Raw genomic sequence first — 114,249 nt, 5'->3', positions numbered from 1 at the left:
GGCGTGTGGCGGTGAAGCTGCTGCGCCCGGACAAGGTGGCCGGCCAGGAGGCCGACGAGCTGCGCCGCCGCTTCGTGCGCGAGTGCCGCGTCACCGCCCAGGTCGACCACCCCGGCCTGGTCACCGTGCACGACGCGGGCAGCGAGGGCGAGGAGCTGTTCCTCGTGATGCAGTACGTGGACGGCGCGGACCTCTCCGACCATCTCGCCGAGCACAGCCCGTACCCCTGGCAGTGGTCCGTCGCGGTGGCCGCGCAACTGTGCGCCGTGCTCAGCGCCGTGCACGCCGTGCCGATCGTCCACCGCGACCTCAAGCCACGCAACGTGATGGTGAAGCAGGACGGCACGGTCACCGTGCTCGACCTCGGTGTGGCGTCCGTGATGGACACCGACACCACACGCCTGACCCACACCGGTTCCCCCATCGGCTCGCCCGCCTACATGGCGCCCGAGCAGGCCATGGGCGGCGCGGTCGGCCCGTACACCGACCTCTACGCACTCGGTGTGCTGATGCACGAACTCCTCAGCGGAGACGTGCCGTTCGCGGGTTCCACGGCGCTCGGCGTGCTGCACCGCCATCTGTACGAGGCGCCGGTGCCCGTGCGCCGGCTCCGCCCGGAGGTCCCCGAGCCGCTGGAGGCACTGGTCCTGCGCCTGCTCGCGAAGGACCCCCAGCACCGGCCCGGCTCCGCGCAGGAGGTGTACGAGGACCTGGCGCCGCTCCTGCCCGCGCGCGGGATGCCCACCGGCGCGCCCCTCGACCCCACCCGCCCCTTCCTGCGCCCGCACGCTCCCTGGCCGGACCGCGCGCGCACCCCGGCGCCCCAGCCCGCGCCCGCCGCCCCGCCCGCCGACGAGAAGCCGGACGTCGCCCGCGCGGTCGACGAGGTCAAGCGGCTGCTCGGTGAGGGCCGCATCACGCAGGCCGTCGACATCCTCGGCGCGATCCTGCCCGCCGCCGCCGAGCAGCACGGAGTGCACTCCCCGGTCGTCCGCACCCTGCGCAAGCAGTACGCCGCCACCCTCATGGACGACGGCCAGTACCGGCGCGCGCTGCCCGAACTGAGCCGCCTCGCCGACGAACGCGCCGCCGAGGCCGGCCAGGCCGACCCCCAGGCGCTGCGCTTCCGCTACGAGGCCGCCCAGTGCCTCGAACAACTCGGTGAACCGGCGGCGGCGCTGTCCGCGTACCGGGGACTGCTGCCGTACTACGAGAACCAGTACGTGTCCGGCGACCCGGAACTCGCGCACGAGGTGCGCCGCCGCATCGGCCACCTCCTGCTCGCCCTCGGCGACCGCGCCGCGGCCCACGAGACGCTGGTCCGCCTCCTGCACGACGTGGAGCGGCTGCACGGCCCCGGCCATCCGGCCGCCCTGGAGATCCGCCGCACTCTTCAGTGGCTCGGACAGGTACGCGGCTAGCCTCCCGCGCGCGAGTACGGGCCCCTGGGGACGGCCGTCGAGCGGTCGTTCGACCCTGTGGAAGGGGTCCGGAAGCGCGGCGGTGCCCGAAGTCCTGGTGAATCGTTGGTCGAATGGGTTGGCCAGAGCTTGCCCGCTGCCTAACATCGATCACCGCAAGACTTTGTGCACCGCCGCACAATCTCCTCGGGAGGTTCCCTTGCACCGCCGCCGTCGCACCGCGTTCGTCCTTTCCGCCGTGATCGCTGCCGCGGCCCCTCTCCTCACCGCGTGCGGAAACGACGCGCACCCCGGCGCGGCAGCCGTCGTGGGCGGCGAGCGGATCACCGTGTCGCAGCTGGAGAACAGGGTCGACGAGGTACGCCGGGCCCAGCGGGCCGCGGTGAGCGACGAGGCCCAGTACGCGCAGGCCATCGCCCAGACCGGCACCCTCACCCGCGACACCCTGCACAGCATGGTCCTCGACGAGGTGCTGCACGGCGCCGCCAAGGACGCGGGCGTCTCCGTCACCCGCAAGGAGATGCAGACGTTCCGCGGCGAGCTGGAGAAGCAGGCGGGCGGCGCCAAGGGCCTGGAAACGGCCTGGCTCCAGCAGTACGGGATCCCGCCGGAGCGCCTCGACGAGAACCTGCGTGTCCAGCTGGAGGCCCAGAAGCTGGCCACCGCGCTCGGCACGGACACCACGCAGCAGCCGTTCTGGCAGGCCCTGTCCAAGGCGTCCAAGGAACTCGGCGTCGATCTCAACCCGCGCTACGGCAGCTGGGACGTGGAGAAGGTCAGCCGCGTCGACGCGGAGACGCCCTGGGTGCGCGAGGTGACGAACACCGGGCAGGAGCAGCAGCCCGCGTAGGAGCAGCCGGTACTTCGGGGGTGCAGCCGGCCCTTCGCCGCTGCACCCGGTCCCTCGGGGCTGCGAAGACCGATAATCCGACGAACCACTCCGCCCTGTGGATAACTTTCCGGCCCTGTCCGCGGTGTGCGTTACGTTCGGATCGTGAACGCAACCAGCCCCGAAGGCACCCCCGACGCCACCCCCGAGCCCGGCCGTATCGTCCTGCTCACCACCAGCCACCGCGTCGCCCCCGGCCTGCTGTCCTGGCCGGCCTGGCAGGCGCTGCACACCGCCGACTCGGTGTTCTGCGCGGACGGTGCCCACCCGCAGCTGCCGTATCTGCGGGAGGCGGGGACGGTCGTCACCGAGGCCGCCCCGACCGCCGAGGACCTGCTGGACGCCTGCGCCGGCGGCAGGACCGTGGTCGTCGTCGCCACCGGTGAGGGCGAGCCCGCGCTCACGGACGGCCTGTCCCGCCTCGCCGGGTCCGGCAGGGTGCGGATGCCCGAGCTGGAGCTGCTTCCCGCCTCCTACGACCTGCCGGGCGCCCGGCTCCTCGACCTCGTCCAGGTCATGGACCGCATCCGCGCCGAGTGTCCCTGGTCGTCGCGGCAGACCCACCAGGGCCTCGCCAAGTACGCCGTCGAGGAAGCCTACGAGCTGGTCGAGGCCATCGAGGACGGCGACCGGGACGAGCTGCGCGAGGAGCTGGGCGACGTCCTCCTCCAGGTCGTCTTCCACGCCCGGATCGCCGAGGAGGGCGAGGGCACCGAGGAAGACGCCGACGCCCCCTTCTCCATCGACGACGTGGCCGCCGGCATCGTCGCCAAGCTCATCCACCGCCACCCGCACGTCTTCGGGGACGAGACCGCGTCGACCCCCGAGGAGGTGAAGGAGCACTGGCTGCGGACGAAGGCCCAGGAGAAGCGCCGCACTTCGATAACGGAGGGCATCCCGCTGCACCAGCCCGGCCTCGCCCTCGCGGCCAAGCTGGCGTCCCGGGCACGGACCGCGGGCCTGGAGGTGCCGCTGCCCCCGGTCGAGGGCATCGGCTACGAACTGCTGGCGCTGGCGGCCCGAGCCGAGGCGGAGGGCGTGGACCCGGAGGCGGCGCTGCGGGCGGCGGCGCGGGTGTACCGGGACGCGATCAGAGAGAAGGAGGCCGGACAGAGCCGGGATACGGTCGGCCAGTGACCGACCAGCATCACCCCGAGCCCCCGCACAACACCCCGGACCAGGCGCCCCACTCTGCCGAGTCCGCCCACCCCGCCGAGCCCGCCCACCCCGCCGAGTTCGCCCACCCGGCCGAGTCCGCCCACCCGGCCGAGTCCGCCGCAGGCGCCCCGCCGCTCTTCACCTGGGAGTTCGCCACCAACCCCTACCCGGCGTACGCGTGGCTGCGGGAGCACGCCCCCGTGCACCGGACGGAGTTGCCGAGTGGTGTGGAGGCCTGGCTGGTCACGCGGTACGCCGACGCGCGGCAGGCGCTGGCCGACGGGCGGCTGTCCAAGAACCCCGCGCATCACGACGAACCCGCGCACGCCAAGGGCAAGACCGGCATCCCCGGTGAGCGCAAGGCCGAGCTGATGACCCATCTGCTCAACATCGACCCGCCGGACCACACCCGGCTGCGCCGGCTGGTGTCGAAGGCGTTCACACCCCGCCGGGTGGCCGAGTTCGCGCCACGGGTGCAGGAGTTGGCGGACGGGCTCATCGACCGGTTCGCGGAGAAGGGGGAGGCGGATCTGATCCACGAGTTCGCGTTCCCGCTGCCCATCTACGCGATCTGCGATCTGCTGGGTGTCCCGCGCGAGGACCAGGACGACTTCCGGGACTGGGCGGGGATGATGATCCGGCACGGTGGCGGTCCGCGGGGCGGGGTCGCGCGGTCGGTGAAGAAGATGCGCGGCTATCTCGCCGAGCTGATCCACCGCAAGCGCGAGGCGCTCCCGGAGAGCGCGTCGCCCGGCGAGGACCTCATCTCCGGGCTCATCCGCGCCTCCGACCACGGTGAGCACCTCACGGAGAACGAGGCGGCGGCGATGGCGTTCATCCTGCTGTTCGCCGGGTTCGAGACGACGGTGAACCTGATCGGAAACGGCACGTACGCGCTGCTGACCCACAACGAGCAGCGCGGCCGCTTCCAACGGGCCCTGGACGAGGGGGACACCGGCCTGCTGGAGACCGGTGTCGAGGAACTGCTCCGCTTTGACGGGCCGGTGGAGCTGGCGACGTGGCGGTTCGCCACCGAGCCGCTGAGTCTGGGCGGACAGGACATCGCGGCCGGGGATCCGGTTCTGGTGGTGCTGGCGGCGGCCGACCGCGACCCGGAGCGGTTCGCCGACCCGGACATCCTCGACCTCTCCCGTCGTGACAACCAACACCTCGGTTACGGGCACGGCATCCACTACTGCCTCGGTGCCCCGCTCGCCCGGCTGGAGGGACAGACCGCGCTCGCCACGCTTTTCAGCCGTCTTCCGGACCTGCGCCTGGCGGCCGACCCGGCCGAACTCCGCTGGCGCGGTGGCCTCATCATGCGCGGACTGCGCACCCTGCCGGTCGAGTTCACCCCCGAGCGTCCCTGAAACCCGGGCGGGACGCCCACCGTCGGACCCGGCCGGCACCCCGGGCGCCCTGACGCACAGACAGTCACCTCACCCCCGTACCTCCTGACATACAGTCATCAAAAAGATGACATCACCTCACGTCTGTGATCTTCACGTGATCTACGCGGCATTAACTTGTGACAAGTGATCGACTGCCGCTACTTTCACCCATCAGTGCGACGTCGAACACCAGGCGCCGCGCGGGTCACCGCTGTCTCGCGAAAGGTCACCGCATGCTCCCCGGGAACGGCCGCCACCGTCGCCCCCGTCAGGCTCCGGCGCTCCTCGTGGCGGCCGGCGTGACCGGCTCGGCCATCGCCATCCCGCTCCTCGGCGCCGCCGGCGCGAGCGCGGCGAGCGGTACCACATGGGACGCCGTCGCGGAGTGCGAGAGCGGCGGCGCGTGGAGCGCGGACGAGGGCAACGGCCGTTACGGCGGTCTGCAAGTGACCCAGCAGGACTGGGAGAGCTACGGCGGTCTGGACTACGCGGCCAGTGCCGACCAGGCCAGCCGTTCGCAGCAGATAGCCGTGGCCGAGCGGATCCTCGCCGACCAGGGGGTCGGCGCGTGGTCCGTCTGCGGCCTGGTCCACGGACTCACGCAGGACTCCAAGCCGGCCGACGTCGACACCGGCGTGGGGGGCGACGCGACGTCCGGCTCCTCCAGCGAGTCCGACGCGAACGACTCCAGCGGCTCGAATGGCCTGAATGGGTCGAACGATTCGGACAGTTCGAACAACACGGACGGTTCCGACGGCTCGACCGACGGCCGGACCGATTCCTCCGGCTCCTCCGACTCCACCGGATCGTCCGACCCGTCCCAGTCGCCCGATTCCTCCGACGGCTCGGACTCGCCGTCCGATTCGTCCACTTCGCCCTCCGGTGACGCTTCGGGCGACACCGACCCCTCGGGTGAGCCGGACGGAACGGACGATTCGGCCACCCCGGTCTCGCCGAGCGACCCCGCCGCCGACCCGGCCGGCGACCCCTCCGGGGCAAACGGCGATGAATCGGACAACTTCCCGCAGGAAGTCGGCTCTTCGTACCTGGTCGACACCGGCTCGCTCTCCGGCACGGGCCGCCATCGTGGCAACAGCGCCGACGAGGACGCCGTGGGGGACCGTACGGTCATCTCCCCGGACGCCTCCGCGGGCTCCTCCGGCCGTCACGCCTCGCGCGGCAGCGGCGACGCACGCGACCCGCTCGACAGCTCCTACACCGTCCGCAACGGTGACACTCTCTGCTCCATCGCCGACTCCCTTGGCTTCGACGGCGGATGGCGCAAGCTCTACGCGGAGAACGAGGAGTCGATCGGTACCGACCCGAACCGCATCGTCCCCGGTCAGACCCTGGAACTCGGGGCCTAACCGGACGAAAGGCAACGGGAGTTCGCGTCACACTTCGCGCTGAATGTCCGGTTTGGTGAAAGTGTGGGATGAGTCTCAGAAGCCCTGATCGTCTTTGAAATTCGGCGAATCGCGTGTCTACGGTCAACACCGCTCGCAGCAGTGAGCCCCGACAACCGCCACGCCGAATCCTGCCGGTGGTCGTCCGGGAACAGTCGTCGCGTCAAGCGCCGTAGGCAGGAGCGGGGGACCCACAGGTAAGTGCCGGGCCCGGCGGTCGAGGTGACTCGATGTCGGAACCGGCTTGGGGTGTAGCCGTGCCGTACGGGACGAAAGCCTCGTACGAGACACGGCCGGGCAACTCAACCGGCCCGAACCCGACAGCTCACCTCGCAGGCGTCGGTGAGGGGATCAACCATGCTGTTTTCCGGCAAGGGCAAGCACCGCCGCCCGTCCAAGGCCACCCGTGTCGTCGCGCTCGCCGGTGTCACCGGTGCCGCCGTCGCCGCCCCGCTGATGGCGGCCGGCAGCGCCTCCGCCGCCACCGCGTCCGAGTGGGACGCCGTCGCCCAGTGCGAGTCCGGCGGTGACTGGTCCATCAACACCGGCAACGGTTACTCCGGCGGCGTGCAGTTCTCCCCGTCGACCTGGGCCGCCTACGGCGGTACGAAGTACGCGGCCGCCGCCTACCAGGCCAGCAAGGCCCAGCAGATCGAGATCGCCGAGAAGGTCCTCGCGGGCCAGGGCAAGGGCGCCTGGCCGGTCTGCGGCGTCGGCCTGTCCAACGCCGCCTACAACGGCGGTGGCTCGACCACCCCGAGCCAGCCCTCCACCGAGTCGCAGAGCGGCACGGACCGTTCCTCGGAGGAGCAGAGCGCGTCGCGTTCGCAGGAGCGCCCCGCCGCCCCGAAGAAGGAGACCGTCACGACGCCGACCGGCGCCAAGGTCAAGAAGGGCGACGGCGAGTACAAGGTCGTCAAGGGCGACTCGCTCAGCGCCATCGCCGCCGAGCACGACGTCAAGGGCGGCTGGGCGAAGCTGTTCGACCTGAACAAGGACATCGTCGACGACGCCGACGTCATCTTCCCGGGTCAGCAGCTGCACCTGAAGTGACCCACGGCTCGCGCACAGCCGAGCCCCAGTCCCCCCACAGCCTCTCCCCCCATGCTTGAGGTGCTTCCTCTCAGAGGCTCCCGTGCGGGTCCCCCCGTCCCTCGCGGGTTCCCCGTCCCGGTGCGCGTTCCCCCGTACGCACCGGGACGGGGCTTTTCTATGCCTTCGCACACCACCGTGGCCGGCCGTACGCCACGGCTTGGACACCCGTCTTTGTTTCGTTCGGAAACATTTTACGATCGGTTCTGTCCGCGGGATGGTCGACCGGCTGGCCGAACGCACCAAGCCGGTTAGGCTCGTCTCGCAGAGCCGCTGCGGTCCTGCCCCACCGCGTCACATCCACGAAGGAGATGCTCGTGCCGTCCATCGACGTCGTCGTAGCCCGGGAAATCCTGGACTCCCGAGGCAACCCCACGGTCGAGGTCGAGGTCGGCCTCGACGACGGCAGCACGGGTCGTGCCGCCGTTCCGTCCGGCGCCTCCACGGGTGCCTTCGAAGCCATCGAGCTCCGCGACGGTGACCCCAACCGCTACCAGGGCAAGGGTGTCGAGAAGGCCGTCCTGGCCGTCATCGAGCAGATCGGCCCGGAGCTCGTCGGCTACGACGCCACCGAGCAGCGCCTGATCGACCAGGCGATGTTCGACCTGGACGCCACCGACAACAAGGGCTCGCTCGGCGCCAACGCCATCCTCGGCGTCTCGCTCGCCGTCGCGCACGCCGCCTCCGAGGCCAGCGACCTGCCGCTCTTCCGCTACCTCGGCGGTCCGAACGCGCACCTGCTGCCCGTTCCGATGATGAACATCCTGAACGGCGGCTCGCACGCCGACTCCAACGTGGACATCCAGGAGTTCATGATCGCGCCGATCGGCGCGGAGTCCTTCTCCGAGGCGCTGCGCTGGGGCACCGAGGTCTACCACACCCTCAAGAAGGTGCTGAAGAGCAAGGGCCTGTCCACCGGCCTCGGCGACGAGGGCGGCTTCGCCCCCAACCTCGGCTCCAACCGCGAGGCCCTCGACCTCATCCTCGAAGCGATCAAGGAAGCCGGTTACGTGCCCGGCGAGCAGATCGCCCTCGCGCTCGACGTCGCCGCCTCCGAGTTCTACAAGGACGGCAAGTACCTCTTCGAGGGCAAGGAGCGCTCCGCCGCCGAGATGACGGAGTACTACGAGGAGCTGGTCGCCGCCTACCCGCTCGTCTCCGTCGAGGACCCGCTGTTCGAGGACGACTGGGCCGGCTGGAAGGTCCTCACCGACCGTCTCGGCGACAAGGTCCAGATCGTCGGCGACGACCTGTTCGTGACCAACCCCGAGCGCCTGGCCCGCGGCATCGACGACGGCGCCGCCAACGCGCTGCTCGTCAAGGTCAACCAGATCGGCTCGCTCACCGAGACCCTGGACGCCGTCGAGCTGGCCCAGCGCAACGGCTTCAAGTGCATGATGTCCCACCGCTCCGGCGAGACCGAGGACGTCACCATCGCCGACCTCGCCGTCGCCACCAACTGCGGCCAGATCAAGACCGGCGCCCCGGCCCGCTCCGAGCGCGTCGCCAAGTACAACCAGCTGCTGCGCATCGAGGAGATCCTCGACGACGCGGCGGTGTACGCCGGGCGCAGCGCGTTCCCGCGGTTCCGCTTTGCGGACCAGTAGACACAGCAAGGGCTGAACCACGGCGCCGTAGCCGCGCAGTACGAAGCGTCGTACGTACGTCCCCGTACCCGGTCCCGTACCGTGTGCGGGGACGTACGCGCGTGTGAACGGGAGGCGGGGGCATGGCCCTGAAGGAGCGGGACCGGTTCTCCACGGCCACCAGGCTGCGGATCCTCGGCGAGCAGACCGCCGAGCGCGTCTACCGCTCGCAGACCCGCCGCCAGGCCCGACGCTCCCGGCTGACCGGCCGCGCGGCCCTGCTCGCCCTCGTCGTCTGCTCCCTGGTCGTCGCGCTCGCCTACCCGATAAGGCAGTACGTCGCCCAGCGCGCCGAGATCGCCGACCTGGAGCGCGAGCAGCGCCAGGCCCAGCAGCGCGTCGAGGACCTCCGCGACCTCAAGGCACGCTGGCAGGACGACGCGTACGCCGAGCAGCAGATCCGGCAGCGGCTGCACTACGTGATGCCGGGCGAGACCGGGTACGTCGTGATCGACCCGGACGCGGCCAAGCAGTCCCGTACCGACACCGGGGCGGCCGACCGGCCCTGGTACTCCAATGTCTGGGACGGCGTCGACAAGTCCGACGCCGCCGACCAGTGACCCACCTGTAGAGCCCGTAGAGCGTGTAGAGCCTGTAGAGCGTTCAGGGCCGTGAGAGAGAAGTCGTAGAAAGCAGTCATGGAGACGCCCCCGCCGCCCACCGTGCGCACCGAGCCCACCGACGCCGACGTCGAGGCCTTCCAGCAGCAGCTCGGCCGGCCGCCGCGCGGACTGCGTGCCATCGCGCACCGGTGCCCGTGCGGGCAGCCCGACGTGGTGGAGACCGCGCCCCGGCTGCCCGACGGCACGCCCTTCCCGACGCTGTACTACCTGACGTGTCCGAAGGCCGCGTCGGCGATCGGCACGCTGGAGGCCAACGGCGTGATGAAGGAGATGACGGCCCGGCTGGAGTCGGATCCGGAGCTGGCCTCCGCGTATCGCTCCGCGCACGAGGACTATGTGCGGCGGCGCGACGAGATCGAGGAGCTCACTGGGTTCCCCAGCGCGGGGGGTATGCCGGACCGGGTGAAGTGTCTCCATGTGCTGGTGGCGCACAGTCTGGCCGCGGGGCCCGGGGTGAATCCGCTCGGGGACGAGGCGATCGCGTTGTTGCCGGAGTGGTGGGCCAAGGGCACGTGTGTCTTGCCGACGGCTGAGCAGTGAACCCCGGCTGCCCTTCCCGGGGGCTGCGCCCCCGGACCCCCGCTTCGGCCTGAACGGCCTCGTCCTCAAACGCCGGACGGGCTGGAAGAAGCCGGGATCGGCCTCGTCCTCAAACTGAAGACCGGGGGCGGCGCCCGCCAACAGGCCCCCAACAGACCCCCAACAGGCCCCCAACAGGCCCCCAGAACCCACGATCCGAAGGACCCCCTATGACCCGCGTCGCCGCCATCGACTGCGGTACCAACTCCATCCGGCTGCTCGTCGCCGACGCCGATTCCGCTACCGGTGAACTGGTCGACCTGGACCGGCGGATGACGATCGTGCGGCTCGGGCAGGGGGTGGACCGGACCGGGCGGTTGGCGCCCGAGGCGTTGGAGCGGACGTTCGCGGCGTGCCGGGAGTATGCCGCCGTGGTCAAGGAGCACGGGGCCGAGCGGCTCCGGTTCGTGGCGACCTCGGCGTCGCGGGACGCGGAGAACCGGGACGAGTTCGTGCGCGGGGTGCTGGACATCCTCGGGGTGGAGCCCGAGGTCATCTCCGGTGACCAGGAGGCGGAGTTCTCCTTCACCGGGGCCACCAGGGAGCTGGCCGGCGGGCATGAGATGGAGCGGCCGTTCCTGGTCGTGGACATCGGGGGCGGGTCCACCGAGTTCGTCGTGGGGGAGGACCGCGTACGCGCGGCGCGCTCCGTCGACGTCGGGTGTGTGCGGATGACCGAGCGGCATCTCCTCGTCGACGGTGTGGTCGGCGACCCGCCCTCCGAGGCGCAGATCGCGGCCGTGCGGGCCGACATCGAGGCCGCGCTCGACCTCGCGGAGCGGACCGTGCCGTTGCACGAGGCGCGCACGCTGGTCGGGCTGGCCGGGTCCGTCACGACGGTGTCGGCGATCGCGCAGGAGCTGCCCGCGTACGACTCGGCGGCCATCCACCACTCCCGGGTGTCCCGCGAGAAGGTCCGCGAGATCACCGACTGGCTGGTGCGCTCCACCCACGCCGAGCGGGCGGCCGTGCCGTCGATGCATCCGGGGCGGGTGGACGTCATCGCCGCGGGGGCCCTCGTACTGCTCTCGGTCATGGACCGGATCGGCGCCGCGGAGGTCGTTGTCAGTGAGCACGACATCCTTGACGGGATCGCCTGGTCCGTTGCCTAGTGCCCCCGAAAGTGTCTCGGCTGAGCAGGAAGCTCAGCGGATGAGCGCACTTTTGGGGGGTTCGGGGGGCCCGGCGCGACACCCCGGCCGGAAAGTTCGTGAAGTTCTTCACAAGGAATTCGGCCCTGTCGGGGGATCAAGAGGGCTCGATGGGCCGTTCCGGGGGCTCACCTGGGGTGTAGGGGTGTTCGACCGAGCACGGCGGGAGTGTTTCCGGAGGGTTAAACGGGGGCCTCGTCCACGGATTCCGAAGGGCCGGACGAGCAGCTCACGCGGCATTGACAACGGTCCGCCCGGCATCCGGGTTCCCATTCCGTGCCATGGCCTTGATCACGAGGGCCGCGCAGTGTAGCAGAGGTGGTACCGAAGCTTGTGAAGGGGCGCACGAGCTACCCCCTCGGGGCAGGTGGATACTCGATGGCATGAGCACCACGGAGCGTCCCAGGATCCTCGTAGTAGGCGGTGGGTACGTAGGCCTGTACGCAGCTCGGCGCATCCTCAAGAAGATGCGCTACGGCGAGGCGACCGTCACGGTCGTCGACCCCCGGTCGTACATGACCTACCAGCCCTTCCTCCCCGAAACCGCAGCCGGAAGCATCTCGCCGCGCCACGTCGTCGTGCCGCTGCGGCGGGTGCTGCCGAAGGCCGAAGTCCTCACCGGCCGGGTCACCACCATCGACCAGGACCGCAAGGTCGCGTCGATCGCCCCGCTGGTCGGAGAGGCGTACGAGCTCCCCTTCGACTACCTCGTGATCGCGCTCGGCGCGGTCTCCCGCACCTTCCCGATCCCCGGCCTCGCCGAGCAGGGCATCGGTATGAAGGGCATCGAGGAGGCCATCGGCCTGCGCAACCACGTCCTTGAGCAGCTCGACAAGGCCGACTCCACCACGGACGAGGAGATCCGCCGCAAGGCGCTCACGTTCGTCTTCATCGGCGGTGGCTTCGCGGGCGCGGAGACCATCGGCGAGGTCGAGGACATGGCCCGCGACGCGGCCAAGTACTACACCAGCGTCTCCCGCGAGGACATGCGGTTCGTGCTCGTCGACGCCGCCGACAAGATCCTGCCCGAGGTCGGCCCCAAGCTCGGTCAGTACGGCAAGGAGCACCTGGAGAGCCGCGGTGTGGAGATCTACCTCTCCACCTCCCTCGACTCCTGCGTCGACGGTCATGTCGTGCTGAAGAACGGCCTGGAGGTCGACTCCAACACGATCGTCTGGACGGCCGGCGTCAAGCCGAACCCGGCGCTCACCCGCTTCGGTCTGCCCCTCGGCCCGCGCGGTCACGTCGACGCCGAGCCCACCCTCCAGGTCAAGGGCACCGACTACATCTGGACCGCCGGCGACAACGCCCAGGTGCCGGACGTCGCCGCCCGCAAGGCCGGCGTCGAGAACGCCTGGTGCCCGCCGAACGCCCAGCACGCGCTGCGCCAGGCCAAGGTCCTCGGCGACAACGTGATCTCCGGTATGCGGGGCTTCCCGCAGAAGGACTACAGCCACGCCAACAAGGGCGCCGTCGCCGGCCTCGGCCTGCACAAGGGCGTGGCGATGATCGTCATGGGCAAGGTCAAGATCAAGGTCAAGGGCCGGCTCGCCTGGTACATGCACCGTGGCTACCACGGTCTGGCCATGCCGACCTGGAACCGGAAGATCCGCGTCTTCGCCGACTGGACCCTCGGTATGTTCCTCAAGCGCGAGGTCGTCGCCCTCGGCGCGATGGAGAACCCCCGCGAGGAGTTCTACGAGGCCGCCAAGCCGGCGCCGGTTCCGGTCGGTGCCGCCTCCGAGGAGAAGGCCAAGGCCTCCTGACCTCGGGTCACGTCGTACAGCCCTGAAGGGGCCGCCCGCCATCCGTGGTGCGGGCGGCCCCTTCGGCGTGCCGTACGGGCCCGCCCGTCACGTCCCTTTCGGGGCGGGCCGGACGGCGGCCAAAAGGTGGTTTGTACATCCTTTTTGCTGAGTCGTAACGCGCGTGGGGGACTGCGCGGGCGGCTTGCAGGTGTTTACGTGGTGGAAGACATCCGGGATCACCTGTCACGGAGGTGCGTCATGACCGACGCCGCGTCGCGGCTGAAGGGCTTGCTCGAACAAATGCTGGGAGCGCCGCTCCCCGTACGCATTCGTTCCTGGGACGGTTCGGAGGCCGGGCCGCCGGGGGCGCCGGCCCTCGTCGTGCGTGACCGCCGGGCACTCCGCCGGCTGCTGTGGAAGCCGGGGGAGCTGGGACTCGCCCGCGCCTGGGTCTCCGGGGACCTGGACGTGGACGGCGATCTGTACGAGGCCCTGAAGCTGATGGCCGGGATCGCCTGGGAGCGCGACGAGGACTCGCGCACCCTGGGAGAGGCACTGCGCGACCCGCAGGTGCGCGCCGCGGTGCGCGGCCTGCTGAGGATGGCGGGCCCCATGCTGCCGCCCGCCCCGCCCCCCGAGGAGATCAGGAGACCGCGCCGGCATCTGCACACCAAGCGCACCGACCGGCAGGCCATCAGCCACCACTACGACGTCGGCAACGACTTCTACGAGATCGTCCTCGGCCCGTCCATGGTGTACTCCTGCGCCTACTGGGAGGACGACGGCACCCTGGAGGACGCCCAGCGCGACAAGCTCGAACTCATCTGCCGCAAGCTCGGTCTGAAGCCCGGTCAGCGTCTTCTGGACGTCGGCTGCGGCTGGGGCTCCATGGTCATCCACGCGGCCCGCGAGCACGGTGTGAGCGCCGTCGGCATCACCCTCTCCCAGGAGCAGGCCGCGTACGCCCGCAAGCGGATCGCGGAGGAGGGGCTCACCGACAAGGTGGAGATCCGCGTCCAGGACTACCGGGACGTGTCCGACGGCCCCTTCGACGCCATCTCCTCGATCGGCATGGCCGAGCACGTCGGCGCCGAACGCTATCTGGAGTACTCCGAGCACCTCTACGGCCTGCTGCGGCCCGGCGGGCGGCTCCTGAACCACCAGATCGCGCGCCGGCCCCAGCGGGACGAGTCGGCGTACGAGGTGGACGAGTTCATCGACGCCTACGTCTTCCCCGACGGCGAACTCGCCCCTGTCGGCACCACCGTCATGCAACTGGAGCGGGCCGGGTTCGAGGTGCGCGACGTCGAGTCCATCCGCGAGCACTACGCGCGCACCCTGCGCCGCTGGGTGGGCAACCTGGAGGCCGGCTGGGACCAGGCGGTACGGCTCACCAGTCCCGGCCGGGCCCGTGTCTGGCGGCTGTACATGGCCGCCTCGGCGCTGGCCTTCGAGCGCAACCGGATCGGCGTCAACCAGGTTCTGGCGGTGAAGACCCCGCGCTCCGGTGCCTCCGGGCTGCCGCTGCGGGCCCGCACGTGGAACGTCTGACGGCCTGAAAGACACGTGGGGCCTCGTCACCTTCCCCCGAAGGTGACGAGGCCCCACTCGTGGTGGACCTTCGCCGGCTACTCCGACTTGATCGCCGTCAGCATGTTCAGACGGGCCGCGCGGCGGGCCGGCCACAGGGCCGCGAGGACACCCACGACGGCCGCCAGGAGCAGGAAGACGCCCATCCGGCCCCAGGGCAGGACCAGTTCGTACGTCGACATCCGCGCGGCCAGCAGTTCACCGGCCGCCCAGCCGAAGAACACACCCAGGCCGATGCCGAGCACACCGCCGAACAGGGCGATCACCAGGGACTCCAGCCGGACCATCCGCTTGATGCCCTTGCGGTCGAGGCCGATCGCGCGGAGCATCCCGATCTCCTGCGAGCGTTCGAAGACCGACATCGCCAGGGTGTTGATGACACCGAGCACGGCCACGATCACCGCCATGGCCAGCAGGCCGTACAGCATGTTCAGCATCAGCGTGAACATCTGCGCGATCTCGTTGGAGATGTCCTTCTTGTCCTGAACCTTGATGCCCGGGTTGGTGCCGAGCGCCTTCTCCAGGCTCTCCTTGGTCGCCTCCGACGGGCCGTCGGCGGTCTTCACCATGACCTGCATGTCGGTCGGGTCGTCCAGGTGCGGGGTGAGGGTCGCGGTGTCGAGCATGATCCCCTGGATCAGCTCGTTGCCCTCGTACACCCCCGCGACGGTCAGCTCCTGCTTCTCGCCGTCCTCGTAGTGCACGGTGAACTTCGAGCCGGCCCGCCAGTCGTGCGCCTCCGCGCCGTTGCTGTCCACCACGACGTCGGTGCCGCCGACCTTGAAGGTGCCGTTGTCCATCTTGAGGTCGGTGAGCTTGCCGATGGTGGCGCCGTTGACACCGGTCAGGTACTCGGTCTCGCCGTTGATGCGTGAGGGGGCGTTGCGCAGCGGGCTGGTCTCGGTGACGCCCGCCGTCCTGCTCAGCCTGCTGTCCACGTCGGGCGAGAGCGTGTTGCCGTTGGCCATCGAGACCACGTAGTCGGCGCGGATCGCGGAACTGGCCATCTCGTTGATGGCCTTCTGGAGGCTGCCCGCCATCACCGTCATACCGGTGATCAGGGTCAGGCCGATCATCAGCGCGGACGCGGTGGCCGCGGTGCGGCGCGGGTTGCGCACCGAGTTCTGCCGGGCCAGCTTGCCCGCCACCCCGAAGATCCGCATGACCGGCGTGGCCGCCGCGATCAGCGGCCGGGACAGCAGCGGGGTCAGGATGAACACACCGATGATCAGCAGTACGGCACCCATGCCCATCGGGGCCTGGCCGTCCGAGCCCTCCATCGAGGTCGCCGCGAGGACGACCGCGACTCCGGCGGCGGAGAACAGGGCGCCGATCGTGTTCCGCAGCACCAGCGACTTCACCGTGGCCTGGGCGTGCACGCTGCTCATCGCGGCGACCGGCGGGATCTTCGCGGCCCGGCGGCCCGGCAGCCACGCCGCCAGCATGGTGATGACGACGCCGACGCCGAGGGCGGTGGCGATCGTGCCGGGCGAGATCACCAGGGGGCCGGCCGGGATGGTCACGTCGAGTGTGCCCATCAGGGAGCGCAGTCCGGCGCCGATGCCGATGCCCGCGAGCAGACCGGCCACACCGGCGACCGCGCCCACCACGAAGGCCTCGATGAGCACCGACCGGGTGACCTGGCGGCGGGAGGCGCCGACCGCGCGCAGCAGTGCCAGTTCCTTGGTGCGCTGGGCGACCAGCATGGTGAAGGTGTTGGCGATGATGAACGTGCCGACGAAGAGCGCGATACCGGCGAACACCAGCAGGCCCTGCTTCAGACCGCTCATCGAGGACGAGATCTGCTCGGCGAGGTCGTCGGAGAGCGTCTGGCCGGTCGTGGTCCGCACGTCGTCCTTCGGCAGCGCCTGGTCCAGCTGCGCCTTGAGCGCGGTCTGGGTGACACCCGGCTTGGCCTTGACGTCGATCTCGTCGAACGTGCCCGCCTTGCCGAACAGCGACTGCGCGGTTTTCGTGTCGAACAGGGTGAGGCTGCCGCCGGCCGCGACGTTGCCGTCGTCGGTGGTGAAGATGCCGGCGACCTTCGGCGTGAGGACCGGGCCGTCGACGGACATCCGTACGGTGTCGCCGACCTTGTACCCGGCGCGCTCGGCGGTCGCCGAGTCGATCGCGACCTCGCCCGTGCCGCTCGGGGCGGAACCGCTGGTCAGCGGGTAGCGCGGGTCGTCGGAGCCCCAGTAGTTGCCGCCCTGGGTCTGGAAGCCGCCGCCGACGAGCTTGCCGTCCTTGTCGGCGAGGGCGGTGAAGCCGGTGACGACACCGATGGCGGAGGCGGCGCCGGGCACCTTCTCCGTTTCGTCGAGGAGCGCCTGGGTCAGCTCGGGGACCTTGCCGATGGTGTTGCCCTTGTCCTCGCCGCGCTCGGCGGTCACGGCGACGTCGACCTGGTCGAAGCCCTTGGCGGAGCTGTTCTGGAGGGCGTTGGAGATCGTGTTGGTGAAGACCAGGGTCCCCGACACGAACGCCACGCCGAGCATCACGGCGAGGACGGTCATGAGGAGCCGGGCCTTGTGCGCGGTCACATTGCGCAAGGCTGTGCGAAACATGGCGAGTCTCAGTCCAGTGGTTGCGTGGGTGGGGGGACGGCGTCAGCTGGTGCGGCCCTTGGCGTCGAACTGCTTCATCCGGTCGAGCACCGAGTCCGCCGTCGGTCCGTGGACCTCGTCCACGATCCGGCCGTCGGCCAGGAAGATCACCCGGTCCGCGTAGGCCGCGGCCACCGGGTCGTGGGTCACCATGACCACCGTCTGGCCCAGCTCGCGCACCGAGTTGCGCAGGAAGCCCAGCACCTCGGCGCCGGAGCGGGAGTCGAGGTTTCCGGTCGGCTCGTCGCCGAAGATGATGTCGGGGCGGGAGGCCAAGGCGCGGGCCACCGCGACGCGCTGCTGCTGGCCGCCGGAGAGCTCGGTGGGCCGGTGCCGGAGCCGGTCGGAGAGGCCGACCATCTGGATCACGGTGTCCAGCCACTGCTTGTCCGGCTTACGTCCGGCGATGTCCATCGGCAGCGTGATGTTCTCCAGGGCGGTCAGCGTCGGCAGCAGGTTGAAGGCCTGGAAGATGAAACCGATCTTGTCCCGGCGCAACTTGGTCAGCTGCTTGTCCTTCAGGGAGCCCAGCTCGACGTCGCCGATCCGCACGGAGCCGGACGAGAAGGAGTCGAGGCCGGCCACGCAGTGCATCAGCGTGGACTTGCCGGACCCGGAGGGACCCATGATCGCGGTGAGCTCCGACTGCCGGAAGTCGACGGAGACCCGGTCCAGGGCGACCACCTGGGTCTCGCCCTGTCCGTAGATCTTCGACAGATCCGTGGCGCGCGCAGCCACTGTCATGGTCCGGGCGAGAGGTGTCGTGGTCACGGGAGAGTGCTCCTGTCGGGACGGCTTCGAGGACGTGATCCATCGTCTCGACCGTGGGGCCCCGTGTAGTCAGCCGCTGTTCCCGTTCCATGGGGCGACTTCGGAGGGACCACGGGCCGCCGAGTCATACCTGGGGATGACGGTCGACCCTGAGCCGCGTACGACCCGGGAACGGCTCGGGAACGGGTGGAGGACGAGGGGAACGCATCCGCTCGGACGGTGAAATTCCGTCATTCCGCGTGCGCCCTCCGTAATCACACGACACGCTGGTGGCAAGTGCGGACGGCGTGTTCCACGGGCTGATGATCCCTCAGACATCAATAAAATAAGACAACATCGGTCCGCCCGTCCGCTGTTCGGGGGATGTATCCCGATAGGCTCGGAGCCTTGATGCGGAGCCCACAGCCTGCCCGGATGGTGGAATGCAGACACGGCGAGCTTAAACCTCGCTGCCCCTCGCGGGCGTACCGGTTCAAGTCCGGTTCCGGGCACCTCCCACTCCCACGGCGTCACGTCAGCGGCACAGGCTGACGGGCGCCGCGTTTGGTTTTGTGGGGGCGGGGCGGCGGGGCGGGGACTCCACAGCGTGGCCGCACCGGGCCGCGATCGCGTTCACGCGGCGGTTTCGACGTCGTCCCGGGTGGCTTCTGCCCGCTCGACGAGGAGCTGCTCGTACGCGACGGTGCGCCTACGTGTGGCGGGCTGGCTCATGAGACGGCGGATGGGCGCGTTGACCTGCTCCGCTCGCGGGCGCGGAATGCCGTGAAGCGGGTGATACCGGGACATAGGGGAAATTGTACGGCCCGGCACTGACAGTGGCCTACCCCGCCCGACCTGCCAGCTCGCGGACCATGCAGTCGTACAGCGGAGCGTCCTCCCACGGATGAGAGACACCCACCTTCCGGTAGCCCCACGCGGCGTATGCGCACTGCGCAGGGGCCGCGTCCTCCTCCGGGCGCATCGTCAGCGTGACCCGCTCGGCGTCGACGCCTTCCAGGAGACGGGCGTGCAGTTCGGCCGCGATGCCGCACCGTCGCCAGGGCTTGCGGACGGCGAGCTCGATGATGACGAAGGTCCGCTGACCGTCCTCCCAGGTGAACTCGTCGGGGAGTCGCACGTCCTGAAGGTTCTGCCACCAGCGCGTGTCAGGCGCCAGGAAGTAGCCGTACGTGAAGCCGACGACCTCTTCCCCCTCGCGAGCCAGGACCAGCCGCATCCCGGGCCGCTGCGCCTGTACTCGGTAGTGGTCGATGAACTCGGCTACGTCCGACGGGCCTTCGCGGTACGGGGGCTCCTGGTAGACCTCCTCATACGCGTGGAGGAACGCGTCGAGCCGGCCGGCTGCCTCGGCCGCGTCGTGGCGGCCGTAGGTCACCTCGGACATCAGGCGGCTCCGCTCAGCTCGGTGTACTCGGTCAGGCGGTCAGCGGCTTCGCGGGCGCCGGCCGCGTCCACGCCCCGAAGGTGAGTCGTGACCTCCTTCAGGCGCCGCACGACGCGGCCGGACTCGACCTCTTCCAGGTGCCCGAGGCTCTCGACAGCCTCGTGTGAGGCCTCGTCGACCTCACCGGCCTGAACGAGACTGCGCGACAGCGTGAGCCGGTACAGCGCCCGATTGCGGCCGTAGGTGCGGTCCTGATGGGCGAGCGCTGCGCGCAGGAAAGTCACCGCGGCGTGGTGATGCCCCGTCTCGGTGTAGAGCAGCCCCTGCGCGTAGTCGAGTTCGGCGTGCCCGTGGAAGGCTGCCCAGTCCGGCGAGGGGCGACCGCGGTCACCGCGCTCGACGAGCCGCATCGACTCGGTCAGCTGCCGCTTGGCGCCGGTCCCGTCGCCGAGGAGCGACATGGCGCGTGCCTTGCGGGAGGCGATCAGCGACAGCAGCACGGGCGAGCCGTACCGGACGGCACGGGCCTGCGCGGCGTGGGCCAGGTTCAGGCCGTCACGCGGCCGGCCTTCGTGACTGGCCTGCATGCTCAGCGCGGCGAGCACCATGATGGCGAGATTGTCGTCACCGAGGACGGTCGCCGTGGTGAGCGCCTCCCCCCAGAAGCGGCGCGCGGCGGTCTGGTTGTCGGCGTCGTAGAACAGCCAGGCGCAGTGCTCCGCGGTCTCGCCCGACAGGAGCTGAAGCTGACGGCCGATGGTGTCCGGGTACGTGTTCGTGTTGATGATCCGCGCGATGCGCTTCAGGTGCCTGCGCGCGAGGGAGCGGACGTCGTCGCCGCCATAGGCGTCGTCGAGCTGGTACAGGGACCGTAGCCCCTCGCGGAGTTCGATGACGTGGGCGGTGCCGACGGCTCCCTTCGGGCCGGGCGGCGTTCCCCTGTCCGCCGGGCCATGCAGACCGGCAGCAGCGGTGACACCAACGGTGTCCTTCATGAACGCCCGACGTTTCACGCTCTCGGGGCCTTCCTGTGTGAGGAGCGGTGCACTCCCCACGGTGACACCCGGCGGGCGGTTCCGGAAACCCAGCTCAATGGGATCGAACCCAAAAATTGCGTGCAGCACACGCCATGCGCGTGCCCGGGGTGTTGGGGGAGGGGTCTCCCGTCTCCACCGGCGGGCCTGCCGATCAGTCACGTTGATCGGCTCGCCGAGGAGTTGGGCGGTTTCCTCGAATGCCCGCAAAAAGTTCGCCAGTTGCCCTAACCCGGCAGCGACGCATGCGTGCCCGAAGGGCGTCAGCTCAGCCACTTCGTACCTCCGGAGATCCGGTCGAGTACCGACCGTAGCGGCTTCTCCAATGTTGAAAGTCCGGTCCCCTCGAAACGTCCGCTGGAAAGTCCGGCCGGACTTCCGGCGCACGCGGTTGCACGGGAGTTGGCTCGTGTTGTGAGCGAGCACGCAGGAGGCCGGACCGTGGAGAGCACGACAGTGATCACGCGAGCTGATCGCGTCCGAGGTGTAGAGGCGTGGCTCCTCCTCGCGGCACCGGACGAGGGCAAGGCGCGCGCTGAGTGGGAGAAGAAGGGCGCGGCGATCCTGACGTGCGGCACTCTCTTCACCGCCGTACGCATCCCCGGATCGATCGTCCGTGCCGCCGCCGGCACGGTGGACCCCGAGACTGTCGACCGCTTCCTCCGCGAAGCGGTTGACGGCGGCGCGGTGTTCGCGGTCGAGGGCCTGCACGTGTACTACGCGCTCGTGCCCGGGGGGACCGCCTACGACTGGTTCGTCCCCGGCGCGGACTGCCTCTTCCGAGGAGTGCGTATCGGCGTCCCCGCGGTCCGACTCACCGAATACGCGCCGGGCGTGCAGTACTGGGCGTCCCCGATGGACAACCCCGGCGACCTCTGCACCGTGGACAAGGTCGAGGCACTCGTCCTGACCGGCTGGCGGCAGCTCAAGCACGAGGCGCGCGGCTGGAGCGGGGAGTCATGAACGCAACGAGCCAGGCCGAGACCGACAGGTTCGCCGAGAAGTTCCCCCGCGAACCTCAGGCCGCTCAGGCAGCCCGCCGGTTCGTCGAGACCACGCTCGACGCCTGGGACCTGGCCGTCCTCCGGGAGGACGCCGACCTCATCATCTCGGAGCTGGTCGCCAACGCCGTACGGCACACGAACGTGCCCGAGCTGACCGTGAGCATCCGACGCGTCAAGGAGAAGGTCGTGCGACTCGGCGTCGCGGACGGGAGCCGGGCAATGCCGCACCTCCGTCGACCGTGCCTCGGCGACCTCCGCGGCAGGGGGCTACTCCTCATCGACGCCCTGAGCGACCGGTGGGGAGCCGACCGCCTGCACTGGGGGAAGCGCGTCTGGGCCGAGCTGGGAGTAGGTGACGAAAAGTGACAGCACCGCCCGCGATCGAGAAGCCGGACATCAGGAAGCTGACCCCCCTCGGCAGCCGATGGCGATCTGCTGCGCGATATGCGGCGTACGCCTGGGGAGCGGCGGCCGCAAGCGGGGCGTCCTACGCCACACCGTCCACCAGCAGAAATACGGGCTTCAGCTCCGGATCTGCGAGGCCCCTTGCCGGTCGCCCCGGAGCGGCCCCCGACGTGAAGCGCAGGAAGGACATCGGTCGTGAAACGGGAGTGGGTCACCGGCGTCTGCCGGCTCGGATGCGAGCGGAACGGTCTGCCGGTGCTCTACCTCGGGCCGGTCCAGTGGGACGGCCAGCACGCCCCATTCCATGCCTGCGGCGACTGCTTGACGCGCCTTCAACGGCAAGCCATGGCGTACTTCCTGGCCCGCCAGCCGGCCACCCCCTGATCCCATCTCACTCTGGAGGCTCGCATGCACTCCCTGATCGCCAGTCCGTTCCTGGATCAGCACGTCCTCGTGCGCCCCGGAAGCCGGGGCGGCGCCCTCCTCCCAGAGGCCCGCTACGACGAGCTGCGCGCCCTCGACCCCGGTGAACCGGCCCCGCCCTGGCTCGTCGAGGCCATCGGCGGGCAATGGGCCGAACTGGACGTCGCCGACCAGTTCCTGGGTGAGTTCCTACTGGTACGTCAGCCGTCCACCTGGGGCTACGGCAAGGCGTCGTGGGAGATCAACCTCGGCTGCAACTACAAGTGCAAGCAGTGCTACCTCGGGCTGAAGATGAACGCCGGGATGCCGTGGGAGGACAAGCGGCACTGCCTCGACATCATGGCCGACGCCGGCGTCCTCTTCCTTCAGGTGACCGGCGGTGAGCCGACCATCGACAAGGATTTCCTCAAGGCGTACCGGTACGCCTGGGACCTCGGCATGATGATCACGGTTTCCACGAACGGTTCACTGCTGTGGAAGGAGAACATCCTCCGCACGTTCCGCGAGTACCCGCCGTACCGCGTCACCGTCTCGATGTACGGCGCGAAGAAGGCCGGCTACGACGAGCTGACGCAGCGCGAGGGCGCGTGGGACATGTTCGTGCAGGGCATGAACGCCGCCCGCCACGCTCGCCTGCCGCTTCGGATGAGCATCGTCGTCACCGACGACAACGGCAACGAAGAACAAGCGATGCAGGACCTGTGCAAGTCGTGGGACGTCGAGTACGAGGTCTTCACGAACATGACGCCGACGATCTACGGCGGCGGCGAGGTCCTCACCGCGCAGTCCAAGGAGCACCTGCGGCTGCGCAAGACCTTCACCGGCTGCAACGCCGGACACACCTTCTTCCACATGGACCCGCACGGCCTGGTGTCCATCTGCAAGATCGGCCGTGACGACCAGATCAGCCTCCCCCACGAGGGGATCGAGGGCCTTGCCCGGCTGGGTGAGATCGCGGACCGCCTCATGCTTCGCACCGGCGACTGCTCAGGCTGCACGATCGCCGGTACCTGCCGCGTGTGCAGGCCCCTGGCAAAGCACTACCAGGAGGCGAAGGCCCCGCTGGCGGCTTACTGCCGGCACGGAGAGAAGAAAGCAGGATGACGATGGTTGCTGTAGCAGTTGCGATCTCACCGCGGCGTCCGTTGCCGGACGACGGACCCGATCAGGGAGACAACGGCCTGCCGTACCTGACGCGGCCCGTCCTGGCGCCCTTCGAGCCGGTGACCCAGATCGTCTCGGTCACCGACCTCGACACCGTGATGGACAGCGCGAAGTGCTCGTGCGCGGCCGGTGACGACAACCCGCACTGACCGGATCTGAGACAGATCTGGTCGTAAAGACGCAGGCCCCGGCCATGCGCGCAGGGGCCTGCGGCGCCAGTCCGACGTGAGTAGCGTGCGGCTATGCGCTTCTCCTGGGACCTGCTTGAACCCGTGATGCCTGTGCCGTACGTGCCCACCCTCGGCCCCGCCCGCTGGGACGATCCGCTGCACGACCTCTTCGAGGCCGTCGTCGAGAACGCCGCGACAGATGGCTTCCTCCCGTACGACAAAGACCGACGCTGGAGTGAGACGAAGACCGAACGCGTCCTGGCCGACGCCGTTGAACACGGCCAGGAGCTGACCCTGATCCCCACGCTCGCCGAGCGCGGCGGTGGCGTGGTCAAGGTCTACGTGTACGGCTCCGTGCCGGACAGCCTCTCGGCCGGCTCCATCCTCGCCCGCAAGCTCGCTGCGGTGCACGGGGCCGGCAAGGCCCGGATCGTCTGGTTCCTCAGCCCCGACCAGCCTGAGGCGTACGCCAAGGCGGTCGGGACGTGCGTCCAGCTCAAGGACTTCACCGACGGGCCCGGGGAGCCATCTGTCATTCAGGTGCACGAGTACAAGCAACTCGCCGACCCCGTGTGCTTCGCCGCGTTCGCCGAGGAGATGGCACCCGACGGCTTCGCCTTCCTCTACGAGCAGATGCAGGCCGGGACGGTCGGGCCGGTCCTCGTCGTCCTCCAGGGCGGCCACGTCGCCGGCGCCATCGGCCCGATGGAGACCATGGGGGACGCTGCCGGGCGGGCGCGGTTGCTGCCGCAGTACTTCGGTGTCCTGCCGCAGTACCGCGGCTGTGGCTTCGGTCGGGCGCTGTGGCGGGCCGCGATGCACTGGGGACACCAGCAGGGTGCCGCCTACCAGCTCCTGCAAACTGAAGTTGGCGGCCCGTCAGACCGGCTGTGTGCGGCCGAGGGGCTGACCTCGCTCGGCTTCGTCAACCAATCGGCTGCCTGACGGAACGGGGCCCGACGGCCTTGTTGTAGGGACCACCGACTTCTCTGTCCGCGGCCGCAGTATGGATGCGGGCGGCTGGCGGCCACACGGGGAAGGTGTGTTCCCGGTGTTTCCGCGAAAGGGAACACCTGCGGGTCGGATCGGTCCGGTCCGTGCTGATCCGGGCCGATGAGGGTGCAGCTTGCAGGCCATCTCCCACTCCCACGCGTCACGTCAGCGGCACAGGCTGACGGGCGCCGCGTTTGGTTTTGTGGGGGCGGGGCGGGGCGGGGTCCTGGTCCGGGCGAGGAGTGGAGGGGCCGGGTGGGGCGGAGGTGATCTCCGGCTGATCGCGGGCGTGTACCAGCTTCGTCGCGGATCGCCCCCGCCACTGGCGGGAATCACCCGCACGCGTAGCGTGTTGCGCAGTACGGCGAGGGAAAGATCCTCCCCAGGCACTAGGGTCCTTCCTTTGCCTTTCCATTACTCTTGAGCCAAGGCCACGCAGTGTGGCCATGGAGGAGTGAAATGAGGAGCAGCAACCCGGTCTTCTCGCGACGGGGGTTCAGCCGCGACAACGGCCACGCGGGCTTCAACACCGCGCCGCAGGCCGGGGCCGCAGCTGTGGGCACACAGGGCGGTCCGTACGCCCAGCCCGGCACCAACCCGTACGCGCAGAACCCCTACGCCCAGCCCGGCGTCCAGGGCGCACCGCCGCAGACCCCGGCCACCACCGACCGGATGACGATGGACGACGTCGTCATGCGCTCGGCCATGACGCTCGGCACGGTCGTCGTCGGCGCGGTCCTCTCGTGGGCACTGCTGCCGGTGTCGTCGTCCAGCTACGGCCTGGCGATCGGCGCGGCGCTCATCGCCTTCGTCCTGGCGATGGTCCAGTCCTTCAAGCGCAACGCCTCGCCCGCGCTGATCCTGGCGTACGCCGCGTTCGAGGGTGTCTTCCTCGGCGTCTTCAGCGAGATGTTCAACTCGCGCTGGTCCGGCGCGCCCTTCCAGGCGGTGATCGGCACGATGGCCGTCGCCGGAGCCACCCTGCTGATCTACAAGGCCGGCTGGATCCGCGTCACCGCGCGCTACGCCCGGATCGGTATCGCGATCGCCATCGCGTTCGTCGTGGTCATGGCGATCAACCTGCTGCTCGTCGCCTTCGGTGTCGCCGAGGACGGCGGTCTGCGCAGCATGGGCCCGCTGGGTGCGATCGTCGGCATTATCGCGATCATCCTGGGCGCGTTCTTCCTGACCCTCGACTTCAAGCAGATCGAGGACGGCATCGCCTACGGTGCTCCGCGCAAGGAGGCCTGGCTGGCCGCGTTCGGCCTGACCATGACCCTGGTGTGGATCTACATCGAGATGCTGCGCCTGGTCGCCATCTTCAGCGGCGACGACTGACCGGGCCGGTCGGCCCACGGGTCGACGGTCCGTCGGACGCATAAGAGGGCCCCGGGATCTCCCGGGGCCCTTCGTCGTGTCCGGTCACTTGGCGGTGCGCGCTCAGAGCAGTCTGCGCGCGGCCCTCCTCAGGTCGTACTCGTGGATGATCGCCTTGGCGTGGCCGTAAGTCAGGTTGTGCTCGTGGCGGAGCCAGCTGACCTTCTCCTCGAAGCGGAAGAGAGCGGGGCCTTCTTCGACGGTGCGCAGCCAGTCGGAGACTTCACGACCGGTGCAGTGGGGGATGCGGGCGAGCAGGTTGCGATGGGTCTCCTGGGAGAAGACTTGGGACATCGGCGCCTCCGGACGCAATGGGGTGTAAGCCGGTCCTTCAGGTCACCGTGCCTGAGCGTTCGCCCGTTGGCAACAGTCCCGGTATCGCGCGTACGCTCGCCGCGTGGTTGATACGACGCCGCTGACCCGTGCCGTGGATCACTTCGCCGACCGGTTGCGGGCCGCACCGCAGAGCCGGCTTCAGCGCAGTGGTGCCGGTGAGGCACTGGGGTTGGCCAGGGAGTTGGCCCGCTGGGCGCAGGTGCTGGAGGCGCCCGGGGTGGAGCCTCGGGAGATGCCGGACGCGGGGATGTTCGCCGCCGCGGATCAAGTCGCCGTCGCGGCGCATGATCTGGCGTTGGTGTTGCGGGACGAGGGGGATGTGGAGGTGGCGGTGGCGAAGGTACTGGCTGCGCAGAAGCGGGCGGGGGTCTGAACTCGCCGGGTGCGAGGGTATCTGTCGCGGGGTGCGGCACCGTCGTGGCTGGTCGCGCAGTTCCCCGCGCCCCTGGAAGCGACGGCTCGTCGTGCGAGTGCGGGGCGGTGGGGGGTGGTCGCGCAGTTCCCCGCGCCCCTGGGGGCGGCCGGTTGTCGTTTGGCCGCGGGGCGGTGGGGGCCGGTCGCGCAGTTCCCCGCGCCCCTGAAAGCAGAAGGCCTCCCCGCCTCGCGGCAGCCCGTCGCGTCCGCGCCGGGGGCGGGGCCGTGCCGCGGGGTTACAGGGACGCGATGACCCTGTCGGCCAGGATGTAGACCGTTTCCTTGCCGCAGGCGAAGGTGAGGGTGTAGGCGCCCGAGATGCCGGAGCCGCCGAGAAGGTGCGGGACCTCGCCGGACTGAAGGGCCGCCGCCAGGCGCTCCGCGGTCTCACGATGCCCCGGAGTCATGCACAGCGTGGTGCCGTCCGCGAAGACATAGACGTCCAGCGTGCCCAGCGGGCCGGGGCGGACGTCGGTCAGTTCGACGTGCCCGGCGGCGAGTTCCTCAAGCGTGGTAACCGTACGCTCATGGTCGTTGACGACCGGTGACGGAACCGGCGTGAAGTCCGGGTGCGAGGGGTGCCGGCGGCGGGCCGCGGCCAGCTCGGCGGAGTCGCCGTACGGCTCGTCGGTCTCCTGGCCGGGCTCCGCGACGGACTCCAGCGGCTCAAGGCCCGCGAAGTCGGCCTGCCGGGGCAGGAACAGGTCGTTCTCCGCGAGACCGAGCAGCGACGGGGCGTCCGCGGCGTCACGCGCCTCCTGGGCGGCCCAGAAGGCGCGCGCCTCGGCCAGCTCCCGCTCCCGCTCCTCGGCGAGCGCCTCGGCGACGGCCGCGCGTATCTCGTCCGTGTCGGCGGAACGGGCCGCGGGCACGAAGCCGCGCGTGGTGATGTTGCCCGCGGCGAATTCCCTGTGCAGGGCCGCGACCTGGCGGCGCAGCTGCAAGAGGGTGCGCAGGACGGCGACGCCCACGGCGCCGGTGGCGGCCGTGGTGACCAGCAAGGCGATCGGCATGGCGCTCACTGACGTTCTCCCGGTTCAAAGTCGACCCCCGACTTCCTACATCAGCTTGATGGGTGAACTAACCAGCTGTCAGTGCGTAACGTCACGAAACGGACAGGACTTTGTGCCCGGGGTTTATCGTTCCGCCGCCCTGACCTGCGGTGATTTCGGCCGAGGGGGAGATAGGTCACATCCTGAGGGAGATTGGATCACAAATCGGCCCAGAACCCCGGGGATTGTGGGGTTCCGGGCCGAGAGGTGACGTTAAGTACCGCTCTGGATACGGAAAGAGATCAGCTGAGTCGCTCGATGACCATCGCCATGCCCTGGCCGCCGCCGACGCACATGGTCTCCAGGCCGAACTGCTTGTCGTGCCACTGGAGGGAGTTGATCAGCGTGCCGGTGATCCGGGCGCCGGTCATGCCGAAGGGGTGGCCGACCGCGATGGCGCCGCCGTTGACGTTCAGCTTGTCGAGGTCGATGCCGAGGTCCTGGTAGGACGGGATGACCTGCGCGGCGAACGCCTCGTTGATCTCGACCAGGTCGATGTCGGAGATGCTCAGGCCGGCCCGGCGCAGGGCCTGGTTGCTCGCCTCGACCGGGCCGAGGCCCATGATCTCGGGGGAGAGGCCGGAGACCCCGGTCGAGACGATCCGGGCGAGCGGGGTCAGGCCCAGCTCGCGGGCCTTGGTGTCGGACATGATCACGACCGCGGCGGCGCCGTCGTTCAGGGGGCAGCAGTTGCCGGCGGTGACCAGGCCGTCGGGGCGGAAGACCGGCTTGAGCCCGGTGACGCCCTCCATGCTGACGCCGGGGCGGGGGCCGTCGTCCTTGCTGACGACCGTGCCGTCGGGGGTGGTGACCGGGGTGATCTCGCGCTCCCAGAAGCCGTCCTTGATGGCCTGCTCGGCGAGGTTCTGCGAGCGGACGCCGAACTCGTCCATCTCCTGGCGGGTGATGCCCTTGGAGCGGGCGAGGTTCTCGGCGGTCTGGCCCATCGCGATGTACGGGTCGGGGACCAGGCCGTCCTCGCGCGGGTCGTGCCAGGTGGAGCCCTCGGACTCGGCGGTGGCGACGGTACGGGCCTCGGCCTCGGCGAAGAGCGGGTTGTGCGTGTCCGGGAGGCTGTCGGAGTTGCCCTTGGTGAAGCGGGAGACCATCTCGACGCCGGCCGAGATGAAGACGTCGCCCTCGCCGGCCTTGATGGCGTGCAGGGCCATGCGGGAGGTCTGGAGCGAGGAGGAACAGTAGCGGGTGATGGTGCAGCCCGGGAGGTGGTCCATGCCCATGTGCACGGCGACGATGCGGCCGAGGTTGAAGCCCTGCTCGCCGCCGGGGAGGCCGCAGCCGAGCATCAGGTCGTCGATGTCGCGGGGGTCCAGCTCGGGGACCTTGGCCAGGGCCGCCTGGATGATCGTGGCGGTGAGGTCGTCTGCGCGGAGGTCCTTGAGGGAGCCCTTGAAGGCGCGGCCGATGGGGGAGCGGGCGGTCGAGACGATTACGGCTTCGGGCATCACGGCTCCAGATCAGAAGGGTTCTTGGGAAGTTACCCGCCCGTATGGTCCGGGTCACGGCCGTGGGTGTGTGACTCCGGCCGCAATTCCCTAAGCGCTTGCTTTCCCGTTGCCCGCGGCTGCGCGGGGAGGCGGGGAGGGCTTTTGCTTTTTTAGGGGCGCGGGGAACTGCGCGATCAGCCCCCACCGGGCCCGCACCCGGACTGCGACCGGACTGCACCCGGCCCGCACCCGGACTGCGCCCCCCGAGGGCTACGGGACCGCCGGTGCCGTGTCGTGGGTCGGCATCCGCCGCCGGCGCCGCCGCTTCAGGAGGGCCCAGGGCCCACGCGGCCCCGTAGGCATCGCGGCAGCGACCTCCGTACCGGCCTCCGAAGCCGCCTCCACCGCCGCCTTCGCCACCGGCAGGAACCCCTCGCGCCGCGACACGTCGGGGTGGTCCTCCTCGGCCGGCCACAGACCGAGCGCCGCACAGACCGTCGGCAGCACGGCCATCGCCGCCGTCGCGTACCCCTCCGCGGACGGGTGGTAGTTGTCCGGCCCGAACAGCTCCCGCGGATTCGCCGCGAACTCGGGCCCGAGCAGGTCGCCCAGCGACACCGTACGGCCGCCCTGCTCGACGACCCCGATCGTCTGCGCCGCCGCCAGCTGGCGGGAGGCCCGCCGGGCCAGCCACCGCAGCGGCTGCTGCACCGGCTCGATCGTCCCCAGGTCGGGACACGTCCCCACGACCACCTCCGCACCGGCGGTCCGCAGCCGCCGTACCGCCGCCGACAGATGCCGTACCGACTGGGTCGGCGGCATCCGGTTGGTGACGTCGTTCGCGCCGATCATGATCACGCAGATGTCGGGCACCCGGGAGGCGTCCTCCAGTACCAGCCCGACCTGGCGGTCCAGGTCGTCGGACTGGGCGCCGGGATGGGCGACGTTGCGCAGCTCCACGGGGCGTTCGGCGACCGCCGCGAGCCCGGAGGCCAGCAGCGCGGCCGGGGTCTGCTGGGCCCGGTGCACACCCTGGCCGGCGGCGGTGGAGTCGCCCAGCATGGTGAGGGTGAGGGGCGGTTCGTCGGGGGCCGTGTACATCCGGCCGTACCGTCCGTCCGCGTGCGGGACATGGGCCGGCCGGCCATTGCCGACCTGGCGCTTGGCCAGCTGGACCTCCGCGATCACCAGACCGACCACGGCCGCGCCCATCAGCCCGATGCCGCCCCCGCCGAATGCCGCGCCTGCCGCGATACGCCGGGCCACCCTCGCCCTCGACATGCTCGTCATACTCGCCGCCACCTCCTCCGTGCCGTACATCCACTCCTTGCCCCGTACCGGCCGTCGTCCAATCTCAACGGTGGGTGAACGGGGGTCGAGCCGCTTTTCCCGCCCGATCCGCCGCGGCGGGCCGGGGGCCGTAGGCTGACCGAACCATCACGACCACCCCTTTTGCAGCATCCGGAGACAACGGTGCAATTCCACGACTCGATGATCAGCCTCGTCGGCAACACCCCGCTGGTGAGGCTCAACAGCGTGACCAAGGGCATCCGGGCAACCGTCCTGGCCAAGGTGGAGTACTTCAACCCGGGCGGATCCGTGAAGGACCGCATCGCCCTGCGCATGATCGAGGCGGCAGAGCAGAGCGGCGCGCTTCAGCCGGGCGGGACCATTGTCGAGCCGACCAGCGGAAACACCGGGGTCGGGCTCGCGATCGTGGCCCAGCAGAAGGGCTACCACTGCATCTTCGTGTGCCCCGACAAGGTGAGCACCGACAAGATCAACGTGCTGCGGGCCTACGGCGCCGAGGTCGTCGTCTGTCCGACGGCCGTGGACCCCGAGCACCCCGACTCCTACTACAACGTCTCCGACCGGCTGGTCCGCGAGACACCGGGAGCCTGGAAGCCGGACCAGTACTCGAACCCGAACAACCCGCTCTCCCACTATCACTCCACCGGCCCGGAGCTGTGGGAGCAGACGGAGGGGAAGATCACCCACTTCGTCACGGGCGTCGGCACCGGCGGCACCATCTCCGGGACCGGGCGCTATCTGAAGGACGTCAGCGACGGCGCGGTCAAGGTCATCGGCGCCGACCCCGAGGGCTCGGTCTACTCCGGCGGTTCCGGACGGCCGTACCTCGTCGAGGGCGTCGGTGAGGACTTCTGGCCGACGGCCTACGACCGTACGGTCGCCGACGAGATCGTCGCCGTGTCCGACAAGGACTCCTTCCAGATGACCCGCCGCCTCGCCAAGGAGGAGGGCCTGCTCGTCGGTGGCTCCTGCGGCATGGCCGTCGTCGGCGCGCTGCGGGTCGCCGAGCGGCTCGGCCCCGACGACGTGGTGGTCGTCCTGCTGCCGGACAGCGGCCGCGGCTACCTCAGCAAGATCTTCAACGACGAGTGGATGGCCGACTACGGCTTCCTGGAGGACACCGGGCCGAGCGCCCGCGTCGCCGACGTGCTCGTCGACAAGGAGCACGGCGCGATCCCCTCCCTCGTCCACATGCACCCCGACGAGACCGTCGGCCAGGCCATCGAGGTGCTGCGCGAGTACGGCGTCTCGCAGATGCCGGTCGTCAAGCCGGGCGCCGGGCACCCGGACGTGATGGCCGCCGAGGTCGTCGGCTCGGTCGTCGAACGGGAGCTGCTGGACGCCCTGTTCAGCGGCCGGTCCTCGCTCGACGACCCGCTGGAGAAGCACATGTCGGCGCCGCTGCCGCAGGTCGGCTCCGGGGAGCCGGTCTCCGACCTGATGCAGGTGCTCGGCTCGTCCGACGCGGCGATCGTGCTCGTCGAGGGCAAGCCGAAGGGCGTCATCGGACGGCAGGACCTGCTGGCGTTCCTCGCCAAGAACGGGAAGTAGCGGCGAACCCGTGGTGAACGGCCCGTGTACGCGGCGAACGCCGGGTGTCCTCGCCGGGTGAGGGACTTCTTGGAAGTGGTACGAGCGCGTCACGTACCCGCAGCACCGGCTTAACACGGGTCGGGCACATTGGTGGATGTCGGCAGGGCGGGAGCGGCTCCCCGCCCCGGCCGGCGCCGTACGGCGCCTAGGACCTCCGGAGCGGCTCCCGGACCTCCATGGACGCCAAGGACGCGCACGCCCGGCCTGACCCGGCACGCGTCCCTCGCGGGGACCGCCGTCGTCCCGCCCCCCGGTAACGGGGGTGCGGCGGTCCCCGCCAGGACTTTCTCCCCGGTGTCGCTGCCCCGGGGCCCCTGAGGGCTGTGGCCTCAGTCCTCCCAGGCGTCCCTGTCCCTGTCTTCCCTGGACCTGCGGCGGCCCGCGAAGAGGTTCGGGTTGCCGCGGACCGCCTGGAAGGCGTTGACGCCCACGATGCCCGCCCACGCGACCAGCAGGCCCGGGAGGTGGGCCACGCCGCCGCCGATCGCGGACAGCGGGATCGCCAGGACCAGGGAGACGATGCCGAAGCCGAAGCGTTCGCCCCACGAGTCGGTGGGCTGGGGGGACCGGCTGTCGCGGGCCACCACCATCTGCTGCTCGGCGAGCTGGCGGCGGACCCGTCGCTCGACGGCGCCGTCGATGCGCTGGTCGACCTTTTCCATGAAGGAGTCGACCAGTGCGGACTCGTAGTCGTCGCCCAGTTCCCTGCGGGCGTGCAGGGTGGCGTTCAGTTCCTTCTTGATGTCGGCGTCCCGCGCGTCCATTCCCGTCATGTGCCCCACGGTATTTCTCCGCGCGCGGAGCCGCACTGGGGTTACCCCCCGTCTCCGGCCTGGGGCCCACCGGGGCCGAGGCGGGGGCGCGGCTACGCGGGGAGGGCCTTTGCCTTCAAGGGGCGCGGGGAACTGCGCGACCAGCCCCCACCGGGCCGCGCTCGGGCGGCGACCCTAGTTACCCCTTGCCCGCCAGGCCGTGCCGCTTCGCGTAGTCGTCTGCCACGTCCTCCGGGTCCTCGCGGTCCTTGTCGACGAGACGGTTCAGTTCCGTGAGGTCCGCCGTCGTGAGGACGTTGCCGAGCCGCGCCAGCGCCTTGCGGACCGTCGAGTCCGCCTTGCGGTCGGCGATGAGGGGCACGATGTGCTGCCCCGGGATCAGGTTCTTGGGGTCCGTCAGGACCACCCACCCGTTGGCCTTGATGTCGGTGTCGGTGGTGAAGAGGTTCGCCACGTCCACGTCGCCCTTCTTCAGCGCCCCCTTGACCAGCGGCCCGGAGGAGTCCAGCGACTTGAACTCCTTGAACTCCACCCCGTACACCTCCTTCAACCCCACCGCGCCGACCTGCCGCTTCTTCACCTCGGGTGCCGCCCCGATGACGAGCTTGCCGTTCTGTTTCGCCAGGTCGCCCAGGGACGTCAGCCCGTACCTGTCCGCCGTCTCGCGGGTCACCGCGAACGCGTCGGAGTCCTCCGCCTTGCCGTACGGCAGCACCTGGAGGCCCGCGGGCAGCGCCATCGCGAGGGCGTTCTGCATCTCGCCCTCCTCGGTCGCGGTCGCCTTGGTGTCGAGGTAGTGCAGGAGCGCGCCCTGGTACTCGGGCAGGAGGTCGATGTCGCCGCCCTTGAGCGCGGGGATGAGGATCTCGCGGGTGCCGAGGTTGGGGCGGACGGTCGTCTTCACACCCGCCGCCTCCAGGACGGCCGCGTAGAGGAAACCGAGCACCTGGTTCTCGGTGAAGTTGGCGGTGCCGATGGTGACGCCGCCCTCGCTGGAGCCGCCGCCGGAGCCGGCGGAGCCCTGGTTGTCGAGGGAGGTGATGCCGCCGGAACAGGCGGACAGCGCGGTCACGGAGCCTGCGGCGAACAGGCCGCCGAGGAGCGTACGACGGTTCATCGGAAGGTCCCTACGCGGTGCGGTGGCGGAAGAGGAGGCGCTGGAGGCCGGAGAGGGCCAGGTCGAGGGCCACGGCGATCACGGCGACCAGCACCGCGCCGCCGAGCACCTGCACGAGATCGCGCTGGGCGAGGCCGTCGAAGACATAGCGGCCCAGGCCGCCGAAGGAGACGTACGCGGCGATCGTGGCCGTGGCGACGACCTGGATCAGGGCCAGCCGCAGACCGGTCATGATCAGCGGGAGGGCGAGCGGCAACTCGACCTGGAACAGGACCTGGTGGCCGCGCATGCCCTGGCCGCGCGCCGCGTCCTTCACGTCCGGGTCGACGGCGGTCATGCCCGCGTAGGTGTTGGTGACGATCGCGGGGACCGCGAGGGCGACCAGGGCGACGTAGACCGGGGTCATGGACAGGCCGCTGGCCAGGAAGACCAGCACGACCAGACCGACGGTCGGCAGCGCGCGCCCGAAGGACGCCAGGTTGATGGCGACGAAAGCGCCCCTGCCGGTGTGCCCGATCAGCAGCCCGAGCGGGAGCCCGATCGCGGCGGCGATGACGGTGGCGAGGAGCGAGTACTGGAGGTGCTCCGCGAGCCGGTGGCCGATGCCGTCCGGGCCGGCCCACTGCTCGCCGCTGGTCAGCCAGATGCCGAGGTTCTTGAAGAGTTCGAACATGTCAGGCTCGCCGCCTCCGCCACGGGGTCAGTACGTACTGGAGGGCGACCAGCAGCGCGTCCGCGACCACCGCGAGGAGCAGGGTGAGGACCACCCCGACGATCACCGGGGTCGGGAAGTTGCGCTGGAAGCCGTCGGTGAAGAGCTGGCCGAGGCCGCCGTCGCCGACGTAGGTCGCGACCGAGACCAGGGAGATCGACATCACCGTGGCGATGCGGACGCCGGCCATGATCACCGGTAGTGCGAGGGGGAGTTCGACGGTGAGGAGGGTGCGCAGCGGGCGGGTGCCCATCGCCTTCGCCGCCTCCTTCGTCTTCACCGGCACCGAGTCCAGCCCCTCGACCGTGTTCCGCAACAGCACGACCAGCGTGTACACGGTCAGCCCGATGACGGTCGTGGTGCGGGTCAGACCGCTCACCGGGAGCAGCAGCACGAAGATCGCGATGGACGGGATGGTGAAGAGGACGTTGGACAGGCCGAGCAGGAAGCCGCGCAGGGGACGGACCCGGTGGGCGACCACCGCGAGCGGCAGCGAGACCAGCAGCCCGAGCAGGACGGCCGTCAGGGCCGCCTGGAGGTGGGAGATGGTGAGGGTGGTCAGATCGTCGGTGTGGCCCGATATCCAGGACCAGTCGATGGTCATACGGCGGCCACCGCGTCGGTGTGCGCCCGTCCCGCGTGCTCGTGGATGTCGTCCCGGGAGGAGACGCCGGTGAGGACGCCGTCCGCGTCGACCCGGACGACCAGGCCGGTGGGGGAGGCCAGCGACTCGTTCAGTGCCGACAGCAGCGAGTCGCCGTCGGTGAGCGGGCGTACGGGAAGTTCGGTGCCCTCGGACGTCCAGTGCAGCGGCTTGCGGGCCCCGTCGAGGGCGAGGGTCCAGGTGCCGCCCTCCGGGGCCGGGCCCTGCGGCACGGCGGCGAGAGTGGTCAGCGACAGCAGCTTGAGGCCGCGCTCGGCGCCGAGGAAGCCGGCCACGAAGTCGTCGGCGGGGCGGGCGAGCAGCTCGGCGGGCGGCGCGCACTGCACGAGGTGGCCGCCGGTGCGGAAGATCGCGATCTGGTCGCCGAGCCGGACGGCCTCGTCGACGTCGTGCGTGACGAAGACGATGGTCTTGCTCAACTCCTTCTGGAGCCGCAGCAGTTCGTCCTGGAGCTGGGTGCGCACCACCGGGTCGACCGCGCCGAACGGCTCGTCCATCAGCAGCACCGGGGGGTCGGCGGCCAGCGCGCGGGCCACGCCGACGCGCTGCTGCTGGCCGCCGGAGAGCTGGTGCGGGTACCGCTTGCCCGCCTCGGCGGTGAGGCCGACCGTCTCCAGGAGTTCCGCCGCGCGGGAGCGGGCCCTGCGGCGGCCCCAGCCGAGCAGCAGCGGGACGGTGGCGATGTTGTCCAGCACCGTGCGGTGCGGGAACAGGCCCGACTGCTGGATGACGTATCCGATGGAGCGGCGCAGCTCGGCGGCGTCCTGGTCCTGGACCTCCTTGCCGCCGACCCGGATGGTGCCGGAGCTCGGCTCCACCATCCGGTTGACCATCCGCAGGGTGGTCGTCTTGCCGCAACCGGAGGATCCGACGAGGACGGTCACCCCGCCCTCCGGCATCTCCAGGGAGAGGTCGTGGACCGCTGTCGTGCCGTTCGGGAAGCGCTTGTGGACCGCGTCGAACTGGATCATGAGGTGTCCCTTGCCCGGCTGTATAACGTCATGCAGAGTTCTCGGTAGGTGAATAGGTTGTCAACGCTTCGGCGTTAATCCGACGTAACTGATGACCGCCCGGCAAGACTGGATGTCCTGGTTGATGGGAGTTTGGGCTTGATGTCGTCTCGGATCGTGGACATGTCCACCGATCTTCCGCCCGGTGCGCCGACCGAGATCGTGGTGCTGGACGGGATCGGACTCGGCGTCGAGGACGTCGTACGGCTCGCTCACGGCGCCGCGCGGCCCGTGCCGGGCACCGAGGCGATGAAACGCGTCGAGGCCTCCTGGGACGCCGCCCGCCAGATGGCCGCCACCGGCAGGGTCTACGGCCGCTCCACCGGCGTCGGCGCCAACCGGAACGAGGACGTGCCCACCGAGTCCGCCGCGGGACACGGTCTGCGGCTGCTGCGCAGCCACGCCGGCGCCATCGGCGAGGTGCTCCCGGCCCGCGAGGTGCGCGCGATGCTCGCCGTCCGCGCCAACCAGCTCCTCGCGGGCGGCGCCGGGCTGCGGCCCACCGTCGTCACCGCCCTGTGCGAGGCGCTGGAGAGCGGCGCCCACCCCGTCGTCAACGAGTTCGGCTCCGTCGGCACCGGCGACCTCGCCGCCCTCGCCCAGCTCGGCCTCGCCCTCGCCGGCGAACACCCCTGGCGCGGCACCCGCGCCCCCGAACCCCAGCCCCTCGACAACAACGACGCCCTCGCCCTGATCAGCAGCAACGCCCTCACCCTCGGCCAGGCCGCCCTCGCCCTCGACGAACTGCGCGGCCTGATCGCCGCCACCCAGGTCGTCGGCGCGCTCTCCCTGATCGCCGTCGACGGCTCCCACGAGGCCTACGCCGCACCCGTGCACGACGCCCGGCCGCACCGCGGCTCGCGCGAAGTCGCCCGCCGGATGCGGGAGTTGATCGGCGCCGCCGACCGGCCCACCCCGCCCCTCGGCCGGCTCCAGGACCCGTACGGCTTCCGCTGCCTGCCGCAGATACACGGGCCCGCCCACGACGCCGCCGACGCCCTGGAGGACGTGCTCGCCGTCGAGATCAACGCCGCCGCCGAGAACCCGCTGATCTCCACCGAGGACCTCGCCGCCTACCACCACGGCGGCTTCTACCAGGCCCAGCTCGCCCTCGCCCTCGACCACTTCCGGCTCGCGCTGACCCAGGTGGCGCGGCTGTCGACCTCCCGGCTCTCCACCCTCAACGAGCCCGCCTACACCCGCCTCAAGCCCTTCCTCGCCGACAACGAACCCGCCTCCTCCGGCGTGATGATCCTGGAGTACGCCGCCGGCGCCGCCCTCGGTGACCTGCGCGCCTTCTCCGCGCCCGCCTCGCTCGGGCACGCTGTACTCTCCCGGGGCGTTGAGGAACAGGCCAGCTTCGCCTCGCTCGCCGCCCGCCAGAGCCTGCGCGCGTGCAGCGCGTTCCGGCTCGTCGTGGGCTGTGAACTGGTGGCCGCCGTACGGGCGTTGCGGCTGCGGGACCTCAGGCCCGACCCGGGGCTGCCCGCGGGGCGGGCGCTGGCGCTGGCCGAGTCGGTGCTCGACGCGGACCTGGCCGACCGGCCGCTCACGGACGACGTCACCGTGGCGGCCGGACTGCTCGACCGGTTCACCGAGATCTGGAGGGGGAGCACGTCATGAACGGAACGGAGAGCCGGGTGCCGGAGAAGGGTGTGCCTGAGCACGGTGTGCCGGAGAACCGGGAGCAGGAGAACCGGGTGCCGGAGAACCGGGTCGGCGACAGTGCCGCGGCGCGGTTGCAGGCGCTCTTCGAGGGGCACCGGCTGACGCCGACCCAGCGGCGGATCGCGCACAGCATGGTGCGGCGCGCCGCCGACGTGCCGTTCCTGTCCAGCGTCGAACTGGCCGAACTGGCCGGGGTCAGCCAGCCGTCCGTGACCCGTTTCGCCGTCGCCCTCGGCTTCGACGGCTACCCGGCGCTGCGCCGTCATCTGCGCGAGGTCGCGCCCGTGGAGCCGGCCGCCGACAGCGGCTCCTACAACGAGTACCAGCAGGCCGTCGAGGCCGAGATCGAGAACCTGCGCCATCTCGCCGAGATGCTGTCCGACCCGCGCCCCGTGCAGCGGGCGGGCCGGGCGCTCGCCGCGTCCCGTCCCCTGCCGGTCCTCGGGCTGCGCGCGGCGGCCTCGCAGGCGTACGGCTTCGCGTACTTCGCCGCCAAGGTCCATCCGGACGTACGGCTGCTCAACGAGGGCGGCACGATGATCCACGACCGGATCGACGCGGCGGTGCGGGCAGGGGCGTCCGCGCTGCTGTGCTTCGCGCTGCCGCGGCATCCTCGGGAGGTCGTGGACACGCTGACGTACGCGAAGGGGGCGGGGCTGACGGTCGTCACGGTCGCCGACTCGGCCTTCGCTCCGGTCGCCAAGGTGTCCGACCTCCTCCTCCCGGCCGCCGTCGGCACGGGTCTCGCCTTCGACACGGCCTGCGCCCCGATGCTTCTCGGCCGTGTCCTCCTGGAGGCCATGTGCGACGACCTCCCGGACGCCCAGTCCCGCCTGGAGGATTTCGACACCCAGGCATCAGCCCGAGGCCTCTTCGTGGAGTAACCACACCGGGGTGCGAGTGGGCGGGGGAGGGCTTTTGCTTTCAGGAGCGCGCGGAACTGCCCGAGCGACCACGACGGACCCGCACTCGAACGACGACCGGTGTTCCCCAGGGGCGCGGGGAACTGCGCGATCAGCCCCCCACCGGGCCATACCCGAACAACGGCCGGTGTTCTCAGAATCGTCTCAGGAATGCCGGGTACGCTGCGGCGCCGAAGAGGCCGTGGGGCCGTGCGGGCAAGGAGGCGGACGTGGCACGCGCAGATGGCAAGGCGCAAGGACTGGCCCGAGTGGCCGTCGTCGTACGGGCCGGCTCGGCCCCGATGTGGTGGCTGGGAGTGTTCGCGGCGGGCATCGGCGTACTGATACCGGGACTGACAGGCCGCCGCATCGGCGTCATGGCCGGCGCCGCCCTGTTCATCGTCACGCTCGCCACCGTCACCCTGACCCGCCGCAAGCGGTACACCGCCCTCGCCCACGGCGCGACCCGCGCAGGCAAGCACGACGTCCTCCAGGACCGCGCCGTGACCACCCGCAACTGGCGCCGAGGCCACCGCTGGTGGCTGCTGCTGGCGTTCCTCACCGCACTCGGCAGCGCGTTCGCCGTGCCCGCGGCCGGCGGCATGCTGCTCGCCGCCTGCGGCGCGGGCCTGCGCCTGAAGGCCGCGTGGCTGGGACGCCGCGAACGCGCCGGCGACGCACTCCTGTGGGTCCGCGTCGACTGGCTCGCCCAGAACGGCGGCCGCCCCGCGGGCAAGGCGGTCAAGGCCTACCGCAGCACCGGCATCGCGGCGGGCGACGCGGCCCCGGGCGGGGCGCGCCGCCGTACCGCGGCACTTGTCTAGCGGCGTCTTCGCCGCGTCACACCTCCAGGTCCTGCTCGATCCGCTTCAGCTGGTGGCGGGCCATCGCCAGGTTGGCGCGCGAGGAGTCCAGGACCAGGTACAGGAAGAGCCCGTTGCCGCTGCGGCCCTTGAGCAGCCGGATCAGGTGGTACTGGTCGGAGAGCGTGATCAGGACGTCCTCGATCTCGGCCTTCAGACCGAGGTGCTCCATGGTGCGCATCTTGGCGCGCACCACGTCCGTGTTGCCCGCGGCGGCCACGTTGAGGTCGAAGCTCTTGCCGCCGCCCAGCGTGCCCAGGGCCATGCCGCTGGTGTAGTCGACGAGCGCGGCGCCGGTGGCGCCCTCGATGGAGGCGAGCGCTTCCTTCAGGGCGGTTTCGGTGTTGGCCATGATGTCGTTTCCTCTCAACTTTCCTTGGTGGTGGGCGGATTGACCGGGGAGGCCGGTGTGGTGGTGCGGGCGCGCGCGGCCCTGGCCCGGGTGGCCGGGGTACGGGTGGCCGGCGCCCGCGCGGACGCCGGACCGGCACCGCCGCCGGCCGCCGCCGTACGGGGCGCCGCCGCGGCGTCGACGAGCTCGCCGATCCGGGTGGCGGCCCGGCGGCCCTCCAGATGCAGCCGGCCGACATTCACCCGGTCCTGGGTGAGCAGCGTCAGCACGGCCGTACGGCCCGCCGCGTACGTGGCCACATAGCCGCGCGTACCGCGGACGAGCAGTTCGCGCAGCTCACCCCGGCCGGTGGCGTCCGCGGTGCGCACGGCGACGCCGAGCGCCGCCGCGGTGAGCGCGGCGAGGCCCTCCGGTTCGACGCCCGGGGTGTCGTGGGCGATGACGAGACCGTCCACACCGGCCGCCAGGGCGCCGGTGAGCTGGGGCATCAGCGCCCTCAGCCGGTGGAGTTCTTCGAGGATGGGGGGCTCGCCCGCCATCGGATCTCTCCTTTCGACGGCTTCGAGTTCTTCGACGGCTTCGAGGTCTTTGAGTTCTTCGAGTTCTTCGAGTTCTTCGAGGGTTTCGACGCTTGCGACGTGCGGTCGTCGGAGTTCAAAGGGCCTCCAGCGCATCCCTGAGCCTCTTCAGCAGGATGATGTGGGGATCGTCGGCCGGCGGCGGGGCGCCCTCGGCCGGGGGCGGCTCGGCCGACGCGGGCGGCGGCTGCGGGCGGACCAGCCCGGCCGCCGCGAGCCGCCGTACGTCCACCAGCGTGTGGAACGCCTGCCGGCCCAGCTCCCACGCGATGTCCGGCGCCGTGCGCACCCCGTCGACCCGGTCCAGTACGGCACGCTGGCGGGCCGTGACCGAACGGGCGGGGTGCGCGCCGGCGTCCGTACGGACCAGCGCGGTGCCGTCGGTCCGCGGGTCCGGCCAGATCCGGTGCAGCACCGCGCGCCGCCGTACCACCGCCCGCTCCAGCACGGCGACCGGCACGGCCCGGCCCCCACCGGCCGGCGGCGGCGTCCCGAACCGGAACCGGCCCGGGGTGCTGCTCGGCGCGAGCGCGAAGTAGGCGGCGTCGTAGAGCGCTTCGAGACGGCAGAGCTCCAGGGCGCCCTGCGCGAAGCGGTCGGGGAGCGGGGCGGGGTCCGAGGGGGCGGGGCCGGCCAGCAGCACCTCGATGCCGGGGGCCGACGGGCTCTCCGCGTGGACCACCCCGCCGTCCGCGAGATGGAGGGTGCCGTGCTCGCGGTGCAGGGTGCCGGTGGCGTGCTCGGTGGCCAGCCGGGCGAGCATCGGGGACAGGGCGCCGAACTGCGCGCGGGCCGCCTCACGGTCGCGCACCGGCAGCCGCGGCGGGGGAGTGGTCTCGACCGAGGTCATCCCAGCACCAGCCGTCCGGCCATCTCGCCCATCCGGATGCGGGCCAGGGCGAGATTGCCGTCCGCGCGGCCGAGCCACACGTGCAGGACGACCGTGCTGTCGAAGGCCGTCGGCAGAAACCGCAGGACGTGATAGCCGTCCCGGTTGGTGACGATCAGGTCCTCCACGGGCGGCCCCGCGTCACCGGGCGCGTCCTCCGGCGCGAACGCCTTCAGCTCCGCGGCCGGCCGCGCCAGCTCCGCCGCCTCGGCCGCCGCCGCCTCCACATCACCGCCGGGGAACTCCCCCACGACCCCGAGCGCCAGCCCGCTCGTCCAGTCCACGAGCGCGGCGCCCCGGGCCCCGGGCAGCCGCATGGCCTCCAGCAGACACTCGTCGATTCCGGGCACACCGGCCTCCCCTCCCGCCTGGCATTCGCCTGAGTGACGTAGAAACTACGTACCGTGTGGGTGGCAGGTGAGGGATCTGGCATTTTCCCGTGGAACATGCGTCCACCGGACTAATGTGGGTCAACTGGTCTGTGTTTCACGCCGGTTGACCCGTGCTGTCCGGCGCGGTGTGTCAACCGCGTCCGGGTGCCCGCAAGGTGGTGAGCGCGTCCGTGTACGCCCCTCCCGACTCGGCGACGATCTCCTCGAGCCGCTGCTCCTTGCGCACGGTCGCGAAGACCACCCCGCCGGACCCGTCCGGCGCGAAGCCGAACACCCCGGGCCGGGCCAGCGAGTTGTACGCGTAGTGGTGGGCGAAGTAGTACGCGCCGGTGTCCAGCGCCGCCGCGTGGTCGCCCTGCTCCAGCAGTGGCAGCGCCCGCCCCTCGGCGAGCAGGTCGCCCGCGAAACACGCCGGACCGGCCACGTCCTGCACCACCGCGGGCCCGTCCTTGGGCCGCCCCTTCGCGTCGTACGCGGCGATCCTGAGCGGCCACGACGTCGGCGCGTACACCGTCCGCGTCGCGACCTGCACCCCCGCGTGTGTGACCGCCACCGGCCGCCCGCCCGCGCTCTTGGCGTACTCCACCCGCGCCACCACCGTGCCGTGCTTGGCGAGCAGCGACCGCCCGAACTCCGTCACCAGCCCGTACCGCCCGTCGAACAGCCCCGGCACCGTCTCGGCCAGCACCCGCGCGTAGTCGGCGTACGCCGGGGTCTCCGTGTCCGAGCCGAAGTTCACCGGCAGCCCGCCGCCGATGTCGATCGTGTCGATCTGCCGCCGCCCGATCCGCCGGTTGATCTCCTCGGCCAGCGCGTACGTCTCCGCCGCGCCGCGCGCCAGCAGCTCCAGCGGAATGCCCTGCGACCCGGTGTGCGAGTGCAGCCGCGACAGCCACGGCCGGTCCAGATACGCCCGTACGACCCACTCCCGCGCGCCCTCGTCGCGCAGCGCCACCCCGAACTTCGAGGTCGCCGTCGCCGTGGACGTCGACCCGATGGCGCCCCCGCCGATCTGCGGGTTCACCCGGATCCCCAGCGGCGAGCGGCTCGGCGCCGACCGCATCATGGCGTCGATCCGGTCCAGCTCCTGCGGGTTGTCGGCGTTGACCGCGATGCCCAGGGCCAGCGCCTCACGCAGCTCGGCCGGGGTCTTGGCGGGCGAGTCCAGGACCGTACGCTCCGGCGGCAGCCCGGCCGCCCGCACCAGCGCCAGCTCGCCCGGACTGGCCACCTCCGCGCCGATGCCCTCCTCGCGCAGCAGCCGCAGCACCGGCACCAGCGGGCTCGCCTTCACCGCGAACGCGTGCAGCACCGGCGTCCCGGGCGCCGTCACGGCGTCGAAGGCCGCCCGCAGCGCCGCCGCCGACTCCCGGATGCCGGTGACGTCGAGCAGGCCCACGATGGGGGTGGCGGGGCCCAGCAGCCCCTGCTCCACGGCCGCCCGCACCGCCGCGTCCCGCCGCCCGGCCCGTCCGCCGTCAACGGTGTCCCGCGCCCCGTGGGCTCCGTCCACGGCCGCCCCCCTCAGATCGATTGTGTCCGCCATGTCCCGTTCGCTCTCCGTGCCCATGCATCCAGCCAAACATCCGCGACGGGCCCGCGCCGAGGCCCCCAGCTATTGACTAGCTCTATTCAGAACATCAGGATGTGAATAACCGCAGCAACAGAAGCCGCAAGGAGGCAGACCATGTCAGGACCCCGCCCCGTACGAGCACCGCGCGGTACGGAACTGAGCGCCCTGGGATGGCAGCAGGAGGCCGCCCTGCGAATGCTTCAGAACAACCTCGACCCCGAGGTCGCCGAACACCCCGACAAGCTCGTCGTCTACGGCGGCACCGGCAAGGCCGCCCGCGACTGGCGCTCCTTCGACGCCATGGTCCGCACCCTGCGCACCCTCAAGCAGGACGAGACCATGCTGGTCCAGTCCGGCCGCCCGGTCGGCGTGATGCAGACCCACGAGTGGGCGCCCCGCGTCCTCATCGCCAACTCCAACCTCGTCGGCGACTGGGCCAACTGGGAGGAGTTCCGCCGCCTGGAGGCCCTCGGCCTCACCATGTACGGCCAGATGACCGCCGGTTCCTGGATCTACATCGGCACCCAGGGCATCCTCCAGGGCACCTACGAGACCTTCGCCGCCGTCGCCGCGAAGAAGTTCGACGGCACGCTGGCAGGGACGATCACCCTGACCGCCGGCCTCGGCGGCATGGGCGGCGCCCAGCCCCTCGCGGTCACCATGAACGACGGCGTCGCGATCTGTATCGACGTCGACCCGCGCGCCATCGAGCGCCGCATCGAACACCGCTACCTCGACGTGAAGGCCGACTCCCTGGAGCACGCCCTCCAGCTCGCCGTCGAGGCCCGCGACGCCCGCCGCCCGCTCTCCATCGGCCTGCTCGGCAACGCGGCGGAGCTGCTGCCCCGCATGCTCGCCGAGGGCGCCCCCATCGACATCGTGACCGACCAGACCTCGGCCCACGACCCGCTGGCCTACCTCCCCGTGGGTGTCGACTTCGACGACATGGCGTCCTACGCGGCGAAGGACCCGGCCGGGTTCACCACCCGCGCCCGCGAGTCGATGGCCCGGCACGTCGAGGCCATGGTCGGCTTCATGGATGCCGGCGCCGAGGTCTTCGACTACGGCAACTCCATCCGCGGCGAGGCCCAACTCGCCGGGTACGAGCGGGCGTTCGCCTTCCCCGGCTTCGTCCCCGCCTACATCCGCCCCCTCTTCTCCGAGGGCAAGGGCCCCTTCCGCTGGGCGGCCCTGTCCGGCGAGGCCTCCGACATCCACAAGACGGACAAGGCGATCCTCGACCTCTTCCCCGAGAACGAGTCCCTCCACCGCTGGATCAAGCTGGCCGGCGAACGCGTGCACTTCCAGGGGCTGCCCGCACGCATCTGCTGGCTCGGCTACGGCGAGCGGGACAAGGCCGGCGAGCGGTTCAACGACATGGTCGCGAGCGGTGAGCTGGCGGCTCCGCTGGCCATCGGACGGGATCACCTCGACTGCGGGTCCGTCGCGTCGCCCTACCGGGAGACCGAGGCGATGCTGGACGGGTCGGACGCGATCGCCGACTGGCCGCTGCTGAACGCCATGGTGAACGTGGCGTCCGGGGCGTCCTGGGTCTCCCTCCACCACGGTGGGGGTGTGGGGATGGGACGGTCCATCCACGCCGGGCAGGTGACGGTGGCCGACGGCACGAAGCTCTCCGGCGAGAAGATCCGCCGGGTGCTGACCAATGACCCGGGTATGGGGGTCATCCGGCATGTCGATGCCGGGTACGACATCGCGGAGTCGGTTGCCGCGGAGCGGGGGGTTCGGGTTCCCATGCGCGAGGGTGACGACGCGTGACGGACGATTTCGGCGGGGACGGCGACTCTTCGGCGGGGGCGGGGGTCCCGTCGCCGACCGCGGGTGCGGCTGTGCCCACCCTCCCCCACTCTCAACTTCGTTCGAGCGGGGGGACCCCCATCGCCCTGCGGCACGCCTGCCCACAGCCTGGTGGGCCGTCCTTCCAGGCGATGTGGCGGGAGTTGGCGCCTATCGGGCGGCATCGGGAGTCCGGGGGGTATCGGCGGTTCGCCTGGACTGGGGCCGAGAGTGAGTGTCGGGAGTGGTTCCGGGCGCAGGCCGAAGCCCGCGGGCTGGTCTACGAGGTTGATCGGAACGGGAATCAGTGGGCCTGGCTCGGGGACCCCGGGCTCGGGGACGCCGTCGTCACCGGGTCGCACCTGGACTCTGTGCCGGACGGCGGGGCGTTCGACGGGCCCCTCGGGGTCGTGTCGGCGTTCGCCGCGCTGGATGAACTCCGGGGGCGTGGCGTCGAGTTCGGCAAGCCTTTCGGCATCGTCAACTTCGGGGACGAGGAAGGGGCCCGGTTCGGGCTCGCCTGCGTGGGGTCGCGGCTCACCGCCGGGCAGCTGACCGTCGAGCAGGCGCACCGGCTGATCGACGGGGACGGCGTCACGCTGCCGCGGGCCATGGAGGCGGCGGGGTACGACCCCGACGCCATCGGCGCCGACCCGGAGCGGCTCGGCCGGATCGGGGCCTTCGTCGAGCTCCATGTCGAGCAGGGCCGGGCGCTCGACCTGAGCGGTGACCGGGTCGGCATCGCGAGCGCGATCTGGCCGCACGGCCGGTGGCGGTTCGACTTCCGGGGCGAGGCCAACCACGCCGGCACGACCCGGCTCGTGGACCGGCGCGACCCGATGCTGTCGTACGCCGAGACCGTGCTCGCGGCCCGGCGCGAGGCCCAGCTCGCCGGTGCCGTCGCCACCTTCGGGAAGATCGCCGTCGAGCCCAACGGCGTCAACGCCATCCCCTCCCTGGTCCGCGGCTGGCTCGACTCCCGCGCCGCCGACCAGGCGAGCCTCGACGCGGTCGTCACCGGCGTCGAGAAGGCGGCCCGCGAGTACGCCGCCGCGCACGGCGTCGACCTGGACGTCGTCCGGGAGTCCTTCACCCCCGTCGTCGAGTTCGACCACGCCCTGCGCGACGAACTGGGCCGCATCCTCGGCCAGGACACCGACCTCAGGGTGCCCGTCCTCGGCACCGGCGCCGGACACGACGCCGGGATCCTGTCCGGGACGATCCCGACCGCCATGCTGTTCGTGCGCAACCCCACCGGGGTCTCGCACTCCCCGGCCGAGTTCGCGTCCGAGGACGACTGCGCGGCCGGAGTGCTCGCCCTGGCCGACGTACTGGAAGGGCTGGTCCGCACGTGACCCGGACGTACTGGCTGGAACACGCCTGGCTCGGCACCCACGTCGAGCCGGGCGTCGCCGTCACCGTCGAGGACGGCCGCATCCGTGACGTGGCGACGGACACGGACGCCCCGCCGCCGGGTGCCGAGATCCTCCGCGGACTCACCCTCCCCGGCCTCGCCAACGCCCACTCGCACGCCTTCCACCGCGCCCTGCGCTCCACCGTCCAGGTCGGCTCCGGGACCTTCTGGACCTGGCGCGAGGTCATGTACTCCTTCGCGGACAGACTGACGCCGGACAGCTACCACGCGCTCGCCCGCGCCGCCTACGCCGAGATGGCCCTCGCCGGGATCACCTCCGTCGGCGAGTTCCACTATCTGCACCACGCCCCCGGCGGCGCCCGCTACAGCGACCCCAACGCCATGGGCGAGGCCCTCATCGCGGCCGCCGCCGACGCCGGCATCCGGATCACCCTTCTCGACACCTGCTATCTCTCCGCGGGCTTTGGCCAGCCGCCCAGCACCCACCAGCTGCGGTTCTCCGACGGCACCGCGGACGCCTGGGCTGAACGCTGTTCAGTTCTCAAGGAACGGGATCACGCACGGATCGGGGCGGCCGTGCACTCCGTACGGGCCGTGCCCGCGCGGCAGTTGGCGACCGTGGCGGGATGGGCGCAGGAGCGGCGGGCCCCGCTGCATGTGCACCTGTCCGAGCAGACCGCAGAGAACGACGCCTGCCAGGAGGCCCACGGCTGCTCGCCCACCCGGCTCCTCGCCGACCACGGAGTGCTGGGCGCCCGCACCACCGGCGTGCACAACACCCATCTCTCCGGCGAGGACATCGCCCTCATCGGCGGCTCCGGCACCGGCACCTGCATGTGCCCGACCACCGAGCGGGACCTGGCCGACGGCATCGGTCCCGCCGTCACCCTTCAGCAGGCGGGCTCGCCGCTCTCGCTCGGATCCGACAGCCACGCGGTCGTCGACCTGTTCGAAGAGGCCCGCGCGATGGAGCTGAACGAGCGGCTGCGCACCCGCACCCGCGGCCACTGGACCGCTGCCGCGCTGCTGCGGGCCGCCTCCGCCGACGGCCACGCCGCCATCGGCTGGGACGAGGCCGGCAGCATCGAGCGGGGCGCCCTCGCCGACCTCACCACCATCGCGCTCGACTCGGTCAGAACGGCCGGGCCGGTGCCCAGGCTCGGCGCCGAGACGGCCGTATTCGCCGCGACAGCCGCGGACGTACGGCACACGATCGTGGGTGGACGGCACGTCGTACGCGACGGGGCGCACACCCTCGTACCCGAAGTGCCGCGGGAACTCGCCCGCGCGATCGACGCCGTCCGCGGCTGACGTCCCCGCCCGCTCTCCCCACCGCCACCCACGAGGACACGGACACGATGAGCAGCACTGTCATCACCAACATCGCCACGCTGGTCACCAACGACCCTTCTCTCGGTGACGGTTCTCCACTCGGACAGATCCGGGACGCGGCCGTCGTCGTCGACGGCGACCGTGTCGTGTGGACCGGTGAATCCAGCAAAGCACCCGCCACTGACAACCGGGTCGACGCGGCGGGCCGGGCGGTGCTCCCGGGCTTCGTCGACTCCCACTCCCACCTGGTGTTCGCCGGTGACCGGACCGAGGAGTTCAACGCCCGGATGTCGGGGCGGGCGTACAGCGCCGGCGGTATCCGTACGACCGTCGCCGCCACCCGGGCCGCCACCGACGCGCAGCTGGAGGCGAACCTCACGCACTACCTCGCCGAGGCGCTCCGCCAGGGGACCACGACCTTCGAGACCAAGTCCGGCTACGGGCTGACCGTCGAGGACGAGGCGCGTGCCCTGCGGATCGCCGCCGCGCACACCGACGAGGTCACCTACCTCGGCGCGCACATCGTCTCCCCGGACCTGGCGGACGACCCGGCGGCCTATGTCGCCCTGGTCACCGGCGAGATGCTCGACGCCTGTGCCCCGTACGCCCGTTGGATCGACGTCTTCTGCGAGAAGGGCGCCTTCGACGGCGACCAGGCCCGTGCGATCCTCACCGCCGGCAAGGCCAAGGGGCTGCACCCGCGCGTGCACGCCAACCAGCTCTCCTACGGCCCCGGCGTCCAGCTCGCCGTGGAACTCGACGCCGCCAGCGCCGACCACTGCACCCACCTCACCGACGCGGACGTCGACGCGCTCGCGGGCAGCCGTACCGTCGCCACGCTGCTGCCCGGCGCCGAGTTCTCGACCCGCGCGCAGTGGCCGGACGCGCGCAGGCTGCTGGACGCGGGCGTCACGGTGGCGCTGTCCACGGACTGCAACCCCGGTTCGTCGTTCACGTCGTCGGTGCCGTTCTGCGTGGCGCTCGCCGTACGGGACATGGGGATGACCCCCGACGAGGCCGTGTGGTCGGCGACCGCGGGCGGCGCGGCGGCCCTGCGCCGCACGGACGTCGGCCGTCTCACCGAGGGCGCCTACGCCGACCTGACCTTCCTGGACGCGCCCAGCCACGTCCATCTCGCCTACCGTCCGGGCGTCCCGCTGGTCTCGGAGGTCTGGCGCCGCGGCGTACGGGTCGCCTGACCTCAACACCCGGGCGGCGGCAGACACACCGCCGCACCGTTGTCGCTCCCGTCGGCCCGCGCCATGCACCCGCCCCCGTCACTGACGTACCGGCCGGTTTGTCGGGGCCATAGTGGTCCAGTGGGCCCGTGGGAAAGGGGTTGCCCGGAAATGGCTCGTCCGGCGCCCCGAAGGACGCCGGACGAGAAGCCCGTGGGCCCGCTGCCGGTCACTCCTCGGCGGTCAGCCCCCGCCGCAACCGCACCAGAGTGCGCGACAGCAGCCGCGACACGTGCATCTGCGAGATGCCGAGTTCCTCGCCGATCTCGGACTGGGTCATGTTGGCGACGAAGCGCAGCGAGAGGATCTTCCGGTCCCTGGAGGGGAGTTCGGCGATCAGCGGCTTCAGGGACTCGACGTACTCGATGCCTTCGAGCCCGTGGTCCTCGTAGCCGATCCGGTCCGCGAGCGCGCCCTCGGAGTCGTCGTCCTCGGGCTGGGCGTCCAGCGAGGAGGCGGTGTACGCGTTCGACGCCGCCATGCCCTCGACGACCTCGTCGCGGGTGATGTCCAGGCGCTCCGCGAGCTCCGTGACCGTGGGCGCGCGGTCCAGCTGCTGGGCCAGCTCGTCGCCAGCCTTGGCCAGGTCGAGCCGGAGTTCCTGGAGCCGGCGCGGGACCCGCACGGACCACGAGGTGTCGCGGAAGAACCGCTTGATCTCGCCGACGATGGTGGGCATCGCGAAGGTGGGGAACTCGACACCGCGCGACAGCTCGAAGCGGTCGATCGCCTTGATCAGGCCGATGGTGCCGACCTGGATGATGTCCTCCATCGGCTCGCTGCGGGAGCGGAAGCGGGAGGCGGCGAACTTGACCAGGGCGAGGTTGAGCTCGACAAGCGTGTTCCGGACGTAGCTGTATTCGTGGGTGCCTTCTTCGAGGGACTCCAGCCGCTCGAAGAGGGTCTTGGACAGGGCGCGGGCGTCCATCGCCCCGACCTCGTCGAACGGGGGGATCTCCGGGAGTCCGGCCAGCAGGCCGGATTCGTCCCCGGGATGCGACCCCGTCTCACGTGCGATGGGATCCAGCTGTTCCGGAAGGGATGTCGACGTCGCCCTCTGGGTATGCGAGGCGTCGAGCCGGGGTGACATGATGTCCTCCATCGTTCTCGGCATATGGCTGCCGGAGCCAAATCGTGCACTGCGGTGTGCGGCGCCTCCAAAGCCGGCCGTGTTGGTTTACGTGTTCTTACTAGCCCTACCCGCTCTTCCACACCCACCGCAAGTGCGGTTTGGAGGCAAATGTCCGTTTATGGGCGCTTGTTCGGGTGTCGGAGCTCGTAGCGAAGGCGTAGTGTTCGAGGGCGTCAGTCAGCAGCCACGACCTCGGGAGAGAGACGGCATGGACCACGGGACGCTCGGCAGCGCACAGTCGGGCCGGCTTCTGGTGGAGGTGCGGCAAGAGGGTTCCAGTGCCGTCGTGACACCGGCGGGTGAGTTGGATCACCATACGGCCGACCTGCTGCGTGAACCGCTGGAGGACTGCCTCGCGAAGGGGCTGACCCGGCTGGTGGTCGACTGCACCCGGCTGGAGTTCTGCGACTCCACCGGCCTCAACGTGCTCCTCGGTGCCCGGCTGAAGGCCGAGGCCGCCGGGGGCGGGGTGCATCTGGCGGGCATGCTGCCCGTGGTCGCCCGGGTCTTCGAGATCACCGGAGCGGACGCGGTCTTCACCGTCCACGACTCGGTCGAGGCCGCACTGGCCGACGAGGCCGGCTGACCGGCCGGCCGCCTCCGTGATCATCATCCGCCGCGTCCCGCCGGCCGGTACCGCGGCGACGTCCCCGCCGTCAGACCGGACCAAGGGGGTGTTCCCCACGCATCGTCGGGCAGAAGACACCCTGACGTGTGGGAGAAGCCGTTCCCGTCGTGGGGCGGACGAGCCGGAGGTGACGACGGCAGATGACAGTGGCCCGGGTGAGGGGACGGACACGGACCGGGGTATCGGACGGGTGTGGGGCGCGAACCGTGCCCTGGCCCCGCCCGGGCGGCCCGGTCCGACGCGGGAGACCCGGGGCCCGTACCGTACGCATGGGGTGACTTGCGGTGACGCCGAGACATGTGGCGACGCCGACCGTAATGACGTGTGAATCATGAATTGGTGAATCGGTGAGGTGAAGCGCTGATGAGCACCACCCGGCCCTACTCGCCGGGCCCTCCAGAGCCCAGCGGCGCTTCAGGGGTCCCCGAGGAGGGCGCGCAGGCGGCTGCCGAGGGGGGCACGGCCGCGGCGGCGGCGCCGGCTTCCGGTGGGGGTGCCGTTGTGCCTCTGTCGGCCTCCGGAGACGCGGCCGCGTCGGCGGCGGGGCGGCAGATCCGCAGGCTGAGCTTCGACGACGCGAGCGGTGTTGTGCCGATGGCGCGGGACTTCGCCAGGCAGGCGCTGTACGCGTGGGGGTGGCTGCCGTCCGCGACCGCGGATCAGCGGGCCACCGCCGAGGACGTGCTGCTTGTGGTGTCCGAGCTGGTCACCAACGCGTGTCTGCATGCCGAGGGGCCCGATCAGATGTGGATCGCCTGCGACAACAAGGTCATCCGGGTCGAGGTCTCCGACCGGGGGGCGGGGCAGCCGGCGCCGCGTACGCCGCATCGGGCGGGGCGGCCCGGGGGGCACGGCATGTTCATCGTGCAGCGGTTGTGTCTGGACTGGGGGGTTGTACGGACGCCTGGGGCGCCGGGCAAGACGGTCTGGGCCGAATTGGGCGCACCGGCCTGAGGGTGTTTGCGCAGTTCCCCGCGCCCCTGAAGGGGTAGTCGTTCACGCGCGGCCCGGTGGGGGCTTGTCGCGCAGTTCCCCGCGCCCCTTAAAAGCAAAAGCCCTCCCCGCCTCCCCGCCCAGCCGCGGGCAATCGTGCCGCTGGGCGGCGGCACCCCGTCGCGCCGGGTTGCGCAACGCCCCCACGCCCGCACCCTCGTCGCGCCGGGCTGCGCAGCGCCCCCACGCCCGCACCCCCGCCGGCTCCCCCGAACTCCGGCATGCGGTGGCTCTTCCCTCCTCAAGGTGCCGGGCGTACCTTGACGGCCGAATCTGATGTGCCGTCAGAAATGAGGGGACCGTGTCGTACCAGAAGCGAACCGCCGCGTTCACGTCCGCCGCGGCCCTGGCCGGCGCGGCCGTACTGCTCGCCGCCCCCACCGCCCGCGCCGAGGTCGTCGACGTCGACTACGCCTGCAAGACCCCGATCGGCGACAAGAGCGCCGTCTCCCCGATCGACATCAAGGGCGTCGAGAGCGGCGACGGCTACAAGATCACCATGTCCTGGCAGAAGGGCGTCTCGTCCAGCCCGGTCGAACTCGGCAAGGGCGCGATGAGCCCGAGCGCCACCATCCAGCTGGGCGGCGCGGACAGCGGCACCCTCACTGTCACCGGCCCCGCCAACGACGCCGCGATCCCCGCCAACACCCCCATCAAGATCAGCGATCTGTCGGGCACGTACACACCGGAGAAGTCCGGCGAGGTCACCTTCACCGCGGCCACGCTCACCATCAAGGCGCTCGGCACCACGACCACCTGCTCGCCCACCAACGACCCCGCCCCCTCCCTCACCCTCGACGTGACGGCGGCCGGCGGCGGCGGCGCCCCGCAGAGCGGCTCCGCATCAGGCTCGGATTCGGGCACCGACTCCGGCACCCAGCTCCCGCAGACCGGCCCGGAGGACTCCGCGATCGCCCTCGCCACCCTCGGCGGCACCGTGCTGCTGGTGGGCGCGGCCGGCACGCTCTGGCTGACCCGGCGCAACCAGGCGGCGCGCGCCCGCCGCTGACCTCGTCCGCATCCGGGAGCCGCCGATGCCGTCCACCGTTTGTGCCCTGTCCTGCGCCGCCCCTCTGCTGACGCTGCCGGCCGCCGCCCCGCCCGCGGCGGCGGCCGGGGGCTGGTCCGTGACGCCGTCCGGCGGCGGCCGCCCGTCCTTCTACGCCGAGGGCACACCCGGCGCGGTCCTGCGGGACACGGTGGCGGTGACCAACCGTGCCGGGACGCCGGTCAACGTGACGCTGAGCGGCACCGGTCTCCCACTCACCTTCGCCGAGGCCGCGTTGCGGATACCCGCCCGCACCCGCGCGGAGATCCCGTTCACGGTGACCGTCCTCGACCGCGCCCCGCGCCCCCTGGACGTCGTACTGCACCCGGGTGAGCGGCTGCGGCTGACCGAGCCGTGGGCCGACCGGCCCGCCCTGGACGCGGTCGACCTCCGGCTGACGGTGACGGCGGCGGGCGGCGCCCGGGACACCGCGGACACGTCCGCGCGCTTCGTGCCGTGGACCGGACCGCTGACGGGCGGCCCGGCCGCCGTACTGGCGGCGGTCCTGATCGTCGTACGACGACGGAGGCGCCGTACGCGAGAGGCGGGGCCGTCCTTCGAACCACCACGAGAGCAGGCCGAGTCGACGGGAGCGATGACGTGAGGTTGCGGATGCTGCTGGGCGCGGCGCTCGCGCTGCTGCTGGTCGTGCCGCCGGCCGCGTTCGCCGCCGACGAGCCGACGGTGAAGCTGTCCAGGGCGCAGGCGGGGACGGGTGGTTCGGTCACCGTCACCGGGGAGGGCTGGCGGGCGCGCACCCTGCTGATGATCCTGGTCTGCGGACAGTCCGTGCCGTCCCGGGGTGTGGTCGGCGGCACCAACTCCTGTGCCAACGCCGACGGACGGGCGGTCACCACCGACGCCGAGGGCCGGTTCCGGCGGGAACTGCCGGTGGCCGAGCCGCCGGTGCCGTGCCCGTGTGTGGTGCACGTGGCCACGGTGACCGGCGCGAAGGCGCAGGCCGACGCGGTGTTCCAGGTCGCCGGGCACGCCGTGGAGCCGCTGCCCGCGGAGCCGGCCGGCGGCCGCCTCTCCGTGCTGACCGACACCCGGCTCGACGGTTCCGGCGGACTGCTCACCTGGTTCGGGGCGCCTCCCACGCGCACCCTGGTCTTCACCGTCGGCAACGTCGGCACCGAGCCGGTGAAGGACCCGGTCTTCCAGGTCGGCACCTCCCACGGCGTGTTCGCGCCCCAGTGGGAGGAACGTCAGTGGCGCGGCACGGTCGAGCCCGGCGAGAAGGCCCGTGTCGAACTGCCGGTGGAGCTCACCGCGGGCGCGCACGGCGACTACACCGTCTCGCTCAAGTACAGCGGGAGGATCCTCGCCGAGCAGCCATGGGGCGTGGGCCGGCCGTGGGGCGTGACGCTGTTCTGGATCCTGGTCTGCGTCGTCGTCCCGGCGGCCGTGTTCCGCGCCGGGATGGCGGTCGTGGACCGGCTCCGCCCGCGCCGGCCCGGCGGCCCCCGCCACCGCGCGTCCCTCCGGCTGCCCGAACTCACCCTCCGCAGGCCCACCCTGACACCCCGTCAGCGTCCACCCCGCTCCACCCCACCCTCGTCCACGCTGCCGTGGTTCACCCCGGACTCCGCTCCGGGCACGGCCGGCGGGCTCTCCGCACCGCACGACGACCACCCTCCCCCGCACTCGGCTTCGCTCGAGCGGGGGGACCCCCATCGTCCTGCGACTCCGATCAGGAAGGGACCCCCGTGAGTACGCGAAGGAGAGTCACCCCGGCCGCCGGTCCCGGCGGTGTACGAAGAGCCGGCGCCGTCGGCCTCGCGCTGACGCTCGGCGGAGCCGCCGCCCTGCTCGGCGTGGCGGGCGGGCCCGCGCAGGCCGCCGAAGCCTCGTATGCGACCGAATGCATCCCGCCCGCGATCTCCGGGCTGCCGCCGGTCCAGGGCACCACGAAGGCGGCGATCAGCGCGCCCGCGGAGGCGAAGGTCGGGGACGAGGTCGAGATCGTCTGGACGTTTGTGCAGGCCGCCTCCAAGAACCCGGACATCCTCGATCTGGAGCAGGACACGGTGAAGCCGACCGGCACGCTCAAGGCGGCCGGGGCGCAGAGCGCCGACATCGCGATGGACGGGCCGCGCACGAACCCGCCCATCCCCAAGGGCGGCGACATGAAGCTGTCCGAGATGAAGGGGAAGCTGAAGCTGACGGCGGTGGGCGAGGTGACGCTGACGCCGGACGCGTACGCCATCAACGTCAGCAAGCCGATCTCGACGGACACCAAGTGCGCGCCGAAGGAGCCGGTGCGGCCGGCGGCGACGATCAAGGTCACCGAGGGCGGCGGCGGTACGGAAACACCCACGCCCACCCCCACACCTACTCCGACCGTGACCCCGACGGACGACCCGACGGACACGGCGTCCCCCACACCCACCGTCTCCGCGACCGGCGGCGGCCCGACCGACCTCACCGGCGAGGAGGTCCAGGTCCCCTATGCGTGCAAGACCCCCATCGGCGACCGGAACGCGACCTCGCCGGTGCAGATCAACGCCACGAAGAACGGCGGGAGTTACGACCTCACCGTGCAGTTCAAGAAGTCGGTCATGGACAGCCCGGCGCCGATCCCGGCGGACTCCGTGAAGCCGAAGATGCAGGTGGTGATCGGCGGCGACGACGAGGGCACGGTCGCGGTGGAGGGCCCGACCAACTCCGCGCCCATCGCGGCCGGCGACCCGATCGAGATCCCGGACCTCAAGGGCACGTACCGGCCGGGCGCGACCGGCAGGGCCACCCTGGCCCCGGGTGTGCTCACGATCGAGGCCTTGGGCACCACAACGACCTGCACACCGGAGCGGTCCCTGGTCTCGCTGACCCTCGACACCACGGAACAGGAGGGCGGCGCGTCGACCTCCGGCGGTGGCACGGCCGGCGGCGGCACGGCGGTGTCGGGCGGTACGTCGTCGTCCGGCGGCGGCCTCGCCGAGACGGGCTCCTCCGAGAACGGCGCCCTGAAGGCCCTCGGCCTGGTGGCGGGCACGGCGGTGCTGCTGGGCGGCGCGGTCTTCACGTTCATGCCACGGCGCGGGATGCGATGAGGTCACCCGGCGGCGTCCGTTGAACTCTGCACGATCAGGCGGAGTCGGACGCCGTACGGGAAGGGTGGCAGCGCTCCCGGGCCCGGGAGGCCGGCGCCTGCCTAGGGTCATGCGCATGACGACCTTCTCTGCCACGGCCAAGCGCCGGGCCGCGCTGTTCCTCGGTGCCGCCACCCTCGCCACCTCGGCCGGCCTCGGCGCCGCCGCCCCGGCCAGTGCGGCGGCCTCGGACTGCAACGGCTATCAGCTGTGCCTCTTCACGGACGCCAACTACGGCGGCACGCTCATCCGGTGGAACTACCTCCCGGCCGGGGGGACCCTCCCGAGCGACCACGACAGCGTCTCCTCGATCGTGAACAACTCGGGGTCCAACATCTGCTTCTACGAGCACCCCGGCTACGGCGGACTGAAGTTCACGGTCGGCCCCTGGCAGAAGTGGGCCACCGTTCCGGACTGGATCAACGACAAGATCAGCTCTCTGACACCGTGTTGAGACACCCGTGACGCGGAAAGGGCCGCCCTGAGAACAGGCGGCCCTTCCCACTCGTCGGCAACGAACCCGCGTCAGCGCACGTCGCCCATCAGCTGCTTCACCCTGCTGCGGTACATGAACACCGCGACGCCCGCGAGGACGGCCAGCGCGGCCTCCGCGGCGACGACACCGGTCTTGTTCAGGTCCACGCCGTACGTGGAGAGCAGGCCCGTGACCGCGTCACCGGCCGTCACCGCGAGGAACCAGACGCCCATCATCTGCGAGGCGTACTTCGCCGGGGCCATCTTCGTGGTCACCGACAGGCCCACCGGGGAGAGCATCAGCTCACCGGTCGTCTGGCAGAAGTAGATCAGCACGATCCACCACGGCGAGACCGCGCCGCCGTCGGCCGCCACCAGCGGCAGCAGGAAGACGAAGAACGAGATGCCGACCAGGACCAGACCGCCCGAGAACTTGGCGATCGTCGTCGGCTCCTTGCTGCTGCGGGCCAGCGCCAGCCAGATGGTGGCGAAGACCGGGGCCAGCGCCATCACCAGGACCGGGTTGACCGACTGGAACCAGGAGACAGGGAACTCCCAGCCGAAGACGTGGTTGTCCACATGGTCGTCGGCGAAGATCGACAGGGTCGAGCCGCCCTGGTCGTAGATCATCCAGAAGACGGCCGCGGCGACGAAGAACCAGATGTAGCCGGAGACCCGGGACTGCTCGGCGCCGGTCAGCTCCTTGTCGCGCTTGATCCGCGCCAGGACGCCGACCGGGACGACCAGACCGATGATCATCAGCGGGACCATCACCCAGTTCAGGGTGTAGGTGCCGGTGCCCACGACGACGGCGTAGAAGACCACCGCGATCAGCAGCCAGATCATGGACTTGCGCAGTGTGGAGTTGCGCTCCTCCGTGCTGAGCGGCTTCGGGACGACGCTGGAGCGGTCGGCCAGGTGGCGGCTGCCGAGCAGGAACTGGACCAGGCCCAGCGCCATGCCGAGCGCGGCGAGCGCGAAGCCGAGGTGCCAGTTCACCTTCTGCCCGACCGTGCCGATGATCAGCGGCGCGGCGAAGGCACCCAGGTTGATGCCCATGTAGAAGACCGTGAAGCCGCCGTCGCGGCGCGGGTCGTTCGGGCCGTCGTAGAGGTGCCCGACCATGGTCGAGATGTTGGACTTCAGCAGGCCGGAGCCGATGGCCACCAGCAGCAGACCGAAGTAGAAGGTGCCCGCCGTCGGCAGGGCCAGGACCAGGTGGCCGGCCATGATGACCGAGCCCGCGATCGCGACCGTCCGGCGCGGACCCCAGACGCGGTCGCCGAACCAGCCGCCGGGCATGGCCAGCAGGTACACCGTCGAGACGTAGACGGAGTAGATGGCGATCGCCGTACCGGCGTCCAGGCCGAGCCCGGCGGGGGCGACCAGGTAGAGGGGGAGCAGTGCCCTCATGCCGTAGTAGGAGAATCGCTCCCACATCTCGGTCATGAAGAGAGTGGCCAGTCCGCGGGGGTGGCCGAAGAAGGTCTGCTCGGAGCCGGGGGTGCCCGGGCGGGCCGAGTCCTTCGTCAGGCTGGACGCCATGGTCGTTCCTTGCTGGTCGGGACGCGCGGTGGAGCGGAGCGCGCCCGGTGGGGGGCACACAAAAGAGACCTTCAGCGTCGAATGGCAGCCAAAGGTCCCGGGTGGTGCTTCAGGCGTCCAATCACCATACGACAGTGTGCGGCAGCAAATGGAAGGTCTTGAGACCGGGATCACAGGCTCGTCCGGCCACGGACCGCCCGGGCCCGCGGGCGCCGAAATGTCCCCCATGTGGCCGGGTAAGAATCCGTCCAGGCGATCTCACCTCGGTGTTGACCTCGTCGGGACTACCATCACCACATGACCCGTGTACTGCTCGCCGAGGACGATTCCTCCATCTCGGAGCCCCTGGCCCGCGCACTGCGCCGCGAGGGGTACGAGGTCGAGGTGCGTGAGGACGGACCGACCGCACTCGACGCGGGAATGCAGGGCGGCGTGGATCTGGTCGTGCTGGACCTCGGACTGCCCGGCATGGACGGCCTGGAGGTGGCGCGCAGGCTGCGTGCCGAGGGCCACACCGTGCCGATCCTCATCCTGACCGCACGTGCGGACGAGGTGGACACGGTCGTCGGGCTCGACGCCGGCGCCGACGACTACGTCACCAAGCCGTTCCGGCTCGCCGAACTGCTCGCCCGGGTGCGTGCCCTGCTGCGGCGCGGCGCGGCCGAGCCCCAGCAGCCGCCGGCCACCCACGGGGTGCGGATCGACGTCGAGTCGCACCGCGCCTGGATGGGCGAGGAGGAGCTCCAGCTCACGGCGAAGGAGTTCGACCTGCTGCGGGTGCTGGTACGGGACGCGGGGCGGGTGGTCACGCGTGACCAGCTGATGCGGGAGGTCTGGGACACCACGTGGTGGTCCTCGACCAAGACGCTGGACATGCACATCTCGTGGCTGCGGAAGAAGCTCGGCGACGACGCCGCGAATCCCCGGTACATCGCCACCGTGCGGGGTGTGGGTTTCCGGTTCGAGAAGAGCTGAGCGCTGCGCTGTGCCTCGCCGGCTCGTGTCGGAGCGGGGTGGGGCGGGGCGGAAGAGGTTGTGTGGCAAGGTGCGGGCCGTTCGTGGCTGATCGCGCCCGCGCGGCGGAGCCGCATATTGATACAGCCCCGCGCCCCTCACAGGGCGCTACAGCACAGGTGAGAAGTCATGCGCCGTCGATTGATCCAGTCCACCCTCGCCGTGGTGCTCGTGGTGATCGCCGTGTTCGGGGTCTCGCTCGTCATCGTCGAGACCCGGACGATCAGCAACAGCGCCGAGGAGCGGGTGACGTCCGAGGCGCTGCGGCTCGCCAGCATCGTCGACAGCCGGATCCTCGGCGAGGAGCAGATCTCCGCGGCCGTGCTGCGGGACCAGGTGGGTCCCAACCAGTACGCGGTGATCCGGATGCCGGGCCGGGCGCCCATCGAGATCGGTGACAAGCCCACCGGGCAGGTCATCGAGGACACCGCCCGCGGCGAGGAGGGCGAGACCGTCCTCTTCCAGGAGTCGCGCTCCTCGGTGACCGAGGAGGTCGGCCGTACGCTGCTGATCATCGGCCTGGTCGCGCTGCTCGCGGTGATCGCCGCGGTGCTGCTCGCCGTCCGGCAGGCGAACCGGCTCGCCTCACCGCTCACCGACCTCGCCGAGACCGCCGAGCGCCTCGGGTCCGGCGATCCGCGCCCCCGCCACAAGCGGTACGGCGTCCCCGAGCTGGACCGGGTCGCCGACGTCCTGGACTCCTCCGCCGAGCGCATCGGGCGGATGCTCACCGCGGAGCGCCGGCTCGCCGCCGACGCCTCCCACCAGCTGCGTACGCCGCTCACCGCGCTGTCCATGCGGCTGGAGGAGATCACCCTCACCGACGACCCGGACACGGTGAAGGAGGAGGCGACCATCGCGCTCGGGCAGGTGGAGCGGCTCACCGACGTGGTGGAGCGGCTGCTGACCAACTCCCGTGACCCGCGCACCGGTTCGGCCGTCGCCTTCGACCTCGACGAGGTCATCCAGCAGCAGCTCGCCGAGTGGCGCCCCGCCTACCGGCAGGCCGGCCGGGCCGTCGTCAGCTCCGGCAAGCGGCATCTCCAGGCGGTCGGCACACCGGGCGCGGTCGCCCAGGTGCTGGCCGCGCTGATCGAGAACTCCCTGATGCACGGTGGCGGCACGGTCGCGCTGCGCACCCGGGTCACCGGCACCCAGGCCGTCATCGAGATCACCGACGAGGGCCCCGGCGTCCCCGCCGATCTGGGTGCCCGGATCTTCGAGCGGGCCATCAGCGGCCGTAACTCCACGGGTATCGGACTCGCCGTGGCCCGCGACCTCGCGGAGGCCGACGGCGGGCGCCTGGAGATGCTCCAGGCCCAGCCCCCCGTCTTCGCCCTCTTCCTGTCCCGCACCCCGGTCAAGAAGACATCAGGCAGCGGAGCCAACACCGTCCGCTGACGGGGACGGGCCAACCGGACCCGCCGGGGTGGCCCGGAATGGCCGGGGTGATGGCGGGACGCCAGGACGGCGGGGCCGTCGGGATGGCCGAAAGACGCCGGGCCCGGGCGAGAGGGAGGGGCTCGGGGGAGGGGGTGGGGGGCTCAGACTCGGGCGCGTTGGCGTTGGCGTTGGCGCTGGCGTACCGGCCGGCCGCGTGGCTGGGGCTCTTCGAGGTGGGCCTCGGTGCCCGGCTGGGCCGCGGCGACGGGGGCCTCGTCCGTCGGCTGGTCGGGGGCGGGCATGGCCTTGAAGACCCAGCTGCGGTACGACCAGAAGCGGAACAGCGTGGCGATGCCGATGCCGACGAACTTGAAGACGTTGCTCTGCACCGGGCTGTCCCAGCCGAAGCCGTAGGTCGCGAGGAAGAGCACACCGTTCTCGATGACCAGGCCGACGGCGCTGAACAGCAGGAACAGCATCATCTCGCGGGTGCGGCCGTTCTTGTCACGGTCGCGGTAGGTGAAGTAGCGGAAGCCGATGTAGTTGAAGGCGATCGCCACGACGGTGGCTATCACACTGGCCCGCACGACCTGGAGGTCGGTGACGCTCCGCACCAGGTTGAAGACGAGAAGATTGACGAGCAGCCCCGCCCCACCGACCGCTCCGAACTTGGCGACCTCGCGTGTGATGCGCTCGATGCGCAGCCGGAGCGCGCTGGGGGGCGCCGCATGGAGCCCCGAAGAACCACGTCCCATGGTCGTGAAGGCCCCGTCCGTCGGATTTCGTCAACTCCGTCATGCTAACCACCCCCCTTCCGTGATCGCCCGCGGTCGGGTTCACAGTTCGGACACGGGAGGTAAAGAAAGCGGGAAGAAATCCGGCGCGGAAGGGGCGGATCGGGGCCGGGGGCGGACATGCAGGTCAAGGCGGTGTAAAGGGTTGGGTAAGAGGCGCTTGGACAGCCGCAAATGATGGTGAAACGGTCATCGGCCGGAGAGTGGAGCGGGGCCGGGAGACGGGGTCATCCGGGCGCGGTCGCGCGGCCGATACCCTGGGAGCGTGACGTTCCCGGTAGTCGGCATGGTCGGCGGGGGCCAGCTCGCGCGTATGACACACGAGGCAGGCATCCCGCTCGGCATCAAATTCAAGCTCCTCAGTGACACCCCTCAGGATTCCGCGGCCCAGGTCGTGAGCGATGTCGTCCTCGGCGACTACCGCGACCTGGCGACTCTGCGTGCCTTCGCGCGGGGCTGTGACGTGATCACCTTTGATCACGAGCACGTCCCCACCGAGCATCTGCGGGCCCTGGAGGCGGACGGCATCCCCGTCCGCCCCGGCCCCGCCGCGCTGGTGCACGCCCAGGACAAGGGGGTGATGCGCGCCAGGCTGACCGCGATCGGCGTGCCCTGTCCACGGCACCGGATCGTGACCGACCCGGCCGACGTCGCCGCGTTCGCCGCCGAGGGCCTGCCCGACGGGGCCGAGGGCGACGGCTTCCCGGTCGTCCTCAAGACCGTCCGCGGCGGCTACGACGGCAAGGGCGTCTGGGTCGTCGACTCCGCCGAGGAGGCCGCGGCCCCGTTCAGGGCGGGTGTGCCCGTGCTCGCCGAGGAGAAGGTCGACTTCGTCCGCGAGCTGGCCGCCAACGTCGTACGGTCCCCGCACGGCCAGGCCGTGGCCTACCCGGTCGTCGAGTCCCGGCAGGTCGACGGCGTCTGCGACACCGTGATCGCGCCCGCCCCCGACCTGCCCGAGCACCGTGCGCTGGCGGCCGAGGAGATGGCCCTGCGCATCGCCAAGGAACTCGACGTGGTCGGTCACCTCGCCGTCGAGCTGTTCGAGACCCGCGACGGCCGCGTCCTCGTCAACGAGCTCGCGATGCGCCCGCACAACTCCGGGCACTGGACCCAGGACGGCGCGATCACCTCCCAGTTCGCCAACCACGTGCGGGCCGTCCTCGACCTGCCGCTCGGCGACCCCCGCCCGCGCGCGAAGTGGACGGTGATGGTCAACGTCCTCGGCGGCGACTACCCCGACATGTACTCCGCGTACCTGCACTGCATGGCCCGCGACCCCCGGCTGAAGATCCACATGTATGGCAAGGACGTGAAACCCGGCCGCAAGGTGGGCCACGTCAACACCTATGGCGACGACCTCGACGACGTGCTGGAGCGCGCCCGTCACGCGGCCGCCTATCTGAGAGGGACGATCACGGAATGAGCCCGGTCGTAGGCATTGTCATGGGGTCGGACTCCGACTGGCCCGTCATGGAGGCCGCCGCCAAGGCCCTCGACGAGTTCGAGATCGCGTACGAGGTCGACGTCGTCTCCGCGCACCGGATGCCGCGCGAGATGATCACGTACGGCGAGCAGGCCGCCGGGCGCGGACTGAAGGCGATCATCGCGGGCGCCGGGGGAGCAGCCCACCTCCCGGGCATGCTGGCCTCCGTCACCCCGCTGCCGGTCATCGGCGTCCCGGTGCCACTGAAGTACCTCGACGGCATGGACTCCCTGCTCTCCATCGTGCAGATGCCGGCCGGCGTCCCGGTCGCCACCGTCTCCGTCGCCGGCGCGCGCAACGCCGGACTGCTCGCGGCCCGGATGCTCGCCGCGCACGACGACGAACTCCTCCAGCGGATGCGGGAGTTCCAGCAGGACCTGAACGACCAGGCCACCGAGAAGGGCAAGCGGCTGCGCGCCAAGGTCGAGGGCGCGGCGAGCGCCGACTTCGGCTTCGGCACGGGGAAGTGACCGGCATGAGCGCACTGGAGACCGCCCGCGCGCTGCTGCGCGAGTTCCCCGTCGTCGACGGCCACAACGACCTGCCGTGGGCCCTGCGCGACCAGGTCCGCTACGACCTCGCCGCCCGGGACATCGCCACCGACCAGGCCGCCCATCTGCACACCGACATCCCGCGGCTGCGCGCGGGCGGCGTCGGCGCCCAGTACTGGTCGGTGTACGTCCGCGCGGACCTCCCGGACCCGGTCCCGGCGACGCTGGAACAGATCGACTGCGTACGGCAGTTGCTGGCCCGCTACCCGCAGGACCTGGCGCCGGCGCGCACCGCGGCGGACATGGAGGCGGCCCGCGCCGAGGGCCGTATCGCCTCCCTGATGGGCGCCGAGGGCGGCCACTCCATCGCCAACTCCCTCGCCACCCTGCGCGCGTTGTACACACTCGGCGTGCGGTACATGACGCTCACCCACAACGACAACGTGGACTGGGCGGACTCCGCGACGGACGAGCCCGGCGTCGGCGGCCTCTCCCCGTTCGGCCGCGAGGTGGTCCGGGAGATGAACCGTTCCGGCATGCTCGTCGACCTGTCCCACGTGGCCGCGACGACCATGCGCGACGCGCTGGACGCCACCGCCGCGCCGGTGATCTTCTCGCACTCCTCGTCCCGGGCCGTCTGCGACCACCCGCGCAACATCCCCGACGACGTGCTGGAGCGGCTGCCCGCCAACGGCGGCGTCGCCATGGTGACGTTCGTACCGAAGTTCGTCCTCCAGGCCGCCGTCGACTGGACGGCCGCCGCCGACGACAACATGCGGGCCCACGGCTTCCACCCGCTCGACACCACCGCCGAGGCGATGAAGGTCCACCACGCCTTCGAGGAGCACACCCCGCGCCCGGTCGCCACCACGGCCACCGTCGCCGACCACCTGGACCACATGCGCGAGGTCGCCGGCATCGACCACCTCGGCATCGGCGGCGACTACGACGGCACGGCCTTCACCCCCGACGGCCTGAACGACGTCTCCGGCTACCCGAACCTGATCGCGGAGCTCCTCGACCGCGGCTGGTCCACCACCGACCTCACCAAGCTGACCTGGCAGAACGCGGTACGGGTCCTGGGCGCCGCCGAGGACGTGGCCCGAGATCTCCAGGCGACGCGCGGCCCGTCCAACGCCACGATCGGGTCCCTGGACGGCTGACACAGGCTCGGCGCACGGTCCGGGCGTACGAGGCCGTCCTCCGGCGTCGTACGCCCGAACGCCCCATCCACCAGGAAGCCCCCCGGCGCCCCGTGCGACGGTGATCCGTAACGCGATCACCTCGGACGTACGGAGCCGGCCATGGCAGATCTCCAGGACGACCTGCACACCACCCCCGAGGTCGGCGGGCTCGACGCGCTGCCGCCGCTGACCGAGCCGCTCCCGCCCGAGGCCTACGCGCCCGTCTGCGACACGGACGCCGCCCCGCTGGACCGGGCCCGCGCCCTGCTCGCCGCGCACCCCGTCGCCGACGGCTACAGCGGACTGCCGTGGGCGCTGCGGCACCTGCCCTGGTACGACCTCCAGCTCGGCGAGAGCGCCGTCGACACCGATGTGCCGCGGCTGCGCGAGGGCCATGTCGGCGCCCTGTTCTGCTCACTGCACCTGCCCGAGGGGCTCGCCGCCGACCGGGCCGTCGCCGCAACCCTCGAACAGCTCGACCTCGTCCGTACCGTCATCGCCGCCCACCCCGACGGGCTGCGGCTCGCCCGCACCGCCGGACAGGTCATCGACGCCCGCAACTGCGGCCGGGCCGCCGTGCTGCTCGGCCCGGCGACCGCCGCCGCCCTCGACGACTCGCTCGGCATCCTGCGTGTCCTGCACACCCTCGGCCTGCGTGTGCTGACCCTGACCGGCACCTCGTGGGCCAGCGAGGCGGGACTGACCCGGTTCGGCGAGGAGGTGGTGCGGGAGATGAACCGGCTCGGTGTCCTCGCCGACCTGTCCGGCGCCTCCGGGCAGACCGCCCACCGGGTCATCGCCGCGTCCAAGGCGCCCGTCCTGTGCACCCGCTCCGCGGCCCGCGCGCTGCGCCCCCACCCGGCCAACCTCCCCGACGGCCTGCTCGCCGAGCTGGGCGCCGCGAAGGGCCTGTGCATGGTGCCGCTGACCGCCGAGCAGACCGGCCCGACCGTACGGGACGTCGCCGACCATCTCGACCATGTGCGCGAGGTCGCGGGCCCCGAGTGCGTCGGCCTGTCCGGCACCTACGACGCCGGTACCGCCCACCCGCAGGAGCTGGCCGACGCCTCCTGCTACCCGCATCTCATCGCCGAGCTGCTCAGGCGCGGCTGGAGCGAGACCGATCTCGCGCTGCTGACCTGGGGCAACGTACAGCGGGTGCTGCGCGTCGCCGACTTCACCGCGCGGGCCGCCCAGGAGCGCCGCGAGCAGTCGGCGGCCCGGATCGCGGAACTGGACGGCTGACCGGACCGGCGTGGTTCAGGGGCGCTCGATCATGCACAGGCAGAACGGGTGCCCCGCCGGGTCGGCGAAGACCCGGAAGTCCTTCTTGCCGCCCTGGTCGTCCAGGTCCAGCGGCAGCGCCCCGAGCGCCAGCACCTTCTGCTGCGCCACGTCGACGTCCGCCCAGGTGGGGCCCGCGTCGAAGTCGAGGTGGAACTGCTGCCCGTTGCGGTCGGCGCGCGGCCACTCCGGCGGGGTGTAGCCCTCCGACCGCTGGAAACCGAGCCGCGGCCCGTCCGGCACGCCCAGGGTGACCCACTCGTCGTCGTGGTGCTCGGGCGTGCCGCCCGCGACCGCGGCGTAGAAGGCCGCGAGGGCCGCCGGGTCCGGGCAGTCCAGGACGATGTTGCGCAGACGTGCCACCGGTGCCATGTCGGGTCTCCCTGTCGGACTGCGGACTGCGGACTGCGGACTGCGGGTTGCGGGGCCGGTCAGTACTTGCACAGGCAGAACGGGTGCCCCGCCGGGTCCGCGAACACACGCCAGCCGCGCGAGCGGTCCGTGGTGTCCAGCGGCTTCGCGCCGAGCGCGAGGACACCCGCCTCGGCCGCGTCCAGGTCCGCGACCCGGAAGTCCACGTGGAACTGCTGTGAGGAGTCGCCGGCCGGCCACCGCGGCGCCACATGGCCGGGTGCGGCCTGGAAGGCCAGCACGCGCGTGCCGTCCACCCTCACGTCGGCCCAGTCGTCCTCCACCTCGACGCTCCCGCCCAGCACCTCGGCGTAGAACCCGGCGAGCGCCCCCGGGTCGGGACAGTCCAGGACGACGACGTCGATCTCGGCGAGTGCCATGACTTCCTCCTAGTACGAGCCGGCGCGGGGTTCTCGGCGTTACCGACAGAAATCATCCACTGGTAACGTCCGTTACCGCATCCTCCCGCACTACAGGTAACCTCGCAACCATGAACGAGAGACGGGCATGAGCGGGCGACGGTCCGCGCCCGGCGCCCTCGCCCTGATCGAGGCGCTGGTCAACACGCTGGACCTGGAGTCCGGCCGGGACGCTCTCGACACCGCCGAGGGCCGCGCGCCCTTCGGTGTCACCGCCGGCGACCTCACCGGCGTCCGGGAACTGCGCGAGTCCCTGCGGGCCGTCTGTCTCGCGCACGCCGGGCACACCCCGCACGAGCCGGTGACCCCGCTGGGCGAACTGCTGGCCCACGCCCCGCTGCGGGTGGCCGTGGACGGACGGGACGGCTCCGCCGCCCTCGTGCCCGTCGACGACGGACCGCTGCTGTCCCGGATCGCGGCGGCCGTCGCGCAGGGTGTCACGGCCGGCACCTGGACCCGGCTCAAGGCCTGCGAGATGGCCACCTGCCACTGGGCGTACTACGACCGCAGCCCCGCCGGGCGCGGCCGCTGGTGCCGGATGGAGGTGTGCGGGGCGCGGGCCAAGATGCGCCGCTACCGCGCGAAGGAGACGTGATCGACAGGGAGTTCGCCGCCCGGCCGAACCGTCGGTGGGGCAGAATGCGGAAAGACGCCGGTTCGGCCGACTGAGCCTCGGCCGAACCGGCGTTCTTCGCACAGGCGTTTCAGGCGGTCGGCCGCCCCATCGCCCGGTACGTCCATCCCGCGCGCCGCCACACCTCGGGGTCGAGCGCGTTACGGCCGTCCAGCAGGACCCGCGAGGTCGCGACCGCGCCGAGCGCCGCCGGGTCCAGCTCGCGGAACTCCTGCCACTCGGTGAGATGCAGCACGACATGGGCGCCCCGCACGGCCTCCACGGCGGTGTCGGCGTAGCCCAGCGTCGGGAACAGCCGCTTCGCGTTGGCCATGCCCTTCGGGTCGTACACCGTGACCTGGCCGCCCTGGAGGTGGATCTGCCCGGCGACGTTCAGCGCGGGCGAGTCCCGTACGTCGTCGGAGTCCGGCTTGAAGGCGGCGCCGAGCACGGCGACCCGCTTGCCGAGGAACGAGCCGCCGCCGAGCGCCTTGCGGGTCATCTCGACCATCTCGCCGCGGCGCCGCATGTTGATCGAGTCGATCTCGCGCAGGAACGTCAGCGCCTGGTCGGCGCCCAGCTCACCGGCGCGGGCCATGAACGCCCGGATGTCCTTCGGCAGACAGCCGCCGCCGAAGCCGATGCCGGCCCGCAGGAACTTCTTGCCGATCCGGTCGTCGTGGCCGATGGCCTCGGCCAGCTTCAGGACGTCGCCGCCCGCGGCCTCGCAGACCTCGGCCATCGCGTTGATGAAGGAGATCTTCGTGGCGAGGAAGGAGTTCGCGGAGGTCTTCACCAGCTCGGCGGTCGGAAAATCGGTCACCACGAACGGGGTGCCCTCGCCCACCGGCGTCGCGTACACCTCCCGCAGCAGCTTCTCGGCGCGCTCGCCGCGCACCCCCACCACGATCCGGTCCGGGTGCAGGGTGTCCTTGACGGCGAAGCCCTCGCGCAGGAACTCAGGGTTCCAGGCCAGCTCGGCGTCGGCGCCGGCCGGCGCGTGCTTCGCGAGGTAGTCCGCGAGCCGCTCGGCGGAACCCACGGGCACGGTCGACTTGCCGACGACCAGCGCGGGCCCGCTCAGGTGCGGGGCGAGGGAGGCGAACGCGGCGTCGACGTAGCTCATGTCGCAGGCGTAGTCGCCGTGCTTCTGCGGGGTGTTCACACAGACGAAGTGCACGTCGCCGAACGCGGCGACCTCGGCCCAGTCGGTGGTGAAGCGCAGCCGCCCGCTCGATCCCTCGAGCCCGGCGACGTGCTTGCGCAGCAGATCCTCCAGGCCGGGCTCGTACATCGGGACCTCGCCGCGGCGCAGCATCTCGATCTTCTCGGGCACGACGTCGAGGCCGAGCACCTCGAATCCCAGCTCCGCCATGGCCGCGGCGTGGGTGGCGCCGAGGTAGCCGGTGCCGATCACAGTGATCTTGAGGGCCATGCGGACTCCAGGGAAATACGGAGGTGCGTCGGTGGATGCGGTGCCTGAGCATAGTCGGGGGCTTGGACCGCTCCTCAACGGGGAGATTTCCACCTGTCGCCAAGCTCACGTACCCCTGGCGTGGGACGGCCCCTAAAATTTGGGTTACTTAACAGTAGTTAGCGTCACACCGTCTTTGGAGCGTGAGAGACCTTGGCCGGATCGGCTGATTTCGACCTGTACCGCCCGTCCGAGGAGCACGACATGCTCCGGGACGCCGTCCGTTCCCTGGCCGAGGCGAAGATCGCGCCGTTCGCTGCCGTGGTGGACGAGGAGGCGCGCTTCCCGCAGGAGGCGCTGGACGCACTGACGGCCAACGACCTGCACGCGGTGCACGTGCCCGAGGAGTACGGCGGGGCGGGCGCGGACGCCCTGGCCACGGTGATCGTGATCGAGGAGGTGGCGCGGGCCTGCGCGTCCTCCTCGCTGATCCCGGCGGTCAACAAGCTGGGTTCGCTGCCCGTGATCCTCTCCGGCTCCGAGGACCTGAAGAAGCGCTACCTCGGCCCGCTGGCCAAGGGCGACGCGATGTTCTCGTACTGCCTCTCCGAGCCCGACGCCGGCTCGGACGCGGCCGGCATGAAGACGAAGGCGGTCCGCGACGGCGACCACTACGTCCTGAACGGTGTGAAGCGCTGGATCACCAACGCGGGCGTCAGCGAGTACTACACGGTGATGGCGGTGACCGACCCCGAGAAGCGCTCCAAGGGCATCAGCGCCTTCGTGGTCGAGAAGTCCGACGACGGCGTCTCCTTCGGCGCCCCGGAGAAGAAGCTCGGCATCAAGGGCTCCCCGACCCGCGAGGTCTATCTCGACAACGTTCGCATCCCCGCGGACCGCATGATCGGCGCCGAGGGCACCGGCTTCGCCACGGCGATGAAGACCCTGGACCACACCCGCATCACCATCGCGGCCCAGGCCCTCGGCATCGCCCAGGGCGCCCTCGACTACGCCAAGGGCTATGTCAGGGAGCGCAAGCAGTTCGGCAAGCCGATCGCCGACTTCCAGGGCATCCAGTTCATGCTCGCCGACATGGCCATGAAGATCGAGGCGGCCCGTCAGCTGACGTACGCGGCGGCGGCCAAGTCGCAGCGCGGCGACGCCGACCTGACCTTCCAGGGCGCGGCGGCCAAGTGCTTCGCCTCGGACGTGGCGATGGAGGTCACCACGGACGCCGTCCAGCTCCTCGGCGGCTACGGCTACACCCGCGACTACCCGGTCGAGCGCATGATGCGCGACGCCAAGATCACCCAGATCTACGAGGGCACCAACCAGGTCCAGCGCATCGTGATGGCGCGGAACCTGCCGTAGCCGCTGCGCCCTTCTCCGGCCGGCCGGGTCCGGCGCCGCTCAGAGCAGCGGGGCCAGGGCCCGTGCCAGGTCGGCCGGTTCGGTGAAGTGGGCGGTCCGCATACCGAGTCCGGCCGCGGCCGACACGTTCTCCGGACTGTCGTCCACGAACAGACACCGCTGCGGCGGTACGCCCGCCCGGTCGGCGGCGATCCGGTAGATCCGCGGATCCGGCTTGACCAGCCGGACGCGTGCGCTGCTCACCACATGGTGGGCGAGACCGGTCAGGCCCAGCGTCTCCAGGTCCGCCTCCAGCGTGACCGCGGCGTTGGTGACCAGCACCAGCGGCACCACGTCCCGGACCCGGCGCAGCAGGGACACCACCGTCGGATCGGCGTGGAACGGGGCATCGGCGAGCGCCTGCGCCAGCTTGTACGCCAGCGGTTCGGGAACGCTTCCGTCGAAGCCGGCCACGACCACCGACACCCAGTCCCGCATGTCGATCCGGCCCAGCATCAGCGGCAGATCGGCCTCCGGTGCGAACGCCACCTTCATCGTGGTGCCCTCGGCCAGCCCGGCGGCCCGCTCCAGCCGGGTCACCTCGGAAGCGTCGTAGAAGCGGATCACGTTGTCGACGTCGCAGAGCACCGCGTCGAAGGGGCGCGCGCCCCGGGTGCCGGTCACTTGTCGGTGACCGTGACCTTCTGGTCGTTCTTCAGCTCGTTGACCAGTTCCTTGACCTTCGCGGTGTCCCACTGGAGGTTGCCGTTGGCCGAGTTGCCGGCGAGCGGGATGTTCATCGACGTGCCGTCGCCGCCGCTGACGCCCTTCATCGCCCAGAACATGTCGGCCAGGTCGAACAGGCCCATGTCCTTGTCCACGATCAGGGTGTCGAGGCCGGCGCTCATCGTCGGGTACAGCTTGAACGGGTTGAGCACCGTGCCCGGCGTGGCCACCTGGTTGGCGAGCGCGGAGAGGAACTTCTGCTGGTTCTTCGTACGGTCCAGGTCGGAGCCCGCCAGCGCGTACCGGGTGCGGACGAACGCGAGGGCCTGCTCGCCGTCGAGGGTCTGCTTGCCCTTCTTGAAGTCCGCGCCGGACTTGGTGTCCTTGATGTCCTGCGGGATGTCCATCTCGACGCCGCCCACCGCGTCCACGATGTTCGCGAAGCCGGCGAAGCCGATCTCGACGTAGTGGTCGATGTGCAGGCCGGTGTTGAACTCGACGGTACGGACGAGCAGTTCGGGCCCGTCCTCGGCGTAGGCGGCGTTCAGCTTCACCTGGCGGCCGGTGCCCTCGTAGCGCTTGCCGGACTCGGAGCCGACGAACGACGGGATCTCCACGTTGGAGTCACGCGGCAGCGAGACCAGCGTCGAGCCGTTGTCGCCGGTGTGCAGGATCATCATCGAGTCCGTGCGCTTGCCCTCGGCGGAGCCGGTGTGCAGGTCCTTCTTCTCCTCGGCCGTCATGCCCTCACGGCTGTCGGAACCGACGATCAGGTAGTTGGTGCCCTCGCCCGCCTCCGGGCGGTCGATCACCTTGGACAGGTCGACCTCGCGGTTGAGCTTGGAGTCGGCCCAGAAGTAGGTGCCCACGGTCGTGACCACGACCACGGTGACGACGGTGATCGCCGTCCATTTGATACGGCGGCGCCAGTTCGGCGCGGGGCGCGGCTCGCGCGTGCCGTCGCCGCGGCCACCGTGGCCGCCCCCGCCGTAGACCTGGCCGGTGTTGTAGCCACTGTCGTAGCTGTCGCCGTGTCCCTGGCCGTCCACGTACGACGGCTGCTGGGGGACTCCGCCGCCGTACTGCTGCGGCGGTGCGGGCCGGTGCCCGCCGGCTCCGGACGGCCCGCGACGCACCTGGCGCATCACACGTGCGCTCTCCGGCTGTGGGCTCGCGCTGCCGCGCCCGTACCGGCTGTCGCGGTTGTCGTCGGACCATCCCTGGGGCCAGTCATTCATGCGCCCCAGTGTGCAGGTCCCGACCAGGTGCCTTACAAGGTTCGACGGAAAATCAGGGCACGGCTGTTGCGAATCCAACACAAAGTCCTGGGTTCGTTTCACGGCATAGGGTGGACGGCATGACAGACCAGGCCTCCGCCACGGAGTCGGACATACCCGGCAAGCCGACGTCCGCGTCCCGGACCACGCTCAGCCACATCATGAGCCACAACGACACGAACCTGCTGGGTACGGTACACGGTGGCGTGATCATGAAGCTGGTCGACGATGCCGCGGGGGCGGTGGCCGGGCGGCACAGTGGCGGGCCCGCCGTGACCGCGTCCATGGACGAGATGGCGTTCCTGGAGCCGGTCCGGGTCGGTGACCTCGTGCACGTCAAGGCGCAGGTCAACTGGACCGGGCGTACCTCGATGGAGGTAGGGGTCAGGGTCCTCGCCGAGCGCTGGAACGAGTCGACTCCCGCGACGCAGGTCGGGTCGGCGTATCTGGTCTTCGCGGCGGTGGACGCGGACGGGAAGCCGCGGCCGGTGCCGCCTGTCCTGCCGGAGACGGAACGGGATCGGCGGCGTCACCAGGAGGCCCAGATCCGCCGGACCCACCGCTTGGCCCGCCGCCGAGCCATCCTGGCCCTCCGCCAATCCCGAGCCGCAGCCGGCATAGAGGACTAACCCCCACCCACGTGCCACGAGCACCCACACCCGCGTAGCCGCGGGCACTCGCACCCGCGTAGCCGCGGGCAACTGTGCCGCTGGGGCGGCGCCCACCCACCGCCGGCTGCGGCCGGCTGAATCCGCGTAGCCGCGGCCCGCTGTACTCGCGTAGCCGCGGGCAGCTGTGCCGCGGAGGCCGTTCCCGCTCACCCACCGCCGCCGCGGGCAGCTGTGCCGCTGGGGCGGCACGGGTGGGCGCGGCGGCACCCCGTCGCGCCGGGTTGCGCAACGCCCCGCGGTCCAGCCCCCACGCCGGGTGGTGTTGTCGGGTGCGGCGCCGTCGTGGCCGTTCGCGCAGTTCCCCGCGCCCCTGGGGGGGGGTGACGGTTGTTGTGCCGGTGCGGCGCCGTGGTGGCTGGTCGCGCAGTTCCCCGCGCCCCTGGGGGGTGTGCGCCGTCGTACAGGTGGAGGGGCTGCGTGCTCCCCCGTACAGCTAGCCGCAGGCGACCTCGTCGCCGCGTACCACCGGCATTTCCACCCGGTCGGAGCCCTGCGTGCGGGGCGCTTCCTCCGCGTGGACCGGACGGACCGCCTTGAAGTCCGCGCCCACCGTCACCTTCAGCACCGCCCCCAACCCCTTGACCGCCCGCAGCTCACTGCCGGGAAACGCCGCCGCGAGCGACTTCGCCGACCGGTCCCACCGGGGGTCGTACGCCACGACGGTCCGGGCGACGGTCCGGGCGGCGTTCGTGGGCGACTTCGTCGTCCGGAACCCCGCCGCCGCCAGCGCCGTGTCCACCCGCCGCCCCAGCCCCGCGGTCTCCGTACCGTTCTCCACCCGCACCCGGATCTGCTCCGGCGCCACCGGCACCCGCACGACCGGCGTCCGCCGCGGCGCGCCCCCCGTCCGCTCGGCGAGCGGCTTGTCCTCGCGCAGGGCCTTGAAGAGCCGTTCGGACTTCACCGCGTCCCACTTCAGCGTCGAGCCGATGCCCTTCACCGCGTACCCCATCCGCCCGATCGGGACGGTCGTGAACTCCGACGAGGAGGGGGAGAAGTTCCGCATCGCACGCCCGAGGTCCAGCAGCTCGTCCGTGCCGAACCCCTTGTCCGCCCGCACCGACCCCAGCACGGCCCGGGTCACGTCCCGGAACTTCATCGGGTTCAGCAGCACCCCGGAGGAGGTCGCGTGGTCCACCAGCGCGGCCAGGAAGCGCTGCTGGCGCTGCATCCGGCCCAGGTCGGACGCGCCGTCGACGTGCCGCGCGCGGACGTACTGCAACGCCTGCCCGCCCGACATCGTGTGCTTGCCGGCCGGCAGGTTCAGCCCGGTGTACGTGTCCTTCATGGGCGTCGTTGTGCAGATCTCGACCCCGCCGAGGACGTCGACCGTCTTCATGAAGCTGGTGAAGTCGACCTCCAGATAGTGGTCGATCTTCACCCGGGTCATGTGCTCGACCGTGCGCACGGTCAGCCGCGGCCCGCCCTCCGCGTAGGCGGCGTTCAGCTTGATCGGGTGGGCCCGGTGCTGCTCGCCGGTCGTCTCGTCGGTGTGCGCGGGCAGCTCGGCGTAGGAGTCGCGGGGCAGGCTCACCACACTCGCCCGCTCCCGGTCCTCCGAGATGTGCACGATCATGATCGTGTCGGTGCAGTGGCAGGGCGCGCCGCCGAGCCGGTACTTGCGCCGCTCGGCCTGCGAGATCCTGTCCCGTCCGTCGGTGCCGACCAGGAGCACGTTCATGCCGTGCCCGGCGTGCGGGCGGTTCTTCATGTCCTTGAAGGGGTCGACGCGGGCGATGTCCGAGTCGAGGCCGGTCATCACCGTGTGCCCGATACCGGCGGACGCGAGCACCACGACCGACAGGGTGGTGACCGCCCGCATGGCCCAACGGGGCCGTTTGGGCGGTACGGGAGCCCTCGTCGGCCGGGGACGGCGCTGCGGGCGGCGCTGCGGCCCGGCGGGGGGCCGAGGCGGCGTGCTGGACATGGGGGACACCTCCGGCGGAGCCTGGTGCGGCCGGCCCGGTCGGGAGAGGGGCCTGGCCATGCGCGGGATCCGTGTGAACGGTAGGCCCATACGATCTGTGGCCCGGTGCAGCGCACCCGGCGGCGCGCAAGCGTGTCCCCCGTTCGCGGTAACGTGAGCACCGATGAACGCCAACTCCCAGATGCCGCTCCCCGCCGTATCCGTGATCATGCCCGTCCTCAACGAGGAACGGCATCTGCGCGGAGCCGTCCACGCGATCCTCGCGCAGGAGTACGCCGGCGAGATGGAGGTCGTGATCGCCCTCGGTCCCTCCACGGACCGTACGGACGAGATCGCGGCCGAGCTCGTACGCGAAGACTCCCGCGTGCACACCGTCCCGAACCCGACGGGCCGGACACCGGCCGCGCTGAACGCCGCGATCAAGGCGTCCCGCCATCCGGTCGTCGTCCGCGTCGACGGCCACGGCATGCTCTCGCCGAACTACATCGCCACGGCCGTACGGCTGCTCGCGGAGACCGGCGCGCAGAACGTCGGCGGCATCATGCACGCCGAGGGCGAGACCGACTGGGAGCACGCGGTCGCCGCCGCGATGACCTCGAAGATCGGCGTCGGCAACGCCGCCTTCCACACGGGCGGCGCGGCCGCGTCCGCCGAGACCGTGTACCTGGGTGTCTTCCGCCGCGAGGCGCTGGAGCAACAGGGCGGCTACAACGTGGAGTTCATCCGCGCCCAGGACTGGGAGCTGAACTTCCGGATCCGCGAGGCGGGCGGCCTCATCTGGTTCTCGCCCGAGCTGAAGGTGTCGTACCGCCCCCGGCCGAGCGTGCGCGCCCTCGCCAAGCAGTACAAGGACTACGGCCGTTGGCGCCACGTCGTCGCCCGCTACCACGCCGGCTCGATCAACCTGCGCTACCTCGCCCCGCCGACCGCCGTCTGCGCGATCGCGGCGGGCATCGTGGTGGGCCTGGCCGTGACCCCGCGGGCGCTGGTCGTCCCGGCCGGCTATCTCGCGGCGATCATCGCGGGCTCGGTCCCGGCGGGCCGCGGGCTGCCGCTGAAGGCGCGCCTCCAGATCCCCGTCGCCCTCGCCACCATGCACATGTCGTGGGGCTGGGGCTTCCTGACCAGCCCCAGGTCCCTGGCCAGGAAGGTCATCGCGTCCCGCCGCCCGGCGGTCCTGGCCTCCGACACCGCGAGCTGACCGCCGTCACCAGCTGAAGTTCGGGTCCACCTTCATGCAGGCCTCGTCGTCGGCGCCGTTGAGGGCCTCCGCCGACTCGGGGGTCTTGTTGTCCACCTTCGGCGCCTTGTAGGCGTTGCCCTCGCGCCAGTCGGCGCCCACGACGAGGGTGACGCCGGAGACGTCCGTGGTGCGCTGCACGGCGCTCGCCGGGATGCCGAGCGACTCGGCGACGCTGCGCGCGTCGCCCTCCAGGTCGGCGCTCGGGTAGCGGACGACCGTACGGGCCTCGGTCAGTGCCGAGGTGGTGTCCGCGGTGGCCTCGGTGAAGCCCTTCTCCTTCAGCAGGTCGGCGACGGTGCTCGCGCGGCCCTGCGCCGGGCCCAGGGCGTCCGTACGGGTGCCGTTGCGGACCTGGACCGCGATCTGCGCGTCGGGCGCCGCCGGGTCGGACGACGGCTCCTTCGCCGCCGGCTTGTTCGGCTCGTCCCGGCCGTCGAGCGCGATGTCCTCGCGGACCAGCCGGAACAGCTGCTCGGCGTCCTCCGTCGGCTCCACCCGGGCGCCCACGTACCGGTTGGGCATCGTGGTCATGGTGACGCGCTTCGGCTCGACCTTGCGCAGCTCGTTGCTGAGGTCGTAGAGCTTCTTGACGGTGTCCAGGCCCTGGTCGACCGTGAGGGCCCTCGTGGCCTGCTCGGCGAGGCCCAGGAGCTTGTTCGGGTTGCTGAGGGTGGCGTTCTCGCGCAGGGTGCGGATCATCGAGTTCATGTACATGTGCTGGGCCTTGGCGCGGCCCAGGTCGCTGCCGTCCTCGAAGCCGTAGCGCGTGCGCAGCCACTGGAGCGCCTGCTCGCCCTTGATCGCGTGGGTGCCCTTCTCCAGGCGCAGTCCGGAGCCGTGGCCCATGCTGTCGCGGGAGTGGATGTTGGCGTCCACGCACACGGGGACGCCGCCTATCGCGTCCGCCATCGCGACCACACCCGAGAAGTCGACCATCATGAAGTGGTCGATACGGATGCCGGTGAGCTCCTGCCAGGTCGCCACCGTGCAGCCCGGTCCGCCGTGGCCGAGGCTCTGGTTGGTCATCGCGCGGCCGTCGCTCGCCGGGTACACCTCGCCGTCGTCGGGGTCGGTGCACTTCGGGATCTTCACGAGGGTGTCGCGGGGCATGCTGATGACCGACATGTTGGTGCGGTCGGCCGAGACGTGCACCAGCATCTGGACGTCCGCGAGCGGTGCGGCGCCGAACGTCTCGCGGGCGCCGCCGAGGTTCTGGTTCTCCTCGGTGTCGCGCGCGTCCGAGCCGATGACCAGGATGTTCAGCGGTGTCTGCCCGGCCGCGTTCGGCGTCGGGGCGGCGACCTTGCTGTCGCCGAGGTTCAGATGGTCCTTCTTCAGGTTGTCGTTGAGGTGCTGGTAGTAGACGTACCCGGCGCAGGCCGCGCCGAGTGTCACCACGGCGAGACCCAGCGCCGTCCACTTCAGGACCCGCCGCCGGCGCCCGTTCCCGCGCCGGGCGGTGCCCGTGGCGGGCGCCGTGCCGTCCGGCGGTCTCTTGCCCGGCCCCGGCCCCGGCTCGCCCGGTCCGTCCGTACCGTCGCCCCCGGCCGGTCCGGGCCTGCGCGGGGCGCTCGCGAGCGCCGCCTCCCCCTGCTGCTTCATATGTCCGTCCCCTGCCCAGCCCTGCGCCGCCGGACGGTCCCGCCCCACGGCCGCCCTCGTCATCACCACGTCGAAGTCGAAATCACCACGTGCACCGGCTCTACCAGCGGTAGGGCGCGTACACGTCCATGCACTGACCGCTGTCCGATCCGTTGATGGCGTCGGCGTTCTCCGGCACGTCACCGGCCTCCGGCGCCGACTCCCTGGGCAGGGCCGTCCCCGAACGCCAGTCGGCTCCCACGGTGACGGTGACGCCGGACACGTCCGTGGTCCGCCGTACCGCGTCCGCGGGAATCCCCAGCGACTTGGCGACCCGCAGGGCGTCGCCCTCCAGATCCGCACTCGGGTACCCGACGAACGTCCGTTCCACGCCCAGCGGTGCCGAGGAGTCCGCCCGCGCCTGGGTGAAGCCCTTGTCGACGAGCAGCCCGGTGATCGCGCGTGCCCGGCCGGGCACGGCCGGCTCCGCGTCCGTGCGGGTGCCGTTGCGCACCTGCACGGCGATCTCGTCGTCCGCCGCCACCGGATCGTCCGACGTCTTCTCCTTGGCCGGGTCCGGCTTCTTCTTCGAGGCGCCGCCGTTGTCGTCGAACGGCACGTCGTCGCGGAGCATCGTCCACACCTTCTCGGCGTCCGCGCCGGCCGGCACCACGTGGTTCGGGTCTTCCGGGTCCTGGGCGTTCGGCATCGTCGTCATGGTGATGCGGTTCGTCGGCACCGTCTTGAGCTGCATGCCCAGGTCGTACAGCTTCTTGACCGTGCCGATCTCCTCGGACACCGTCAGCGACTTGGTGGCCGACTCGGCCAGCCCCATCAGCCGGCCGGTGTCCGTGAACACGCTCTGGTCCTTCAGCGTGCGGATCATCGAGTTCATGTACATGTGCTGGGCCCTGGCCCGCAGCAGGTCACTGCCCCACGCGTGCCGGGTGCGCAGCCACTGGAGCGCCTGCTTGCCCTGCACCTTCTTGGTGCCGGCCGTCAGCTTCAGCCCGGAGCCGCCGGGGACCCCCGGCAGCGGACGGTCCCACACGTTCTGGTTCACACAGACCTCGACGCCACCGATCGCGTCGGCCATGCTCACCACGCCCGCGAAGTCGATCGTCATCCAGTGGTCGATGTAGACACCGGTGAGGTTCTGCCAGGTGTCCAGCGTGCAGCCGGCGCCACCGCGGGCCAGCGACTCGTTGATGATGGTGTTGGTCGCCGGGAAGTCCTCACCGGTGTCCGGGTCCTTGCACGCGGGGATGTCGACCCGGGTGTCACGCGGAATGGTCACCACGGCGGCGCTCTTGCGGTCCGCCGACAGGTGGATGAGCATCTGTACGTCGCCCAGCGGGGGATTGCCGCGGGTGTCCCGGCTGCCGCCCAGCGCCACGTTCGCGTCCGAGGCCCGGCTGTCCGAGCCGATCAGCAGGATGTTCATCGGCGTCTGCCCGGCCGCGTTCGGTGCCGTACGCTCCGCCTTCGAGTCGCCGCTGCTGCGCTCGCCCTTCTCGATGTTGCCGTTGAGGTGCCGGTAGTAGAGATACCCGGCCCCCGACGTCCCCAGGATCACCACGGACAGCGCGGTCACCGACCAGCGCAGCAGCCGCCCGCGCCGGGGCCGCCCGGTCCCGCCCGTCCCGGTCCCGCCCGTCCCGGTCCCGGCGCGCCCGGGGGGCCGTACGCCCGCCCCGTGCCGGTGCGCCTTCGCGAGGCTCTCCCGCTCCCGCGGCGTGAGGGACATGGTGTCCTCGACCGCGGGTATGTCCCCCTCCACACTGCTCCGGCTCAACTCCCCGCCCCTCCCCGCCGCTTGCCGTCCCCGTCGACATCGGTCGGCCACCTGTCAGACCCTCCTGGGCCGGACCGGGTTGGCCACGCATGTGCAAAATCCGCGCTCGGCGCGGCAGCGGGCGGCGACGGATCAACGGACGATCGACGAACCGGTGTCCTACAACAGACCGGCAAGAGGGCCGCAGGGTTGTACGGAAACGGCCTTCGTGCCCACAAGTGCGACCGCGCGCCCCCGTACGGGACGCGCGGCCATGTTCGGCTCAGCGGCTCAGCTCGCGCACTTGACCTGGTCGGCCGTGGACTTGTCCACGTCGGGCGCCTTCGCCGAACCGGTCACCGGGATACCGGCGCCCTTGAAGTCCTTGCCGAGGATCAGCGTCATCGTCGGCAGGCCCTGCGCGTTGGTGACACTCTCGCCCGGCTTCAGCGCCGAACCCGGCAGCCCCATGATCTCGGCGAGCTTGCGTGCCTGGTCCGCCTGGTCGGGGGCGTACTCCAGCGAGGTCTTGGCCTGGTCGGCATCCGCGTTGCCCGCGTTCTCCGACTTGGAGACACCCTCCTCGGTCTGCAACCAGGACAGGGCGGCCTGCGCCGAGCCGGCCTCCGCGCCGCCGTTGAGGACCTGCACCCGGACCTCGGAGGCCTCGGACTTGGTGCCCTTCAGACGCTTGGCCGCCTCGGCGGCCGCGGCGTCCTTCGAGGCCTCTTCCTTCTTCTTGACCTCGGTCAGGGAGACGTCGTTGTTGATGGCGTCGAAGAGCTCGGGGGCCTGCGCCTCGTCGACCACGACCGTCGCCTTGACGACCTCGGTCGGGTTGTCCTTCACGGGTACCGTGGTGAAGGAGATGTTCTTCGGCGGAACCTTCTTCAGTTCAAGCGCCACGTCCTTGAGCGTGCTCACCTTGCCGATGGCGCTGTCCACGGTGAGCGCCTTGGTGGCCGCCTCGGCGAGGCCGAGCAGCTTCGTCGGGTTGGTCAGCGTGTCGCTGGAGGACATCTTCCGCATCAGCGAACCGAGGAACTGCTGCTGCACCTTGATCCGGTCCAGGTCGCCCTGGTTGCCCCAGCTGTGCCGGGTACGGACGAAGGCCAGCGCCTGCTCGCCCTCGATCGTCGACTCGCCCGCGGGCAGCTTCAGCTTGGAGTCCGGGTCGTCGACCGGCTCCTCCACACAGACGTCGACGCCGCCCACCGCGGTGGTCAGCGTCTTGATCGCGTTGAAGTCGGCCATCATGAAGTGGTTCGGCTTGATGCCGGTCACCTCCTCGACCGTGCGCATGGTGCAGCCCGCGTCCCGGCCCTCCTGGCCGAGGCTGGTGTTGAAGCGGACACCGGTGGAGCCCGCCACGACCTCCTCGGAACCGTCCGCATGCTTCGTCGGGCAGTCCGGGATGTCCACGATCAGGTCGCGCGGAATGCTCATCGCGGTGGCGTTGGTGCGGTCCTTGGAGACGTGCAGCAGGATCGTGGTGTCCGCGTGTCCCGCGCTGCCCGAGTCGCCGTAGTCCTCGTTGCCCGCACCGGTGCGCTTGTCGGTGCCGAGCAGCAGGATGTTGAAGGCCTCGTCCTTGCTGAAGTTGCTGGAGCCCGCGTCGCCGACGTCCGTCGTACTGACGTTGCCTTCCAGGTGCTTCAGATAGAGGTAGCCGCCGACGCCCGCCGTGACCAGTACGAAGGCCATCGAGCCGCCGGTCCACACCAGCGCCTTCTTCGCCTTCGACTTCTTCGCGGGCCGCCGCCCGCGCCGCGTCGGCACCGGCTCCTCGGGCCCGGTGCGCCGGCGTCGCGGCGGCGGGACCTCACGGCCGGGAGCGGCGCGCCCCGGTGTCTCGCGGTCCGGCGGTGCCTCCCGGCTCCCGCGTCCGCGCACATCGGAGTCACCACGCGGCCGAGCCGCTCTGCGTGGTCCCGGCACCGGCGACTGCGGTGCGGAAGGACTCAGTCGCAGTTCGTATTCGCCGGTGTCCGGGTTGAGCACCCACTGGTCTGCGGGGTCGATGTTCTCCGCCCGCCCACGGCCTTGCGCGTCCACGGTTGTCTGAATCCTCCGTCGGGGCCACGCGGCGCCTTCCCCCTCAAAGGCGCTCGGGTCTCGTACAAACAGTGCGCGACGCCACAACGAACGTGGGTCGGGTACACCGAAGCGCTCACACTATCCGCCCAGTTCAGCGTGGAGCGACGACGGTGACAAATTCCACGCCCCTACAACTGGGCAATCCCGCCCATTTCTTTGAACACCGGTACACCGGCTTGGGACTCGCTTTACCCGAAGTCGCCTTCACGGCTCATCGGCAGCTGTCCTCGGCCGCCGTGTTCCCCTCGAAAGTGGGTTCCGGCGAGGCCTCGGGACCGGATTCTCCCGACTCCTCGCCGGCCTTCTGCCGGGCCACCGCGACGGGTGCGTCCTTGCGCAGATGTTCGAAGAGTCGCTCGGCCTCAGGTTCCACCAACTGGTCGCGATTGGCGTTGTAAACGTACGACTCCCTCGGAACCGTAAGGAATTGCACACGTTCGGTAGGGATGTCGCGCAGTCCGCGAACGAGTTCGTACAAACCCCGCAGACTCGCCAGCCCCGGGTCCGTCGTCAACGACGACGTGGCCGCGTCCAGCACGGGATAGAGCTTCGCCGGATTCAGCAGTACGTCATTGCCGCGGACCTTCTTCACCAGGGCCGCCAGGAACCGCTGTTGCCGGTCCATCCGGTCGGTGTCGCTGCCGTTGCCGAGCGACTTGCGGACCCGGACGTAACCGAGTGCCTCCTCGCCGTCGAGCGTCACCCGCCCGGCGGGCAGCCGGAGTTTGGCGTCCTTGTCGCGGATCGGTTGCGCCAGGCAGATCTCGACGCCGTCGAGAGCGTCCACCATCTCCTTGAAACCGCTGAAGTCCACCACCATGTGATGGTCGATCCGCACATCCGTCATTTTCTCGACCGTACGGATCGTGCACGCCGAACCGCCGGTCTCGAAGGCGTAGTTGAACATCGCGAACATCGGCTCGGCACGGGCCCCGTCCGGGGTGCGGCAGCCCGGCACGTCCACCATCAGGTCGCGGGGCAGGGAGACGGCGGTCGCGCTCTCCCGGTCCGCCGCGACATGCAGCAGGATCGTGGTGTCGGAACGCTCGGTGCCGTTGTCGCGGCCGTACTTCCGGTTGCCCTCGCCGGCCCGCGAGTCCGAACCGATCAGCAGGATGTTCTGCGCGCCCTTCACCACTGAGGTGGGGCGCTCCTTCTCGTACCGGGCGAGTTCCGCGGCCGCGTCCTCGTCGGGGGTGATGTTGCCGTCCAGCTTGGCGTAGACGGCCCAGCCGGTGCCGACGGCTGCGGTGACGAGGACGGTCGCGGCGAGGGCGGTGCCGCGGGTCCATCGCCTGCGGCGCCTGCGTTTCAGTCCGTCGCCGGTGGCCGAGGATCCGACGCCGGGGCCCGCCCGCCCGGAAGGCCCACCTGCGGTGTCGCTCACGTCGGTCCACCCCTCATGGCGTACGAGCGCGTCGCCCTGCACGTACGACGATGCCGTGCCCTGCGCGAGCAGGCGTCCCGAAAGCCCCAAACGGGTGACGCGCCCTGCCGGGAGGGGGGCTGGACGAGGCCGCGGTTCGGGCACGGGCCCGGCGGGGGCGGCCGCGGTTCGGGCGCGCGCCCGGTGGGGGCGGCCGCGGTTCGGGCGCGGGCCCGGTGGGGGCTGGTCGCGCAGTTCCCCGCGCCCCTACCCGGCATCACCAGGCACCTGCCCCAAGCCGCACCCACCCAGGCGCGCGAGGAACTGCGCGCCCAACCCCCACCGGGCCCGCACTCGACCGACAACCGTTCGCCCCCGAGGGGCGCGGGGAACTGCGCGCTCAACCCCCACCGCACCGCACTCGACCGACAACCGTTCGCCCCCGAGGGGCGCGGGGAACTGCGCGCTCAACCCCCACCGGGCCGCGCTCGACCGGCGACCGTTCACCCCGAGGGGCGCGGGGAACTGCGCGGTTAAGCCCCACCGGGCCGCGCTCGACCGGCGACCGGTTGCCCCCAGGGGCGCGGGGAACTGCGCGATCGGCGTTGAGCCATACCGCGCTCACACGGCCGTAGCCGTCACCCGCTCGCTCTCCACCCGCCTGGCAAGCGCCTCCTCACCCAGCTGGTCCAGATTCCGGACCAGCACCACAGACCCCCCACTCGCCAACGGCGAGAACAACCCGGCGCTCAGCCCCTCCCACGTGTCGTAGGACAGCCCCGACAGCAGTCGGGCCCCGGGCCCGGTGAGCCCAAGACTCCCGGCGTCGGCGACAGCCCGCCGGACCACATCCGCGCCCGAGAACTCCGCGCCGGCCACGACCAGCGAAGCCGCCTCCGCATCGACCACCGCATACGGCACAAACCGATCCCCATGACTGGGCACGTCCACGGCGTAATCCGCATACCCCTCCGGCGGCCCCGGAATGAAGCGCCGGCCAAGAGGCGCAAGCGACAGCGCGTACCGCTCGCCCCGGCAGGCGCGCCCCGCCTCGACGGAGTCGGGCCCGGTGACCACGAAGTCCGCCTTCGAAGGGTCACCGCCCACGTCGGCGACCACGCCGACCGACGCGCACGCCAGCAGCCAGACCGCCGTCTGCCAGTGCGCGGGCAGCAGCAGCGCGACCCGGTCACCGGGTTCGGCGGAGAGACCGTCCTGGAGGAGGTTCGAGGTCTTGGCCACCCAATTGGCGAAGGTGGCGACGGACAATTCGACACGTTCACCCGTGGCGTCGTCGTAGAAGGTCACGAGCGGGCGGGCCGGATCCGCGGCGAGCGCGGAACGCAGCAGGTCGGCAGGGGTGCGATCGGTGGCGTTCACCCGGGAAAGCGTACGCGCGCAGACGCCCCCCGGCCGAGCCCTCCCGTCCCCGGTTCGGCCCAGCGCGCCCCGACACCCCGTCAATTCCGCTATGGACAGATACGTATGACTATGTCCAAGATCAGGAGCATGCGTGGATTCCTTGCCTCCGCCATCGGCGTCACCTGTACGGCCGCCCTCGCTCTCCCCCTGACCCTGCCCGCGGCCCCGGCGGCCGCCCGGCAGGAGTCGTCGGCGACAGCGTCCAGCGACGGATCCGACACGACCGGCGTCCCCGGCAGCACACAGTCCCTCGCGCTCGCCCCCCTCTCCGGCGACCGCTCCCTCGGCTCGGCCCTCGAAGGGCTGGCACGCCGGGACGTCCAGCACTTCTCACTCCTCGGGGTCGTCTGGGACGACCCCGACGTCACCCTCCACGGCCGAGTCCAGGTCCGTACCCGTGCCGTCGACACCGGCATCTGGTCCGGCTGGCAGGACCTGGAGACGCACAACGACGCGCACTCCGCCGACCCCGACACCGCCGAACGCTCCTCGGGCCGCGTCCGCGGCGCCACCGCCCCGCTGTGGGTGGGGGAGTCGGACGGCGTGGAGGTACGGGTGCAGGCACAGGCCGAGGAGACCGCCTCGCGCGGCGCCGACACCTCCGCCATCCTCCCGGCGGGCCTGCGGATCGAACTGATCGACCCCGGCGTCACCGGCGAGAGCCCGGTCACCGGCACGACCGCCGAGCCCCTGGAGTTCCCCGCCCTCACCCAGGCGGAGACCGAGCGCGAACTGTCGGCGGGCGGCTCGGGAGTCGTCACCGCGGGCGCCCCGCAGGCGAAGCCGTACATCGGCCCGCGGCCCAAGATCACCACCCGCAAGGGCTGGGGAGCCGACGAGTCGCTGCGCGAGAAGGGCTTCGTCTACACGAAGAAGGTCGCGGCGGCCTTCGTCCACCACACCGCCACCGGCAACAACTACCAGTGCGCCGACGCGCCCTCCGTCATTCGCGGTATCTACCGCTACCACGTCAAGAGCATGGGCTGGCGGGACATCGGCTACAACTTCCTCGTCGACAAGTGCGGAAACATCTACGAGGGCAGGGCCGGGGGTGTGGCCAAGCCGGTGCTCGGCGCGCACACCCTCGGTTTCAACACCAACAGCATGGGGATCGCTGCCATCGGCACGTTCAACTCCACCAAGCCGTCGGGGGTCGCCGTGACGGCCGTCGCCCGGCTCAGCGCGTGGAAGCTCGGCATCTGGGGCGCCAACCCGAAGGCGAAGACGTATCTCAAGTCCGGTGGCGGAAATCTCTACACAAAGGGTAAGAATGTTCAACTGAATGTGATCTCCGGTCACCGGGACGGCTTCGCAACGGACTGTCCGGGCGCCAAGCTGTACGACAAGCTCGGCACAATCCGCGCCGACGCGGCCCGCTTCCAGGGGCGCTGAGCAGGCCGGCAGCACCGGGGAACCATTCAGTGGGGGGCAAGTTCGCAGCCGTCGGGGGGGAAGGACGCGATCACCGCACGGCCGTCGAAGGCGCCGGAAACAGTCTGCATACACTGACCGGCCGAAAGGCATGCTCGGCCGGTCCCGGCAGGAAGCAGAGACGACAGGTGACAGAAGCGATCCTCCTGGTCGGCGGCAAAGGCACCCGGCTGCGCCCGCTCACGGTGCACACGCCGAAGCCGATGGTCAGGGCGGCGGGGGTGCCGTTCCTCACGCATCAGCTGGCGCGTGCGCGGGCGGCGGGCGTCGAGCACATCGTGCTCGCCACGTCCTATCTGGCCGAGGTCTTCGAGCCGCACTTCGGTGACGGCTCGGCCCTCGGACTGCACATCGAGTACGTCACCGAGGACGAGCCCCTCGGCACCGGCGGCGCCATCCGCAACGTGGCGTCACGGCTGCACTCGGGCCCCGACGACCCGGTGCTCGTCTTCAACGGCGACATCCTGACCGGCCTGGACATCAGGGCGCTGGTGCGGACCCACGAGTCGACCGGCGCGGACGTCTCCCTGCATCTGACGCAGGTCACCGACCCGCGGGCGTACGGTCTGGTCCCCACGGACGAGACGGGCCGGGTGACGGCGTTCCTGGAGAAACCCCAGACGCCGGAGGAGATCGTCACCGACCAGATCAACGCGGGCGCGTACGTCTTCCGTCGCTCGCTCATCGACACCATTCCGGCGGGCCGGCCGGTCTCGGTGGAGCGTGAGACGTTCCCCGACCTGCTCTCCGCCGGGGCGCATCTCCAGGGCATGGTCGACTCGACGTACTGGCTGGACCTCGGCACACCGGCCGCGTTCGTACGGGGCTCGGCGGACCTGGTGCTCGGGCGGGCCCCGTCGCCGGCGGTCCCCGGCCGCTGCGGCGACCGGCTGGTCCTGCCCACGGCCCGGGTGGCGCCGGACGCCAAGCTGGCGGGTGGCACGGTGGTGGGCGAGGGCGCGTTCGTGGCGCGGGGCGCCCGGGTGTTCGGCAGCACGATCCTGCCGGGTGCGGTCATCGAACCCGGCGCGGTCATCACCGACTCGCTCATCGGGACGCGGGCCCGGATAGGTGAGCGGGCCGTGCTCACGGGGACGGTCATCGGGGACGGTGCGTTCGTCGGGCCTGACAACGAGCTCCGCTCCGGGGCGCGCGTCTGGTGCGACGCCCAGATCCCCCCGGCATCCGTCCGCTTCTCCTCAGACCAGTAACTCCCCGGGGGCGCGGGGCCGCCGGCCCAACTCCTCGCGCCCCTGCGAAGGTTGTCGTTCGGCCGCGGCCCGGTGGGGGCTGGTCGCGCAGTTCCCCGCGCCCCTAAAAGCCTCTTCGCGCACCCCACGCCGCCGCGGGCAGCCCCACCCACCGCCGCTGCGGGCAGCAGTGCCGCAGGGTGGCACGGGTGGGCGCGGCGGCACCCCGTCGCGCCGGGCTGCGCAACGCCCCGCGCTCGCCGCCAACGCCGGGGACCTGCGCAACGCCCCGTCCCCCACGCCGGGAACCTGCGCAACGCCCGCCCCGACGCCGGGAACCCGCGCAACGCCCGCCAGGGCAGAACCCTGAAAACCGACGGAGTCACAACGTCCCGATGTCCCACCGCGGCATCTTCGGCGCACGCCGATCCGGCACACGCCCACTCAGCAGAATGAACCGAGCCGCCCGATGCCGCTGCCCGGCATAAGGCTCCAGCAGCTCCAGCATCACCGAGTCATCGGCATACCGGTCCCCGGCCAGCGCGAACCCCACGATCCCCGGCAGATGCAGGTCCCCGACCGTCACCTCGTCCGCCGCCCCATGACTCCGCTGCACGGTCTCCGCGGACGTCCACGGCCCCACCCCCGGCACCACCTCCAGCCGAGCCCGCGCCTCACCCGCCGCCATCGACACCCCCTCCTCCAGCCGCGCGGCGACCCGCACGGCCCGCAGGATCGTCGACGCCCGCTTGTTGTCGACCCCGGCCCGATGCCACTCCCACGACGGAATCAGCGCCCACGTCCGGGCCGCAGGCAGCACGAACAACCCACCCGGCACCGGCGAGGGCCCCGGCGCAGGCTCCCCGAACCTCCGCACCAGCAACCGCCACGCCCGATACGCCTCGTCCGTCGTGACCTTCTGCTCCAGGATCGACGGGATCAGCGACTCCATCACCAGGCCGGTCCGCGTCAGCCGCAGCCCCGGCCGCCGATGCCGCGCCATCGCCACCACCCGGTGCCGGGGAACGAACGCCGACGGATCGTCCGCGTCCCCCAGGAGCAGCGGAAACTGCTCCAGCAGCCACTGCGCCCCCGGCCCCCACGCCTCCCCGCGCACCTCACCGCCGCGCGCGGACACTCGTAGCGTCCCGGGACCGCCCGGTGTCCGCGCGGTCCGCCACACCGACCCGTCGGGCAGCGCCCGGAACGTCGGATCCGCGGGCCCGCGCCGCAACGGCCCCAGCACCAGCCCCAGATCCAGCGGCTCCTTCGGCACATACGTCCGCACCCGCCCCGGCGCCACCTGCCGCGGCACACCCGCGGGCACCACGACATGGCCCCCGCGCGCCGTCGTACGCGTGGGCCGTGGAGCGAACCGTCCTGCCACGAATGAGATCCCTTGGACTGTGCCGAGCCGTCTGAGGCCCTACAGATCTGAGGCCCTACAGAGTAGGCGCCCGCACCTCTCTGCCCCTCCGGTCAGCGCACCTCGATGAACGTCCCCGCGTCCCTCGCCGGCCGGGGTCTCGGCTCCTCCGCCGGGTGCCCGACCGCCACGGCCCCCATCGGATCCCAGTTCTCCGGCAGCTCCAGCACCTGCCGGACGACGTCCCGGCAGAACATCGTCGACGACACCCATGCCGACCCCAGCCGCTCCCCGGCCAGTGCGACCAGCAGATTCTGTACGCCGGCCCCGGTGGCGACGACGAACATCTCCCGCTCGGCCCCGTCCCGCCGCGGATCGCCGTAGGTGTGCGAGCCGTCCATGACCAGGCACGGCACCACCAGACAAGGCGCGTTGCGCAGCACGTCCCCGCGTCGGACGCGCTTGGCGACGGACTCCTCGCTCTTGCCGTCCCGGCGCAGGTCGGCGATCCACGCGTCACGCATGGCGTCCAGCAGCCGGGTGCGGGACCGCGCCGACTCCAGCAGCACGAACCGCCACGGTGTGGTGTGGTGCGGCGCCGGTGCCGTCACGGCGGCGGCGACCGCGCGGCGGACCGCGCCCGGGTCGACGGGTTCGTCGGCGAAGGCGCGGACCGTGCGCCGCTGGGTCACCGCCTCGCGCACCGCCTCGGAGGTGCCGAGCCGGAACATGTCGTCCCGCGCGGTGCGCACCATGGCCCGCGCGCCCTCGCCGTCCTGCTCCGCGACCACGTGCGCGAGGCCGCGCACCACGGCGACCGGCAGCCCGGCCGCCTTGCCCTTGACCAGATCGCCGGCCGCGGCCAGCTCGTCCGCGGTCGCCACCACGGTCGCGGCCAGCGGATTGCCGTAGGCGTCCGTACCACCGCGCAGATCGTCCAGTACGTGCACACCCGCGGCGCCGATCGCGACGTCGGTGAGCCCGGCGCGCCACGGTCGCCCGAACGTGTCGGTGACGATCACGCCGACATTGACACCCAGCGCGTCCCGCAGCCCCTCGCGCAGGGCGCGCGCGGAGGCGTCCGGGTCCTCGGGCAGCAACAGCACGGTCCCGGCGGGGGTGTTGGAGGCGTCGACGCCGGCCGCGGCCATTACCAGGCCCTGCCGGTTCTCCACGATCCGCAGTGGGCCGCGGCGGGCCACCACCCGTACCGTCTCGGCGTCGATCGCCGCCTCGCGGTCGGTCGCCCCGACGATCCGGCCCTCCGCCTTGGACACGATCTTCGAGGTGACGAGGAGGACGTCCCCGTCGGCCAGACCGGGTCCGGCGGCGGCGATCAGCTTCGCCAGGTCGTCGCCCTGCCGGATCTCCGGGATCCCGGGCACCGCCCAGACCCGGAAGCCCTCGGAAGGAGTCGCGGGTGCGCTCATGCCTCGCGCACCTCCCGCGCGAGCGCGAGCGCGTCGGCGGCCATCCGCGCGGCGGCGTCGACGTCGGTCATCAGCAGCGGGACGGCCCGGCACAGGATGCCGGCGCTCTCGACGCGCTCGACCGAACCGGCGTCCACGGTGTCGACGAGCCAGCCGTCGAGCAGTCCCGAGCCGTAGTGCTCGGCGACCGCCGCCGCCGTGGACTCCACACCCACCGCGGCGAGCACCTTGTCGGCCATCCCGCGCACGGGCGCGTCCCCGACGATCGGGGACAGGCCGACGACGGGCACCCCCGCCTCGGCGATGGCCTCGCGGATGCCGGGCACGGCGAGGATGGTGCCGACGGAGACGACCGGGTTGGACGGCGGGAAGAGGATGACGTCGGCCTCGGCGATCGACTCCAGGACCCCGGGCGCGGGCTTGGCCTGCTCGGCGCCGACCGGCACCACGGCCTCGGCGGGCACGGAGGCCCGCAGCCGCACCCAGTACTCCTGGAAGTGGATCGCCCGCTTCTCGCCGTCCAGCTCGACGGCGACATGGGTCTCGATCCGGTCGTCGGACATCGGGATGAGCCGCACGCCGGGCTTCCACCGGTCGCACAGCGCCTCGGTGACGGCGCTCAGCGGATAGCCCGCGCCGAGCATCTGCGTCCGCACGATGTGCGTGGCGAAGTCCCGGTCGCCGAGGCCGAACCACTCCGGCCCGGCGCCGTACGCCGCGAGCTCCTCCTTCAGATGGAAGGTCTCGGCGTCCCGCCCCCAGCCCTGCTCCTCGTTGATACCGCCCCCGAGCGTGTACATCACCGTGTCGAGGTCCGGGCAGACCTTCAGTCCGAAGAGATGGATGTCGTCGCCGGTGTTGCCGATGACCGTGATGTCCGCGTCCGGCACGGCCTGCTTCAGACCGCGCAGGAACCGGGCACCACCGATGCCGCCTGCCAGAACCACAATGCGCATGGCCCAAGTCTTGCAGGCGGGTACGACAACGCGTCAGGCGGTTTGGGAGACCTGCGCCCCGGCCGTGCAGTGGTGGCTGTGCATGGGCATCTCGGTCAGGCCCGGGTAGTAGACGTGCAGGCTCACCGCGGGTTCCAGGGCGTCGTTGACGACGTCGTGCACATAGCCCGGCGCGAACACCCGCTGCCCGCCGGCCCGCATCGCGCGCGTGCCGCGTTCCGTCCGCTCGGTCAGCGTGCCGCGCAGCACGGTCAGCACACCGGAGGACGGGCCGTGGTCGTGCGGCCCGCTGCCCTGACCGGGCACCCAGGACAGCAGCCAGACCTCGTAGCCGGGCCCGGTGCGCAGCCGGTGGTACCAGCGGCTGGTCGCGTCGTACTCGACCAGGTGCTCCCACTGGGCGGGGTCGGCGGCGATCGCGCGGGCCAGGCCGGCGAACTCGGCGACGGTGGCCGGGTGCTCGCGCGGAGCCTGGAGCAGATGCGGGACCTCAAGGATGTCGCCGGCGATCTGGAGGTCGCTGTCGCTGTTCATGGAGTGCGGTGGTTCCTCGGCGTGAGTGCGGGGGAGCGGTGCTGGATGTCACGTACCGTCCGCCCGGGTCACGGGCGGGAGGGAAGCCCTGGTCCGGGCTAAGGAAACAGCGGCCGAGTCGAGGTCGACTCAAAGGCGGCCGGAGCGCGTTGGGCTCAACAGCCGGAACAGCAACAACAGCTACGACGAGCGTGGGCAGCACCGGGGGACCCGGCGGAGCGGGTCGAGGTGGGCACCAAGTTCGCGAGCATGCCCACAAGGACATCGGTTCACACCTGCACTGTCAACTCGACGCCCGGAATGTGGGACGTCGTTCACCTCATCCGGTTCATCTGTCAGGTGAAAGGTTTGTGCATGGGTTCACCGGGACACATGGCGCACATCCGGTCGCGTGGGGCGCGTGGTGATCCCGTGATCCGAATGTGATCCGATTCGCTTCGTCGCGCGGGTCGGAACGAGATCGAACTCCAGGGCGTCCTCCCCCGTACAGGCGCTGTGCGGGCCGGAGGCCCTCCCGGGTCACCTCTGCGTGTCAAGGTTTATGCCGATTTGAACACTTTCCGCATGGCCTTGGTTCCGCAGAGTGAATAAGGGGCCCAATAGCAGATCTCGGCTTGACTCGCCCGGAGCAGCACACTTGTAATTTCACTCGTGTCGTTCAGCCGGTATCGGTAACGGCCAGATCACGGGGACGCGAAAGACGGACGAGGGGCGCACATGACCGAGCTGGTGGAGCAACTGCTGGTCGACGACGCGGACGAGGAACTCGGCTGGCAGGAGCGGGCGCTGTGCGCCCAGACCGATCCCGAGTCCTTCTTCCCCGAGAAGGGCGGCTCCACCCGCGAGGCGAAGAAGGTCTGCCTCGCCTGTGAGGTCCGCTCCGAATGCCTCGAATACGCGCTCGCGAACGACGAACGCTTCGGAATCTGGGGCGGTCTGTCCGAGCGTGAGCGCCGGAGACTGAAGAAGGCCGCTGTCTGACCGGCGGCACCGCCGTACCGGGAGCCCCGGTCCCCGACGGTCGTGCCGGCGTCGGCAGTCGAACATACGTTGCGAACACGGAGCGAACGGCCCGTCGCGGGTGGGTTGTCCACAGGCGGCGGGTCGTCGTCCTGGTCAGCCGATAGTGTGGGCGCTCGTCCGAGACACCCCGCTGCCCCCACCGGGCACAGGTGTCCACCGCAGTCCACCGAACCGGGGCCCGTACCTCGATGTCCGTGCACAGCCACACGGCCGGCCAGCAGAACCTGGCAGGCACAGCAGCGTTCGACCCGGCAGGCGCGCCGGCCTTCGACCCGGCCCGCGCACCGGAGTTCCCGCGCCACGTCGTGACCGCGGTGCTCGTCTCCCACGACGGCGCCCGCTGGCTCCCCGAGGCGCTCGCCGGACTCCTCGGCCAGGAGCGCCCGGTGCAGGCCGCCGTCGCCGCCGACACCGGCAGCGGCGACGACTCCGCCCGGCTGCTCACCGACGCGCTCGGCCCCGACCGTGTGCTCCACCTCGCCCGCCGCACCGGCTTCGGCCAGGCCGTCGAGGAGGCCCACCGCACGGCCCCCGTCCTCACCCCCGAGGAACTGCCGTACCTGAAGCGGCCCAGCGGCTGGGACCCCGTCACCCGCAGCTGGCGCGACGACGCCTACGACCTGCCCGAGCTCCCGCACGGCGAGCCCGTCCAGTGGCTCTGGCTGCTGCACGACGACAGCGCCCCCGAACCCGACGCCCTGGCCCAGCTGCTGCGCGTCGTGGAGAACGAGATCGAGCTGGGCCGCCACGACGTCGCCGTCGTCGGCCCCAAGCTGCGCGGCTGGTACGACCGGCGCCAGCTCCTGGAGGTCGGCGTCACCATCGCCAACTCCGGCCGCCGCTGGACCGGCCTGGACCGCCGCGAACAGGACCAGGGCCAGCACGACCACGTCCGCACGGTCCTGTCGGTGTCCACCGCCGGCATGCTCGTCCGCCGCGACGTCTACGAACAGCTCGGCGGCTTCGACCGGCGCCTGCCCCTCATGCGCGACGACGTCGACCTGTGCTGGCGCGCGCACACCGCCGGCCACCGCGTCCTCGTCGCCCCCGAGGCGGTCGTACGACACGCCGAGGCTGCCTCCCGCGAGCGCCGCACCGTCGACTGCGTCGGCCGCACCTCCGCCTCCCCGCACAAGGTCGACAAGGCCGGCGCGGTCTACACCCTCCTCGTCAACACACGTACGGCGACGCTCCCCTGGGTCCTGCTGCGCATCGTCCTCGGCACCTTCCTCAGGACCCTCGCCTACCTCGTCGGCAAGGTCCCCGGACAGGCCCTCGACGAGATCCGCGGCCTCATGGGCACCCTGCTGCGCCCCGAGCGGATCATCGCCGGGCGGCGCACGCGCGGAGCGCCGCAGATCGACAAGGGCGAGCTCAGGCAGCTGTTCCCGCCGCCCGGCGCGACCGTGCGGGCCACCGTCGAACAGGCCGCCGGCAGCCTCGTCAGCCGCGAGGACGCCGACGCCACCTCCGGCGCCGGCCGGCACGGTGGCGCGGTCGAGTCCGGACCCGGCGGCGACGACGCCGACTTCCTGGAGATCGAGCAGTTCGTCCGGCTCAAGCGCATCGCCCGCAACCCCGGCCCGATGCTCTTCCTGGTGCTGCTGCTCGTCTCCCTCGTCGCCTGCCGCCAACTCCTCGACAGCGGCTCCCTGGTCGGCGGCGCCCTGCTGCCCGCCCCGGCCGACTCCTCCGAGCTGTGGTCGCGCTACCTCGACGCCTGGCACCCGGTCGAAGCGGGCGGCACCCCGTCCGCGCCGCCCTACCTCGCGCTCCTCGCGATGCTGGCCTCCGTGCTGTTCGGCTCCACCGGACTCGCGATCACCCTGCTGCTGGTCTGCTCGGTGCCCCTGGCCGGCTTCACCGCCTACTTCGCCTCCCGCCCGCTGGTCGAGTCCCGGCTCCTGCGCGCGTGGGCGGCCGTCGTCTACGCCTTCCTGCCCGCAGTCACCGGCGCGCTCGCCGGCGGCCGGCTCGGCACCGCCGTACTCGCCACGCTGCTGCCGCTCATCGCCCGCGCGGCCGTCTCCGCGGGCGGCTTCGCCGGCTCCTCCGGCGCGCGCGGCAGCTGGCGCGCAACCTGGGCGTACGCACTGCTGCTGACGATCACCACCGCGTTCACGCCGATCATCTGGCCCATCGCGCTGGTCCTCGGCATCGGCACGCTCGCCGTGCGCCGCACCGAACTCGGCGCCTACGGCCCGCGTTTCCTCGTCCAGCTCGGCACCCCCCTGCTGGTCCTCGCCCCGTGGTCGCTGTCGCTGCTGCCCTTCGGCTTCTTCCAGGAAGCCGGCCTGGAGTACGGCACCTCCGCCGCCTCCGCCCTCGACCTGCTCGGCGCGGGCCCCGGCGGCCCCGGCACGGTCAACGGCCTGATGCTCATCGGCATCGTGCTGGCCGCGCTCGCCGCCCTGCTGCGCTCCCAGCGCCAGGCCGGCATCCGCACCGCGTGGACGGTCGCCCTGGTCGGCCTGTTCTTCGCGGTCCTGTCCAACACCTCCGCCTGGGCCGGCCCCGCCACCCTCGTCTACGGCCTCGGGCTGCTCGCCGCCGCCGTCCTCGGCGCCGACGGGGCACGCGCGCGGGTCGCCGAACAGAGCTTCGGCTGGCGCCAGCCCGTCGCCGTGCTCATCGCCTTCGCCTCGGCCGCCGGCCCGCTGCTCATCGCCGCCGGCTGGATGCTCCGCGGCGCCGACGACCCGCTCGGACGCGCCGATCCCGTGCAGGTGCCCGCGTTCGTCGCCGAGGAGAGCGGCAACGCCGACCAGGCCCGCACGCTGGTCCTCAACAGCGACTCCACCGCCGAGGTCGGCTACGCCCTCGTGCGCGGCTCCGGCGTCCGCCTCGGCGACGCCGAACTCGCCGCGGCCGACGGCGAGAACGCCCAGCTCGACAAGGTCGTCGCCAACCTCGTCGCCGGTTCCGGCGCCGACCAGGCGGGCCAGCTCGGCGACTTCGCCGTGCGCTACGTCCTCGTCCACAAGGGCGCCCCGCGCGAGGTCAGCCGCGTCCTCGACTCCACCCCGGGCCTCAGCCGCCTCAGCGAGCAGAACGGCGACGCCCTGTGGCAGGTCGACCGCCAGGTCTCCCGCGCGGCGATCGTCCAGGCCTCCGGCACGGGCGAACCCAAGCCCGTCTCCGCCGGACCCGTCGAGATCCACACCGACATCCCGGCCGGCGCCGACGGCCGCGTCCTGCGCCTCGCCGACACCGCCGCCGAGGGCTGGACGGCCACCCTGGACGGCAGGCCGCTCACCCGCACCACCGTCGACGGCTGGGCCCAGGGCTTCGAACTGCCCGCCGCCGGCGGCCGGCTCGACCTCACCTACGACGCCCCGATCAGCCACACCGCCTGGCTGTGGGCCCAGGGCGCGCTCGCCGTGGTCCTCGTGGTGCTCGCCCTGCCGGGCCGCCGCCGGGACATCGACGACGACCTGCCCGAGGAGCCGCAGATCCCCGCGCAGGCCGTCGAGGGCGAGGGCCGCCGCGCCCGCCGCCTGCGCGCCCAGGCCGAGTCCGAGACCGAGACCGACGTCGAAGAGGCCACGGACCAGGGCGACTTCCCGCCCCCGCCCCAGGAGGCGCCCGCCGCCGTGCCGCAGCAGCAGCCCTACGACGAGTGGGACTCCGCGAGCTACGCGGGCGCCGAGTACGGCACCTACGGCGACGGCCAGTACCAGGCCGGCCAGCAACAGCAGCAGTACCCGGCCGGTGGCTACGGCCAGGGGTACCCGCAGGATCCGTACCAGGGCGGCCAGTACGACCCGTACGCGTACGGCGGACAGCCCGGCCAGCCCCAGCAGACGCCGTACGAACAGGGCTACCAGCAGGGCTACGACGCCCCGTACGACCCGTCGCAGCAGTACGACCCCAACGAGCCGTACGACCCGAACAAGCAGTACGACCCGAACGGCAACGAGCGCCCCGACGGGAGCCAGCAGTGAACCGCACGACCCTGTCCCTGTTCGCCGGCGTGGCCGCGCTCGGCGCGCTGGTCGGCTTCGCCTCCGTCTCCGCCCCGGACGCGTCCGGCGAGGAGCCGGCCAAGGCGGCGGCGACACTGCCCGTCGAGCGCAGCAGCCTGGTCTGCCCGGCCCCCAGCACGTCCGACCTCGCCGAGACGACGTACACGTCCTTCACACCCGACACCGAGGGCGCCGGCGACAAGGGCAAGGCCGAACTCCTGCCGGCCACCGGCGACGGCAAGGCGGACAAGCCCGTTCTCGCGCCGAAGCAACCCGGCACTCCGGTCACCGCCGAGAAGTCCGGCGCGGACGCGCCCGCGCTGGCCGGCACCGCCGACGGCAGGCTCGCGCCGGGCTGGACCGTCCAGCAGACCACCGAGGTCACCGCCGGTACCGGCCGCGGCCTCCAGGGGGTCAACTGCGTGGCGCCGGACACCGACTTCTGGTTCCCGGGCGTCAGCACGGACGCCGCCCGCACGGACTACGTCCATCTGGTCAACCCCGACGACTCGGCCGCCGTCGTCGACATCGAGCTCTACGGCAAGGAAGGCGCCCTGGAGTCGGAGGTCGGCGAGGACATCACGGTCAAGCCGCACAGCAGCGAGCCGATCCTGCTGTCGACGCTCACCGACGAGAAGCAGCCCAACCTCACCGTGCACGTCAACGTCCGCAGCGGACGGGTCGGCGCCGCCGTGCAGGCCCTGGACGACAAGCTGGGCGGCGACTGGCTGCCGGCGTCCACCGACCCGGCGGGCAGTCTCGTGGTGCCGGGTATCCCGAAGGACGCCACGGACGTACGTCTGGTGGTCTTCTCGCCCGGTGACTCCGATGCCGACCTCACGCTGCGGCTGGCCTCGCCGTCCGGGCTCATCACCCCGGCCGGAAACGAGACGCTGCACGTCAAGGCGGGTATGACCAGCGCGGTCGATCTCGCCGACGTCACCAAGGGCGAGCCCGGCTCGCTGGTGCTGACGCCGAGCGACGAGTCCGTGCCGGTCGTCGCGGCGGTCCGGGTCATCCGCAGCAAGGGTGCGGAACAGGAGACGGCGTTCATTCCGGCGACCCGGCCCGTGGGCACGCGCGCGACGGTCGTCGACAACACCGCGAAGGGCACGACGCTCTCCCTGACCGCGCCGACGGCCGCCGCCAAGGTCAAGGTCACGGCCTCCGCGGGTACGGAGGGTGGGGAGACGGTGTCGAAGACGTTCGCGGTCAAGTCCGGGACCACACAGGACGTCGATCTTCCGGTGCCGGACGGGCTCAAGGGCACGTATGCGCTGACGCTGGAGCCCGAGGCGGGTGGGGGGCCGGTGTACGCGTCCAGGACCCTCGCGGTGTCGCAGGACGACGTCCCGGCCTTCACCGTGCAGCCCGTCCCGGACGACCGGGGGACGGTGTCGGTACCGGAGGCGAACCAGGACCTTTCGGTCCTCCAGAGGTAGCCGCCGGCAGGTCTGCGGGTGCGGGCCGGTAGGGCCTTGTCGCGCCCGCGCGGCGGAGCCGCGTATCGACACAGCCCCGCGCGCCTGAAAGCCTGCGCAGCGCCGCGCAGGGTGACCCCCGGTCACTCCTCGCCGTAGCGGGGGTCCACTGTCTCCGGGGTCAGGCCCAGCAGCTCCGCGACCTGTTCCACGACCACCTCGTGCACCAGCGCCGCCCGCTCCTCACGAGCCTTCGTGCGGATCTCCACGGGCCGCCGGTAGATCACCACCCGCGCGGGCCGCCCCTCCACGGAGGGAACCGTCCCGCCCAGCGGCACCGCCTCGTCGCTCCACCGCCCGTCCCCGTCCAGCCGCGGCACCTCGAGGACGAGGAAGTCGATCTCGGCGAGCTGCGGCCAGCGCCGCTCAAGGCGTTCCACGGAGTCCTGCACCAGGTCCGCGAAGGCCTCCGCGCGGCTGGCCGAGAGCGGTACCTGGGGTGGCGCGATCGGGCCACGCATACCCCGCCCGTGACGATCACGACGGCGGGGCCCGGGGCCGACGGCGGGGGGCGGTACGGGGGTGTCCATCACTGGTGAAGGGTAGTCCCCGCCGGGCCCCCGTGCCCGACCCCCCGCGCCGCACCGGGACCCCGCACCCCCCACCGGCCGGCCCCCCGACCTGCGCGTCGACCCACGAGGGGCCCGGAACGAGCCGGGCGGCCCGGCGGACAACCGCCAGAACGGACCCGTACGGCATGTCGTCAGATGACCATTCCAGCCAAGGTTGGGCTCGATTCCGTATCTCTCCGAGACCGTCGATCACGAGGCAAATGACGGTGTTTGTGCCGAGTACTGACCGCGTCCGGTTCCGCGGCCCCTCAACTCCGTGCATGTCCATGCAGGTCAGCGGGGTATGACAGGAGTGGCCTGTGGGACGTTTCGCAACACGACACGGTGGAGTGACCTGGTGGAGAGTCGTCGCGGCCCGCTCAAGAGTGCGGTACCGTCCAACGTCGTGAGCCCTGTACGTCGCTGTTCGCGCACCGCTTGCGGCCGTCCCGCCGTAGCGACGCTGACGTACGTCTACGCCGACTCGACCGCGGTCCTCGGCCCGCTCGCGACCTACGCGGAACCCCACTGCTACGACCTGTGCGCCGAGCACTCCGAGCGCCTCACCGCCCCGCGCGGGTGGGAGGTCGTACGGCTCCTGGACGGATCCGCTCCGGCCCGCCCGAGCAGTGACGACCTGGAAGCGCTTGCCAACGCCGTGCGCGAGGCGGCCCGTCCGCAGGAGCGCGCCGCGCAGACCGGCAGTGCCTCGCGCGGGGCCGACCCGATGGAGGTCGCGCGCCGCGGCCATCTGCGGGTTCTGCGCTCACCGGACAACTGACCACGTTGTCGTACCGGTTGACGTAAGCGTCGTCCTACCGCGCGCCCCAGCCCTCTCATTCGTCCCCGCACGCCCATTGACGCGAGCTTGTCGCGGACACGACCATTCCGTACGTCGGAAACGAGAAATCGCTTTCCGCATCTCGGAACGGGATCGGCATACGGCATGCCACGAGGGCGGAGCCGGGAGGCGCGCGTGTACGTCCAGGACCTGGAACCCGTCGCCGGCTCGCTCGGCCTGTCCGCACTGGTGGCGGCCCTGCCCCTGGTGATCGTCCTCGTCCTGCTCGGCGGCGTCCGGATGAAGGCCCACCACGCGGGCCTGATCGGCCTGCTGTCGGCCGTACTCGTCGCCTGGCTCGCGTACGGCATGCCGCTCGGCCAGACGGTCTCCGGGGCCGCACAGGGAGCCGCCTTCGGGCTCTTCCCCATCCTGTGGATCGTCGTCAACGCCCTGTGGGTGTACCGGATGACGGTCCGCACCCGGCACTTCGACATCCTGCGCCGGTCCTTCGGGCGGCTCTCCGACGACCCCCGCATCCAGGCGCTGGTCGTCGCGTTCTGCTTCGGTGCCCTGCTGGAGGCGCTCGCCGGGTTCGGGGCGCCGGTCGCGATCTGCTCGGTGATGCTCGTCGCGCTCGGCTTCGACCCCGTCCGCGCGGCGGTCGTCTCGCTCGTCGCCAACACCGCCCCGGTCGCGTTCGGCGCGATGGGCACCCCGGTCGTGACACTCGCCCAGGTCACCGATCTGCCGCTGGAGGACGTCGCCTCCGTCGTGGGCCGCCAGACACCGCTGCTGGCGCTTGTGGTGCCGCTGGTGCTGATCTGGCTGGTGGACGGCCGGCGCGGGCTGCGCGAGACCTGGGTGCCGGCGCTGGCGTGCGGAATCGCCTTCGCCGTCGCCCAGTTCGCCGCCTCGAACTACGTCTCCGCGCAACTCGCCGACATCGGGGCCGCCCTGGCCGGCGCCGCCGCCCTGGTCGCCGTACCGCAGGCGCGACGGCCGGCTGCCGAGTCCGTACGCGCGGCCGTGCTGACCGGCGCGCGCAGCGAGGAACTCGACGAGGCCGACCCGCGCGGTGAGGTGATCCGCGCGTACGCCCCCTATGCGCTCATCGTCGCGATCTTCTCCGTCGCCCAGATCCCCGTCGTGAAGGACTGGCTGGCCGGGGCGACCCGGACGTACGACTGGCCGTTCCTGAACGTGGTGGATCCCGGCGGCGATCCGGTCGGCGCCAATGTCTTCACCTGGCCGATCGTGTCCACCGGCGGCACGCTCGTCCTGATCGCGGGTGTGCTCACTGCGGTCGTACTCGGGGTGCACGCGCGCGTGGCGGTGAAGGAATGGCTCGCGACCGTCCACGAGTTGAGGTTCGCGATCCTCACCGTGACGTCCGTGCTGGCCCTCGCCTACGTCATGAACCTCTCCGGACAGGCCGCGACCATCGGCCAGTTCGTCGCGGCGGCAGGGGCGGGACTCGCCTTCCTGTCGCCGGTGCTCGGCTGGTTCGGCGTGGCCGTCTCCGGATCCGACACCTCCGCCAACGCGCTCTTCGGCGCACTCCAGGTCAGCGCGGCCCGCGAGTCGGGCCTCTCGCCCGAACTGCTTGCCGCGGCCAACAGTTCCGGCGGGGTACTCGGCAAGATGATCTCGCCGCAGAACCTGACCATCGCCTGCGCCGCGGTCGGTCTCGCCGGCCGCGAGGGGGACCTGCTGCGCAAGGTGCTCCCGTGGAGCCTCGGTCTGCTGCTGGTGATGTGCCTGATCGTGGTCGGCCAGAGCTCCCCGGTCCTCGGGTGGATGCTGCCCTGAGGCTGCCGCCCGTACCGGTCACGTCGATGCGCCACACCACCGGTCCGGGCGGATTCGTGCCGGTGGTCCACACGGTCCGCACAGCGCGCTGTCAGTCCGTGCGGGTAGCTTTGGGTGACCGATAGGACTTTCAGGAGGGTTGGCCGTGACTGCTGATCTGTCGCAGCTCGTGAAGGCTTACGACGTCCGCGGGGTCGTCCCCGACCAGTGGGACGAGTCGCTGGCCGAACTCTTCGGGGCCGCCTTCGCCCGGGTGACGGGCGCGGACGCGATCGTGACCGGGCACGACATGCGGCCCTCGTCCCCGGGCCTGTCCGCCGCCTTCGCGCGCGGCGCGGCGGCGCTCGGCGTCGACGTCACCGAGATCGGCCTGTGCTCCACCGACCAGCTGTACTACGCCTCCGGGGCGCTCGATCTGCCCGGCGCGATGTTCACGGCGTCCCACAACCCCGCGAAGTACAACGGAATCAAGATGTGCCGCGCGGGCGCCGCTCCGGTCGGCCAGGACACCGGGCTCACGGAGATCCGCGAACTCGTCGAGCGGTGGAGCGAGTCGGGCGCCCCCGAGCCGACCGCCACGACCGGCACGATCACGCGCCGGGACACGCTGAAGGACTACGCGGCCCATCTGCGCTCCCTCGTCGACCTCACCGCCATCCGCCCCCTGAAGGTCGTCGTCGACGCGGGCAACGGCATGGGCGGGCACACCGTCCCGACCGTCTTCGAGGGCCTGCCGCTGGACCTCGTGCCGATGTACTTCGAACTGGACGGCACGTTCCCGAACCACGAGGCCAACCCGCTGGACCCGGCGAACATCATCGACCTCCAGGCGCGCGTGCGGGCCGAGGGCGCCGACCTCGGCATCGCGTTCGACGGTGACGCCGACCGCTGCTTCGTCGTCGACGAGAACGGCGACCCGGTCTCCCCGTCGGCGATCACCGCGCTCGTCGCCGCGCGCGAGCTGGCGCGCTACGGCGGCAAGGGCACCGTCATCCACAACCTGATCACGTCCTGGACGGTCCCGGAGGTCGTCAAGGAGAACGGCGGCACACCCGTCCGCACCCGCGTCGGGCACTCGTTCATCAAGGCCGAGATGGCCAAGTCCGGTGCGATCTTCGGCGGCGAGCACTCCGCGCACTACTACTTCAAGGACTTCTGGAACGCCGACACGGGCATGCTGGCCGCGCTGCACGTGCTGGCCGCGCTCGGCGGGCAGGAGGGGACGCTGTCCGGGCTCGTCGCCCAGTACGACCGCTATGCCGGGTCCGGCGAGATCAACTCCACGGTCGACGACCAGCAGGGGCGGCTCGCCGCGATCCGCTCCGCGTACGAGGGGCGTGAGGGGGTCGCCCTCGACGAGCTCGACGGTCTTACCGTCACGGCGGCCGACTGGTGGTTCAACGTCCGGCCCTCCAACACGGAGCCGCTCCTGCGGCTGAACGCGGAGGCGCGTGACGAGGCGACGATGACGAAGATCCGCGACGAGGCACTGGCAATCATCAGAGGCTGACGGGGTATGTGGCCTGCGGCCGGCCGGCCGGCCGGCTGGGCGGCTGGGCGGGCAGGGTCTCAGGTCCGGGTGCGGGCCGGTGGGGGCTGGTCGCGCAGTTCCCCGCGCCCCTAAAAACAAAAGCCGATCCCGCGTAGCCGCGGGCAATCGTGTCGCCTGGGGCGATGGGGGAGGGTGGGCGCGGCGGCACCCCGTCGCGCCGGGCTGCGCAACGCCCCCGCCGCCCAGCCCCCACCCCGGGCACCCGGCACAACCCCGGTCAGGGCAACGCCCCTCACCAAGGCACCCGGCCCCCCGCCCAGGCACCGGCACCCCACGACCCGCCCCCACGGCGGTACCCTGACCAGGCCGTACGACAGCCCACCCCCGACCCCGAAGGACCCCTCATGCCGCTCGAAGCCGGCCTCCTGGAGATCCTCGCCTGCCCGGCCTGCCACGCCCCTCTCAAGGAGCAGGACACCGAGCTGATCTGCACGTCAGACGAGTGCGGCCTGGCGTACCCCGTCCGCGACGACATCCCCGTCCTCCTCGTGGACGAGGCCCGCCGCCCCGCGTAGACGCACACCACCCACGCGCAAGTCCACACACCCGGCGCGACCCACTCGGAGGCTGCCGCTCATGCTCGACGAGTCGCTGCTCGACACCCCAGAGGCCCTCGCGGACGCGGACCACCGCGGCCTCCTGCGCGGCGCGGCGGAAGCAGGAGCCAGAGTCCGCACCGCGGCCCGGCACGCCGCCGAGGCAGGCGTCACCGACCTCAAGCCCGACGGCCGCCCCCGCGCGGTCCTCATCGCCGGCCCCGGCGCCGCCGCGATCTGCGTCGCCGACCTCCTCGGCACCCTCGCGGGCCCCGGCAGCCCGGTCATCCGCCTCGCCCCCACCGGCGTCGCCCCCGCCGCGGGCGCCCTGCGCTGGGAGGTCCCCGGCTGGGCGGGCAACCTCGACCTGCTGCTCATCGCCACCCCCGACGGCACCGAGCCCGGCCTGTCCCTGCTCGCCGACCAGGCCTACCGCCGCGGCAGTACCGTCGTCGCCGTGGCCCCGGCCGGCACCCCGCTCGCCGAGGCGGTGGCGTCCGCGCACGGCATGTTCGTACCGCTGGCGATCGCCCCGTACGAGCAGGACGAGCCCGAGGAACTCGCCGCGTCCGCGCCCGGCGTCCTGTGGGCCCTGCTCACCCCGCTCCTCGCGCTCCTGGACCGCGTCGGCCTGCTCTCCGCCCCCGCCGACGCCCTGGAGAAGGTCGCCGACCGCCTCGACCGGGTCGCCGAGCGCTGCGGTCCCGCCATCGCCACCTACAGCAACCCGGCGAAGACCCTGGCCTCCGAGCTGGCCGACTCCCTGCCGGTGATCTGGACCGAGGGCACCTCGGCCGGTCCGGCGGGCCGCCGCTTCGCCGCCGCGCTCGCCGAACTCGCGGGCCGCCCCGCGATGGTCGCCGAACTCCCCGAGGCGCTGTCCGCGCACAGCGCCCTGCTCGCCGGACCGCTCGCCGCCAGCGCCGACCCCGACGACTTCTTCCGCGACCGCGTGGAGGAGGCGCCCGCACTGCACGCACGCGTGGTGCTGCTCCGGGACCGCCCGATCGGCGGCCTCACCGCCGCGCCCTCCGCCCGTGAACTGGCCCTCGGCCACGACACGCCGATCAGCGAGCTGGAGCCGGAGGAGGGCGGCGAACTGGAGACCCTCGCCGAGCTGATCGCCACCACGGATTTCGCCGCCGTTTACCTGGCGCTCGCCGCGGGGGCCACAACCGGTCCAGGGACGCCCTGATCGTCGTACGAACACCGGACGTACGAACACCGCACATACGAACACCCTGCGACGTACGCGAAGCCGCACGCCACCCACCCAGCCCTACGCGACACCGAGAACCCGGCAGAGAGACACGATGGACCGCCTCGACAACACCGTCCGCCCCTACGCCTGGGGTTCCACCACCGCGATCCCGCAGCTGCTCGGCGTCGCACCGACCGGCGAGCCGCAGGCGGAGATGTGGATGGGCGCCCACCCCGGCGCCCCGTCCCGCACCCCGCGCGGCACGCTCGTCGAGATCGTCGACGCCGACCCGGAGAAGGAGCTGGGCGCGGCCGCCGTCGCCAAGTTCGGCCCCCGGCTGCCCTTCCTGCTGAAGCTCCTCGCCGCCGGCGCTCCGCTCTCCGTCCAGGTGCACCCCAACCTGGAGCAGGCCAGGGAGGGTTACGCGGACGAGGAGCGCCGCGGCATCCCCATCGACGCCCCGCACCGCAACTACAAGGACGCCAACCACAAGCCCGAACTCATCTGCGCGCTCACCGAGTTCGACGGCCTGTGCGGTTTCCGCCCCCCGCTGGAGGCCGCCGCCGCGCTCGACCACCTCGGCGTCGACTCCCTCAAGCCCTACGTCGACCTGCTGCACGCGCGGCCCGAGGACGCGGCCCTGCGCGAGGTCCTCACCGCCGTACTCACCGCGGACCGCGCCGAGATGGCCCACACCGTGACCGAGGCCGCGGCGGCCTGCGTACGCATCGGCGGCCATTACACGCCGTACGCCGGCATCGCCCACCACTTCCCGGGCGACCCCGGTGTGATCGCCGCGATGCTGCTCAACCACGTCCGCCTCCAGCCCGGCGAGGCCCTCTACCTCGGCGCCGGCATCCCGCACGCCTACCTCAGCGGCCTCGGCGTCGAGATCATGGCCAACTCCGACAACGTGCTGCGCTGCGGACTGACCCCCAAGCACGTCGACGTACCCGAACTCCTGCGCGTCGTCCGCTTCGAGTCGAGCGACCCCGGTGTGCTGCGCCCGGAGGCCGCCCCGGATGGCGAGGAGGTCTACGACACCCCCATCGACGAGTTCCGGCTGTCGCGGTACGTCCTTCCCAAGGGCGGCGCCGGCCACGACCTCACCCGCGCCACCCCGCAGATCCTGCTCTGCACGGCCGGCACGGTCCGGGCCGGCGACGACGAACTGACGCCCGGCCAGTCGGTCTTCGTTCCGGCGGGCGAAACGGCCGAAGTGTCAGGTACCGGCACGTTGTTCCGCGCCACGGTCGTCGCCTGAGCGCATCCGCGCCACATTCGCGGCAGATCCCCGGCACATCCGTGTGAGCGAAGTGGCCGCCCGGCACGCCAGTGTCGTAAGGGGCTGCAACAATGGCCCACCGGCAAAGGCCGGGCAAAGCCCACAACGGGCGCAGAGCCCTGGACGGCGTACGTACGAAGGGAACACGCGAACCACATGAGCGCGTCAGGCGGCACCAAGGCGATCGTGGCGGCACTGCTCGCCAACCTCTCGATCGCGGTAGCGAAGTTCGTGGCGTTCCTCTTCAGCGGCTCGTCCTCGATGCTCGCGGAGTCGGTGCACTCGCTCGCCGACTCCGGCAACCAGGGACTCCTGCTGCTCGGCGGCAAGCGGGCGCAGCGCGAGGCGACCCCCCAGCACCCGTTCGGCTACGGCCGCGAGCGCTACATCTACGCCTTCCTCGTCTCCATCGTGCTGTTCTCGGTCGGCGGCATGTTCGCCATCTACGAGGGCTACGAGAAGATCAAGCACCCGCACGAGATCGAGCACTGGTACTGGCCGGTGGGCGTCCTCGTCTTCGCGATCATCGCCGAGACCTTCTCCTTCCGTACGGCGATCAAGGAGTCCAACACCCTGCGCGGGGGCAAGTCCTGGAAGGAGTTCGTCCGGCACGCCAAGGCACCCGAGCTGCCGGTCGTCCTCCTGGAGGACCTCGGCGCGCTCGTCGGTCTGGTCCTCGCCCTCGGTGGCGTCAGCATCGCGCTGGCCACCGGCGACGGCGTCTGGGACGGCATCGGCACCCTGTGCATCGGCATCCTGCTCATCGTGATCGCGCTCGTCCTGGCCGTGGAGACCAAGTCGCTGCTGCTCGGTGAGGCGGCGGGCCTGGAGGACGTCCGGAAGATCGAGGCCGCGATCGTCGACGGTGACACCGTCACCAGCATCATCCACATGCGCACCCTGCACCTCGGTCCCGAGGAACTGCTGGTCGCCGCGAAGATCGCCGTCCAGCACGACGAGACGGCCACCGAGGTCGCCCGGGCCATCGACGCCGCCGAGTCCCGCATCCGCGAGGCCGTGCCGATCGCCCGTGTCATCTACCTCGAACCCGACGTCTACCGCGAGTCCGAGGCCGCCAAGGGCCCGGACCCCGAGGCCGCCCCGGGCGGACCGGCCCAGCACCCCGGCGGTCACTGACCCCGGTTCCCACGACGTACGCGGGGCCCGCCGGCTGTCCGGCGGGCCCCGCCGTCATCCCGGCACGGTCGCCGCCCGGTACTCCGTGGCCGGCCCGATCCCGCACACCCCGCCGGCGGGAGAGCCTGGCAGGGGGCAGGGGGCAGGGGGCAGGGGGCAGGGGCGAGGGGGGATCGCTCCGGTACCGATCCCGTACGGCTATCCCACCTCGCGCAGGACGTCCAGCGCTGCCCGCTCGTCCGCCGCGGCCGCGAGCCGCTGCCGGAACTCCGGGTCCATCAGCTTCCGCGACAGCAGTGCGAGAATCCGCAGATGCTCGTCGCCCGCGGCGGCCTCCGGCACGGCGATCATAAAGACCAGCCTGGCCTTCGTACCGTCCAGCGACCCCCACTCGACGCCCTCGGCGGACCGCGCGAACCCCACGACCGGCGCGGTGACCGCGTCCGTCTTGGCATGCGGGATCGCGATCTCCTCACCGAGCCCGGTCGTGCCCTGCTCCTCGCGCCGGAGCGCGGTCGCCACCAGCTCGTCGACGTCCGCGACCCGGCCCGTACCGGCCAGCAGCCCGGCCATCTCCCGGATGGCGGCCTCCTTGTCGCCCGCGTCGAGCCCCACCTTCACGGTCCGCAGGGTCAGATACCCGGACAGCACGCCGTCGTCCGCCCGCGCATCACCCTCTGACGGGGCCTGGGTCGCCGTCCCGGCTCCACCCGCCACGGCCTCGGCTGACGCCGGCGCACTCCCCGCAGCACGCGCCCCCGGCACCCGTACGGACTTCTCCCCTACGGTCTTCTCGGCCACGGCAGTACCCGCGCCCGCCCCCACCAGCGCCGGCTCAAGACCACCCACGCCGCCGGTGACCGGCGCACCCCGCCGCTTGCGCTCGGCGAGGTCGACGAGCGCGACCGTGGTCAGCGCCGTGACGACCGAGCCGATCACCACGGCCACGAAGAACATCGGTACGCCGCCCACCGCGCCCAGCACCGCCACGATCGGCCCGCCGTGCGGCACCGCGTCCTCCACGCCGGCCTGTCCGGCGATCGCGCCGGCCACCGCGCCGCCGAGCATGTTGGCCGGGATGACCTGCGCCGGCCGCGCCGCCGCGAACGGGATCGCGCCCTCCGAGATGCCGAAGCACCCCATGAACAGCGCCGCGAGCCCGGTCTCCCGCTCCTGCTCGGAGTAGAGCCGCTTGCGGACGAGCGTGGCCAGGCCCTGGCCCAGCGGCATCACCGGGATCGCGGCGGCGCACATGCCCATCACCGTCTGGTTGCCGGTCGCGATGAGGCCCGCGCCGAACAGGAACGCTGTCTTGTTGACCGGCCCGCCCATGTCGAACGCGATCATCAGCCCCAGGATCGCGCCCAGCAGGATCGCGCTGGTGCCGGTCATCCCGCTGAGCCAGTCCGTGAGGTGCTCGAAGACCCAGGAGATCGGCTTGCCGATGACGTAGATGAAGAACAGTCCGAGCGCCGTCGTTGCCACGATCGGGATCACGATGATCGGCATGATCGGCCGGACGAACTTCGGCACCTCGACCTTCTTGATCCACACCACCAGATACCCGGCGAGGAAGCCGGTCACGATCGCCCCGATGAAACCCGCTCCGGCCTTGGAGTCGTACAGCTCACCGGTGTTGGCGATCCAGCCGCCGATCATGCCCGGCACCAGCGCGGGCCGGTCGCCGATCGCGTAGGCGATGTAGCCCGACAGGATCGGCACCATCAGCGTGAAGCCGATGACGCCGATGTTGTTGACGTCCATCCAGAAGGAGTCCTCCGGGATGACCAGACCGCCGGACGGGTCGGTGTTGCCGCCGAGCGACAGCGATATCGCGATCAGCAGCCCGCCGACCACCACGAACGGGATCATGTAACTGACGCCGTTCATCAGCGCCTTGTACGCGACACTCCGTTCCTTGCCGCCGCCCGAGGCCCCGGACCCCGACGCCGTCCCGGCCGCCGAGCCGGCTCCCGGACCGCCGGGCGGGAGCACGGGCGCCGACGCCACCTGCTCGATCAGCCGCTCGGGCTGCCGGATGCCCTCCGCCACGCCCACCTTGAGGACCCGCTTGCCCGCGAACCGGCTCAGGTCCACGTCCTTGTCCGCGGCGACGATGATCCCGTCAGCGGATCTGACATCGTTGTCACTCAGTACGTTTTCGGCCCCGATGGAACCTTGTGTCTCCACCTTCATCTCGATGCCGAGGCTCTGCGCGGCCTGCGCGAGCTTCTCCGCCGCCATGTAGGTGTGTGCGATGCCGGTCGGGCACGCGGTCACCGCAAGCAGCCTCACCTGCCTCTGCTTGCCATCGCCGCCTGTGGGGGGAGGGCCGGCCGGACTGGTCACATTGATCTCCTCACGCCTTCGTCGTGCGGACACGCCTGCCCCGAACCTCGCCGGGAAACCGTCCCGACGACGTCCCGTGAGCCGGCTCGGCGCCTCCGCTCTCCCGGCATCCTGCAACACCCGCTCCTCGGCTCAAAGGCGAGAAAGTGCCGGTTCGTACCGTTCTGTTGGCTCCTGTTCTCCCGTTCGTGCGTGTCCTGTTGTCGCCGTCGTGACCATCCGGCCGTTCGCCTCGGCCCCTCACCCCCTCGTCCCGCGGAACGCACCTGGTCGCCCGGCGGACCCGCCCGCACCGGCCGGGCGGACGCGCCGGCGCCGGCCCCCACGATCGGCTTGTTCTCTTCGCGGACGGGCTGGGGTCGGCCGGGCCTACCGGTGTAGCTTGGGACGAAGCCAGACGTCGCTGCTGATGGCGGTCGGTCGGTCCCCACGAGGACCGGCCGAGGGAGAGAGGGCCTCCGACGGACTGCGCTGCGCGTACGCGGGCATCCCTGTGTCCTCTTTTCGGACACCCCTGTGTCCGCCGCCGCGCAGAACAGCCCTGACCACCTCGTCCCAACCCGAGGAGCAGCACTCCATGACGACTGTCGAAAACCGACAGGACTTCAAGGTCGCCGACCTCTCCCTGGCCGACTTCGGCCGCAAGGAGATCACCCTCGCCGAGCACGAGATGCCCGGCCTGATGGCGATCCGCCGGGAGTACGCGGAGGCGCAGCCGCTGGCCGGCGCCCGCGTCACCGGCTCCCTGCACATGACCGTGCAGACCGCCGTTCTGATCGAGACCCTGGTCGCCCTGGGCGCCGAGGTCCGCTGGGCGTCCTGCAACATCTTCTCCACCCAGGACCACGCGGCCGCCGCCATCGCCGTCGGCCCGAACGGCACGGTCGACAACCCCCAGGGTGTCCCCGTCTTCGCCTGGAAGGGCGAGACCCTCGAGGAGTACTGGTGGTGCACGGAGCAGGCGCTGACCTGGCCGAACACCCCCACCGGCGGCCCCAACATGATCCTCGACGACGGTGGTGACGCCACTCTCCTCGTGCACAAGGGCGTCGAGTACGAGAAGGACGGCAAGGTCCCGTCCGTCGACACCGCCGACAGCGACGAGGGCCGCGTCGTCCTCGAACTCCTGCACCGCACCATCTCGGACGGCTCCCAGAAGTGGACCCAGCTGGCCTCCGAGATCCGCGGTGTGACCGAGGAGACCACCACGGGCGTCCACCGCCTGTACGAGATGCAGCGTGACGGCGAGCTCCTCTTCCCGGCGATCAACGTCAACGACGCCGTGACGAAGTCGAAGTTCGACAACAAGTACGGCTGCCGCCACTCCCTGATCGACGGCATCAACCGCGCCACCGACGTCCTCATCGGCGGCAAGACCGCGGTCGTCTTCGGCTACGGCGACGTGGGCAAGGGCTGTGCGGAGTCCCTGCGCGGACAGGGCGCCCGCGTGATCATCACCGAGATCGACCCGATCTGCGCGCTCCAGGCGGCGATGGACGGCTACCAGGTCACCACGCTCGACGAGGTCGTCGAGAAGGCCGACATCTTCGTCACCACGACCGGCAACAAGGACATCATCATGGCCGCCGACATGGCCAAGATGAAGCACCAGGCCATCGTCGGCAACATCGGCCACTTCGACAACGAGATCGACATGGCGGGTCTGGCCAAGACGCCGGGCATCGTCAAGGACGAGGTCAAGCCGCAGGTCCACACCTGGACCTACCCCGACGGCAAGGTCCTGATCGTGCTGTCCGAGGGCCGCCTGCTGAACCTGGGCAACGCCACCGGCCACCCCTCGTTCGTGATGTCCAACTCGTTCGCGGACCAGACCCTGGCCCAGATCGAGCTGTTCACCAAGCAGTCCGAGTACCCCACCGGTGTCTACGTGCTGCCCAAGCACCTCGACGAGAAGGTCGCCCGTCTCCACCTCGACGCCCTCGGCGTCAAGCTGACGACGCTGCGCAAGGAGCAGGCCGACTACATCGGCGTGCCGGTCGAGGGCCCGTACAAGTCGGACCACTACCGCTACTGAGTCCGGCAGCCCCGCCCGCCGTGGACGCGTCCGTGCACTGACGCGTCCGCCGGCGGCCGGCTTCCCGGTTCCTCAAGGACAGGCCCCCGCACCCCCGTGCCGGGGGCCTGTCCCGTTGGCCGACCCGTCAGAACCCAGGACCCCCATGCCCCGCGGCCGTTATTCGCTCCATGATCCGCACGATCACACCCCCCTCGCAGAAGAGCACTTCCAGTGCGCCCCCGGCCCCTCCGGCTGGCGCTATGTCTCGCAGCTGACCGCCCCCTCGGGCGACCACACGGGCTCCGTCGACCTCGCCCTCGACGAACTCGGCCGTCCCATCCGCCTCGAACTCCACGCGGCGAGCTGGCAGGTACGTGGCGCCGCCCTCGACGGCGTCACCTGGGTCCGTACGGACCCGACCGGCACTCGTGCCACCGAAGGCAACGTGCGCGCCCACGCCTTCACCGGCACATCTCCCGCGTTCCTCGTCGCCACCGCCCGGCTCCTGCGCCTCACCCCTTCCTCTGCCGCTTCACCGACCCCACCCGCGACCCGCGTCCGCCTGGTCGCCTTCACCGACCCGGTCCTCGCCCCCCGCACCGTGGACCAGTCCTGGGCCTTGCTGAAAAGAGAAGCACACGGCACTGACAACGCCCCCCTGACCGTGGACGAATACCAGGTCACAGCCCTGGACACGGGGGAGCAGCACACCGTCCACATCGCCGGTGACGTGGTCCTGGCGGCCCCCGGAATCGAGCTGGAGGACCTGGAGACGCCGCCTTCGGTGTTCGGGTGAGGCGAGGGGGGATCCGGGGTTCGGGACCGGGGTCCGGGTCCGGGTCCGGGGTTCGGGTCCGGGGTTCGGGTAGTGCGACGGGGATCCGCTCCGTATCGGAGGTGCTGCTACGCCGGGGGCACGAAGCCGGTCGTGGGCCGTTCCGCCGGCCGGGGGCTGTCCTGCGGTGCCGCGGGACCGGCGGAATCGATGTGACGGGCGGGCACGGCGTCCTGCGGCTGACCGGCGGGCGGGGCCGGCACCTGTGCGGTGGGCGGAACCGGTACGTGCCCGACCGGCGGTGGGGTCGGGTACCCGGCGGGAGAAGAGGGCGGCACACCCTGACCGACCTCGCCCTGCCACCTCCGCGCCTCCGCCGCCCCGTTCGCCGCCGCGCGCTGCAACTCCCGGGCCTGCCGCTCCTGAAGCACCGCCGACAGATACGCGGCCGGCGGTATGCCCTGCGGCGCCGGAGCCCCCGTACGTTCCGCGACATCCGCCGTCAACCGCTCCGCCATGGCCCAGCCGACCTGCGGATCCAGCTGCTGCATCCGGGTCAGGTACTGCCTGACGGCGAGCCACAGACTGTCCGGGACCGCCGAGAGGTCCAGGCCGGCGAACCGACCGGCCAGCCAGGGCGGAGCCGGTGGCAGATGGCCGACCTGCCCGGCAGGCACCCGCTCCCGGACGACCAACGTGCCGGCGAACACGTCCCCGAGCCGCCGCCCGCGCGCGGAGACCAGCGACGCGATACACGCGACGACGCCGAACGTCATCAGGATCTCGATCACCCCGATCGCCCCACGCACCAGCGCGTGCCGGAACCGGATCGGCCCACCGTCGTCCCGCACCACCCGCAGCCCACAGGCGAGCTTGCCCAGCGAACGCCCGTGAGTGAGCGTCTCCACGGCTATCGGCCCGCCCACCAGCACCAGCACGAACGCAGCGATCGACAGCGCCATCTGCGCCGCCTCGTCCAGCCCGGAAGCCCCGATCACCAGCCCCAGGGTCACGATGAAGTACGCGACAAAGGCCACCAGCAGGTCGAGCAGTACCGCCAGCGCCCTGCTCGGCAGCTTCGCCGGGCGCAGCTCCAACGCCACCGCCTCGCCCGTCACCAGCTCGTTCACGCCCGACGTCCTTCCCTGGCCTGCCTCAAGAGCGATCAGTCTGCCAAGCTGAAGGCGCATGGCACCCCAGTAGGACAAGCTGACATCCACCAGGATCCCCGACGAGCGGCCGAGGAGCAGGCACACCGATGGACCTCGACGTCTTCGTCTCCGCCCATCGGGCGGAATGGGACCGCCTGGACGCCCTGCTCCAGCGCCGCCGTCTCAACGGCGCCGAGGCCGACGAACTGGTCGCCCTCTACCAACGCACCGCCACACATCTCTCGCTGATCCAGTCCAGCGCCCCCGACCCGCAGCTGACGGGCCGGCTCAGCCAACTCGTGGCACGCGCACGTAGTGCCGTCACAGGAACCCGACGCGCCTCATGGCGCGATGTCACCCACTTCCTGGCGTACGGCTTCCCCGCCGCGGTCTACCGATCCCGGCACTGGTGGGTCCCCACCGCGCTGCTCTCCACCCTGGTGGCGGCGCTGTTCGGCTGGTGGATCGGCACGCATCCCGAGGTACAGGCCTCCATAGCCGCGCCGGACGAACTCCGTGAACTCACCCGCCCCGGCGGCCAGTACGAGACGTACTACTCCAGCCATCCCGCGGCCTCCTTCGCCGCCCAGGTCTGGACGAACAACGCCCAGGCAGCCGCCCTGTGCCTGGTCCTGGGCGTCTTCCTGGGCCTGCCGGTCCTCTGGGTCCTCCTCACGAACATGCTCAACCTGGGGGTCGGCTTCGGCCTGATGTCGTCGGCGGGCCGGCTCGACACCTTCCTCGGCCTGGTCCTCCCGCACGGCCTGCTGGAACTGACCGCCGTCTTCGTCGCCGCCGGCACCGGCCTGCGCCTCGGCTGGACCGTCATCGACCCCGGCCCACGCACTCGCCGCACGGCACTGGCGGAAGAAGGCAGAGCCGCGGTGGGCATGGCGATCGGCCTCGCCCTGGTGCTCTTCATCTCCGGCGCCATCGAGGGCTTCGTCACCCCGTCGGGCCTCCCCACCTGGGCCCGCATCACCATCGGCGTCGCCGCCGAACTGGTCTTTCTGGCCTACGTGTACGTCCTGGGCGGCCGTGCGGCGCGCAGCGGTACAACGGGCGACCTGGACGCGGCCGAGCGCAGCGCCACGGTGCCGACGGCGGCCTGAGCCCGCTCTGCCGTGCGCCCGCTGTTGGCTGATGTGCGGACAGGTCTGCTGAGCTGCTAGTCTCCTCTTCGCCCCGCAGGAGCCGTTGACACGGACCAGGCGGGGAGGTAGATTCGAACAGTTGCCTGGAACTGGATGAAGTCCGGTCGGCGACAATCTGAATCCATCTGCTTCCTCAAGTCGTCTCCTCGACTCTTCGAGATTCGACTTCGATGAGGCGTCCCCCCGATTAATGGGAAATGGAAGGCCGGTAAGACCGGCCCGAAGCTTCTGATAAAGTCGGAACCGCCGGAAAGGGAAACGCGAGAGCGAGAACCTGGAAAGCACCGAGGAAATCGGATCGGGAAACGGTCTGATAGAGTCG

The 114,249-nt window shown here is 71.3% G+C and carries 99 protein-coding genes, 1 tRNA gene and 1 riboswitch (1 of these 101 only partly in view); of the genes, 60 read left to right on the top strand and 40 right to left on the bottom strand.

Annotated features, from left to right (window positions below; all coding sequences use genetic code 11):
* From ACIQAC_RS36245 to ACIQAC_RS36190, 12 genes are all read left to right on the top strand, one after another.
* A protein-coding gene (locus ACIQAC_RS36245; protein WP_402199075.1) for a protein kinase crosses the window boundary here: on the top strand, positions 1–1,421 show its 3' portion. It extends 67 nt beyond the left edge of the window; 1,421 of the gene's 1,488 nt are visible here — the last part of the coding sequence; the start codon falls outside the window, past its left edge; the stop codon is at positions 1,419–1,421.
* 199 nt (positions 1,422–1,620) lie between these two features.
* Positions 1,621–2,271 carry a SurA N-terminal domain-containing protein gene (locus tag ACIQAC_RS36240; RefSeq protein WP_402198960.1) on the top strand — a complete coding sequence of 217 codons (651 nt, stop codon included), beginning with the start codon at positions 1,621–1,623 and terminating at the stop codon, positions 2,269–2,271.
* Positions 2,272–2,415: 144 nt separating this feature from the next.
* Positions 2,416–3,447: a nucleoside triphosphate pyrophosphohydrolase gene (locus tag ACIQAC_RS36235; protein ID WP_402198957.1), complete on the top strand. Its 1,032-nt coding sequence runs from the start codon at positions 2,416–2,418 to the stop codon at positions 3,445–3,447.
* Positions 3,444–4,838 (top strand): cytochrome P450, encoded by a 1,395-nt coding sequence (locus ACIQAC_RS36230; protein ID WP_402198955.1) that lies wholly within the window; start codon positions 3,444–3,446, stop codon positions 4,836–4,838. Before ACIQAC_RS36235 ends, ACIQAC_RS36230 begins: the two co-directional genes overlap by 4 nt.
* 254 nt (positions 4,839–5,092) lie before the next feature.
* A complete protein-coding gene (locus ACIQAC_RS36225) occupies positions 5,093–6,226 on the top strand; it encodes a transglycosylase family protein (protein ID WP_402198953.1) in 1,134 nt (377 codons plus the stop codon).
* A gap of 197 nt (positions 6,227–6,423) precedes the next feature.
* Positions 6,424–6,619, top strand: a riboswitch (cyclic di-AMP (ydaO/yuaA leader).
* 3 nt (positions 6,620–6,622) lie between these two features.
* Positions 6,623–7,318 (top strand): transglycosylase family protein, encoded by a 696-nt coding sequence (locus tag ACIQAC_RS36220; protein WP_402198951.1) that lies wholly within the window; start codon positions 6,623–6,625, stop codon positions 7,316–7,318.
* Positions 7,319–7,668: 350 nt separating this feature from the next.
* Positions 7,669–8,964 carry a phosphopyruvate hydratase gene (eno, locus tag ACIQAC_RS36215; RefSeq protein ID WP_402198950.1) on the top strand — a complete coding sequence of 432 codons (1,296 nt, stop codon included), beginning with the start codon at positions 7,669–7,671 and terminating at the stop codon, positions 8,962–8,964.
* Positions 8,965–9,086: 122 nt separating this feature from the next.
* Positions 9,087–9,563 carry a septum formation initiator family protein gene (locus ACIQAC_RS36210; protein WP_402198949.1) on the top strand — a complete coding sequence of 159 codons (477 nt, stop codon included), beginning with the start codon at positions 9,087–9,089 and terminating at the stop codon, positions 9,561–9,563.
* Between the two features lie 78 nt (positions 9,564–9,641).
* A complete protein-coding gene (locus ACIQAC_RS36205; protein ID WP_402198947.1) occupies positions 9,642–10,166 on the top strand; it encodes a DUF501 domain-containing protein in 525 nt (174 codons plus the stop codon).
* A gap of 209 nt (positions 10,167–10,375) precedes the next feature.
* Entirely contained in the window at positions 10,376–11,317 is a 942-nt protein-coding gene (locus tag ACIQAC_RS36200) for an exopolyphosphatase (protein ID WP_402198944.1), read from the top strand.
* 422 nt (positions 11,318–11,739) lie between these two features.
* Positions 11,740–13,122 (top strand): NAD(P)/FAD-dependent oxidoreductase, encoded by a 1,383-nt coding sequence (locus ACIQAC_RS36195; protein ID WP_402198943.1) that lies wholly within the window; start codon positions 11,740–11,742, stop codon positions 13,120–13,122.
* A gap of 240 nt (positions 13,123–13,362) precedes the next feature.
* Entirely contained in the window at positions 13,363–14,655 is a 1,293-nt protein-coding gene (locus ACIQAC_RS36190) for a class I SAM-dependent methyltransferase (protein WP_402198940.1), read from the top strand.
* A 77-nt stretch (positions 14,656–14,732) separates the two neighbouring features.
* Here ACIQAC_RS36190 and ACIQAC_RS36185 read toward each other — a convergent pair whose 3' ends face one another.
* Both ACIQAC_RS36185 and ACIQAC_RS36180 read right to left on the bottom strand, forming a co-directional pair.
* Complete coding sequence (locus ACIQAC_RS36185; protein ID WP_402198938.1) at positions 14,733–17,261, bottom strand: ABC transporter permease; 2,529 nt, start codon at positions 17,259–17,261, stop codon at positions 14,733–14,735.
* 42 nt (positions 17,262–17,303) lie between these two features.
* Positions 17,304–18,071, bottom strand: coding sequence for an ABC transporter ATP-binding protein (locus ACIQAC_RS36180; protein WP_402198935.1), 768 nt, complete (start codon positions 18,069–18,071; stop codon positions 17,304–17,306).
* A 408-nt stretch (positions 18,072–18,479) separates the two neighbouring features.
* Between ACIQAC_RS36180 and ACIQAC_RS36175 the strand changes: the two genes are divergently transcribed.
* Positions 18,480–18,562, top strand: a tRNA-Leu gene (locus ACIQAC_RS36175).
* A 121-nt stretch (positions 18,563–18,683) separates the two neighbouring features.
* Here the strand turns inward: ACIQAC_RS36175 and ACIQAC_RS36170 are convergent.
* Genes ACIQAC_RS36170 through ACIQAC_RS36160 form a run of 3 tightly spaced genes read right to left on the bottom strand, consistent with a single transcriptional unit; the run spans position 18,684 to position 20,450 of the window.
* Positions 18,684–18,857 (bottom strand): hypothetical protein, encoded by a 174-nt coding sequence (locus ACIQAC_RS36170; protein ID WP_402198933.1) that lies wholly within the window; start codon positions 18,855–18,857, stop codon positions 18,684–18,686.
* 34 nt (positions 18,858–18,891) lie between these two features.
* The gene (locus ACIQAC_RS36165) at positions 18,892–19,455 is read right to left on the bottom strand and encodes a GNAT family N-acetyltransferase (protein ID WP_402198932.1); all 564 of its coding nucleotides are present in this window, start codon (positions 19,453–19,455) and stop codon (positions 18,892–18,894) included.
* Complete coding sequence (locus tag ACIQAC_RS36160; RefSeq protein WP_402198931.1) at positions 19,455–20,450, bottom strand: hypothetical protein; 996 nt, start codon at positions 20,448–20,450, stop codon at positions 19,455–19,457. Before ACIQAC_RS36160 ends, ACIQAC_RS36165 begins: the two co-directional genes overlap by 1 nt.
* Before the next feature lie 480 nt (positions 20,451–20,930).
* On the opposite strand from ACIQAC_RS36160, the gene ACIQAC_RS36155 reads away from it, so the two are divergent.
* The 6 genes from ACIQAC_RS36155 (at position 20,931) to ACIQAC_RS36130 (ending at position 25,986) form a co-directional block, all read left to right on the top strand.
* Positions 20,931–21,452 (top strand): hypothetical protein, encoded by a 522-nt coding sequence (locus tag ACIQAC_RS36155; RefSeq protein WP_402198928.1) that lies wholly within the window; start codon positions 20,931–20,933, stop codon positions 21,450–21,452.
* Entirely contained in the window at positions 21,449–21,859 is a 411-nt protein-coding gene (locus ACIQAC_RS36150; protein WP_402198925.1) for an ATP-binding protein, read from the top strand. The genes ACIQAC_RS36155 and ACIQAC_RS36150 overlap by 4 nt, the downstream gene beginning before the upstream one ends.
* A 447-nt stretch (positions 21,860–22,306) precedes the next feature.
* Positions 22,307–23,425 (top strand): radical SAM protein, encoded by a 1,119-nt coding sequence (locus ACIQAC_RS36145; protein WP_402198922.1) that lies wholly within the window; start codon positions 22,307–22,309, stop codon positions 23,423–23,425.
* Positions 23,426–23,427: 2 nt separating this feature from the next.
* Positions 23,428–23,634 (top strand): hypothetical protein, encoded by a 207-nt coding sequence (locus ACIQAC_RS36140; RefSeq protein WP_402198920.1) that lies wholly within the window; start codon positions 23,428–23,430, stop codon positions 23,632–23,634.
* A gap of 93 nt (positions 23,635–23,727) precedes the next feature.
* On the top strand, positions 23,728–24,600 hold the full coding sequence (locus ACIQAC_RS36135) for a GNAT family N-acetyltransferase (RefSeq protein ID WP_402198918.1): 873 nt from the start codon (positions 23,728–23,730) through the stop codon (positions 24,598–24,600).
* A 507-nt stretch (positions 24,601–25,107) separates the two neighbouring features.
* Positions 25,108–25,986, top strand: a complete 879-nt coding sequence (locus ACIQAC_RS36130) for a Bax inhibitor-1/YccA family protein (RefSeq protein WP_402198915.1) — start codon at positions 25,108–25,110, stop codon at positions 25,984–25,986.
* Positions 25,987–26,088: 102 nt separating this feature from the next.
* On the opposite strand, the gene ACIQAC_RS36125 is transcribed toward ACIQAC_RS36130, so the two are convergent.
* The gene (locus ACIQAC_RS36125) at positions 26,089–26,319 is read right to left on the bottom strand and encodes a DUF4287 domain-containing protein (protein WP_402198913.1); all 231 of its coding nucleotides are present in this window, start codon (positions 26,317–26,319) and stop codon (positions 26,089–26,091) included.
* Positions 26,320–26,422: 103 nt separating this feature from the next.
* Between ACIQAC_RS36125 and ACIQAC_RS36120 the strand changes: the two genes are divergently transcribed.
* A complete protein-coding gene (locus ACIQAC_RS36120; RefSeq protein ID WP_402198911.1) occupies positions 26,423–26,734 on the top strand; it encodes a hypothetical protein in 312 nt (103 codons plus the stop codon).
* Positions 26,735–27,011: 277 nt separating this feature from the next.
* On the opposite strand, the gene ACIQAC_RS36115 is transcribed toward ACIQAC_RS36120, so the two are convergent.
* From ACIQAC_RS36115 to ACIQAC_RS36105, 3 genes are all read right to left on the bottom strand, one after another.
* Complete coding sequence (locus ACIQAC_RS36115; protein ID WP_402198909.1) at positions 27,012–27,797, bottom strand: hypothetical protein; 786 nt, start codon at positions 27,795–27,797, stop codon at positions 27,012–27,014.
* A gap of 272 nt (positions 27,798–28,069) precedes the next feature.
* On the bottom strand, positions 28,070–29,290 hold the full coding sequence (locus ACIQAC_RS36110; protein ID WP_402198906.1) for an acetyl-CoA C-acetyltransferase: 1,221 nt from the start codon (positions 29,288–29,290) through the stop codon (positions 28,070–28,072).
* Positions 29,291–29,542: 252 nt separating this feature from the next.
* Positions 29,543–30,562 (bottom strand): SGNH/GDSL hydrolase family protein, encoded by a 1,020-nt coding sequence (locus tag ACIQAC_RS36105; protein WP_402199074.1) that lies wholly within the window; start codon positions 30,560–30,562, stop codon positions 29,543–29,545.
* A 183-nt stretch (positions 30,563–30,745) separates the two neighbouring features.
* Here ACIQAC_RS36105 and ACIQAC_RS36100 point away from each other — a divergent pair, with 183 nt between their 5' ends.
* Positions 30,746–32,134: a cystathionine beta-synthase gene (locus ACIQAC_RS36100; protein WP_402198903.1), complete on the top strand. Its 1,389-nt coding sequence runs from the start codon at positions 30,746–30,748 to the stop codon at positions 32,132–32,134.
* Positions 32,135–32,505: 371 nt separating this feature from the next.
* Here the strand turns inward: ACIQAC_RS36100 and ACIQAC_RS36095 are convergent, their stop codons facing one another.
* From ACIQAC_RS36095 to ACIQAC_RS36075, 5 genes are all read right to left on the bottom strand, one after another.
* Complete coding sequence (locus ACIQAC_RS36095) at positions 32,506–32,940, bottom strand: hypothetical protein (RefSeq protein ID WP_402199071.1); 435 nt, start codon at positions 32,938–32,940, stop codon at positions 32,506–32,508.
* 187 nt (positions 32,941–33,127) lie between these two features.
* Complete coding sequence (locus ACIQAC_RS36090) at positions 33,128–34,066, bottom strand: ABC transporter substrate-binding protein (RefSeq protein ID WP_402198901.1); 939 nt, start codon at positions 34,064–34,066, stop codon at positions 33,128–33,130.
* A 10-nt stretch (positions 34,067–34,076) separates the two neighbouring features.
* Positions 34,077–34,739 (bottom strand): ABC transporter permease, encoded by a 663-nt coding sequence (locus tag ACIQAC_RS36085; protein ID WP_402198899.1) that lies wholly within the window; start codon positions 34,737–34,739, stop codon positions 34,077–34,079.
* Position 34,740: 1 nt separating this feature from the next.
* Positions 34,741–35,382, bottom strand: coding sequence for an ABC transporter permease (locus ACIQAC_RS36080; protein ID WP_402198896.1), 642 nt, complete (start codon positions 35,380–35,382; stop codon positions 34,741–34,743).
* On the bottom strand, positions 35,379–36,413 hold the full coding sequence (locus ACIQAC_RS36075) for an ABC transporter ATP-binding protein (protein WP_402198895.1): 1,035 nt from the start codon (positions 36,411–36,413) through the stop codon (positions 35,379–35,381). Before ACIQAC_RS36075 ends, ACIQAC_RS36080 begins: the two co-directional genes overlap by 4 nt.
* A 141-nt stretch (positions 36,414–36,554) precedes the next feature.
* Here ACIQAC_RS36075 and ACIQAC_RS36070 point away from each other — a divergent pair, with 141 nt between their 5' ends.
* From ACIQAC_RS36070 to ACIQAC_RS36060, 3 genes are all read left to right on the top strand, one after another.
* On the top strand, positions 36,555–38,075 hold the full coding sequence (locus tag ACIQAC_RS36070) for an aromatic amino acid ammonia-lyase (RefSeq protein WP_402198892.1): 1,521 nt from the start codon (positions 36,555–36,557) through the stop codon (positions 38,073–38,075).
* A complete protein-coding gene (locus ACIQAC_RS36065; RefSeq protein WP_402198890.1) occupies positions 38,072–39,004 on the top strand; it encodes a MurR/RpiR family transcriptional regulator in 933 nt (310 codons plus the stop codon). The genes ACIQAC_RS36070 and ACIQAC_RS36065 overlap by 4 nt, the downstream gene beginning before the upstream one ends.
* A gap of 287 nt (positions 39,005–39,291) precedes the next feature.
* Positions 39,292–39,846, top strand: coding sequence for a hypothetical protein (locus ACIQAC_RS36060; protein WP_402199069.1), 555 nt, complete (start codon positions 39,292–39,294; stop codon positions 39,844–39,846).
* 16 nt (positions 39,847–39,862) lie between these two features.
* Here ACIQAC_RS36060 and ACIQAC_RS36055 read toward each other — a convergent pair whose 3' ends face one another.
* The 5 genes from ACIQAC_RS36055 to ACIQAC_RS36035 all read right to left on the bottom strand — a co-directional run bounded on the left by ACIQAC_RS36055 (position 39,863) and on the right by ACIQAC_RS36035 (position 43,642).
* Positions 39,863–40,237, bottom strand: a complete 375-nt coding sequence (locus ACIQAC_RS36055) for a hypothetical protein (RefSeq protein ID WP_402198888.1) — start codon at positions 40,235–40,237, stop codon at positions 39,863–39,865.
* 14 nt (positions 40,238–40,251) lie between these two features.
* The gene (locus tag ACIQAC_RS36050) at positions 40,252–40,776 is read right to left on the bottom strand and encodes a roadblock/LC7 domain-containing protein (RefSeq protein WP_402198886.1); all 525 of its coding nucleotides are present in this window, start codon (positions 40,774–40,776) and stop codon (positions 40,252–40,254) included.
* A 115-nt stretch (positions 40,777–40,891) separates the two neighbouring features.
* A complete protein-coding gene (locus ACIQAC_RS36045; protein WP_402198883.1) occupies positions 40,892–41,665 on the bottom strand; it encodes a transcriptional regulator in 774 nt (257 codons plus the stop codon).
* Positions 41,662–42,054 carry a hypothetical protein gene (locus tag ACIQAC_RS36040; protein ID WP_402198882.1) on the bottom strand — a complete coding sequence of 131 codons (393 nt, stop codon included), beginning with the start codon at positions 42,052–42,054 and terminating at the stop codon, positions 41,662–41,664. The genes ACIQAC_RS36045 and ACIQAC_RS36040 overlap by 4 nt, the downstream gene beginning before the upstream one ends.
* A gap of 172 nt (positions 42,055–42,226) precedes the next feature.
* A complete protein-coding gene (locus ACIQAC_RS36035; RefSeq protein ID WP_402198879.1) occupies positions 42,227–43,642 on the bottom strand; it encodes a diaminopimelate decarboxylase in 1,416 nt (471 codons plus the stop codon).
* 141 nt (positions 43,643–43,783) lie between these two features.
* Between ACIQAC_RS36035 and hutU the strand changes: the two genes are divergently transcribed.
* The 4 genes from hutU to hutI all read left to right on the top strand — a co-directional run bounded on the left by hutU (position 43,784) and on the right by hutI (position 49,372).
* Positions 43,784–45,448 (top strand): urocanate hydratase, encoded by a 1,665-nt coding sequence (gene hutU / locus ACIQAC_RS36030; protein WP_402198877.1) that lies wholly within the window; start codon positions 43,784–43,786, stop codon positions 45,446–45,448.
* 170 nt (positions 45,449–45,618) lie between these two features.
* Complete coding sequence (locus tag ACIQAC_RS36025; RefSeq protein WP_402198875.1) at positions 45,619–46,821, top strand: allantoate amidohydrolase; 1,203 nt, start codon at positions 45,619–45,621, stop codon at positions 46,819–46,821.
* Positions 46,818–48,152: a formimidoylglutamate deiminase gene (locus ACIQAC_RS36020; RefSeq protein WP_402198872.1), complete on the top strand. Its 1,335-nt coding sequence runs from the start codon at positions 46,818–46,820 to the stop codon at positions 48,150–48,152. Before ACIQAC_RS36025 ends, ACIQAC_RS36020 begins: the two co-directional genes overlap by 4 nt.
* A 47-nt stretch (positions 48,153–48,199) precedes the next feature.
* Positions 48,200–49,372, top strand: coding sequence for an imidazolonepropionase (gene hutI / locus ACIQAC_RS36015; RefSeq protein ID WP_402198871.1), 1,173 nt, complete (start codon positions 48,200–48,202; stop codon positions 49,370–49,372).
* Positions 49,373–49,580: 208 nt separating this feature from the next.
* Here hutI and ACIQAC_RS36010 read toward each other — a convergent pair whose 3' ends face one another.
* On the bottom strand, positions 49,581–50,501 hold the full coding sequence (locus tag ACIQAC_RS36010) for an RNA polymerase sigma factor SigF (RefSeq protein WP_402199067.1): 921 nt from the start codon (positions 50,499–50,501) through the stop codon (positions 49,581–49,583).
* A 250-nt stretch (positions 50,502–50,751) separates the two neighbouring features.
* On the opposite strand from ACIQAC_RS36010, the gene ACIQAC_RS36005 reads away from it, so the two are divergent.
* From ACIQAC_RS36005 to ACIQAC_RS35975, 7 genes are all read left to right on the top strand, one after another.
* Positions 50,752–51,129: an STAS domain-containing protein gene (locus tag ACIQAC_RS36005; protein WP_402198869.1), complete on the top strand. Its 378-nt coding sequence runs from the start codon at positions 50,752–50,754 to the stop codon at positions 51,127–51,129.
* 405 nt (positions 51,130–51,534) lie between these two features.
* Positions 51,535–52,125: an ATP-binding protein gene (locus ACIQAC_RS36000; protein WP_402198867.1), complete on the top strand. Its 591-nt coding sequence runs from the start codon at positions 51,535–51,537 to the stop codon at positions 52,123–52,125.
* Positions 52,126–52,465: 340 nt separating this feature from the next.
* Positions 52,466–53,173 carry an LPXTG cell wall anchor domain-containing protein gene (locus tag ACIQAC_RS35995; protein WP_402198866.1) on the top strand — a complete coding sequence of 236 codons (708 nt, stop codon included), beginning with the start codon at positions 52,466–52,468 and terminating at the stop codon, positions 53,171–53,173.
* A 25-nt stretch (positions 53,174–53,198) separates the two neighbouring features.
* Positions 53,199–53,816 carry a hypothetical protein gene (locus ACIQAC_RS35990; protein WP_402198864.1) on the top strand — a complete coding sequence of 206 codons (618 nt, stop codon included), beginning with the start codon at positions 53,199–53,201 and terminating at the stop codon, positions 53,814–53,816.
* A gap of 8 nt (positions 53,817–53,824) precedes the next feature.
* On the top strand, positions 53,825–54,925 hold the full coding sequence (locus tag ACIQAC_RS35985; protein WP_402199065.1) for a hypothetical protein: 1,101 nt from the start codon (positions 53,825–53,827) through the stop codon (positions 54,923–54,925).
* Positions 54,922–56,265: a hypothetical protein gene (locus ACIQAC_RS35980; RefSeq protein ID WP_402198863.1), complete on the top strand. Its 1,344-nt coding sequence runs from the start codon at positions 54,922–54,924 to the stop codon at positions 56,263–56,265. Before ACIQAC_RS35985 ends, ACIQAC_RS35980 begins: the two co-directional genes overlap by 4 nt.
* 115 nt (positions 56,266–56,380) lie before the next feature.
* A complete protein-coding gene (locus tag ACIQAC_RS35975) occupies positions 56,381–56,758 on the top strand; it encodes a peptidase inhibitor family I36 protein (RefSeq protein WP_402198861.1) in 378 nt (125 codons plus the stop codon).
* Between the two features lie 71 nt (positions 56,759–56,829).
* On the opposite strand, the gene ACIQAC_RS35970 is transcribed toward ACIQAC_RS35975, so the two are convergent.
* Positions 56,830–58,323 (bottom strand): peptide MFS transporter, encoded by a 1,494-nt coding sequence (locus tag ACIQAC_RS35970; protein WP_402198859.1) that lies wholly within the window; start codon positions 58,321–58,323, stop codon positions 56,830–56,832.
* Positions 58,324–58,620: 297 nt separating this feature from the next.
* Between ACIQAC_RS35970 and ACIQAC_RS35965 the strand changes: the two genes are divergently transcribed.
* Together ACIQAC_RS35965 and ACIQAC_RS35960 are read left to right on the top strand one after the other, a co-directional pair.
* Positions 58,621–59,298: a response regulator transcription factor gene (locus tag ACIQAC_RS35965; protein ID WP_355739402.1), complete on the top strand. Its 678-nt coding sequence runs from the start codon at positions 58,621–58,623 to the stop codon at positions 59,296–59,298.
* Positions 59,299–59,466: 168 nt separating this feature from the next.
* Complete coding sequence (locus ACIQAC_RS35960) at positions 59,467–60,738, top strand: ATP-binding protein (protein ID WP_402198857.1); 1,272 nt, start codon at positions 59,467–59,469, stop codon at positions 60,736–60,738.
* 143 nt (positions 60,739–60,881) lie between these two features.
* Here ACIQAC_RS35960 and ACIQAC_RS35955 read toward each other — a convergent pair whose 3' ends face one another.
* A complete protein-coding gene (locus tag ACIQAC_RS35955; protein WP_402198855.1) occupies positions 60,882–61,475 on the bottom strand; it encodes a GtrA family protein in 594 nt (197 codons plus the stop codon).
* A gap of 304 nt (positions 61,476–61,779) precedes the next feature.
* Here ACIQAC_RS35955 and ACIQAC_RS35950 point away from each other — a divergent pair, with 304 nt between their 5' ends.
* The 4 genes from ACIQAC_RS35950 (at position 61,780) to ACIQAC_RS35935 (ending at position 65,920) form a co-directional block, all read left to right on the top strand.
* A complete protein-coding gene (locus ACIQAC_RS35950; protein WP_402198854.1) occupies positions 61,780–62,940 on the top strand; it encodes a 5-(carboxyamino)imidazole ribonucleotide synthase in 1,161 nt (386 codons plus the stop codon).
* On the top strand, positions 62,937–63,470 hold the full coding sequence (purE, locus tag ACIQAC_RS35945) for a 5-(carboxyamino)imidazole ribonucleotide mutase (RefSeq protein WP_402198852.1): 534 nt from the start codon (positions 62,937–62,939) through the stop codon (positions 63,468–63,470). The genes ACIQAC_RS35950 and purE overlap by 4 nt, the downstream gene beginning before the upstream one ends.
* A 5-nt stretch (positions 63,471–63,475) precedes the next feature.
* Complete coding sequence (locus tag ACIQAC_RS35940) at positions 63,476–64,654, top strand: dipeptidase (RefSeq protein WP_402198850.1); 1,179 nt, start codon at positions 63,476–63,478, stop codon at positions 64,652–64,654.
* Between the two features lie 141 nt (positions 64,655–64,795).
* Positions 64,796–65,920, top strand: coding sequence for a dipeptidase (locus ACIQAC_RS35935; protein ID WP_402198847.1), 1,125 nt, complete (start codon positions 64,796–64,798; stop codon positions 65,918–65,920).
* A gap of 15 nt (positions 65,921–65,935) precedes the next feature.
* Here ACIQAC_RS35935 and ACIQAC_RS35930 read toward each other — a convergent pair whose 3' ends face one another.
* The gene (locus ACIQAC_RS35930) at positions 65,936–66,331 is read right to left on the bottom strand and encodes a VOC family protein (RefSeq protein ID WP_402198846.1); all 396 of its coding nucleotides are present in this window, start codon (positions 66,329–66,331) and stop codon (positions 65,936–65,938) included.
* Positions 66,332–66,390: 59 nt separating this feature from the next.
* The gene (locus ACIQAC_RS35925; protein ID WP_402198843.1) at positions 66,391–66,750 is read right to left on the bottom strand and encodes a VOC family protein; all 360 of its coding nucleotides are present in this window, start codon (positions 66,748–66,750) and stop codon (positions 66,391–66,393) included.
* A gap of 127 nt (positions 66,751–66,877) precedes the next feature.
* On the opposite strand from ACIQAC_RS35925, the gene ACIQAC_RS35920 reads away from it, so the two are divergent.
* A complete protein-coding gene (locus ACIQAC_RS35920; RefSeq protein WP_402198840.1) occupies positions 66,878–67,384 on the top strand; it encodes a CGNR zinc finger domain-containing protein in 507 nt (168 codons plus the stop codon).
* Between the two features lie 109 nt (positions 67,385–67,493).
* Here the strand turns inward: ACIQAC_RS35920 and ACIQAC_RS35915 are convergent, their stop codons facing one another.
* Complete coding sequence (locus ACIQAC_RS35915; RefSeq protein ID WP_402198838.1) at positions 67,494–68,837, bottom strand: UDP-glucose dehydrogenase family protein; 1,344 nt, start codon at positions 68,835–68,837, stop codon at positions 67,494–67,496.
* A gap of 192 nt (positions 68,838–69,029) precedes the next feature.
* Here ACIQAC_RS35915 and ACIQAC_RS35910 point away from each other — a divergent pair, with 192 nt between their 5' ends.
* On the top strand, positions 69,030–70,187 hold the full coding sequence (locus ACIQAC_RS35910) for an acyl-CoA dehydrogenase (protein ID WP_402198836.1): 1,158 nt from the start codon (positions 69,030–69,032) through the stop codon (positions 70,185–70,187).
* A gap of 39 nt (positions 70,188–70,226) precedes the next feature.
* On the opposite strand, the gene ACIQAC_RS35905 is transcribed toward ACIQAC_RS35910, so the two are convergent.
* Both ACIQAC_RS35905 and ACIQAC_RS35900 read right to left on the bottom strand, forming a co-directional pair.
* Positions 70,227–70,850 carry an HAD family hydrolase gene (locus ACIQAC_RS35905; protein ID WP_402198834.1) on the bottom strand — a complete coding sequence of 208 codons (624 nt, stop codon included), beginning with the start codon at positions 70,848–70,850 and terminating at the stop codon, positions 70,227–70,229.
* Positions 70,847–72,130 carry an LCP family protein gene (locus ACIQAC_RS35900; RefSeq protein WP_402198832.1) on the bottom strand — a complete coding sequence of 428 codons (1,284 nt, stop codon included), beginning with the start codon at positions 72,128–72,130 and terminating at the stop codon, positions 70,847–70,849. The genes ACIQAC_RS35905 and ACIQAC_RS35900 overlap by 4 nt, the downstream gene beginning before the upstream one ends.
* 119 nt (positions 72,131–72,249) lie before the next feature.
* Between ACIQAC_RS35900 and ACIQAC_RS35895 the strand changes: the two genes are divergently transcribed.
* A complete protein-coding gene (locus ACIQAC_RS35895) occupies positions 72,250–72,798 on the top strand; it encodes an acyl-CoA thioesterase (RefSeq protein WP_402198829.1) in 549 nt (182 codons plus the stop codon).
* A 475-nt stretch (positions 72,799–73,273) separates the two neighbouring features.
* Here ACIQAC_RS35895 and ACIQAC_RS35890 read toward each other — a convergent pair whose 3' ends face one another.
* Positions 73,274–74,767, bottom strand: a complete 1,494-nt coding sequence (locus ACIQAC_RS35890) for an LCP family protein (RefSeq protein WP_402198826.1) — start codon at positions 74,765–74,767, stop codon at positions 73,274–73,276.
* A 163-nt stretch (positions 74,768–74,930) separates the two neighbouring features.
* On the opposite strand from ACIQAC_RS35890, the gene ACIQAC_RS35885 reads away from it, so the two are divergent.
* Positions 74,931–75,968, top strand: coding sequence for a glycosyltransferase family 2 protein (locus ACIQAC_RS35885; protein WP_402198823.1), 1,038 nt, complete (start codon positions 74,931–74,933; stop codon positions 75,966–75,968).
* 6 nt (positions 75,969–75,974) lie between these two features.
* Here ACIQAC_RS35885 and ACIQAC_RS35880 read toward each other — a convergent pair whose 3' ends face one another.
* The 5 genes from ACIQAC_RS35880 to ACIQAC_RS35860 form a co-directional block, all read right to left on the bottom strand.
* Positions 75,975–77,612 carry an LCP family protein gene (locus ACIQAC_RS35880; RefSeq protein WP_402198821.1) on the bottom strand — a complete coding sequence of 546 codons (1,638 nt, stop codon included), beginning with the start codon at positions 77,610–77,612 and terminating at the stop codon, positions 75,975–75,977.
* A 100-nt stretch (positions 77,613–77,712) separates the two neighbouring features.
* A complete protein-coding gene (locus ACIQAC_RS35875) occupies positions 77,713–79,338 on the bottom strand; it encodes an LCP family protein (RefSeq protein WP_402199063.1) in 1,626 nt (541 codons plus the stop codon).
* Positions 79,339–79,656: 318 nt separating this feature from the next.
* Positions 79,657–81,420, bottom strand: a complete 1,764-nt coding sequence (locus ACIQAC_RS35870; RefSeq protein ID WP_402198818.1) for an LCP family protein — start codon at positions 81,418–81,420, stop codon at positions 79,657–79,659.
* Between the two features lie 253 nt (positions 81,421–81,673).
* A complete protein-coding gene (locus ACIQAC_RS35865) occupies positions 81,674–82,849 on the bottom strand; it encodes an LCP family protein (protein ID WP_402198815.1) in 1,176 nt (391 codons plus the stop codon).
* 600 nt (positions 82,850–83,449) lie between these two features.
* Positions 83,450–84,208: a TIGR03089 family protein gene (locus tag ACIQAC_RS35860; protein WP_402198813.1), complete on the bottom strand. Its 759-nt coding sequence runs from the start codon at positions 84,206–84,208 to the stop codon at positions 83,450–83,452.
* 129 nt (positions 84,209–84,337) lie between these two features.
* On the opposite strand from ACIQAC_RS35860, the gene ACIQAC_RS35855 reads away from it, so the two are divergent.
* Together ACIQAC_RS35855 and ACIQAC_RS35850 are read left to right on the top strand one after the other, a co-directional pair.
* Entirely contained in the window at positions 84,338–85,642 is a 1,305-nt protein-coding gene (locus ACIQAC_RS35855; RefSeq protein ID WP_402198812.1) for a peptidoglycan recognition protein, read from the top strand.
* 167 nt (positions 85,643–85,809) lie between these two features.
* Positions 85,810–86,892: a sugar phosphate nucleotidyltransferase gene (locus ACIQAC_RS35850; protein ID WP_402198809.1), complete on the top strand. Its 1,083-nt coding sequence runs from the start codon at positions 85,810–85,812 to the stop codon at positions 86,890–86,892.
* Positions 86,893–87,253: 361 nt separating this feature from the next.
* Here the strand turns inward: ACIQAC_RS35850 and ACIQAC_RS35845 are convergent, their stop codons facing one another.
* The 4 genes from ACIQAC_RS35845 to ACIQAC_RS35830 form a co-directional block, all read right to left on the bottom strand.
* Complete coding sequence (locus ACIQAC_RS35845; protein ID WP_402198807.1) at positions 87,254–88,258, bottom strand: DNA-3-methyladenine glycosylase family protein; 1,005 nt, start codon at positions 88,256–88,258, stop codon at positions 87,254–87,256.
* Between the two features lie 92 nt (positions 88,259–88,350).
* Positions 88,351–89,667: a coenzyme F420-0:L-glutamate ligase gene (locus ACIQAC_RS35840; protein WP_402198806.1), complete on the bottom strand. Its 1,317-nt coding sequence runs from the start codon at positions 89,665–89,667 to the stop codon at positions 88,351–88,353.
* Positions 89,664–90,623 carry a 2-phospho-L-lactate transferase gene (gene cofD / locus ACIQAC_RS35835; RefSeq protein WP_402198805.1) on the bottom strand — a complete coding sequence of 320 codons (960 nt, stop codon included), beginning with the start codon at positions 90,621–90,623 and terminating at the stop codon, positions 89,664–89,666. Before cofD ends, ACIQAC_RS35840 begins: the two co-directional genes overlap by 4 nt.
* 33 nt (positions 90,624–90,656) lie before the next feature.
* On the bottom strand, positions 90,657–91,157 hold the full coding sequence (locus ACIQAC_RS35830) for a cysteine dioxygenase (protein WP_402198802.1): 501 nt from the start codon (positions 91,155–91,157) through the stop codon (positions 90,657–90,659).
* A 717-nt stretch (positions 91,158–91,874) separates the two neighbouring features.
* Between ACIQAC_RS35830 and ACIQAC_RS35825 the strand changes: the two genes are divergently transcribed.
* The 3 genes from ACIQAC_RS35825 (at position 91,875) to ACIQAC_RS35815 (ending at position 97,587) form a co-directional block, all read left to right on the top strand.
* Complete coding sequence (locus ACIQAC_RS35825) at positions 91,875–92,138, top strand: WhiB family transcriptional regulator (RefSeq protein WP_030377564.1); 264 nt, start codon at positions 91,875–91,877, stop codon at positions 92,136–92,138.
* A gap of 230 nt (positions 92,139–92,368) precedes the next feature.
* Positions 92,369–96,124 (top strand): glycosyltransferase, encoded by a 3,756-nt coding sequence (locus tag ACIQAC_RS35820; RefSeq protein ID WP_402198800.1) that lies wholly within the window; start codon positions 92,369–92,371, stop codon positions 96,122–96,124.
* Complete coding sequence (locus ACIQAC_RS35815) at positions 96,121–97,587, top strand: DUF5719 family protein (RefSeq protein ID WP_402198797.1); 1,467 nt, start codon at positions 96,121–96,123, stop codon at positions 97,585–97,587. Before ACIQAC_RS35820 ends, ACIQAC_RS35815 begins: the two co-directional genes overlap by 4 nt.
* Before the next feature lie 122 nt (positions 97,588–97,709).
* On the opposite strand, the gene ACIQAC_RS35810 is transcribed toward ACIQAC_RS35815, so the two are convergent.
* Positions 97,710–98,156 carry a metallopeptidase family protein gene (locus ACIQAC_RS35810; RefSeq protein WP_402199060.1) on the bottom strand — a complete coding sequence of 149 codons (447 nt, stop codon included), beginning with the start codon at positions 98,154–98,156 and terminating at the stop codon, positions 97,710–97,712.
* Between the two features lie 379 nt (positions 98,157–98,535).
* On the opposite strand from ACIQAC_RS35810, the gene ACIQAC_RS35805 reads away from it, so the two are divergent.
* The 7 genes from ACIQAC_RS35805 to ACIQAC_RS35775 all read left to right on the top strand — a co-directional run bounded on the left by ACIQAC_RS35805 (position 98,536) and on the right by ACIQAC_RS35775 (position 106,481).
* Entirely contained in the window at positions 98,536–98,958 is a 423-nt protein-coding gene (locus ACIQAC_RS35805) for a DUF3499 domain-containing protein (protein WP_402198794.1), read from the top strand.
* 195 nt (positions 98,959–99,153) lie between these two features.
* Entirely contained in the window at positions 99,154–100,770 is a 1,617-nt protein-coding gene (locus tag ACIQAC_RS35800) for an L-lactate permease (RefSeq protein WP_402198793.1), read from the top strand.
* A gap of 145 nt (positions 100,771–100,915) precedes the next feature.
* Positions 100,916–102,280, top strand: coding sequence for a phosphomannomutase/phosphoglucomutase (locus ACIQAC_RS35795; RefSeq protein WP_402198790.1), 1,365 nt, complete (start codon positions 100,916–100,918; stop codon positions 102,278–102,280).
* Positions 102,281–102,666: 386 nt separating this feature from the next.
* On the top strand, positions 102,667–102,837 hold the full coding sequence (locus ACIQAC_RS35790; RefSeq protein WP_402198788.1) for a Trm112 family protein: 171 nt from the start codon (positions 102,667–102,669) through the stop codon (positions 102,835–102,837).
* Positions 102,838–102,898: 61 nt separating this feature from the next.
* Positions 102,899–104,053 (top strand): SIS domain-containing protein, encoded by a 1,155-nt coding sequence (locus tag ACIQAC_RS35785; protein WP_402198785.1) that lies wholly within the window; start codon positions 102,899–102,901, stop codon positions 104,051–104,053.
* Between the two features lie 118 nt (positions 104,054–104,171).
* Positions 104,172–105,323 (top strand): mannose-6-phosphate isomerase, class I, encoded by a 1,152-nt coding sequence (gene manA / locus ACIQAC_RS35780; RefSeq protein ID WP_402198784.1) that lies wholly within the window; start codon positions 104,172–104,174, stop codon positions 105,321–105,323.
* 177 nt (positions 105,324–105,500) lie between these two features.
* Positions 105,501–106,481: a cation diffusion facilitator family transporter gene (locus tag ACIQAC_RS35775; RefSeq protein ID WP_402198782.1), complete on the top strand. Its 981-nt coding sequence runs from the start codon at positions 105,501–105,503 to the stop codon at positions 106,479–106,481.
* 198 nt (positions 106,482–106,679) lie between these two features.
* On the opposite strand, the gene ACIQAC_RS35770 is transcribed toward ACIQAC_RS35775, so the two are convergent.
* The gene (locus ACIQAC_RS35770) at positions 106,680–108,830 is read right to left on the bottom strand and encodes a fructose-specific PTS transporter subunit EIIC (RefSeq protein ID WP_402198780.1); all 2,151 of its coding nucleotides are present in this window, start codon (positions 108,828–108,830) and stop codon (positions 106,680–106,682) included.
* 577 nt (positions 108,831–109,407) lie between these two features.
* Between ACIQAC_RS35770 and ahcY the strand changes: the two genes are divergently transcribed.
* Positions 109,408–110,865 carry an adenosylhomocysteinase gene (gene ahcY / locus ACIQAC_RS35765; RefSeq protein ID WP_402198778.1) on the top strand — a complete coding sequence of 486 codons (1,458 nt, stop codon included), beginning with the start codon at positions 109,408–109,410 and terminating at the stop codon, positions 110,863–110,865.
* A gap of 145 nt (positions 110,866–111,010) precedes the next feature.
* A complete protein-coding gene (locus ACIQAC_RS35760; RefSeq protein WP_402198775.1) occupies positions 111,011–111,643 on the top strand; it encodes a hypothetical protein in 633 nt (210 codons plus the stop codon).
* A 107-nt stretch (positions 111,644–111,750) separates the two neighbouring features.
* Here the strand turns inward: ACIQAC_RS35760 and ACIQAC_RS35755 are convergent, their stop codons facing one another.
* Entirely contained in the window at positions 111,751–112,752 is a 1,002-nt protein-coding gene (locus ACIQAC_RS35755) for an RDD family protein (RefSeq protein ID WP_402198773.1), read from the bottom strand.
* 128 nt (positions 112,753–112,880) lie between these two features.
* Here ACIQAC_RS35755 and ACIQAC_RS35750 point away from each other — a divergent pair, with 128 nt between their 5' ends.
* Positions 112,881–113,885: a stage II sporulation protein M gene (locus ACIQAC_RS35750; RefSeq protein ID WP_402198770.1), complete on the top strand. Its 1,005-nt coding sequence runs from the start codon at positions 112,881–112,883 to the stop codon at positions 113,883–113,885.
* Positions 113,886–114,249 lie beyond the last annotated feature (364 nt).

Source organism: Streptomyces sp. NPDC088387 (assembly GCF_044753385.1).
Lineage (GTDB): Bacteria > Actinomycetota > Actinomycetes > Streptomycetales > Streptomycetaceae > Streptomyces.
The sequence above is the reverse complement of the archived record's forward strand: the minus strand, read 5'-3'. Positions and strand labels throughout refer to the sequence as shown.

What these genes read in the sequence shown, in the direction of transcription:
- ACIQAC_RS36055 (WP_402198888.1), bottom strand. Translation starts at nt 40,237, where the DNA reads ATGGCCAACACCGAAACCGCCCTGAAGGAAGCGCTCGCCTCCATCGAG.
- ACIQAC_RS35970 (WP_402198859.1), bottom strand. Translation starts at nt 58,323, where the DNA reads ATGGCGTCCAGCCTGACGAAGGACTCGGCCCGCCCGGGCACCCCCGGC.
- ACIQAC_RS35935 (WP_402198847.1), top strand. Translation starts at nt 64,796, where the DNA reads ATGGCAGATCTCCAGGACGACCTGCACACCACCCCCGAGGTCGGCGGG.
- ACIQAC_RS35920 (WP_402198840.1), top strand. Translation starts at nt 66,878, where the DNA reads ATGAGCGGGCGACGGTCCGCGCCCGGCGCCCTCGCCCTGATCGAGGCG.
- purE (WP_402198852.1), top strand. Translation starts at nt 62,937, where the DNA reads ATGAGCCCGGTCGTAGGCATTGTCATGGGGTCGGACTCCGACTGGCCC.
- ACIQAC_RS36160 (WP_402198931.1), bottom strand. Translation starts at nt 20,450, where the DNA reads ATGAAGGACACCGTTGGTGTCACCGCTGCTGCCGGTCTGCATGGCCCG.
- ACIQAC_RS35790 (WP_402198788.1), top strand. Translation starts at nt 102,667, where the DNA reads ATGCCGCTCGAAGCCGGCCTCCTGGAGATCCTCGCCTGCCCGGCCTGC.
- eno (WP_402198950.1), top strand. Translation starts at nt 7,669, where the DNA reads ATGCTCGTGCCGTCCATCGACGTCGTCGTAGCCCGGGAAATCCTGGAC.
- ACIQAC_RS36220 (WP_402198951.1), top strand. Translation starts at nt 6,623, where the DNA reads ATGCTGTTTTCCGGCAAGGGCAAGCACCGCCGCCCGTCCAAGGCCACC.
- hutI (WP_402198871.1), top strand. Translation starts at nt 48,200, where the DNA reads ATGAGCAGCACTGTCATCACCAACATCGCCACGCTGGTCACCAACGAC.
- ACIQAC_RS36065 (WP_402198890.1), top strand. Translation starts at nt 38,072, where the DNA reads ATGAACGGAACGGAGAGCCGGGTGCCGGAGAAGGGTGTGCCTGAGCAC.
- ACIQAC_RS35830 (WP_402198802.1), bottom strand. Translation starts at nt 91,157, where the DNA reads ATGAACAGCGACAGCGACCTCCAGATCGCCGGCGACATCCTTGAGGTC.
- ACIQAC_RS36145 (WP_402198922.1), top strand. Translation starts at nt 22,307, where the DNA reads ATGCACTCCCTGATCGCCAGTCCGTTCCTGGATCAGCACGTCCTCGTG.
- ACIQAC_RS36130 (WP_402198915.1), top strand. Translation starts at nt 25,108, where the DNA reads ATGAGGAGCAGCAACCCGGTCTTCTCGCGACGGGGGTTCAGCCGCGAC.
- ACIQAC_RS36195 (WP_402198943.1), top strand. Translation starts at nt 11,740, where the DNA reads ATGAGCACCACGGAGCGTCCCAGGATCCTCGTAGTAGGCGGTGGGTAC.
- ACIQAC_RS35895 (WP_402198829.1), top strand. Translation starts at nt 72,250, where the DNA reads ATGACAGACCAGGCCTCCGCCACGGAGTCGGACATACCCGGCAAGCCG.
- ACIQAC_RS35985 (WP_402199065.1), top strand. Translation starts at nt 53,825, where the DNA reads ATGCTGCTGGGCGCGGCGCTCGCGCTGCTGCTGGTCGTGCCGCCGGCC.
- ACIQAC_RS36140 (WP_402198920.1), top strand. Translation starts at nt 23,428, where the DNA reads ATGGTTGCTGTAGCAGTTGCGATCTCACCGCGGCGTCCGTTGCCGGAC.
- ACIQAC_RS35965 (WP_355739402.1), top strand. Translation starts at nt 58,621, where the DNA reads ATGACCCGTGTACTGCTCGCCGAGGACGATTCCTCCATCTCGGAGCCC.
- ACIQAC_RS36185 (WP_402198938.1), bottom strand. Translation starts at nt 17,261, where the DNA reads ATGTTTCGCACAGCCTTGCGCAATGTGACCGCGCACAAGGCCCGGCTC.
- ACIQAC_RS35810 (WP_402199060.1), bottom strand. Translation starts at nt 98,156, where the DNA reads ATGGACACCCCCGTACCGCCCCCCGCCGTCGGCCCCGGGCCCCGCCGT.
- ACIQAC_RS35900 (WP_402198832.1), bottom strand. Translation starts at nt 72,130, where the DNA reads ATGAATGACTGGCCCCAGGGATGGTCCGACGACAACCGCGACAGCCGG.
- ACIQAC_RS36025 (WP_402198875.1), top strand. Translation starts at nt 45,619, where the DNA reads ATGTGGCGGGAGTTGGCGCCTATCGGGCGGCATCGGGAGTCCGGGGGG.
- ACIQAC_RS35925 (WP_402198843.1), bottom strand. Translation starts at nt 66,750, where the DNA reads ATGGCACTCGCCGAGATCGACGTCGTCGTCCTGGACTGTCCCGACCCG.
- ACIQAC_RS36005 (WP_402198869.1), top strand. Translation starts at nt 50,752, where the DNA reads ATGGACCACGGGACGCTCGGCAGCGCACAGTCGGGCCGGCTTCTGGTG.
- ACIQAC_RS36010 (WP_402199067.1), bottom strand. Translation starts at nt 50,501, where the DNA reads ATGTCACCCCGGCTCGACGCCTCGCATACCCAGAGGGCGACGTCGACA.
- ACIQAC_RS35825 (WP_030377564.1), top strand. Translation starts at nt 91,875, where the DNA reads ATGACCGAGCTGGTGGAGCAACTGCTGGTCGACGACGCGGACGAGGAA.
- ACIQAC_RS36210 (WP_402198949.1), top strand. Translation starts at nt 9,087, where the DNA reads ATGGCCCTGAAGGAGCGGGACCGGTTCTCCACGGCCACCAGGCTGCGG.
- cofD (WP_402198805.1), bottom strand. Translation starts at nt 90,623, where the DNA reads ATGCGCATTGTGGTTCTGGCAGGCGGCATCGGTGGTGCCCGGTTCCTG.
- ACIQAC_RS35960 (WP_402198857.1), top strand. Translation starts at nt 59,467, where the DNA reads ATGCGCCGTCGATTGATCCAGTCCACCCTCGCCGTGGTGCTCGTGGTG.
- ACIQAC_RS36170 (WP_402198933.1), bottom strand. Translation starts at nt 18,857, where the DNA reads ATGTCCCGGTATCACCCGCTTCACGGCATTCCGCGCCCGCGAGCGGAG.
- ACIQAC_RS36045 (WP_402198883.1), bottom strand. Translation starts at nt 41,665, where the DNA reads ATGACCTCGGTCGAGACCACTCCCCCGCCGCGGCTGCCGGTGCGCGAC.
- ACIQAC_RS36225 (WP_402198953.1), top strand. Translation starts at nt 5,093, where the DNA reads ATGCTCCCCGGGAACGGCCGCCACCGTCGCCCCCGTCAGGCTCCGGCG.
- ACIQAC_RS36095 (WP_402199071.1), bottom strand. Translation starts at nt 32,940, where the DNA reads ATGGACGCGCGGGACGCCGACATCAAGAAGGAACTGAACGCCACCCTG.
- ACIQAC_RS36190 (WP_402198940.1), top strand. Translation starts at nt 13,363, where the DNA reads ATGACCGACGCCGCGTCGCGGCTGAAGGGCTTGCTCGAACAAATGCTG.
- ACIQAC_RS35785 (WP_402198785.1), top strand. Translation starts at nt 102,899, where the DNA reads ATGCTCGACGAGTCGCTGCTCGACACCCCAGAGGCCCTCGCGGACGCG.
- ACIQAC_RS36165 (WP_402198932.1), bottom strand. Translation starts at nt 19,455, where the DNA reads ATGTCCGAGGTGACCTACGGCCGCCACGACGCGGCCGAGGCAGCCGGC.
- ACIQAC_RS35855 (WP_402198812.1), top strand. Translation starts at nt 84,338, where the DNA reads ATGCGTGGATTCCTTGCCTCCGCCATCGGCGTCACCTGTACGGCCGCC.
- ACIQAC_RS36135 (WP_402198918.1), top strand. Translation starts at nt 23,728, where the DNA reads ATGCGCTTCTCCTGGGACCTGCTTGAACCCGTGATGCCTGTGCCGTAC.
- ACIQAC_RS36035 (WP_402198879.1), bottom strand. Translation starts at nt 43,642, where the DNA reads ATGGCGGACACAATCGATCTGAGGGGGGCGGCCGTGGACGGAGCCCAC.
- ACIQAC_RS36050 (WP_402198886.1), bottom strand. Translation starts at nt 40,776, where the DNA reads ATGGCGGGCGAGCCCCCCATCCTCGAAGAACTCCACCGGCTGAGGGCG.
- ACIQAC_RS36085 (WP_402198899.1), bottom strand. Translation starts at nt 34,739, where the DNA reads ATGTTCGAACTCTTCAAGAACCTCGGCATCTGGCTGACCAGCGGCGAG.
- hutU (WP_402198877.1), top strand. Translation starts at nt 43,784, where the DNA reads ATGTCAGGACCCCGCCCCGTACGAGCACCGCGCGGTACGGAACTGAGC.
- ACIQAC_RS36090 (WP_402198901.1), bottom strand. Translation starts at nt 34,066, where the DNA reads ATGAACCGTCGTACGCTCCTCGGCGGCCTGTTCGCCGCAGGCTCCGTG.
- ACIQAC_RS36000 (WP_402198867.1), top strand. Translation starts at nt 51,535, where the DNA reads ATGAGCACCACCCGGCCCTACTCGCCGGGCCCTCCAGAGCCCAGCGGC.
- ACIQAC_RS35915 (WP_402198838.1), bottom strand. Translation starts at nt 68,837, where the DNA reads ATGGCCCTCAAGATCACTGTGATCGGCACCGGCTACCTCGGCGCCACC.
- ACIQAC_RS36105 (WP_402199074.1), bottom strand. Translation starts at nt 30,562, where the DNA reads ATGACGAGCATGTCGAGGGCGAGGGTGGCCCGGCGTATCGCGGCAGGC.
- ACIQAC_RS35820 (WP_402198800.1), top strand. Translation starts at nt 92,369, where the DNA reads ATGTCCGTGCACAGCCACACGGCCGGCCAGCAGAACCTGGCAGGCACA.
- ACIQAC_RS35940 (WP_402198850.1), top strand. Translation starts at nt 63,476, where the DNA reads ATGAGCGCACTGGAGACCGCCCGCGCGCTGCTGCGCGAGTTCCCCGTC.
- ACIQAC_RS35750 (WP_402198770.1), top strand. Translation starts at nt 112,881, where the DNA reads ATGGACCTCGACGTCTTCGTCTCCGCCCATCGGGCGGAATGGGACCGC.
- ACIQAC_RS36080 (WP_402198896.1), bottom strand. Translation starts at nt 35,382, where the DNA reads ATGACCATCGACTGGTCCTGGATATCGGGCCACACCGACGATCTGACC.
- ACIQAC_RS36125 (WP_402198913.1), bottom strand. Translation starts at nt 26,319, where the DNA reads ATGTCCCAAGTCTTCTCCCAGGAGACCCATCGCAACCTGCTCGCCCGC.
- ACIQAC_RS35885 (WP_402198823.1), top strand. Translation starts at nt 74,931, where the DNA reads ATGAACGCCAACTCCCAGATGCCGCTCCCCGCCGTATCCGTGATCATG.
- ACIQAC_RS35890 (WP_402198826.1), bottom strand. Translation starts at nt 74,767, where the DNA reads ATGTCCAGCACGCCGCCTCGGCCCCCCGCCGGGCCGCAGCGCCGCCCG.
- ACIQAC_RS36070 (WP_402198892.1), top strand. Translation starts at nt 36,555, where the DNA reads ATGTCGTCTCGGATCGTGGACATGTCCACCGATCTTCCGCCCGGTGCG.
- manA (WP_402198784.1), top strand. Translation starts at nt 104,172, where the DNA reads ATGGACCGCCTCGACAACACCGTCCGCCCCTACGCCTGGGGTTCCACC.
- ACIQAC_RS35975 (WP_402198861.1), top strand. Translation starts at nt 56,381, where the DNA reads ATGACGACCTTCTCTGCCACGGCCAAGCGCCGGGCCGCGCTGTTCCTC.
- ACIQAC_RS36075 (WP_402198895.1), bottom strand. Translation starts at nt 36,413, where the DNA reads ATGATCCAGTTCGACGCGGTCCACAAGCGCTTCCCGAACGGCACGACA.
- ACIQAC_RS35840 (WP_402198806.1), bottom strand. Translation starts at nt 89,667, where the DNA reads ATGAGCGCACCCGCGACTCCTTCCGAGGGCTTCCGGGTCTGGGCGGTG.
- ahcY (WP_402198778.1), top strand. Translation starts at nt 109,408, where the DNA reads ATGACGACTGTCGAAAACCGACAGGACTTCAAGGTCGCCGACCTCTCC.
- ACIQAC_RS36200 (WP_402198944.1), top strand. Translation starts at nt 10,376, where the DNA reads ATGACCCGCGTCGCCGCCATCGACTGCGGTACCAACTCCATCCGGCTG.
- ACIQAC_RS36110 (WP_402198906.1), bottom strand. Translation starts at nt 29,290, where the DNA reads ATGCCCGAAGCCGTAATCGTCTCGACCGCCCGCTCCCCCATCGGCCGC.
- ACIQAC_RS35880 (WP_402198821.1), bottom strand. Translation starts at nt 77,612, where the DNA reads ATGAAGCAGCAGGGGGAGGCGGCGCTCGCGAGCGCCCCGCGCAGGCCC.
- ACIQAC_RS36150 (WP_402198925.1), top strand. Translation starts at nt 21,449, where the DNA reads ATGAACGCAACGAGCCAGGCCGAGACCGACAGGTTCGCCGAGAAGTTC.
- ACIQAC_RS35775 (WP_402198782.1), top strand. Translation starts at nt 105,501, where the DNA reads ATGAGCGCGTCAGGCGGCACCAAGGCGATCGTGGCGGCACTGCTCGCC.
- ACIQAC_RS36205 (WP_402198947.1), top strand. Translation starts at nt 9,642, where the DNA reads ATGGAGACGCCCCCGCCGCCCACCGTGCGCACCGAGCCCACCGACGCC.
- ACIQAC_RS35760 (WP_402198775.1), top strand. Translation starts at nt 111,011, where the DNA reads ATGCCCCGCGGCCGTTATTCGCTCCATGATCCGCACGATCACACCCCC.
- ACIQAC_RS35955 (WP_402198855.1), bottom strand. Translation starts at nt 61,475, where the DNA reads ATGGGACGTGGTTCTTCGGGGCTCCATGCGGCGCCCCCCAGCGCGCTC.
- ACIQAC_RS35990 (WP_402198864.1), top strand. Translation starts at nt 53,199, where the DNA reads ATGCCGTCCACCGTTTGTGCCCTGTCCTGCGCCGCCCCTCTGCTGACG.
- ACIQAC_RS35875 (WP_402199063.1), bottom strand. Translation starts at nt 79,338, where the DNA reads ATGTCCCTCACGCCGCGGGAGCGGGAGAGCCTCGCGAAGGCGCACCGG.
- ACIQAC_RS35930 (WP_402198846.1), bottom strand. Translation starts at nt 66,331, where the DNA reads ATGGCACCGGTGGCACGTCTGCGCAACATCGTCCTGGACTGCCCGGAC.